Here is a 95,249-nt window from a genome sequence, read left to right on the forward strand (position 1 = left end):
GAACGTGCCGCCCCCGCACTGCCCGCCGCGGCCGGGCACCCGGCCGGCCGGTTCGGCCGAGACCCAGGCGAATTCCGCAGTCCCGCAGCGACTCTCACCCTCGTCCACGCCCAGACCCCGGAGGACAACTCATGACCACCACCGCCGCCACTGCCACCCCGACGACCGTCGCCGCACCACCGGCCGGGCCGGCCGACCCGATCGGGTCGGACCTGACCGGGCTGCTCCGGGCGTTGAAGCTGTCCGGGATGAAAGACACCCTCCCGGAACGACTCTCCCTGGCCCGCACCCGCCAACTCGGGCACGCAGCGTTCCTGGAACTGCTGCTGGCCGACGAGGTGTCCCGCCGCGACGTTCGGTCGGCGACGTTGCGGGCGCAGAACGCCGGCCTGATGCCGCTGATGCGTCTGGACACCTGGAACGAACTCGACGACCTGCACTACGACCGACAACTGCTGTCCGACTTGACATCTCTGCGATTCGTCGAGGCCGGCAGCAACGTGCTGATCCTCGGGCCGGTCGGCGTCGGCAAAACCCACCTGGCCACCGCACTCGGGCACATCGCCGTCCGCCGACGCGCCAGCGTGCAGATGATCCGCGCCGACAAAATGTTCACCCGGCTCCGGGCCGCCCGGCTGGACAACACCCTCGAGGCGGAGTTCCGCCGCCTCACCCGCCTCGATCTGTTGATCGTGGATGATTTCGCGTTGCGAGCGTTGGATGCCACCACCACCACCGACTTCTACGAACTCTGCGTCGGCCGGCACGACGCCAGGACCAGCACCATCTTCACGTCCAACCGGGAACCGGCGGACTGGACCACGATGACCACCGACCCGCTGCTGGCCCAGTCGGCCGTCGACCGGCTGACCGCCGCCGCGCACACGCTGATCATCGAAGGACCATCCCACCGACAACGCCAACAGCGTGTCGTCGTTGACCCGGCCGGGCGGTGACCGGCATGCTCAACCACACCCCACGGTGGTCCCATGCTCGTGGCAACGCGGTGGTCCTATCACGCTGGCAAGCGACAACCTGTTGGAGGCGTGCGATCCGGGCGTCCCGCTGCGCGTCGGTCATGTCGTCGCCGGTGTCTGTGCGGCCAGGCCGTCGATGATGGTGTCCAGGTTGGTGACGGTTCGTTCCAGGGCGGCGACAGCGCGTTCCCGGCCGTCGGCCTTCGCGGACTCCAGGGCCACCAACGACTCATCTCGTTGGCGGATGTGGATCGGCAGGAAGACAGGGGTCGTCCGGAAGAACGGTTTGCAACTCAGGCACGGGGTGGGAACGAAGTCGCAGGTCTGCTTCTCCGGCAGCGTGCAGTAGCCGTTGGGCAAGGTCGTGCGGATGAGGCGGTCCCGAAGGCGCTCGACCTGTGCGGCGCCTGCCACGGTCGTCTGGTGCCGCCGGCCGTCGACGTCGATGGCGTGGGTGACGAACTCGACGTACTTGTCGCGCAGGTCTTCCTCGTGGATCTCGGCGTAGGCCTGCATCATCGTGGGGCTGCTGTGTCCCAGAAACTTTTGGACCTCGTACTGTGACCATCCTTCCCGCAACAGCCCGGTGGCGATGGTATGCCGAAATCGATGCAACTGGGCCCTGGTGAGGTGCTCGCCGGTGATCGCTGAGGTGGTGATGCCCGCACGTTGGTAGGTCGTCCAGATCATGTCGCTGAATTGGCGGTAGGCCCACGGTCCGACGATTTCTGCGCGCGGCGTCAGGGTGCGGCGGCTGGGGCTGGGATCGCATTTGGGGAAGAGCCAAGTGCAGCGTCGGCCGTACGTCTTCACGACGAGGGCGGCCTGGGCGGTCAGGTCTTTTCCCAGTTGATCAGGAATAGGGATGGCCCTGATCGTGTCCGTCTTGGTCTGGAAGTACTCGAGGCTGTATCCGCGACCGTTTGTGTAGCGAATGTTGTCACGGGTCAGAAGGAGTGCCTCGGACGCCCGCGGACCGGCCGCGCGAAAGACTCGTAGTAGCAGCTTGGAACCGTCGTCCAGGGCCTTCCCGGTGGCGATCAAGTTGTCGATGGCGTCGAGGATGTCCGGCGGGAAGGGCTTGGGTTTCCGGACCTTCCGAATAGGGTTTTCACCGCGGAGCAGATAGCTGGTATCGGGTAGGTCAGATACCAGTTCATTCTCCCGCAGGGCCCTCAAGCCTGAGGCCAGTGTATTGATGGCATGGAAGTCCGTATCGACGGAAGATCGGTTGCGAACCCAGCAGACAAAATCGAGAAAGAGCTTTCGATTGATGTCAGCCGGGCGAATGGTGCCGGCCTGATCGCCGGCGAAATGGGAGAGCAGGCCGCCCGCGCGAACATGACTACCGATCGTCCCCCAGGCGAGTCGGCCCGACTGCACCTGCTGACGTGACAGTGATTTCAAGCCTTCCCTGAGCCCGGGAATGGTCACCGACGTCCAGTGGACCAACGGTCTCGTTACCGTCCGGCTGGAGGCTATGCCTAGGTCGGCGTGATGCCACACGTCCGAGTCCCACGGATCGTGGCACCAATTTCGAACGAGCGATTTCATACCCAGTAACGCGAGCACGAGCACTCGGGTTCCCTCACCGGGGCGTCCGGGAAAGGTGGCCTCCGCGCGAGCTCTTGGCGAGCCGCTGCTCCACGACGGAGGATCTGGAAAATCGGCCAACTCTGTGTAGCCATACTGGCGGGCGATCAAGATGGCTTCGAACAGCACGTTGACCGCGTGCACCGGATCCGTCCAGCGTTTCCTGCCGATGTAGATGGCCGCCACATATCGCAGTTCGTGGGCCAGGTGCGGGTGGATGATCGTGAAGTCGATGGGAGTCAGGAAAGGCTTGCCGGTGCGCCCCCCCGTGGCTGGCAGATACGGGGGGCCTGCGCCTGGGCTGTGATGAACGCCGGCAGTACGGACCGGTAGGTCTTGCGGAATCGGCGTTGGTGCGGCAGGCAGAGCACGTCGGCTGGTTTCGGTCGGTCGCTCTCCGGGGTGCCCGAGGCTCGATCGCAGGTGTCGACGGCGCACACCGAGTAGCCGGACGTGGAGATTGCCGGCGGACGGTCGACCATCCACACGTCAGCCATCCATGGACCATCGGGAATCGACTTGTCGAGCACCTGGGCGTGTGCGGTCTCAGCGGGGTCTTTCGGCAGTGCTGACGTTATGATCAGCCTTCTTCGCGGACATTGCGGCGTACTTCTCGGCGATGTGGTCATCGGCGAGATGGATGTAGACGTCCGCGCTGGACGCCGAAGACTGCCCCAGCCGTTTGGCGATCTCCGGAGCACTCCAACCCTGCTTGGCCAGGAAAGTGCCGTGCGTGTGCCGCAGCGTGTGCGGGGTGAGCGTGATGCCGACCCGCAATCCCGTACGCCGGACGACCTGGGCGGCGTTGCTGTAGCTCAGCGGCCTACCCCGACTGGCGGCCTCGAGGTTGACGAAGACGTAGTCGCTGTCGATGCCCAGGTCCAGTTGCTCCTCGACCAGACTGGCCGCGTAGAACTCGAAGAACCGTTGGGGCATGTCGATCTTGAACGGGTCCCGCTGCTTGGACAGCGCCCCGTTCGCGTTGTCGGTCCTGCGAACGATGGCGACCTTCTTCCGGGCGATGTCCAGGTCCTCGTGTCGGAGGCCCAAGGCCTGTGAGATCCGCAGGCCCCCGTCGTACAGGCAGCTCAGCAGCGTTCGATCCCGGAAGGTCAGGGCGGCTCCGAGCAGCCGCAGGAAGTCTGATTCGAAGTCGATGACCGCCGGCGCACCCGCCTTCGGCCCCCGGACCTTGATGCGTCTGGTCACCTGTGAGCGGCGGGCCTCCACGTGGGCAAGGAAGCTGTACTTCGACCGACCGGCCGTGGTGGTGTTGCGGTAGAGCCGCAAGTCCACCGGCCCGCGGCCTTCGAGCTGCCAGTAGGTCAGAAACGAATACAGGGCGGCGAGCACCGCCTCGCACGAGGTCCGACCACGTGGTTGCTGCGGGCGGTACTCGCCGGGCCGGCGAAGCGATCGCAGCGAGCCGTCCTGCAGGTCCTGGGTGAAGGTGCACAGGCCGTCGAAGCTCAGCGTCTCCCAATGAGCACTGCGGCCGGCCAACCACCGGAAGAACAGTGCAAGGTGGCGGGCGTAGGACCTTACCGTGTTGAGCGAGGCGGCCGTCGCCCGCAGGTAACCGTTGAGGAAACGGTCGACCTCGTCGATCACCAAGCCTGACCGGTCGACCACCGTCCACGTCACATCACCGTCGGGCCGGTTGACCAACACCGCCCGGACATTGACCACGATGACGCTCATCGGCTGCTCCGTCACGGAAACGCTTCAGATAACCTGGAAGCTAACAGTGCAGGGCTCCGAGATCGGTGTAGGTCGTGTTCTAGGCGTGTCGTGAACTGGGCTTATTCGGGGTGCTACAGATAACAAATCCTGTCAGCCCGACCAGGAACGGCCCGCTCTCGCACCTCGGGAGTGGGCCGTTTCCCGTCGAGAGCAACCGTTTCCCGTCGAGAGCAAGTCCGGTCGCCGTGGGGACGAATTCCGGGTCGTGTGGGTGAGTTCCGGATCGAGCGGAGATCAAAAGTGCCTTTCGTGTCCGAAATGACGGAAATATGATCCCCGCTCGACCGGGTGCCGGGCGAGAAGGCGACCGGGGCCGGCCGAGATCTGTGCGTAGACGACGCCAGGGGGAGGGAAGCCGGTGCGTTGTCTTCCCGGTCGGCCACGGGTGGGGGAGGATGGCCGCATGCGATCTCGGACCGTCACCGGATACTTTGCCCCGCTCGGCATCGTGCTGGCCCTGACCCTCGGGGCCTGCGCGAGTCCGGTTCCGGCTGGCTCGGGCACAGGCGCCACGGCGAGCACCGGCGGCACCGGCGCGCCATCAGTGACCACGTCCTCCGCCCCGGGTTCCTCCGCCCCGGGTTCCTCGGCCCCGGCGGACGCTCCAGGCTCGGTCGCGCAGGGTTCGGCCGCGCAGGGCTCGGCCGCGCAGGGTTCGGCCGCGCAGGGCTCGGCCGCGCAGGGCACGCAGTCAGTCATTCCGGCCGCTCCGGGCACGGCGGGCTCGGGGGTTCTGCCGCCGGTCGACACTGCACCTCCGGTGACCTCCGGGGACGGCGTGGTCGCCACCCCCCTGCCGGCGTGCAAGAGCACCACGTCGAAGACCGTGAGTGCCGGCAAGCTCACCATCACGACCCCCGCGACGACGGCCGCGCCGTGGTTCGTGGGAAACAATCCGGTCGACGGTCGCGGTCTGGAGCCGGCGGTGGCGCTCGCGGTGGCCAAGGAACTCGGATACTCGGCGGCGGACGTGGTCTGGACGAGGTCGAACGCCGCCGAGCTGGTGGCTGGCAAGACCTCCGGCTTCGACGTCGCGCTCGGCGAGTTCGCGACGCCCGATCAGGGTCCGAGCGCGGTGGACTACTCCACCGGGTACTTCTCGATCTCGCAGTCGGTGGTGGCACGCACCGGGACGCCGGCGGCCGCGGCGAAAAATTTGGCCCAACTCGCATCGGCCCGCCTCGCGACCGTCTCCGGGACCAAGGGCGCCGCCATGGCGTCGGCCCAGATCACCGGATCGAAGATCCCGGCCCAGTATCCGACCGCGGCGGCGGGGCTGGCGGCACTGCGCGCCGGGACCGTCGACGCCGTCGTCGTAGCCACACCGGTCGCGGTGACCGCGGGCGCAGGCGTCACGATCGTCGGCCAGCTGGTCGAGCAGAGCGAACAGCCACCCCAGTTCGGCATGATCCTGCCGAAGGGCTCCCCGCTGACGTCCTGCGTCTCGGCGGCGATCGACCAGCTACGGGTCACGGGTGCCCTGAAGGGTCTCGTGCAGGCCTGGGTGCCGGCTGCCGCCAAACCGTTGCGCTGACGTCGTCCGGAGCTACCTCGGCCCGCCTCTACCGCGGGCCAGCCTTCCGCGGGCCGGCCTACCGCAGATCCGCCTCTACCGCAGGCTGGCGAAGTACCCGCCGGAGCCGTGCAGGTCGATGGTGCTCTGGTTGATCGCAACGGCTCCGGCGCCGGAGGTGAAGCGCAGCGCGTACCCGTTGGTCACCCGGTAGACGCGGTTCCCGGGGACGCCCCGCAGGATCGTGTTGTCGACCGGGAACCGGCGCAGGTGCGACCACTTCAGGATCTTGCCGGCGTTGGCCACGGCGACCCGGTCGACGGTGATCACCACCGGATTCGTGGCCAGCGCGGTCAGCGGTCGCACGTAGAGCGGGGCGCCGCCGGCGATCCGGTAGGTGGCTCCGCCCGACCCGGCCTTGATGAAGGTCCCGTTCGCCGGGACGCGAAGCAGATGCTGGAACTGGCCGCCGGTCCCCGCCTTGGTGATGGCACCGGCATCGACGTACTGGAAGGGCTGGACCCGCCCGTAGGCCGCCCAGCTGCTGACGAAGATCGGTGCGCCGCCGGCCATCCGGTAGATCTCGCCGGAGCCGACCCCGACGATGAAGGTGTTGTCCGGCAGCGTGTTCCGCAGGTGACTCCAGAACCCGGGCTGTCCGGCGTGGGTGAAAACGGCGCCGTCCACCAGGGTGGTGGGACGGACGCCCCCCCAGTTCCTCCAGGTGGTGACATAGGTCGGGGTACCGGCGACCACCCGGAAGACCTGGTGGTTGCCGGAGGCGGTGAGGAACGTGCCGTCGACCGGGGTGGCGAGCAGGTGGGACCAGACGCCGGCCCGTCCGGCCCGGAAGACAGCCGCGCCGTCCACCACCACGGTCGGCTTGACGCCGCCGAACTGCGCCCAGTTCGACACGTACAGGGGCGCGCCGCCGGCGATCCGATAGACGGCCCTGGTGCCGGTCGCGGTGATGAAGGTCCCGTTGGCGGGGACCTTGCGCAGGGCATTCCACTGCGCCGCGGTGAGTTTCTTGACCGCCTGCACCCGCCCGAAAGGCGCCCAGCTGCTCACGTAGATCGGCGCGCCGCCCGCGAGCCGGTAGATCCCGGGAACCCCTGGTGCGCTGACGAAGTCACCGTTGCGCGGGACGACCGGCGGAGGGGGAGGCGGGGGAGGCGCCGCGATGGCGACGCGCGACGCCTGGATCGCCCTTGCCGCGAGGGTGCTGGTGCCGCGGGCCGGGTCCGGGAACGAGTAGCTGTTCTGCAGGATTGCGACCAGGAAGCGGTCGGTGTAGCCGACCGAGTTGATGACGTTGGAGGCGGATGTCCAGAACTGGTCGTTGCCCCAACCCTGCTTCGAGCCGTGCGCGCCGGACAACGAGTTCATGCCGAAAGCCTGGTTGAAACCGTCCGAGCCGACCGGGGCTACCTGGGCCATCACCGGCTGCAGCCACGGACCGACCTGCGGATCGTGGAAGGCCCGGTAGAGGAACGTGGTCATGTCCCGTGCGGTGATCCGGACGGCGCCCCAGTGCCCCACCCGGTCGGTGGCGTTGATGGTCGAGCCCATGCCGTACCGGGCGGCGATGGTCGGCACGGCCGCGGAGGTGAAGTAGTCGTTCTCGGTCTGGTCGTCGGAGTACCGGATCATGAAGCTGAGCTGGTCGAGCACCGACTGGCTCTGGTTCTGGTAGCCGCCGACGATGACGAGGTAGTACGCCGCCGTCATCAGCTTGACGACGGACTCGGATGCCACCTGGGTTCCGGCGTTGCCGGTCTGCGCCAGCACCGCCCCGGTGCGCGCGTCCGTCACGCTGATGTGGGTGTTGATGCCGTTCGCGGCGGCGTTGGAGTTGGCCTGCGCCACCGCCTGCGCCGGGGTCAGGGCAGCCGATGCCAGCGCGGCCGAAAGGGAACCGGCTGAGAACGGGAGCACCGCAGCCGCATCCACGACTGCCGGCCCAGCTGTAGCGGGTCGTGGGGCGGAGCCGACGGTGGGGCTGGGCGAGCCCGCTGCGGCGCCGGTGGTGACGGGCGTGAACAGGGTGGCGGCGAGCACGGTCCCGAGCGCTGCGCAGACGGCCATGGTTCTCTTGCTCAAGCTCTTCCCCTTGCGTAGGCCGGGCTCCGGCGCGTTGATGGTAGTTCACCGGACAAGAATGCAGGGGGTCCCGGGCGTCCCGGACCCGGCAAGCGGAAATCGCAGCTCCGCGGTTCGCCTAGAATCCAGGGGTTACTTGCGCCGGCGACGTCACAGTCCCTGCCGCCGACGGCTGATTCGCCGCCGAGGCCGCAAGGCACCAGAGCCCGACCCCAGTCGACCAGCAATGCCGAACCCGCCATGTCACCCGGTGGCATGTCACTCCGAGGAGTCCTGCACGTGAAGAGCACCGTCGAACATCTGAACCCGACCAGGGTCAAACTCTCCGTCGAGGTTCCGTTCGACGAACTGAAGCCGCATTTTGCCAAGGCCTACGGTGCCCTGGCCGGCACCGTGAACATCCCCGGCTTCCGCAAGGGCAAGGTGCCCGCCCGGATCCTGGATGCGCGCCTGGGTCGCGGCACCATCCTGTCCGAGGTCGTCAACGACGCCGTCCCGGCGAAGTACGGCGAGGCCGTCGCCGAGGCGAACCTGACGCCGCTGGGACAGCCCGAGATCGAGGTCACCCGGATCGACGACGGTGACACCCTGGCGTTCACCGCCGAGGTCGACGTCCGCCCCGAGATCGTCCTCCCCGCCGTCGACGAGATCTCCGTCGTCGTCGATGACGTCGAGGTCACCGAGGCCGACATCGACGAGCAGGTCGAGGCGTTGCGCGACCGGTTCGCCACCATCACCCCGGTGGAGCGGGCCGCCGCCGACGGTGATTCGGTCACCATCGACCTGCGGGCCGTCGTGGACGGCGAGGAACTGCCCGATGCCAGCACCGACGGGCTCACCTACAAGATCGGCACGGGCGACCTCGTCGACGGACTCGACGAGGCCATCACCGGTCTGTCGGCCGGCGAGACCGCCACATTCACCACCTCGCTGGTCGCGGGTGACCACTCCGGTGAGGACGCCGAGGTGACCGTCACCCTCAACGGTGTCTCCGAGCGAGCGCTGCCCGAGGTGGACGACGACTTCGCCCAGCTGGCCAGCGAGTTCGACACCGTCGCCGAGATGCGCGCCGACCTCGTCGAGCGGATCCAGCGCGTCAAGAACATGACCCAGGGCAGCCAGGCCCGGGACAAGGTCCTCGAGGCACTGCTCGAGGCCACGGACATCCCGGCGCCCGCCGGCATCGTCGAGTCGGAGTACGAGGCTCGCCAGCACGATGCCGTGCACTCGTTCGACCACAGCGAGGAGCAGTTCAACGCCTACCTCGAGGGCGAGGGCCAGACCCGCGAAGAGTTCGATGCCGAGACCCGGGCTGCTTCGGAGGAGGCCGTTCGCACCCAGCTGCTGCTGGACGCGCTTGCCGAGCAGCAGGGCGTCGGCGTCTCCCAGGAGGAGTTCACCGAGCGGATCATCTACAACGCACAGCGTTTCGGCGTCAGCCCCGACGAGTACTTCAAGCGCCTGCAGGAGGGCAACCAGCTGGGTGCCGTCATCGCCGACGTCCGTCGTGGCAAGGCCCTGGCCAATGCCGTGCAGCTCGCGAAGATCTCCGACGCCTCGGGCAACACCCTGAACGTGGCCGAGCTCTTCGGGGTCGAGGAGATCGAGGACGAGGACGAGGCCACCGCCCAGGACATCGAGGACGGCGTGATCGAGGGCGGCGTCATCGAGGGCGCGAGCCAGGACGTCACCGAGACCGACGACGCCGTCGTCGAAGAGGGTGTGTCCGCAGAGCAGAAGTAGTCGTTCCACCGGAGCCGGTGCGATACCCGTGGTCACGCCGTCAGCGAACAGCTGACGCAACGGGCGTCGCATCGGCTCCTTCGTCGTTACTGTCGGTTGGGTCGGTGCCATACGCATCGGTCGCTGGGCGGCATCGACAAGAGCAGGCACAGTGACAAAGCAATGCAGCGCAGGCGCCGGCAGTTCAGCTCGGCTTCGTAGCAGTCCAGTTCCACCCACATCGATGAACATCCGGCGGACACCACGCCCGCCCGGACTTCTGACAGGAGACGTCAGTGAGCCAAGGTCACACACTCGCGGGCCCGATCACCAATCAACTCAGGGCCATCGAGAACGCAGCCCCGGAGATCCTGCCCGCCGTCATGCGCGGTACGCCGGGATTGTCGCTGTCGGACTCCGTGTCCGAGCGGTTGCTCCGCGAGCGCATCATCATCCTGGGCTCCGAGGTGCGTGACACCAACGCGAACGAGATCACCGCGCAGCTGCTCCTGCTCGCCGCGGAGGATCCGGAGAAGGACATCACGCTCTACATCAACTCGCCCGGCGGCAGCGTCACCGCGGGCATGGCCATCTACGACACGATGATGCTGATCGAGCCCGACGTGGCCACCACCGCGATGGGCCTGGCCGCCTCCATGGGTCAGTTCCTCCTGACGGCCGGTGCCCCCGGCAAGCGTGCGGCGCTGCCGCACGCTCGCATCCTCATGCACCAGCCGAGCGCGGGCGTCGGCGGAACCTCCTCCGACATCGCGATCCAGGCCGACATGCTGAACAAGTCCAAGCTCGAGATGGCCGAGCTGATCGCCCAGCACACCGGTCAGACGGTGGAGCGGATCACCCTGGACTCCGACCGCGACCGCTGGTTCACCGCGCAGGAAGCACTGGAGTACGGGTTCATCGACAAGGTCGTCGCTCGCGCCGCCGAGGCGCCCGTCAAGCCGGGCAAGTAGTACCGGCCCGCTTTTCCGACGGCAGTCCTCGGCATCCAACCGACCCGAGCCCAGACCAGAGAACAGAGAGAAGTCCACAAGATGAACCGTCCCGGCCACCAGATGCCACTGGGCGTCGCGCATGGCAACGCGCTCAATCTCCCGCAGGCCCGCTACATCCTGCCGTCGTTCACCGAACGGACGAGCTATGGGATGAAGGAATCCAACCCGTACAACAAGCTCTTCGAGGAGCGCATCATCTTCCTCGGGGTGCAGATCGACGATGCCTCGGCCAATGACGTGATGGCTCAGCTGTTGACCCTCGAGTCGACCGACCCCGACCGCGAGATCGTCATCTACATCAACTCTCCCGGTGGATCGTTCACCTCGATGACGGCCATCTACGACACCATGCAGTTCGTCCGCCCGCACATCCGAACGGTGTGCCTCGGACAGGCGGCGTCGGCTGCAGCCGTCATCCTGGCTGCCGGTTCCAAGGGCATGCGGATGGCGCTGCCGAACTCCCGCATCCTGATCCACCAGCCGGCCACCGAGGGTGTCTACGGTCAGGTCTCGGACCTGGAGATCCAGGCCAAGGAGATCCAGCGGATGCGGAACTCGCTGGAGAACATCCTTTCCAAGCACTCCAACAAGACGCCGGAGGAAGTGCGCCTCGACATCGAGCGCGACAAGATCCTGACGGCGGCCGAGGCCAAGGAATACGGACTGGTGGACGACGTGCTCGAATACCGGAAGATGGACTGATCCGGCCCGGAATCCGATTGCGAGTGGCAGAGATGCCGGCGGCCGATACGCTTGAGGTGTCACGGTCGCCGGCACCCCACCAGGGTGAGGGCAGTCGTCTTCGTGTCGCACCCGGCAAACCCGAGCCGGCGGTCGACCTACCGGGTACGGTCGTCAGATCATCACCCCGCGGCGAGCAGTCGCCGGGGACGGCAGGCTCGGTCGACATCGACGTACACCACCATCGACGGACACAACTATCGGGCATGGCCAGGGCTGGCCACATCCAAGATCGAGAGGGCTCATGGCGCGCATCGGCGATGGGGGCGATCTACTCAAGTGCTCCTTCTGCGGCAAGAGCCAGAAGCAGGTCCGCAAACTGATCGCAGGCCCTGGGGTCTACATCTGCGACGAGTGCATCGACCTGTGCAACGAGATCATCGAGGAGGAGCTGGCCGAGACCAGCGACGTCAAGCTCGATGACCTGCCGAAGCCGACGGCCATCCGGGAGTACCTGGACCAGTACGTCATCGGACAGGACACCGCGAAGAAGGCACTCTCCGTCGCGGTCTACAACCACTACAAGCGCATCCAGGCGGGCCCGGACCGTGGCCCGGAGCCGGTGGAACTGGCGAAATCCAACATCCTGATGCTCGGGCCGACCGGTTGCGGCAAGACCTACCTCGCGCAGACGCTGGCGAAGATGCTCAACGTCCCGTTCGCCATCGCCGACGCCACCGCGTTGACCGAGGCCGGTTATGTCGGCGAGGACGTCGAGAACATCCTGCTGAAGCTGATCCAGGCCGCCGACTACGACGTCAAGCGCGCCGAGACCGGCATCGTCTACATCGACGAGGTCGACAAGATCGCCCGCAAGTCGGAGAACCCCTCCATCACTCGTGATGTCTCCGGTGAAGGTGTTCAGCAGGCCCTGCTCAAGATCCTCGAGGGCACGCAGGCGTCGGTGCCGCCCCAGGGCGGCCGCAAGCACCCGCACCAGGAATTCATCCAGATCGACACCACCAACGTGCTCTTCATCGTGGCCGGCGCCTTCGCCGGTCTGGAGAAGATCGTTGCGGAACGCGTCGGCCGTCGTGGCCTTGGCTTCGGCGCCGAGATCCGGTCGAAGTTCGACATCGACTCCTCCGACATCTTCTCCGACGTGATGCCGGAGGACCTGATCAAATTCGGTCTCATCCCGGAGTTCATCGGTCGTCTCCCGGTCGTCGCGGCGGTGACGCATCTGGACAAGGAGTCGCTCATCAAGATCCTGACCGAGCCTCGTGACGCCCTGTCCAAGCAGTACCAGCGGTTGTTCGACATGGACGGAGTCAAGCTCGAGTTCGAGCCGGACGCGATGGACGCCATCGCCGACGAGGCCATCCTTCGTGGCACCGGAGCCCGTGGGCTCCGCGCCATCATGGAGGAGGTACTGCTGCCGGCGATGTACGAGGTTCCGGGCCGCGACGACGTCGAGCGGGTCGTCGTCACCGCCGAAACCGTCAAGAAGAACGTCTACCCGACGATCGTCCCCCGCGCGCCCAAGCGTGCGCCACGGGAGAAGTCGGCCTGACGGCTCCCGCCTGACGAACCAGCCTCGCGGCCCGGTGACCTCCTGGTCCCGGGCCGTTCGGCTGTCCTGTTTCGAGAACCTGTCGGCATTCCGCGGTGTCGGTGCCAGCCGTCGGTGTCAGGCGCAGGTGGTGGTGGCCCAGGAGCTCAGATCCTGGAGGGCAGCGACCACCTTGCCGTCCGTCATCGTCATGCCGAGTTCGGCAATCGTCTTCCCGGCCGCTGCGGAGACCGTCGCCCGCAGCACGTTGATGTCGGCCTGCGGCCGTTCCGGGAGGCCGGAGGCGGGGAGCTGCTTCAGCGCGTCATCCACCGCGGACTGGGTGATCTTGGCGTTCATGTCACCGGTGCCACCCTGCAGGACCGAGCTGAAGGCCGTGATCGCCGCGAGGACCTTGTTGCAGTCCGCGGACAGGCCCGGAATGCTGGTGGGCGCAACGGATCTGTCCGACGCCGAGGTGCTCGGCTCGCTGGTGCTGCTGTCGCCGCTGGACGAGTTCCCGGTCGTGGGTGCGGAGTTCTGGTCGCCGGTGCTCTGCTCCGCGGTGGCGTCCGGGCTGCCGGTGTCGCTACTCGTCTGGTCGGCGCTGGGTGTTTCGGGGCTCTGGGTGCTCGTTGTGCTGTCAGAGCCTGTGGACCCGTCACTGGTGGGTGCTGACCCGGAAGCCACCGCACCGGCGGCCACCTCGGCCTGGCCGGCGATGGACGTTGCGCAACCGCCGATCAGGAGGCTGACACCGAGCACCCCGGCCAGGGCGAGAGTGCGAATCTTCATGACGGCGGCTCCAAGAGGTCGGTCGGGTCGCAACGCGTGCGGCCGGGGCTGGCTCTTCGTGATGCTAGCGCCCGGCCCCCTGCCCCCGGGACCGGTTGTGCACAAGTGCTGCGCCGGGGTCGTCAGGCCGCGCCGACGACCCGAAGGGCTCCGCTGTACAGGTTGAATCCGGCGTCCCTGGTGAAACCGACCAGGGTCAGGCCGGTCTCGGTGGCCAGTTCGACGGCCAGCGACGACGGTGCCGACACGGCGATCAGCATGCCGAGCCCTGCCATGACGGCCTTCTGGACGAGTTCGAACGACGCCCGCGAGGAGGTCAGCAGGGCATCGCCGGACAGGGGCAGTTCACCGCCCAGGAGGGCCGCTCCGATCACCTTGTCGACCGCGTTGTGGCGACCGATGTCCTCCCGCACGTGCCGGAGCGATCCGTCGGGCGAGAGCAGGGCGGCGCCGTGGATGCCCCCGGTGGTGGCGAAGGCCTTCTGACCGGCCCGCAGCAGACCGGGGGCGGCGGTGATGACGGCAGGGTCGAAGCGGAGCTGTTCCGAGAGGTGATACCTGGTGCGAAGCTTCAGCGCCTCGATCGATGCGGTGCCGCAGACTCCGCACGCCGAACTGGTGACGAACGCCCGCGCCGTGGAGCGGGCGGCGGCCGGTACCGGCCCGGCCAGCTGGACGTCGAGCACGTTGTAGGTGTTGCGGCCCTGCTCGTCCACACCGTCGCAGTAGCGCATGGCCGTCACGTCCCCGACGTCGGCGATGATGCCCTCGGCGTGCAGGAATCCGTGCACCAACTCGATGTCGTGCCCGGCGGTGCGCATGGTGACCGACAGCGATTCACCGCCGACCCTGATCTCCAGCGGTTCCTCGCCGGCAACCAGATCGGCCCGCGAGGCGAATCCGCCGTCGCGGTACCGCTGCACCCTCGCCCGCGCCGTCACTCTGCTCACCACCCCAGCATGCCAGCTACCGTGGGCTGATGGTCGAGGGTCCGCGTCGTCTGGTGGTCACCGGTGGTCCAGGATCCGGGAAGACCTCTCTGGCCGCCCTTCTCGCCGTCCGGCTGGCGATCCCGCACATCGAGCTCGACGGGCTGTACCACGGGCCGAACTGGACGCCGACCGACCCGGAGGCGTTCCGCGCGTCGGTATCGGCGTTGACGGCCGGGCCGGCCTGGATCGTCGACGGGAACTACCGCAGCAAGCTCGGGGACCTGGTGCTGGCCCGGACGGACCTCGTCATCGCGCTGGATCTGCCGCGGCCGGTCGTCCTGGTGCGGTTGCTGCGACGCACTTTGGTGCGGATGGCCAGGCGGACCGAGCTGTGGAATGGCAACCGCGAGGAGTGGCGCAATCTGGTCAGCACCGACGAGTCCCGGAACCTGCTGCTGTGGGCACACCGGCACTTCGGCCGCTACCGTGCCCGCGCCATCGCCGTCGAGCGGGCGTCCGCAGTCGGTGGACCGGCGGCCGTCCGCCTAACGTCACCCGCCCAGGTCGACCGGTTCGTGGAGCATCTGATGCGGCTGGCCGGCCGGTGAGAACGCCGGCGAGATCGAGCCTGCCTAGCGGCGAACCATCCGGATCTCCAGGATGTTGGCCGAGTCGATCTTCTCGCTGCCGTCGGGGATGAAGTCGTGGTGCACGTAGAAGGCGCTGGCGCGGGGGTTGTCCCGGTAGACCCAGAGCGAGGCCGGCCCGCTGCCGATGGCTGCGTCCAGGAGGTCGTCTGCCACTCCTGAGCCCTGTTGGCCCTGGCGGACGAAGATCGCATAGAGCTCCCGCTCCGCCGGCGGATTCTCGTCCCTGGTCGGGCCGGCGATCGCGATTCCGACTACCTCGCCGTCCAGTTCGGCGAGATAGTGATCGGCGCTGCCGCTCTCGATCTCCCTGCGCCGGCGGACGGCCAGTTTGGCCGGGTCGAATTCGGCGAAACGCTCAGAGCCCCAGAGGTTCTCGTAGGCCTCACGCCAGCAGGCCAGATGACAGGCCGAAAACGCCTCGGCGTCATCGGGCATCGCGCTGCGGATCGTCGGAGTGCTCATGTATCCACCTTCGGCGAGCCGTCGGGCGAGGTCGGTGCTCCACCACCGGAGGGCGCCTCGACTTCGCCGCCCGGTGCATGCGCGCTGCGCACATGGTGTATAGCGTACCCAGGCTAGTGCACCCGCCGAGACGCGAGGAGCCGCACGCCTCCCCACCGGATCGAGCGGGGAGCAGAAGTCCCATCGCTGTCCGATTCGTTGGATTTATGCTCCCCGCAATTCGGGAGGGCCGGTCAGCCGCCTAGGGCGGTCCAGACGGCGTTCGTCAGCGCGATCATCTGCTGCTGTTCCGCCGGACCATGGAAGACTCCGCCTGAGACCCGGACCGTGAGCTTCGCGCCGGAGCGCTGGCACAGGACGGTGGAAACGTTGTCAGGGTCCACCGGTTTGCCTGCCACGGTGGTCTGCTGCTGGACGACCTCGCACTGGACCTCTCCGAAGATCTTGATCTGCTGGGGTAGGACGGCCACCCCGAGGATCGCGGGATCGGCCACCGGCCCCAGGGTCAGTCCGGGGGACGGTGCGCGCACGGCGATTACCGCGACAAGAAGCATGAGGTCGGGGGTGCCGTAGCTGCGGTACGCGACTGCCGCCCCCGGATAGGCCTTCTCGTAGGCGGCCTTGGTCAGCGCCTCGACCTTCGCCTCGGTCTCCTTCCGGAACGTGACGACTTTTGTCGCTTGCGCTGAACCCGGCCGCAACGCCTTCTCGGCCTCCACGATGTCGGTGAAGCCGCCGACGGTGGCAGGCAGGGTGATCGCGGCGTTGCTGACGCCCGAATCGGCAGACGTCGAGCCGATCCGGAGCGTCTTGGTCTTCACCAGGACCGCCCCGACACCGACGGCCAGGAGCAGACCGACCACCAACCCGATGATCGCCGCACCCCACGGTCTGGGCGGCCGTGGACCGGGAGCGGCGGACGGTGCGTACGGGGAGGGCCGGTCGGCCGGGACCGGCGCATTGAGCGGTTCGTGGTAAGGGGCTGCAGGGTGTTCGGGTCCGCCGGGCCCCGGACCACCGGCCTGGCTCGAAGGAACCGGTGGCCAGGGTGGCGTCCGCTGCCCCGTTGGTGGAGGTTGCCCACCGTAGTTCGGTCGGCCGGACGGATCGAGTGGTTGCCCCATGAGGAGCACCTTGCCAGGGCCGCAGCCGTCATGGGGAATTTTTCCAGGGTTCGCCCGTCAGGAGGTGGCGGGGCCTCCGGACGAAGGCCGATCAGACCGGCTGGAGCCGGACGATCACCGACTTGGAGGTCGGTGTCCCGGAGACGTCGCCCGTCGAATCCGTGGGGATGAGCACGTTCGCCTCGGGGTAGTAGGCCGCGGCGCTGCCCCTCGTCGTCGGGTAGGAAACCACCCGGAAGCCGGCAGCGGTGCGCTCCGTCCGTCCGGTCGGATCATCCGCCCACTCACTGATGACGTCGACCATCTGCCGGTCGACGAGCCCCAGCTCGGCCAGATCCTGCGGGTTGACCAGGACCACCCGACGGGCGTCGGAGATCCCGCGGTAGCGGTCGTCGAGCCCGTAGATGGTGGTGTTGTACTGGTCGTGGCTGCGCAGGGTCTGCAGCTGCAGACGGCCGGCCGGCACCTTCGGGTAGGTCAGCTCGTTGAGGGTGATCTGGGCCTTGCCGCTCGCGGTCTTGAACGATCGGGTGTCGCGTGGCGGGTGCGGGAGCACGAATCCGTTCTTCGTCCGGACCCGCCTGTTGTAGTCGGTGAATCCGGGCACGACCCGGGAGACGTGGTCGCGGATCACGTCGTAGTCGGCTCCCATGGCCTCCCAGTCCACGGGGTGCTCAGAGCCGAGCAGAGCCCGCGCCAGACGGCAGACGATCACCGGTTCGGACAGCAACGATGCGCTCACCGGCGTCAGTCGTCCGCGGGAGGAGTGCACCATCGACATCGAGTCCTCGACCGACACCATCTGGGCGCCGCCCGGGTGTGCATCGTCGGAGTCCGAGCGGCCGAGGGCGGGCAGGATGAGCCCGGTGCCGCCGCGGATCAGGTGCGAGCGGTTCAACTTGGTCGACACCTGCACGGTGAGACCGATCCGTCCCATGGCTGATTCGGTGGCCGCGGTATCGGGGGTGGCCGAGACGAAGTTGCCGCCCATTCCGATGAAGACGTCGACCTTGCCGTCACGCATCGCCCGCAACGCGTCGACGGTGTCGAGGCCGTGTTCTCGGGGTGAGGTGATGGCGAACTCCGCGTCGAGCGCGGCCAGGAAGGACTCCGGCATCTTCTCCCAGATGCCCATCGTCCGGTCGCCCTGCACGTTGGAGTGCCCGCGAACCGGGCAGACGCCGGCGCCGGGTTTTCCGATCATGCCGCGGATCAGCAGCAGATTGACGAGTTCCTTGAGGGTGGACACCGAATGCTTGTGCTGGGTGAGACCCATCGCCCAGCAGATGATCGTCTTCTTGGAGGAGATCAACCGATCCGCCAGCTGCCGGATCTGGGCCCGGTCGAGGCCGGTCGCGCGGTCGATCTCGTCCCAGTCGATCTGCCGTCGGGCGGTCGCGTAGGCCTCGTAGCCCTGCGTGCTGCCCTGGACGAACTCCTGGTCGAGGACGGACCCGGGCTTTTCGTCCTCGGCGGTCACCAGCAGGTGCCCGAGCGCCTGGAACAGCGCAAGATCTCCACCGAGTTTGATCTGCAGGAAGTCGTCGGCGAGGTCGGTGCCGCCGCCGACCACCCCCGACACCGTCTGCGGATCGCGGAAGTTGAACAGGCCGGCCTCCGGCAGCGGGTTGACTGCGACGATGTGCCCGCCGTTGTGCTTGGTCTCCGACAGTGCGGTGAGCATCCGGGGGTGATTCGTGCCGGGGTTCTGACCGACCACCAGGACGAGGTCGGCCTCGTGGATGTCGGCCAGCGACACCGATCCCTTGCCGATACCGATCGACTCGGTGAGAGCGGATCCGGAGGATTCGTGGCACATGTTGGAGCAGTCGGGCATGTTGTTGGTGCCGTAGGACCGGATCATCAACTGGTAGACGAAGGCGGCCTCGTTCGACGTCCGACCCGACGTGTAGAAAACCGCTCGATCGGGGTCGATCGCCCGCAGGCGGTCGCTGATCAGCGCGAACGACTCCTCCCACGAGATCGGCTCGTAGTGGTCCGATCCCTCCCGGATCACCATCGGCTCGGTGAGGCGGCCCTGGTTGCCGAGCCAGAAGTCGGTGCGGCCCAGCAACTCCGGTACCGAGTGCCCAGCGAAGAACTCCCGGTCCACCGTCCGCAAGGTGGTTTCCTCGGCCACCGCCTTGGCGCCGTTCTCGCAGAACTCCGCCGGACGGCGACGGCCCTGCGGCTCGGGCCAGGCGCAGCCGGGGCAGTCGAAGCCCTCGCGGTGGTTGAGGCGGGTCAGGGCCCGGGACGTCCGGATCAGCCCGGCCTGCTCGATGCCGCGCTCCAACGCGACGGTGACTGCCTTGACGCCGGCCGCGTGGTGCTGCGGCGGGCCGACGCGGAGGTCGGCTTCGTCGATGTCGTTGCGGGGGGCTGAAGACCTGTGGGGGATACCGAATGCCATCCTTCGATCTTGCCTCGGCGCCGGACCGGCGAACTACGCAGATTCGGCAGCGATACCTGGCACCATGGGGCAGTGACCGTCTACCGCGATTCCGGTGTGGTGCTGCGGGTGACGAAGCTCGGCGAGGCCGATCGCATCATCACCCTGCTCACCCGTCGTGAGGGCCGCGTACGTGCGGTCGCGAAAGGCGTTCGCCGCACCAAGAGTCGGTTCGGGGGACGGCTGGAGCCGTTCAGCCACGTCGACCTGCAGCTGTACGCCGGACGCAACCTGGACATCGTCACGCAGGCCGTCGCGCTGGATTCGTTCGGGTCGCGGATCGCCGCCGACTACTCGCGCTACACCACGGCGACGGCCATCGTGGAGACCGTCGAGCGCCTGACCTCCGAGGAACGCGAGCCGTCCCTGAAGCTCTACCTGCTGCTGGTCTCGGTGTTGCGCGCACTGGCCGAGACCGACCGCGACCCGTCGCTGCTGCTCGATGCTTTCCTGGTCAGATCGATGTCGCTCGCCGGCTGGGCGCCGGCGCTCGAGGACTGTGCGCGATGCGGCGAGCCGGGGCCGCACGCCGCTTTCCACGTGCCTTCCGGTGGGCTGCTCTGCAGCGGCTGCCGGTCCGCGGGAGCGGCCCGGCCGGCACCGGGTGCGATCGCGTTGATGGCCGACCTCGCATCCGGCAACTGGCCGGCAGCCGAATCGGCCGACGGCTCGATGCGCCGGGAGGCGTCGGGTCTGATCGCCGCTCTCCTGCAGTGGCACATCGCACGCGGATTGAAGTCGTTGCCGCTGGTCGACCGCGGAAGCTATGCGGCGCCGCCACTGGAGTTGGGTGGTTACCCGGCAGTCACCCACCCCGCAGCGGCCGGCGGGTCGTCATGAGGGCCCGTCCGTCCCGTGCCCCTGCCATCCCGACGGTTCACCGGTCTCCTCATCCCCACACGAGCGGCGCCCAGCCTCCACCGATCCCGCTCGAGGCAGTCCCGGCCCACGTGGCGCTGGTGATGGACGGAAACGGCCGCTGGGCCAAGGCCAGGGGACTGCCGCGGACCGAGGGGCACAAGCTGGGGGAGGCGGCCCTGTTCGACGTGGTCGAGGGTTGCATCCAACTCGGCGTCAAACACCTGTCGGCCTACGCCTTCTCGACGGAGAACTGGAAGCGGTCACCGGACGAGGTCCGGTTCCTGATGGGGTTCAACCGGGACGTCATCCGCCGTCGTCGGGACGACATGCACGACCTCGGGGTCCGGGTGCGGTGGGCCGGCCGCCGGCCGCGGCTGTGGCGTAGCGTCATCCACGAACTCGAGGTGGCCGAGCAACTTACTGCCGCTAACGACGTCCTGACGCTGACCATGTGTGTCAACTACGGAGGCCGGGCGGAGATCGCCGACGCCGCCAAGGCCATCGCTCTCGAGGTGGCCGCTGGACGGGTCAACCCGGCGAAGGTGGACGAAGCGATGCTGGCGAAGTATCTCGACGAGCCCGACATGCCCGACGTCGACCTGTTCCTGCGCTCCTCCGGGGAGCAGCGCACCAGCAACTTCCTGCTCTGGCAGTCCGCCTACGCCGAGATGGTCTTCCTGGACACGCTCTTCCCCGATTTCGACCGCCGCCATCTCTGGCAGGCGTGCGAGATCTTCGCTGCCCGCACCCGCCGCTTCGGCGCGGCCACCGAGGTTCCACCGGGCCCCGACGTACCCGCGGTCGCCGAGAGCCCGGCCTCATGACGGACCTGCGACACAGCCACCCGACTCCGTCTCGGCCGCCGGCAGGACGTTCCTCTGGGAAGGTGCGCCCCCGCTACCAACCGGGATCGCTGGAGATCTTCGGCCTGATCCTGTTGACGGCGGTGCTGCTGCGCACCCAGTTGGCCGACCTTTTGACGAAGGTGCTGCCGTCGGGCTGGGCCACCGTCTTCGTCGCGATCTGCGTCCAGGCCACGCCGTTCCTGGTGCTCGGCGTGGTCGTCTCCGGAGCCATCGCGGCGTTCGTGCCAGCCAGCTTCTTCGCCAGGGTGATGCCCAGCAGTCCGGTCCTGGCGGTGCCGCTGGCCGGTGTCTGCGGCATCGCGCTCCCGGGGTGCGAGTGCGGTTCGGTGCCGATCGCCAACCGGTTGATCGACCGCGGCGTGCGGCCGTCGGCGGCGCTGGCGTTCCTGCTCTCCGCTCCGGCGATCAACCCGATCGTGCTGGTCGCCACCGCGGTGGCGTTCCAGGCGGAGCCGAGCATGGTCTGGGCGCGGCTGGTCGCCGGGCTGGTCACCGCTGTGCTGGTCGGCTGGATCTGGGAGCGGATCGGGCGCCCGGAGTGGATGAAGCCCAAACCTCGCAACCGGGTCACCGGGGCAGACGGTCAGGAGACCGGTCCTGCCGTCTTCCTGCCGACGGTGCGCGGCGACTTCACCCAGGCCGCCGGCTTCCTGGTGATCGGGGCCGCCGCGGCGGCGACGCTCAACACGTTGGTGCCGCGCGAGTTCATGGCCCACGTCGGATCCTCGGTGTTCCTGTCGATCCTGGTGATGGGCGCGTTGGCCTTCTTCCTCGCGCTCTGCTCGGAGTCCGACGCCTTCGTCGCGGCGTCGTTCTCCACCATTCCGGTGGTCGGCAAGCTGGTGTTCCTGACCGTTGGCCCGGCCGTCGACATCAAACTGTTCGCGATGCAGTCCGGGACGTTCGGGCGCCGGTTCGCCGTCCGGTTCGCGCCGGTGACGTTCGTCGTCGCCGTGCTGGTCGGGGTCGGCACCGGACTGCTCTTCTTCGGGGGGTGGCGCTGATGAACCGGACCACGCAGTCGGCGGTCATCGCCCTGCTCGGTGGCCTGCTCATCTCCATCACCGTGAGCGGTCGGTTCACGTCGTACGTCAAGCCCGGGTTCGGTCCCCTGCTGCTGATCGCCGGCGGGATCCTGATCCTGGTCGGCGTGCTGTCGATCGTGTCCGGCCTGCGGGCGGCCAAGAAGGTCGACGAGCTGGCTGAGGTCGAGGTGCAGATCGCTGCTCCGGTGCACTCCGGTCCGGCCGACCACGACGATTCCCACGGTCACTCGCACGAACGATCCAAGGCTCCCTGGTTGATCCTGGCGCCGATCCTGGTCCTCCTCCTGCTGGCCCCGCCGGCTCTCGGGGCTGATGCAGTCGCGCGCAACGCCGGGTCGCAGGCGCTGGCCGGTCTCGGCGGAGTGGCAGCCCCCTCGGGGACCGGCGCCGATGTCGGTGCCGGTGGCACCGCCGGTGGATACGCACCGAACGACGGCAGCGGTCACGGGATCGGCACCAAGGCATTCGCCAAGCAGCGCCCGACGATGTCGTTTCCCGCGCTGCCCGCGGGCAAGGACCCGGCGCTGACGCTCAAGGAATTCATCATGCGCGCGCTGTACGACGGCGGAGACTCGGTGTCGGACAACAACATCACCGTCGTCGGGTTCATCGCAGCGCCGGGCGACGGCTATACCGGCGGTTACTCGCTCGCTCGGATGACGATCAGCTGCTGTGCCGCCGACGCCAGCCCCATGCGGGTGCACGTCGACAGTGCGGCAAAGTACCCGGTGAACACCTGGGTGTCCGCGGTGATCAGCGCCCAGACCGGCACCGCGAGCGCCGACAACGACTACGTGCCGACCGTCGACCTGGTGTCGATCAGCACCATCACCCAGCCGTCCGACCCGTACGAGCACTGACCGGCGATCGGGTCCTGATCAGCGCAGCTCGCTGCGGAGCGCCTCGGCCAGGGTGGCGTGGCTGAACACGAAGCCGGAGTCGGTGAGTACCTTCGGCACGGCGTTCTGGCCGGCCACGATCTCCTCGGCGAAGTCGCCCACCACGGCCTTCAGAGCGAACGTGGGCACGATCCACGGGGTCGGCCGGTGGAGTTGGTGGCCCAGTTCTTTGGTGAACGCCGCGTTGGTCACCGGTTCCGGCGCGGTCAGGTTCACCGGACCGGAGACGTCCGCAGTGAGCAGGTGCACGATGGCGTCGATCTCGTCGGTGGCCGAGATCCACGGGTAGAACTGCTTGCCGGAACCGAGCTTTCCGCCTGCGAACAACTTCGTGATGAGCGTGAGCCTTGGCAGCAGCCCGGCCTCGTGGCCGAGCACCAGACCGGTGCGCAGGTGCACCACCCGGACGCCGCCGTCATCGGCCGTAGCCGTTGCGCGCTCCCAGTCCACGCAGACCCCGGCCAGGAAGGTAGTCCCGGCGTGCTCGGTCTCGACCACCGGCTCGGCGCCACGCGGCCCGTAGTAGCCGACGGCGGACCCGTTGATCAGCGCCGGGACACCTGCCGCAGCACACTTCTCGGCCAGTAGCCGGGTCGGGTTGACCCGGGACGTGCGGATCAGCTCGCGATAGGCGGAGTTCCATCGCTTGTCACCGACGCCGACACCGCACAGGTTCACCACGGCATCGGCGCCGTCCAGCACCGAGGCGTCCAGCTCACCCGCGTCAGGATTCCAGGTGACCTGGTCTGCGCCCTTCGGAGCGCTGCGCACCAGCTGCGTGACCTGGTGCCCGCCCGACTTCAACTTCTTGAGCAGGCGCTGACCGAGGAACCCACTCGAACCTGCCGCGATGATGTGCATCGAACAACGACTCCCATCCACTGGAACTCACGGGAACGCATTGGCACGCTGGTCCTACAGCCCGAGATCGCCTTCGAACTCGCCCGCTTCGATGCGCTTCTTGACGGCCGCGAGGAACCGCGAGGCGTCGGCACCGTCGATGTTGCGGTGGTCGTAGGACATCGCCAGGTACATCATCGAGCGGATCGCGATGACCTCGCCGCCATCGGCGTCCAGGGCCACCACCGGGCGCTTGACGATCGCGCCGGTGCCCAGGATCGCGGACTGCGGCGGGACGAAGATCGGGGTGTCGAACAGCGCCCCGACCGAGCCCGTATTCGTGATGGTGAACGTCCCGCCGGATAGATCGTCCGGTCCGACCTTGTTGCTGCGGGTGCGGGCGGCCAGGTCGGCGATCTTGCGGGCGATGCCGCCGATGTTGAGGTCGTCGGCCTCCTTGATCACCGGCACGATCAGACCACGGGGCGTGTCGACGGCGATGCCGAGGTTGACCGAGCCGTGGTAGGTGATCTCCTTGATGTCCTCCGACAGTGACGAATTGACCACCGGGTAGAGCTTCAGACCTTCGATGGCGGCCTTGACGAAGAACGGCAGGAACGAGAGCTTGACGCCTTCGCGCGCCTCGAAACCGGCCTTGGCCTTCGCCCGCAGGGTGGCGACCCTCGTGACGTCGACCTCGATGACGGTCGTCAGCTGGGCGGCGGTCTGCAGCCCGTACAGCATGTTCTTGGCGATCGACTGACGGATCCGCGGCAGCTTCTGGGTGGTGCCGATCAGCGCGGTGGCCGCGGCGTCCGCGACCGGCTTGGTGGCCGCCGGTGCCGAAGGTGAAGGTGCGGCCGGTGCTGCTGCCGCCGGGGGAGCGGCGGCCTTCGCGGCCTCGGCCGCCGCGGCAGCCTCGGTCGCCGCAGTTGCGGCCTTCACCGCTTCGCCGGCCGCGACGACGTCCTCGCGGCGGATCCGACCGCCGACACCGGTCCCGGTGACGGTCGAGAGGTCGACACCCTGATCGGCGGCGAGCTTGCGGATCACCGGAGTGACGTAGCTGGTGCTCGCGGGCTTCTCGGCCGGCTGCCAGTCGGTCGCTACCGGCTTCGCGGCCGGAGCCGCAGCATCCGGGGACTGCGTGACCGGTGCGGGCGCAGATGGCGACTCGGCCTTCGCCGCGGCCGGTGTGGTCGTCGGCTCGGCCGGAGCCGGATCGGGTGCGGAATCGGGCACCGCGGTGGCCGGGGGTTCGGGCTGGGCGGCGGGTGCTGGCTGGGCGGCGGGTGCGGGCTGGGCGGCGGGTGCGGGTTCGGGCTCCGGCGCTCTGGGGGCGGCGGGCGCCGCACCCTTGTCACCGATGACGGCGAGCTGACCACCGACCTCCACGGTGCCGTCCTCCTCGACCGAGATCTCCAGCAGGGTGCCGGCGACCGGCGAGGGGACCTCGGTGTCGACCTTGTCGGTGGAGATCTCGACCAACGGCTCGTCGACCGCGACGTCGTCACCGACGGCCTTCAGCCAGCGGGTGACGGTGCCCTCGGTGACGGATTCGCCCATGGCGGGCAACAGGATCGGCGTCCCGCTGCCGGTGGGTGCTGCGGCCTCGGCGACCGGCTTCTCGGCGGGAGTGTCGACATCGGTGGACGGCTTCTGCGGCTCGGGCGCCTCGGCGGCCGGCACGGCCTCGGGTTCGGGGGCGGGTTCGGCAGCCGCGGGTTCTGTAGCCTCGGGTTCGGCAGCCTCGGGTTCTGCCGTGGCCACCGGTTCCGGTGCAGCTTCGGGTTCGGCAGCGGCGGTGGCGCCCGACCCGTCACCGATGACGGCGAGCTCGGCACCGACCTCGGCCGTCTCGTCCTCGGCGACGACGATCTTCTCCAGGACGCCCGCGAAGGGCGAGGGGATCTCGGTGTCGACCTTGTCGGTGGAGATCTCGACCAAGGGTTCGTCGACGGCGACCTCGTCGCCGACCTCCTTGAGCCACCGGGTGACAGTGCCTTCGGTCACGCTCTCTCCGAGAGCCGGCATCTGCACGGAATTCGACATGGATTCTCTTCCCTACCTGGTCGACGAGCTGATCGTGTGCGTTGCGTGGTGCGGGTGTTGCGGACTACAGGTGGTGCTGATGCCGGGAGGTCCTGCGGGACGTCAGTTGTGGACGTGCAGCGGTTTGCCTGCCATCGCCAGCATGGCCTCGCCGATGGCCTCGTACTGCGTCGGGTGCGCATGGACGAGCGGTGCGACGTCCTCCGGATGAGCCTCCCACCCGACGATCATCTGGGCCTCGCCGATCAGGTCACCGACCCGGGCTCCGACCAGGTGGACGCCGATCACCGGACCGTTCTTGACGCGGATGGCCTTGACACCGCCCGCGGTCCGCAGGATCTGCGACTTGGGGTTGCCGCCGAGGTCGTACAGGAGCGTCTCGATGTTGTCGACGCCATGCACCTCGATGGCTTTGGCCTCGCTCAGGCCGACGGAGGCGATCTGCGGGTCCGAATAGGTGATCTTGGGGATCAGCGAGTCGGGGATGACGGCCGGGTTCATCCCGGCGATCTCCTCGGCGACGAACATGCCGTGCTGGAATCCACGGTGGGCCAACTGCAGCCCTGGCACGATGTCGCCGACGGCGTAGACGTGCGGGAGGTTGGTCCGCAGCCGCTCGTCCGTCGGGACGAAGCCGCGGTCCATGTTGAGCCCGGCCTCCTCGAAACCGCAGCCGGCGGTGGCAGCGCCCCGACCCACCGCGACCAGCAGCAGGTCGGCGGAGAACGACTTGCCGTCCTCCAGGGTGACCGTCACACCGCTCTCGTCCTGCGTGACGCCGGCGAACCGGACGCCGGTGGAGAACGCGATCTTGCGCTTGCGGAAGGCGCGCTCGAACAGCTTCTGGGCCCATGGGTCCTCGGCCGGGACCAGGCTGGGCAGGGCTTCGATGATCGTCACCTTGGTACCGAAGGAGGCCCAGACCGAGGCGAATTCGACGCCGATGACGCCGCCGCCGAGCACGATCGCCGACTCCGGGATCCACTCGAGACCGAGGGCCTGCTCGCTGGTGATCACTCGGCCCTCGATGGCCAGACCCGGTAGCGATCGGGAGTAGGAACCGGTGGCCAGCACCACGTCGGTGCCCAGGTAGCGGTCGTCGCCGACCACGACCGTGTTCGGCCCGACGAAGGTGCCCTTGCCGTCGACGACGGTGATGCCGCGGGACTTGATCAGCCCTTGTAGGCCCTTGTAGGCCTTGTTGACGATCCCGTCCTTGTACTTGAGCAGGCCTGGCACGTCCACCCCGTCGAAGGTGGTCCTCAGGCCGTAGGCGGCACCTTCACGGGCGTCGTCGGCGACCTCCGCGGCATGCAGCAGGGTTTTCGTCGGGACGCATCCACGGTGCAGGCACGTGCCGCCCAGCTTGTCCTTCTCGATCAGGACGACGGAGGATCCCAGCTCGGCTGCGCGCAGTGCTGCTGCATATCCGGCTGACCCTCCACCGAGTACGACCAGGTCGACGGTGGTGTCGGTCATTGACAACGAACTCCTCGGGCTCTCGTGGAATCAACATCGGCGGCGCCGGCGTGATCGCGAGTGCGTCACGGCGCCGTCGGTGCGTTCTCCATCTTGACATCTGAAGCGGCCCCGGCGCGCCGCGGGTGCAGCTTGCGCAGCGCGGGTGCGACCGCACCCCACGCCGACACCTGTGAACCCGGCCCGTCGTTGACACGTCTTCCTCGACCTGATGGTCGACACTGTTGTCAACACGTCGGCCGGTGACCATCGCGCCGCCATTCGCCGACGGCGTAACGCTCGCCGAGCTGGAGGAAGAACATGAGCTGGCTGTCCAGGAAGAAGCCCGGGCGGACGTCGGGTGAGGACAGCCCCCGCGCGCAGCGAAAGGCCGCGATCGAGTTCCTGACCGAGTGGACCTCGGCGCGCCGGGGAGTGGAGGCATACGTCGAGCCCAAGACCTCCGTCACCCCGGTGACGGTGCTGCTGGTCGCCCACGACGGCGAGTTCACCCGCAAGCCGGTCGATTCGCCGGACGCGGCCAAGAACTTCGCCCATGACCTGGAGATCCCGGTCTACGACGCGACCATCGTGGGCTACCCGCAGCGCATGCGCGACTACTCCCGCCGCCACAAGATCATGGAGGAGCGCGCCCAGCGCAAGTTCCTCGGCGACCTCTGACCCCCGCCCCCGCGCTCCACAACTTCGACGGCGCCCGCAGTGGATCAACCACGCCGGGCCCCCGCGCTTATCAACTTCGACGGCGCTCATGAAGTGGTCGATTTCTGTCACTTCCGCCACAAAACCGCGACGTTGATAAGCGCGGTAGAAGTTGATAAGCGCGGTGGGTCGGCGATGGGTCGGGAACCCCCGGTCAGCCGGCTGTGCCTGCGACGTCGGCGATGACCGCCAGCAGGGTGCGCACGGGTACACCGGTACCGCCGGAACCTTGGTAGCCGTAGGGCTTTCCGGTGTTGAACGCCGGCCCCGCGACGTCCAGGTGGGCCCACGGCAGCCCCTCGGGCACGAAGCAGCTCAGGAAGTGACCGGCCACCAGCATCCCGCCGACCCGGTCCCAGTTGATGTTCTGCAGATCAGCGATCGACGAGTCGATGCTGTCGCGCAGCTCCTCGGGCAGCGGCATGGCCCAGCCGCCCTCGCCGACCTCGCGGGCCAGCTCGGCCACCCGGTCGCGCAGCGCCTCGGAGCCCATGACGGCCATCGTCCGGTTGCCGAGGGCCACCACCTGGGCGCCGGTGAGCGTCGAGGTCTCCAGCAGGAAGTCCGGCTTCTCCTGCGCAGCCCTGACGATCGCGTCGGCCAGCACGATGCGGCCCTCGGCGTCGGTGTTCAGGATGTGCACGGTCTTGCCGGGTTCGCCGTTCGCGCCGTAGTGCCGGATGACGTCACCCGGACGGTAGGACGAACCGGACGGCAGGTTTTCGGCGAGCGCCGCCCAGGCGGTGACGGCGACGGGGAGCTCCAGGGCCGCAGCGGCGATGACGGTGGCCACCACGCAGGCGGCTCCGGACATATCGCTGGTCATGTTCTCCATGCCCTGCGCCGGCTTGATCGACAGCCCGCCCGAGTCGAACGTGATGCCCTTGCCGACCAGCGCCACCGATTTCGTGGCACCGGCGGGGGAGTAGGTGATCCGGACCAGGCGCGGCGGGCGGGTGGAGCCGGCGCCGACCGCGAGGATCCCGCCGTAGCCACCTTCGGCCAACTGCTTCTCATCGAGTACCTCGACGCTCAGACCAGCGGTCTCCGCGGCGGCGGTGGCCCGCTCGGCGAAGGCGGCCGGGTAGAGGTCGTTCGGTGCGGTGTTGATCAGGTCGCGCGCGAGCAGCACACCCTCGGCCGTCACCACTGCCGATCGAAGCGTGGCCTTCGTGGCCTTGTCGTTGCGCTCGACGGTCAGCGCGATGGTCGCGACCGGCGCCTTGGCGGGCGTCTTGTAGCGATCGAACACGTACGCGCCCAACAGATGTCCCTGGGCGGCGGACGACAGGTCAAGCAGCCCGAGGGTCGAGGTCACCGAACTGCGGCCGGCCAGGGCTCGTGACGTGGTCCCGGCGGCCTTGCGCAACACCTCGGCGTCGAACTTCTCCACCGGACCCAGCCCGACGACGGCCACGACGGCGGCGGCGACCGTGCCGTCGCCGGGGACCAGGGTCAGCTCGCCGGCCTTTCCGGACGCGCCGGTCAGCGCGGCGGCCGATACGGCTTCGGCGAAGATCTGGTCGACGGCGACCGGGCCGTCGGTGCCGGCGTACGCGCCGACGACCAGGACGTCGGACTTGGCCTCGAGCGGGTCGGTGGTGGTCAGGGAAAGCGCTGTCATGTGCTGCTGCTCCTTCATCGTGGGTCTGCCCAGCACGGTAGCCGCCGGTTGTCGGCCGGGGCGCAGCACCGTAGTCACCGCCTCACCGACCGGGGCACTACCGTCTTGAGTCATGTCTGTTGATTCCGCACCCGACCTGCTGCTGTCCCCGCTCCACGAGGCCCATGTCGAACTGGGCGCAACGATGGGAGCGTTCGGCGGGTGGGACATGCCCATCTCCTACGCCGGAGCCGGAGTGGTCGCCGAGCACACCGCCGTTCGCGGGACGGTCGGCATCTTCGACGTCTCGCACCTGGGCAAGGCGTCGGTCACGGGAGCGGGTGCAGCTGGCTTCGTCAACAGCTGCCTGAGCGCGGACCTTGAGAAGATCGGCCCGGGTCAGGCGCAGTACACGTTGTGCTGCAACACCTCCGGTGGCGTCATCGATGACCTGATCGCCTACCTGGTGAGCGAGGACGAGGTCTTCCTGGTGCCCAACGCGGCCAACACTGCCGACGTGGTCGCCGCCCTGACGCAGGCCGCGCCGGCCGGGATCGAGGTGCGGAACCTCCACCGCGATTTCGGCGTGATCGCGGTCCAGGGCCCGCTCGCCGGCGAGGTGGTGGCGGCCCTCGGCCTGCCCACCGACCTGGAATACATGGCGTGGGCCGACGGTGGTTGGTCGGACGGCGGTGGGCTTCCGGTCAAGGTCCGGGTCTGCCGGACGGGCTACAGCGGTGAGTACGGGTTCGAACTGCTGCCGCCCTGGGGTGCGGCCCGCGGTCTGTGGGACAGGCTGGTGGCAGAGGCCGCCGCACGGAGTGGCCGACCGGCCGGTCTTGGTGCCCGCGACACCCTGCGGACCGAGATGGGCTATCCGCTGCACGGACAGGATCTGGGTCCTTCGATCAGTCCGGTGCAGGCCGGATCCGGCTGGGCCGTCGGCTGGAAGAAGTCGGCGTTCTTCGGCCGCGACGCGCTGCTCGCCGAGAAGCAGGAGGGCCCGATGCGAAGGCTCCGTGGTCTGGAGGCGCTGGATCGCGGGGTGCTGCGTCCACATCTGCAGGTCATCGGGGCTGATGGCACGGCGATCGGTGAGACCACGTCCGGAACGTTCTCGCCGACGTTGGGCAAGGGCATCGGTCTCGCGCTGATCGACACGGCGGCCGGCATCCAGGACGGCGACCAGATCGCGGTCGACGTCCGTGGCCGGTCGTTGCGGGTGCGGGTGGTCAAGCCGCCGTTCGTGCCGTCGCACGTGAGGTAGACCCTGCGCGCGTGAGATGGCACGGGTCGCCCCGGTGAATCTCGGATGCATCTGGGACTGGTGCCACGCTACGTTCGCCGGATGACCGAACCCCTTCTCTCGACCGCTGACGAACGCATCAACCCGCCGTTCACCGGGTCCGAAAGAGCGCAGCTGGAGGCGTGGCTGGAGGTCCACCGAGCGACGCTGCTGTTCAAATGCGGTGGGCTGAACAGCAATCAGCTCAAGCTGCGGTCCGTACCGCCCTCGGCGCTGAGCCTGCTGGGACTGGTGCGCCACATGGCCGAGGTGGAGCGGAACTGGTTCCGTCGAGTGCTGGGTGGCCAGGACGCACCTAGTCTCTACTGCACCGAGGAACATCCGGACGGTGACTTCGACCTGGTCGAGAATGCCTCCGCAGTCGATGATCTCGTCACCTACCGGGCGGAGGTCGACGAAGCACGCACGCTCGCGTCACGGTCGTCGGACCTGGGTGGTGTCGGAGCGGGCAAACGGCGCGGGCAGGATGTCTCGCTCCGCTGGATCTACATCCACATGATCGAGGAGTACGCCCGCCACAACGGCCACGCCGACCTGCTCCGGGAGTGCGTTGACGGCACCGTCGGGGAGTGAGCGCAGTTGCCCAGCGAGTCGAGTGGGGTACGGCGGTACTCGAATTGCGGTGCTGGGTCGGGGCTGCCGAACGAGATCGGACACCGGAGCCGAGACAGCCTGCAGCGGGGCGATGTCGACATCCACCCCGGCGGCATTGATGGCTCCGATGTTCAGCGCCACCTCGGTCTGGTGCTGCGCGGCGGCCGGCAGCACCGCGGTGCTGGCGATCTCGAGGGTCGAGCGGGCCTCGACGCCGATGCTGCGCGTGTCCTGCTCCAGTCCGATCTCCTACGGGCTGTGCATCTCGCGGTGTGAGAAGACGCTGTACTTCTCGAACAGCGCCATCGCCTCGTCGGTGATCAGCTCCGGCAGCGCGGCGATCGTGCTGCGCAGGTTCTCCAGGCCGCGCGCGGCGGCCTCTTCCTGCCATTCCGCGTCTTGCCGTTGGGGTTGTCCAGGATGTAGGCCGGGCTGGTCGTTCCGCTCTGCGGAAGCAGGGTCCCACCCGGTGTAGCCGCGGGCCTCGAAGGTGTTGCGCAGACCGCCGTTGGGGAAGCTCGACCCGTCCGGTTCACCCTGGATCAGGGTCTTGGAGGCGAACTCGGCGAGCGAGAGTCCGCCGCCGGCCGGCTCGAAGAAGCTGTCGTGCTTCTCGGCCGTCAGACCGGTCAGCGGGTAGACGACGTGGGAGTAGTGGGTACACCCCTTCTCCATCGCCCAGTCCTTCATGGCGGAGGCGACCGAGTCGGCCACCATCTGGTCCAGCTTGGCCGAATGTTCCATGGTGGCGATCAGGGACTTGTAGACGAGCTTGGGCAGGCGCCTCTGCATCACCGACAGGCTGAAGACGTTCTCGAGTCCGGATGGAACCCGACCTGGAAAACGTAGGGATGCGCCGTATCCGCGTGTTTCCGTTCCATGAACCCTGCGATCAGGACAGAACCGACACGAAGGTCTGCCGGCATGGTGCCGGGTCGCGGGTAGGTGGCACGGGGTCGCAGGTCGGTCGTCTCGCCCGCAGTAGGCCGACGGGTGGATAGTCGGACGTCCGATGGTCGTAGTAGATTCTGGCTATGACGAGCGCCTTCTCCCGGACCACCAACCCATCGCCGGTGTCGGAAGAGCGTCGCGCCGAGATTCTCTCCGCACCGGGATTCGGGAAGTACTTCACCGACCACATGGTCGTCATCGACTACGACAACGGCGCCTGGCACGACCCGAGAGTCGTTCCCTACGGCCCGTTCTCGCTCGATCCGGCGACGATGGTGCTGCACTACGCGCAGGAGATCTTCGAAGGGCTCAAGGGCTACGCCCAGCCCGACGGGTCGGTGGCGACCTTCCGGCCGTACGCCAACGCGGCCCGGCTGAACCGCTCGGCCGACCGATTGGGCATGCCGCAGCTGCCCGAGGACGTCTTCGTCGACTCGCTCCGGGAGCTCACCGCTGCCGATCGTGGGTGGGTGCCGACGGGCGACGAGGCCTCCCTGTACTTCCGGCCTTTCATGTTCGCCGCCGAGGTTGGTCTGGGGGTGCGCCCGGCGAACAAGTACGTCTACTCGGTGATCGCGTCGCCGGCCGGCGCCTACTTCTCCGGCGGAATCAAGCCGGTCAGCGTGTGGTGGTCGACGGAGTACGTCCGAGCGGCTCCGGGCGGGATGGGCTTCGCCAAGACCGGCGGCAACTACGCCGCATCGCTGGCGGCCCAGGCTCAGGCCGCTGACCAGGGCTGCGACCAGGTCGTCTGGCTCGACGCCGTGGAGCGGCGGTGGGTCGAGGAGATGGGCGGGATGAACCTGTTCTTCGTCTTCGGGGCCGGTCCTGACGCCGAGGTGGTCACTCCTGAGCTGTCGGGCTCCCTGCTGCCCGGTGTCACTCGCGATTCGCTGCTGCAACTGGCGCGTGACCGCGGCTACCGGACGTCCGAACGACGGGTCTCCACCGACGAGTGGGCCAAAAAGGTCGACTCCGAGGAGCTCACCGAGGTGTTCGCGTGTGGGACCGCCGCCGTCATCACACCGGTCGGCTCCGTCAAGCACGCCGAGGGCGGATTCGACATCGGCGGTGGTCTGCCCGGCCCGATCACCATGGAGCTCCGCGAGGCCCTGACCGGCCTCCAGCGCGGTGCCCTACCCGACCCCCACGGCTGGATGCTCCCGCTCGCCTGAGCAATGACCTGTCTCCGGGCCTGACGCCACGGCGCTTCAGACCGGGCCCCTGTGCGCAGTTTGGCCGGGCCGCCTCCGGCTGGATCAGTCGGCCCGCCCCTTGCGCATACAGGACTGCTGCGCGCATACCGAACTGCCCGAAAGTCGGCTTTCTGGCACGATTTCGGGCTTCCTGTATGCGCAGGGAAGTTCCTGCATGAATCCGGGCACGACAAAAGGCGGCGGAACCCCGATAGGGGTACCGCCGCCTTTCGAGCGTCTGGTGGGGCGAGACTAGCCGCGGACGACCTTGCCGGCCTTCAGGCAGGAGGTGCAGGCGTTGACGCGCTTGACGGTGCCCGGGGCGACCTGGGCGCGGACGGCCTGGATGTTCGGGTTCCAGCGACGGTGGGTCCGACGGTGCGAGTGAGAAACACTCATCCCGAAGCCCGGGCCCTTGCCACAGACATCACACACGGCAGCCACGACGGCTCAACCCCTATCGAAGAATGCGATCCGGCCAGTCGACCGAACCAAAAGTTGCGAGTGGTAGGTGGAACCCGGGCTTCCGCTCCGGGCAACCCTCCAAGGATAGCCAGCGGCGGGCGCCAGGGCCAAATCGTCGTGTTGGCGTCACCCTCGGCGGCCCACGTCGGCAAGATGTGCTCATGACGACGTTCGACACCGACCTCGTCGGGCGCTGGTTCGATCTGCTCCTCGATCTGGACTCGCCGGCCGACAGCACGTGGGGCGTGCACCTGCACGCAGCGGAACTCGAGGCAGTCCGGACCGGGGGCCGGGCCATCTCGGCCGCGGTCGGCTGGTCCGAGTTGCCGTCCCAGCTCCCGACTCCTGCCGACCACGCCGCCGCGGTGTTGCAGGTATACCTGGCCGGGATGGCCACGGGTATCGCCGGCGCCAGGGAGACGATGGCGCAGAACGGCGATCTGGACGAGGTGGACGTCGCCGACCGGCTGTGTCTGGCCGCCGGATTGATCGCCGGCGGCGCAGCCGTCCAGGTTGCGCCGGACGACCTTCCGGCCGGCGGCACGTCCGGTGCCGGCGCTGCAGATCTGGCGCGGGCGGCCGGCACCGCAGCCGCCGAACTGGTGGTGGACGGCGCCGACCTGCACAGCATCACCAGCGCGGCCGCAGCGGCTGCGATGGCCGCAGGTCCGCCCGACGCCGCCAATCGGGATCCCCGCTACCGGGCCAGGGCGGTCGTCGCGCTGGTGCTGGTCGCCCTCCAACGCAGCACCGCCCCGGCCGGCGCTCCAGTGCAGCCGCCCAGCTGCGGCGCCGTCCCCGGCGGGAACAACGGGGTCGCCCTCCTCGCAGAGGTGACCTTCACGACCTTCCTCCCACCGGAGGAGTGCGGCCGCCTCCAGGCGACGCTGACCGGGCTGGCGGAGGAGGTGGTCATGTGGTCGGAGGGCGACAAGCGCTACTTCCACGTCCACACCGAGGTGGCCGGCGAGGTCATCGCCGAGGCGTTTGCGGTCGGTGCGGTCTTCTCGCTCGTGGTCGGGCGGCTCGACTGATGCGTGCCACTGTCGGTGTGACGGTGCACGATGTTCGCACCGACCCGGGTAGGGCCGGTCCTGCGGGTCGGGCTCACCGGTCGGCAGTCCGAAGGCGGGCAGGGGAGGGACAGCGTGGCCGAGAAGTCGCCTGAACGCGTTTTCCTGCACACCCCGCTCAAGACGGTGATCGGCGTGCGTGCGGCCAAGCAGCTGGCGGAAAAGCTGTCGCTGGTCACCGTCGGCGAGCTTCTCCGCTACTACCCGCGCAAGTACGACCGGCGGGGCCGGCTCACCGATCTGTCGGGTCTGAAGGTCGGGGAGCGGGTCACGGTGTGGGCCACCGTCCGGTCGATCAAGGAGCGTCAGCTGGGCCCCGGCCGCAAGGTGAAAAGCATCACCAACGTCGTGATCGGCGACCACAAGACTGAGCTGACCTGCACCTTCTTCAACCGGTGGAACCTCGCCCGTTTCATGCCGGTCGGCACGGACGCGATGTTCTCCGGCACCGTCAGCAAGTTCAACGGGAATCTGCAGATCAGCTCACCCCAGATCGCGGTGGTCAGCTTCGAGGGCAGCACGCAGCCCGCCCTGGCCGGTGCAGTCTCCGACCTGATCAACGACAAGCCGTCGGTGAGCCCGGGGAAGGACGCGATCGACGTCATCGAGTCCTTCCCCGGCGGCCTCATCCCCGTCTACCCGCTGTCGGAGGGCATCACCGGCGCGCTGATGCAGCGATGCGTCCGGACCGTGCTGAGCGTGCTGGACGCGGTGGCCGATCCGCTCCCCGACGTGTTGCTGGCCGAACACGGTCTGGTCGATCTCGCCCACGCCCTGCACGACATCCACCGGCCGCCCGACGAGAAGGCCCTGGACGCCGCCATCGCGCGCCTGCGGTACGACGAGGCCCTGTCGATCCAGTTGGTGCTGGCGCGGAGACGGGCGGAGATGCGCAACTTCCCGGCCGAACCGTGCCCGCGCGTCGAGGGTGGGCTGCTGAGTGCCTTCGACGAGGACCTGCCGTTCACCCTCACCGACGGCCAGAAGGAGGTGGGGGAGGTCATCGCCAACGACCTGGCCACCATCCACCCGATGAACCGTCTGCTGCAGGGTGAGGTCGGCTCGGGCAAGACGGTGGTGGCGCTCCGGGCGATGCTGCAGGTCATCGACTCGGGGCGGCAGGCGGTCCTGCTCGCTCCGACCGAGGTGCTCGCCGCGCAGCACGCCAGGTCCTTGCGCTCAGTGCTCGGCCAGATGGGCAACGGCGGGGAGCTCGGATCCCTGCCCGGCGCGATCAAGATCACCTTGCTGACCGGCTCGATGACGGCCGGAGCGCGGCGGGAAGCGTTGCTGGACATCGCTTCCGGCCAGGCCGGGATCGCGGTCGGTACCCATGCACTGCTGTCCGACGGGGTGTTCTTCGCGGAGCTGGGGTTGATCGTCATCGACGAGCAGCACCGGTTCGGCGTCGAGCAGCGCAACGCTCTGCGGAACAAGCATCCGGCGGGCAACCCACCGCATGTCCTGGTGATGACGGCGACACCGATCCCGCGCACCGTCGCGATGACGGTCTACGGCGATCTGGACACGTCGACCCTCTCCGAATTGCCCAAGGGCCGGTCGCCGATCTCCACCACCGTGGTGCCGGCCGCCGAGAAGCCGCAGTGGGTGGATCGGGCCTGGTCCAGGGTCCACGAGGAGGTGGCCGCCGGCCATCAGGTGTACATCGTCTGTCCCAAGATCGGCGATGACGCAGAAGTGTTGGCCCCAGCGTCAGGGAAGTCCCCGGAGGCCGCGTCGCGCGACGACCATGACCCCCTCGACGACGGCCTTGACGACCCCGACGACGAGGCGCCGGGTGAGGACGAGCGGCGACCACCGCTGGCCGTGCTCGACGTCGCGCGGGACCTCGCCGAGGGTCCGCTGTCCGGGCTGCGGCTGGGCATCCTGCACGGCCGGATGCTGCCGGCGGACAAGGATGCGGTGATGACGGGTTTTGCGGCGCGTCGGCTCGACGTGCTGGTGGCCACCACCGTCATCGAGGTCGGCGTCGACGTGGCCAACGCCACCATGATGATCGTCCTGGACGCCGAGCGGTTCGGCATGTCCCAGCTGCACCAACTCCGTGGCCGGGTCGGTCGTGGTGAGGCCGCCGGGGTCTGCCTGCTGATCACCGAGGCGCCGGAGAATTCCGTCGGACGGGCGCGGCTCGACGCGGTGGCGAAGACCAACGACGGCTTCAAGCTTGCCGAGGCCGACCTCGAACTCCGTCGTGAGGGCAACGTGCTGGGCACCTCGCAGGCCGGCAAGTCCTCCGGCCTGCGGCAGCTGTCGCTCATCCGTGATCGCGAGGTGATCGAGGCCGCCCGCGAGGACGCCATGGAACTGGTCGGGCAGGATCCGACGATGGCCGAGCACCCCGGGCTGGCCGCCATGGTGGCCGCTGTCATCGACGAGGAAGGGCAGGAGTTCCTGGACAAAGGGTGAGTCGCTGGTCGGACCCGGCGTCGGCGACGCCCACCCGCGGCGGATAGGTTGCACGGACGCTGCACCTGCTGCAGCCCAACGGAGTTCCGCAGAAAGGACTTCCGTTGGGCTGGATCTCCGGTCGTCGGTGGATCTCCGGTTGTCACCGGACGTCCGGTTGTTGCTGAATCTCCACTTGTCACGGAAAGACGAACGGCCGTCGTCCACCACGGCCGCGTACCCGAGGAGTCGCTCGACGTGTTCTCGAAGATCCTGGTCGCCAACCGCGGAGAGATCGCCATCAGGGCGTTCCGCGCCGCCTACGAGCTGGAGATCGCCTCGGTGGCGGTCTACCCGCACGAGGACCGCAATTCGCTGCACCGGCAGAAGGCCGACGAGGCCTATCAGATCGGCGAGCGAGGGCATCCGGTGCGGGCCTATCTCGATATCGACGAGATCGTCAGGGCTGCAAGGGATTCTGGCGCTGACGCGGTGTACCCGGGTTACGGATTCCTTTCCGAGAACCCGAACCTCGCGCAGGCGCTGGAGGACGCCGGGATCACTTTCATCGGCCCGCCGGCCTCGGTGCTGGAGCTGGCCGGCAACAAGTCTCGCGCGGTCGAGGCGGCCAGGGCCGCCGGTCTGCCGGTGCTGGAATCCACCGATCCGTCCAATGACGTACCGACCCTGCTCGCGGCCGCGGAGACGGTCGGCTTCCCGCTGTTCGTCAAGGCCGTCGCCGGCGGTGGCGGCCGCGGGATGCGCCGGGTCGACCGGGCGGAAGACCTCGAGGAGCTGATGGGCAACGCCATGCGCGAGGCCGAATCCGCCTTCGGGGACGACACCGTCTTCCTGGAGCGGGCGGTGATCGAGCCCCGCCACATCGAGGTGCAGGTGCTCGCCGATCACACCGGCGCGGTGGTGCACCTGTTCGAACGCGACTGCTCGGTGCAGCGTCGCCATCAAAAGGTCATCGAGGTGGCACCCGCGGTCGGGCTGGCCCCCGAGATGAGGGCGGCGATGACGGCCGATGCGGTCAACTTCGCGCGTCACATCGGTTACGTCAACGCCGGCACCGTCGAGTTCCTGCTCGGAGAACGAGATGGACACGCCTGCTACTACTTCATAGAGATGAACCCCCGGATCCAGGTCGAGCACACCGTCACCGAGGAGATCACCGACGTCGACCTGGTGTCCTCGCAGATCCGGATCGCCGCCGGCGAGACGCTGGCCGACCTGGGCCTGGCGCAGGAGTCGATCCACATCCGTGGCGCCGCCCTGCAGTGCCGGATCACCACCGAGGACCCGACGAACGGATTCCGGCCGGACACCGGTCGGATCATCACCTACCGCTCGCCCGGTGGCGGCGGGGTTCGCGTCGACGGCGGCACCGTGCACTCCGGCGCCGAGGTCAGCGCCCACTTCGATTCGCTGCTGGTGAAGCTGACCTGTCGCGGGCGCGACTGGGGACAGGCGGTGGCCAGGGCCAGACGCGCCCTCGCGGAGTTCCGCATCCGCGGCGTGGCGACGAACATCCCGTTCCTGCAGGCCGTGCTGGAGGACCCGGACTTCGCCGCCGGCGGCGTCACCACGTCGTTCATCGAGACGCATCCGCAGCTGCTCACCGCCCGCCATTCCGCCGACCGCGGGACCAAACTGCTGACCTACCTGGCCGACGTGACGGTCAACCGACCGCACGGCGCCCGGCCGACCGAGCTGATCGAACCGGAGTCGAAACTGCTTGTGCTGGCGGCTGAACCGGCCCCGGCCGGCAGCCGCCAGCTGCTTGCCGACCTCGGACCCGAAGGCTTCGCCCGGTGGCTCCGCGAGCGCACGGCGCTGGCCGTCACCGACACCACCTTCCGCGACGCGCACCAGTCGTTGCTCGCGACCAGGGTCCGCACCAGGGATCTGGTCGCCATCGCACCGGCGGTCGCGCGGATGACGCCGGAGCTGCTGTCGGTGGAGGCGTGGGGCGGTGCCACCTACGACGTCGCGCTGCGGTTCCTGGCCGAGGATCCGTGGGAGCGGCTGGTCGCCCTTCGGTCGTCGCTGCCGAACATCGCCCTCCAGATGCTGCTGCGTGGCCGGAACACCGTCGGTTACACGCCGTACCCCGAGGCCGTCACCGATTCGTTCGTCACCGAGGCGGCCGCCGCCGGGATCGACATCTTCCGGATCTTCGACGCCCTGAACGACGTCTCGCAGATGCGGCCGGCCATCGAGGCGGTCAGAGCCACCGGGACGACGGTCGCCGAGGTCGCGCTCTGCTACACCGCTGACCTGTCCGATCCGGGCGAGAAGCTGTACACCCTGGACTACTACCTACGGCTCGCAGAGCAGATCGTCGAGGCCGGGGCGCACGTCCTGGCCATCAAGGACATGGCCGGTCTGCTGCGGGCTCCGGCGGCTCGCACCCTGGTCACGGCCCTGCGCGAGCGGTTCGACCTACCCGTGCACCTCCACACGCACGACACCGCCGGTGGTCAGCTCGCGACGTATCTGGCCGCGGCCGAGGCCGGGGTCGACGCCGTCGACGCCGCGAGCGCGCCGATGTCGGGCACCACCTCCCAACCGTCGATGTCCGCCCTGGTCGCGGCGTTCGACCACACCGTGCGTTCGACCGGGTTGTCGCTCCAGGCGGTCGCCGACCTGGAGCCGTACTGGGAGGCGGTCCGGGCCGTCTACTCGCCCTTCGAGTCCGGCCTCCGGGCGCCGACCGGGCGCGTCTACAAGCACGAGATCCCAGGTGGTCAGCTATCGAATCTTCGGCAGCAGGCAATCGCACTCGGGCTGGGTGGCAAGTTCGAGGCCATCGAGACCACGTACGCCGCCGCCGATGCCATGCTCGGCCGGCTCGTCAAGGTCACACCGTCCTCCAAGGTGGTCGGCGATCTGGCGCTGCATCTGGTGGGATCCGGCGTTGATCCGGGCGAGTTCGAGTCCGACCCGGCGCGGTTCGACATCCCGGACTCGGTGGTCGGCTTCCTGGCGGGCGAGCTCGGCGATCCGCCTGGGGGCTGGCCGGAACCGTTCCGCAGCAAGGCTTTGGCCGGTCGTAGTGTCAAACCGGCCGTCGCCGAGCTGACCTCCGAAGAGGGCGCCGATTTGGAACGGAGCCCGCGGCCGACGCTGAACCGCCTCCTGTTCCCGGGGCCGGACAAGGATTTCCGAACCTCGCGCGAGGAGTTCGGCGACATCTCGGTGCTGCGTACGTCGGACTACCTTTACGGATTGCAGCGGGGGACCGAGCACGTCATCGAACTGCAGCCGGGCGTCCAGCTGACCGTCGGCCTCGAGGCCATCGGCGACGCCGACGAGCGTGGCCTCCGGATGGTGGTGACCACCCTCAACGGCCAGCTGCGACCGCTGCAGATCCGCGACCGGACGGTCACCGTCGACGTGCCCGTCGCCGAGCGCGCCGACCCGAAGAATCCGTCACATGTCGCTTCGCCGTTCGCCGGTGTCGTCACCCTCGGGGTCACGGAGGGCGACGAGGTGGCCGCCGGCCAGACCGTCGCCACCATCGAGGCGATGAAGATGGAGGCCTCGATCACCTCACCGATCGCCGGCACCGTGACGCGCACGGCCATCAACGCCGTGCAGCAGGTCGAGGGCGGCGATCTGGTGGTCGTCATCAAGGCGCAGTCTTGAGGCCGCTCCCGGTGCGGCGGGTCGCGCGATGACGCGGATCACCGCCGGACTCCATCGCGGCCGCCGCTTGCAGACACCGGCCGGCGCGACGACCAGGCCCACCAGCGAGCGGGTCCGGGAGGCATTGGCCAACGCCTTGGTGGCGGCGGGCGGCCTGAACGGCGCGCGGGTTCTCGACTTGTACGCGGGCTCGGGTGCGCTCGGGCTGGAGCTCGTCTCGCGCGGTGCCGACTCGCTCGTGCTGGTCGAGCAGGACCGGCTGGCGCTGGTGGCGCTGCGGGCCAACGTCGCCACGTTGAAGCTCACCGATGCGCAGGTGGTCCCGTCCGATGTGCGCACGTTCGCGTCTTCACCGGCCGGCCGGCCGTTCGATTTCGTCGTCGCCGACCCGCCCTACGACGTACCCACCGCCGACCTGACGGCCATCTTCGCCGCGCTGGCCGCCGGCGGGCACCTGGGCATCGGCGCCGATCTGATCGTCGAGCGCAGCAAACGGTCCGGCGAGATGGTGTGGCCGGAACCGTTGGTGGAGGTGCGCACGAAGAAGTACGGCGACACCCGCCTCTGCTACGGTCGCGCGCCATGAGAACCTCCGTGTCGGACCAGAGCGACCACTGCGAGGGAACGGCATGACGCACGCGGTGTGCCCCGGATCGTTCGATCCGCCGACCCTCGGACACCTGGACATCATCGAGCGGGTGGCCGGGCTCTTCGACCAGGTGACGGTCGCTGTTCTGGTCAACCCCGACAAGACCGGCCTCTTCGCGATCGACGAGCGGCTGGACCTGCTGCGGGCGATCACCGGCCAGTGGCCGAACGTGACGGTGGACTCGTTCTCCGGTCTGTTGGTCGAGTACTGCACCCGGAACAACATCGCCGCGATCGTCAAGGGATTGCGCGCAGTCTCCGATTTCGACTACGAACTCCAGATGGCCCAGATGAACTCCGGGCTGGCGAAGGTGGACACGTTGTTCATGCCGACCAATCCGGAGTACTCGTTCCTCTCGTCGTCGCTGGTCAAACAGGTAGCGACCTACGGCGGAGACGTGTCTCGGCTGCTGCCGCCCGTCGTCCAGCAGGCGTTGGCCGCCAAACTCGCCGCCTCCTGACCCGCCCCGCCCGCGTCGCTGCTCGGTACCTGTGTGCAACTTCCGTCGTCGGTGGGTTTGGCAGCCACTCCTGGCCAGGAGGGCCATCCCCGAGAGCTCGGCGAGCCTGCGGCCCGCGTCGCTGCTCGGTATCTGTGGGCAACTGCCGTCGTCGGTCGGTTTGGCAGCCACTCCTGGCCAGGAGGGCCATCCCCGAGAGCTCGGCGAGCCTGCGGCCCGCGTCGCTGCTCGGTATCTGTGTGCAACTGCCGTCGTCGGTCGGTTTGGCAGCCACTCCTGGCCAGGAGGGCCATCCCCGAGAGCTCGGCGAGCCTTCGGCCCGCGTCGCTGCTCGGGCGTGCCTGCCGGGTGAAAGCGGCCCGAGTTGGCACACTGGCCGGGCAGGGCCGCGTTGCCTGATGGCTGCTGCACGAGAAGGAGAGGTCCGCCAGCGTGTACCGCGTATTCGAAGCGCTCGACGAATTGGTCACCATCGTCGAGGAGGCCCGGGGCCTGCCGATGACGGCGTCCTGCGTTGTGCCTCGTGGGGACGTGCTGGAGTTGCTCGACGACGTCCGCGACGCCCTGCCAGGCGAGATGGACGACGCACAGGACGTGCTCGACCACCGCGACCAGATGCTGTCGGAGGCAAAGGCGACGGCTGACAAGAACATCGCCGACGCCGAGGCCGAGGCTGCCCGGCTGGTGCACAGCGCCCGCGCCGAGGCATCCGCGACCGTTGCCGGGGCACAGGCCGAGGCCGACCGACTGGTCGACGAGGCCACCGCCCGCGCCGAGGCGATTCTGGCACGAGCCCAGGCGGATGCCGATCGCACCGTGCAGTCCGGTCAGGACCAGCACGACGCTCTGGTGTCCCGCGGTCACGGTGAGGCGGAGCGGCTGGTGTCCGCCGGCCGGGCGACCTACGAGCGTGCGGTGGCCGACGGTCGCAGCGAGCAGGCCCGGTTGGTATCGCAGTCCGAGGTCGTCCAGGCTGCGCACGTCGAGTCGGCCAAGATCCTCGACGCCGCGCACGGTGACATCGACCGGATGCGCGCCGACTGCGACTCCTACGTCGACTCCAAGCTCGCCGGTCTCGAGGAGACGCTGACCAAGACGCTCCGCACCGTGGGCCGTGGCCGCACGTCCCTCCGTTCCGGAGCCGTCGCCGACTACCGCGACTGACCAGCCGCTCGGGGCACCCAGGCGCCGGCATGGCGCATACGGGAGCGCCCGGCGCAGACGGAAATGCCCATTTCGGGCCGGTTTCGTCCAGAATTGGGTCTTTCTGTATGCGCGGCGCACGGACGTATGCGCGGCGCACGGACGTGTGCGCGGTGCAGGGACGTGTGCGCGGCGCTCGAACGTTGCCCGGAGTACCGGCCGGCTGAGCACACCGAATTGGGCCGGCGGGGGAGTTCGACTACTCTAGAGTGGTTGGCCCCAGTCCGGCTGCCACCGAGGACGTCGACAAAGCACCGACAACACCGACATGACACCGACAGCGCTCGCAGCACCGATATGACACCCGTAGCACCGACACCGCCCCGATCGAGAATCGACTGATGACCACCAAGCGCCCCAACCACGCCTCGCCGTGGGTGCTCGACACCCGCCCCCTCGGGCGGCGTCCGGGCAGCATGAAGGCCTACCGTTTGACGGCTCCGGTCGGCGACCCGATGGGTATCGAAGTTCTGGCCGTTCCGCGCGACGCCGAGATCGATCTGGACGTGCGGATCGAGTCGGTCGCCGAGGGCGTCCTCGTCTCCGGCACCGCGTCCGGCACCGCAGTCGGGGAGTGCGCCCGCTGTCTGACGGAGATCAGGGTTCCGGTGAGCGCGGATCTGCGCGAACTGTTCGCCTACCCGGACTCGACCACCGCAGCCACCACCGATGACGACGAGATTCCACGGCTGATCGACGACCTGATCGATCTGGAACCGCTCGTCCGCGACGAGATCGTGCTGACCATGCCGTTGGCCCCGTTGTGCCGCCCGGATTGCGCCGGTCTGTGCGTCGAATGCGGTGAGCGTTTCGATGACCTCGAGCCGGGTCATTCTCATGAGATACTTGACCCCCGGTGGGCCGATCTGGCCGCCAAGTTCGGCGTGCCCGGTGGGTCTCCCACCGCGAACAACTAGTTGGCAACAGCTCCCAGCGCCCGAGCGCAGTGGCACAAGCCCGATCACCACCATCTGCTTCATCAGAGTTCAGCACCACCCGGAGTCGGAGACACTGACGCCGATTCCACCTGACAACAACGAGGAGAAGTAATCATGGCCGTTCCGAAGCGGAGACTGTCACGCGCCAACACCCACGCGCGGCGCTCGCAGTGGAAGACCACCGTCCCCACCCTTGCGACGTGCCCGAACCGCGCCTGTGGCGCACTCACCCCGCCCCACCAGGCGTGCACGACGTGTGGCCAGTACCGGGGCCGCCAGGTCGTCGGGGTCTGAACCACCCGGTGGCAGACGGGGCAGGGTCATCGAAGTCCGTGATTTCGGCGAGCAACATTCCTGACCCGGAAGAGCTTTTCGCAGTGCTCGGCGTCGAACTCGATGCCGAGCGTGCCGTGCTTGCGTTGACTCACCGGTCCTTCGCGTACGAGCACGGCGGCCTGCCCACCAACGAACGACTGGAGTTCCTCGGCGACTCGGTGCTTGGCATCGTCGTCACGGACAAGCTCTACCGCGATCACCCGGATCTGCCCGAGGGCAAGCTGGCCAAGCTGCGCGCGTCGATCGTCAACATGCATGCACTTGCAGGCGTCGGACGCCGGATGGGCTTGGGCGACATGCTGCGGCTAGGCCGCGGCGAGGAGCTGACCGGCGGTCGCGACAAGGCATCGATCGTCGCCGATGCCGTCGAGGCGGTACTGGGTGCGGTGTACCTCCAGTACGGCATCGAGGTCGCCCGGACGGTCATCCACACCCTGTTCGCCGACCTCCTCACGGACGCGCCCGGACTCGGTGCGAGCCTTGATTGGAAGACCTCCCTGCAGGAGATGTCGGCCTCCAAGAGCCTCGGTGTTCCGGAGTACCGGGTCACCGAAGAAGGCCCCGACCACGCCAAGTCATTCGAGGCCGAGGTCCTGCTCGGCGGTGTTGTCTACGGCGCGGGCGCCGGGCGCACCAAGAAGGAAGCGGAGCAGCAGGCCGCCTCCGCCGCGTTCACCGCTCTGGACGTCGATCCGCCGGAAACGCCCGCGGATCCCTCCGACGCCCCCGGTGCCTGAGCTACCCGAGGTCGAGGTCGTCCGCCGGGGTCTGATCGAGCATGCCGTCGGACGCAGGATCTCCTCCGTGTCCGTCCTCAACGACCGCGCGATCCGGCGCCATCTGCTCGGACGCGCCGACTTCGAAGCATCGGTGGCCGGGCATGAGGTGCTGGACATCCGTCGCCGCGGCAAATACCTGTGGTGGGTACTGGACGACGGAGACGCCCTGCTCGCCCACCTCGGGATGAGCGGTCAGTTCCGCGTCAGCTCCACGGTTGGCGCACTTGCGGCCGTTGCTGCCCATCCGCATCTCCGCGTCCGCTTCAGCTTCGCCGACGGCGGTCCGGACATCGACTTCCTGGATCAGCGCACCTTCGGCGGGATGTCGTTCCTGCCCGGTCAGGCCGTACTCCCCGACCCGATCGCCCACATCGCGCTCGATCCGCTCGATCCGGCCTACGACCTCGACGCCACAGTGGCCCGGATCCGTTCGAAGAACACCGAGATCAAACGCGCGCTGCTCGACCAGACCGTGGTGTCCGGGATCGGCAACATCTACGCCGACGAATCGCTCTGGCGTGCCCGCCTCAACTACGCGCGTTCGACGGCAGGCTTGACGAGGCCGGTCGTGCGTCGTGTCCTGGAGGCAGCCAGAGAAGTGATGGCCGAGGCACTCTCGGTCGGCGGGACCTCCTTCGATGCGCTCTACGTCGACGTCAACGGCGACTCCGGCTACTTCGACCGGTCGCTGGCCGCCTACGGGCAGGAAGGTCGCCCCTGTCCGCGGTGCGGAACCGCGATCCGCCGGGACGCCTTCATGAATCGGTCATCCTTCTACTGCCCGGTGTGCCAACCCAAGCCCCGCGTCCGCCGCTGACCGACCCCGCCCTCCTGGAACCCGGCCGAGCACGAGAAACTCACGCCGGACGAATCATGCCGGACGAATTTTGCCGGACGAATCACGCCACGTTCGCGGCCACGATCCCGCTCGTCGTGCCGACATAGATCTTCTTGCCCACCAGCATCGGCGTTGCGAAGCGTGTGGTGCTGCCGACATCGATGCTGCCCAGCACAGCCCCGGTTCCGCCGCTCAGCGCGTAGAGCTTGGTACCGCTGAGGGAATACACCGCTCCCGGCCCGACGATGGGCGATCCCGGAATGCCCGAGGCGGTCCACAAGGTCGTGAACCGACCGTTCGACTGCACCTGGACCCGGGTGACGCCATTCGTGCAGGGCATGTAGACGGTGGCGCCGGTGACGGCCGACACGCCGAAGGCACGGCACAGCGGGGCGCTGTAGGTCTGCCCGCCGATACCGCCCAGATGCCCGCTCCGGGCGGTGTAGCCGTTACCCGACTTCCCGGCCTGGAGGATGTAGCCGATGCTCGTGTAGGCCGGTGTCATCGATCCGAGATCGAGGTCGTTGGCGTTGTCGTTGGCCCAGCTGCTCGGCGCGAAGAAGTCCACGCGGGACATGGAGGGGTTGATCTCGGTCACCGAGTCGCTGTAGTCGTAAGACGTCTGCGACTCGCCGTTTCCGACGGCGACGAACAGGTTGCCGTTGGGTGCCACCACTGGGCCGCCTGCGGCCCAGATCGCGCCTTCCCGCGGCGTCGGGACGACGTAAGCCCGTCCGCCGGCTGCGCCGTTGGCCTTGATCGCCAGCACAGCGCCCTTGTAGTTGCCGCAGTCACCGGCGAGCCCACCGAACGCGATGTAGACGTTGCCGCGGTCCACCGCGAGAGCCGCACGCTGCTGCTCCGCCTTCGGGTCGGTGCCGGGAACCTCGACCCGCTTGGACAACTCGACCACTCCGCTGTCCGCGTCCAGGCCCCAGAGTTCGTGCACCACGCCAAGAGAGGCGCTGTACGTGATCGTCACGACGAAGACCCTGCCCGTCACCGGATCGAACACCGGGGTGCCGGTGATGCCCGTCGGGCTGATGTTGCCGCTGCAGGCGAGCACCGATGTGTCGCTGATCGGGGACCGCAGGTGACGACTCCAGCGCACCGCGCCCGTCGTCGGGTCCAGTGCGTAGACCGTGTTGTTCTCGGTGGCCACCACCACGCTGTGCGCGGTCAGGATCGGTGACCCGTACACGGAGCCGTCCAGGCCACGGCTGAAGCCGGCAGTGAACTTCTTGAACGCCGAGGCCGAGGTCGCGTTGCCCGAACGGAGGTTGTCACCGTGCCCGGTAGGCCAACCGGCCCCCATGGTGGCTACCACGATGAGTAACGCCGACAGCACTGTAAGTACGCGTCTCATGCCAGCATCGTGCGCCCCGTCAGCATGCAAGTCCAGCAACTCGACCGGATGAATTCCGAATGCGTAGTTGACTAGATTGACCCGGTGGATGAAGAAGATCCGGGCGGCAGAACGGAGAGGGTACGGATGACGGCCTTCGTGCACGGCCAGGTCCAGGGAGTGGGTTTCCGCTGGTGGACGCGGGCTCGGGCGCTGGAGATCGGGCTGACCGGCAGTGCCACCAACCTGCATGACGGCCGGGTGCAGGTCGTCGCCGAAGGCACTCTCGAACGCTGCCGGTCGCTGGTCGCTGTGCTGCGCAGCGGCGGCGCACCGGGCACGGTCGCGCTAGTCGTCGAGCAGTACGGCAAGCCGAGGGGAGAGACGGGCTTCGTCGAGCGGTGAACTCGCGCACCGATCCATCGCAGCGCGGCGGGTAATCTGACACCCGCAGATCGCATTCGGGTCAGACCGGGCGCAAGCCCAGACCAGTCGACCCGGGGCGCAAGCCCATCTAAGTCGACGGGAGGGACCTTTCACTCGTGTACCTGAAGTCCCTGACGCTGAAGGGTTTCAAGTCCTTCGCCTCGGCTACCACCCTGCATTTCGAGAAGGGCATCACAGCCGTCGTCGGGCCGAACGGGTCGGGCAAGTCCAACGTCGTCGACGCGATCGCCTGGGTGCTGGGCGAACAGGGCGCCAAGGCCCTGCGCGGCGGAAAGATGGACGACGTCATCTTCGCCGGGACGGCAGACCGCCCCCCACTCGGCCGTGCGGAGGTCACGCTCACCATCGACAATTCCGACGGTGCGCTGCCGATCGAGTACGACGAGGTCTCGATCACCCGGAGGATGTTCCGCGACGGTGCCGGCGAGTACGAGATCAACGGTTCCACGTGCCGCCTGCTGGACATCCAGGAGCTGCTGTCGGACTCGGGCATCGGCCGGGAGATGCACGTCATCGTCGGCCAAGGTCAGCTCGACGCCGTGCTGCAGGCCCGCCCGGAAGATCGCCGCGCCTTCATCGAAGAGGCTGCCGGCGTCCTGAAGCACCGCAAGCGCAAGGAGAAGGCGCTCCGCAAGCTGGACGCCATGCACGCCAACCTGACCAGGCTGAACGACCTCACCGGTGAACTACGGCGCCAGCTCAAGCCTCTGGGGCGGCAGGCCGAGGTGGCCCGACGGGCCGCGGGGGTCCAGGCCGATCTGCGTGACTCGCGACTCCGGCTGCTCGCCGACGACTACGTCGGGTTGACCGGCCGGATCGCCGCCGAATCCGCCGACGAGGCCGCGGCGCTGGAACACCGGACGGCCGTGCAGAAGGCGTTGACGCAGGCCACGGAATCATCGGAGACCGCTGCAGCGGCATCTGCGTCCGCCGGTCCCGCGCTGGCGCAGGCCCAGGACACGTGGTTTGCGTTGTCCGCTCTGATGGAACGGTTCCGCGGCACGGTTTCGCTGGCCGAGGAGCGCGGCCGCAACCTCTCGGCCGCCCCTGAGGTGGCCCGCCCCGGTCGTGACCCGGACGAGTTGGAGGCGGCGGCCGAAGCGGCCGAGGAGGCGCAGGCGGAGAAGGAGGAAGCGGTCGAGTCCGCCCGCTCCGAGCTGACCGACGCGGTGACCGGCCGGTCCGAGGCGGAGAGCGCCCTCAGAGCTGCCGAGAACCAACTGCTCACCGCCACTCGCGCGATCGCCGACCGGCGGGAGGGGCTGGCCAGGCTGACCGGGCAGGTCAACGCGGCTCGGTCACGTCAGACGGCCGGGGGCGACGAGATCGCCCGACTGGCCGCAGCGGTCGCGGACGCCAGAGATCGTGCGACGACGGCGTCGGAGGAGTTCGGCCAGCTCCAGGACTCCGTCGGCGACCTGGATTCCTCCGAGGTCGGCCTGGACGAGGACCACGAGTCGGCCGAGGAGGCGGTGGAGGTCGCCCGGCAGCGGGTCGCCGAGCTCACCGACTCGCTCCGCGCGTCCAGGAGCGAGCAGGGCAGTCTGCGGGCCAGGGTCGACGCCCTTGCGCTCGGTCTCGACCGCCGGGACGGTGCCGGCGCCTTGCTGGCCCCGGACGTCGAGTTGCCGGGACTGATGGGTTCGGTGGCCTCGGTCCTGGACGTCGATCCCGGCTTCGAGGGCGCGGTCGCAGCAGCGCTCGGTCGTGCCGCCGATGCCGTCGCCGTCGCCGGGGTCGCCGACGCGGCTGTCGCCCTGAACCACCTGCGGGAGCAGAACGCCGGGCGCGCCGGGTTGCTCGTCGGTGGTCCGCCCGAAGCGGCCGGTGCCTCTGATACCGGGTCCTGGCCCTTGCTGCCGTCCGGAGCGGCCTGGGCGATCGACCACGTCCGGGTTCCGGTCGAGCTGAGGACGTCGCTGGCGATCGCGCTGGACCGCGTCGCGGTGGTCGAGGACCTGGAGGTCGCTCTCGACCTCGTGACGGCATCACCGCTGGTCAGGGCGGTGACAAGAGCCGGTGACCTGCTGGGTGGCGGATGGGCCTTCGGTGGCAGCGCCGGTAAGCAGTCGGTCCTCGAGATCCAGGCCGCCGTCGACGAGGCCGAATTATCGCTGACGACGGTGACGGCGCGGATCGCCGATCTCGAGGCCGCCCTCTCGGGCGCCAAGGCCGAGACCGAACTGCGGGACCGGCAGAGCCGGGCCACCCTGGCGGCTCTGCACGAGTCCGATGCGCGGCTGTCCGCGGTGTCCGAGCAGCTGGGACGGCTCGGCGAGGCCGTGCGGTCCGCCAATGCCGAGGCCGACCGGCTCGAGCGCCAACGGCAGGCGGCCGAGACAGCGGCCGAGCAGAACCGCACCACGGTGGCCGATCTCGAGGCGCGCCTGTACGCCGCCGAGTCGGAAGAGTCCCCCGAAGAGGTGGACACCGAGATCCGCGACTCGCTGATGGATGCCACCGCGGTGGCGCGCCAGGCCGAGGTCGAAGCCCGCCTGGCACTCCGCACGGCCGAGGAGCGCGCGCGGGCAACGGCCGGTGTCGCCGACGGGCTACGGCGATCGGCGCGTCAGGAGCGGGACGCACGGGTCAGGGCGGAGGCCACCGTCGCCCGTCGGGCCGCCGGCGCGGCGGTGGCGATCGGTGTGGCGGAGGCCGGGCGTCGGGCGCTGTCCGCGTTGGAGATCTCGTTGGCGTCCGCGACGGATGCGCGCGTGCTGGCCGCAGCCGATCGGGACCGTGCCGAGGCTGCTCTGACCACCGCCCGGGCGTCGACCCGCGAGTTGCAGGGACAGTGGGACGCGCTGACGGATGCGGTGCACAAGGACGAGATGCTGCGCGCCCAGCAGCAGATGCGGGTCGAGCAGCTCGTCGGTCGAGCCGCCGACGAGTTCGGGGTCGGGCCGGCGGATCTGGTCGCCGACTTCGGGCCCGACGTACTGATCCCGCCCACCGCGCTGGAGACGTCCGAGTACGAGACCGCCAAGGAACGCGGCGAGGAAGTCGTTGCACCGCAACCACTTCCGTTCGACCGTGACACCCAGGAGCGCCGTGCGAAGCGCGCCGAACGTGACCTGAACGTGCTCGGCAAGGTCAACCCGCTCGCTCTCGAGGAGTTCGCGGCCCTCGAGGAACGACACACCTTCCTGTCCACCCAGCTCGAGGACCTCAAGTCCACCCGCAAGGACCTGCTCACCGTCGTCGGCGAGGTCGACGACAAGATCCTGGAGGTCTTCACCGCGGCCTACCACGATGTCGCACGCGAGTTCGTGACGGTGTTCGCGGAGCTCTTCCCCGGCGGTGATGGCGAATTGATCCTGACGGACCCCTCGGACATGCTGACCACCGGTATCGAGGTGCACGCCCGCCCGCCCGGGAAGAAGGTCAAGCGGCTTTCGCTGCTGTCCGGAGGCGAGCGCTCGCTGACCGCGGTCGCGCTGCTGGTGTCGATCTTCCGGGCCAGGCCCAGCCCGTTCTACATCATGGACGAGGTCGAGGCGGCGCTGGACGAGGTCAACCTGACCCGGTTGGTCAAGCTGTTGACCCTGCTGCGCGACTCCTCGCAGCTGATCATCATCACCCACCAGAAGTTCACCATGGAGTCGGCCGACGCCCTCTACGGCGTCTCGATGCGCGGTGACGGCATCACCCAGGTGATCAGCCAGCGAATCCGCGGGGAGAACGTGCCGGCCGTCTCCTGACGGTGTGGTGCAACCGTTGGGCCCGAAATTGCGTCACTCCTGTGAAGGCAACGGGAGGATGTTCATGGGGTTCAAACAGATCAGTACGGGGGTCGTCGGCCTGCTCACGATGGCCGTGGTCGGTGCCTGCTCCGCATCGTCGACCGCCGGCACGGCGGTCACGAGCTCGCAGTCCGCGTCGACCTCGGGGCAGTCCACGATGGGCACCGGGTCGTCGGTTGCGGGTTCGTTGGCTCCCGTTCCGCTGCGTTCGAACCTGGCCCGGGGAACGGGGGGCGCCGCCGCTGGTGCCGGTCGCGCGATGGATTCGCTCGGCGCCGCGCTGCTGCGGCAGATGCCGGCCGGCGACAATGCCGTGCTGAGCCCCTATTCGATCTACGCCGTGCTGGCGATGACCCGCGACGGAGCAAAGGGCGCTACAGCGGCGCAACTGGACAAGGTACTGGGTGGCACGGCTGCCGTTCAAGGGGGCAATGTGACGGCGGTCGATCGGGCCGTCGCAGCCGCAATCGCATCCGGCGGGCCGCCGACCGACGCCGATCCGCAGACCGCCGATGTCCGCCCGGTCACCCTTGACGTGGCGAACTCGGTCTGGCTGTCGCCGTCCCTGACGGTTCGGAAACCCTATCTCGACGCCCTGGCCACCAAATTCGGGGTGGGCATGTACCAACTCGACTACCGCAAGGACCCCGAGCAGGCCCGCAAGATCATCAACGGCTGGGTTGCCAACCACACGCGCGACAAGATCACCGACTTGCTCCAGAAGGAACAGATCACCGCAGACACGCTCATTGCGTTGGTGAACGCCGTCTACCTCTCGGCTCCCTGGGCGTCCGACTTCCGCCGGTCAAGCACGCCGTTGCCCTTCAGCACGGCCTCGGGCGCGAAGAAGACCGTCCCGGCGATGCAGGTGTCCGCGCGTCTCGAGACCGCGTCCGGCAAGGGGTGGACCTCGGTGACCATTCCCTACCGCGGTGACGGCCTGGCCATGACGCTGGTCATCCCGGACGCGGGCTCGTTCGACTCCGTCCGGGCCGACCTGGCGTCTGTGTTGCCCGTGGCGACCTCGGGCCGGTCGACCGCGGTCGATCTGACCATGCCCACGTTCGATGCGGAGGCTCATCTGTCCCTGGTGCCGGCGATGAAGGCCTTGGGTGTCACCGACCTGTTCGATCCCAAGGCGGCCGATCTCTCCGGGATCGCCGGAGGTGCCGGCGACATCTACGCCGGGCATTTCGTCCACCAGACGGTGGTCTCGGTGGACGAGAAGGGCACCGAAGCTACGGCCGCCACGGCGATCGTCGGAATGCCGTCGGGTGCCGCTGCTCCCGGGCCGTCCGACAAGATCTCGGTCGACCGTCCGTTCTTCTACACGATCCACGACACCACCACGGGTGCAGCTCTTTTCCTCGGCCAGATCACCGACCCGAAGTCCTGAGCCTGGGCTGTGACCAACAGTCAGCAGCTCAGGCCCAGGGCCCCTTGACCTGGGTCCACTCGCGCACCGCTCGCCCGGAGATCAGGCCCTGCACGGCGAACGGGTCGGCGTCCATGGCGGTCTCGACCTCTGCGACCGAGGTGGCCTCGACGATCAGCAGAGCACCGGCAGGCTCGTCCACGTACGGCCCGCTGGCCAGCAGGTTCACCGGGCCGGTCAGGGTCCCGAGGAACTGGCGATGCGCCGGCCGATGTTCGTCCCTGGCCGGGACGGAATCGGTCAGGTAGTCGTAGAGAACGGCGAATACCGGCATGGAAGAGGCTCTCTCAGCGGTCGTAGGCTCAGCAGTCGTAATACATGGCGAACTCGTGCGGGTGCGGGCGCAGCCGGATCGCGTCGATCTCCTCCCGCTTGAGCCGGATCCACATGTCGATCAGGTCGGGGGTGAAGACGCCGCCCTCGAGCAGGTAGTCGTGGTCCTCTTCCAGCCGGTTGATGACCGCCTCGAGGGAGGATGGCACCTGCGGGATGTTGGCGGCCTCGTCCGGCGGCAGCTCGTAGAGGTCCTTGTCGACCGGAGCCGGCGGCTCGATCTTGTTCTTGATGCCGTCGAGGCCGGCCATCATCATGGCGGCGAAGGCCAGGTACGGGTTGGCCGACGGGTCCGGACAGCGGAACTCGAGCCGCTTTGCCTTGGCGTTTGTCCCGGTCAGGGGGATGCGGATGCAGGCGGACCGGTTGCGGGCCGAGTAGACCAGGTTGACCGGCGCCTCGTAGCCCGGGACCAGGCGGTGGTAGGAATTCACCGTCGGGTTGGTGAATGCCAGCAGGGACGGGGCGTGGTGGAGCAGGCCGCCGATGTAGTAGCGGGCGATGTCCGAGAGTCCGCCGTAGCCGGCTTCGTCGTAGAACAGTGGCTTGCCGCCGGACCACAGCGACTGGTGGGCGTGCATGCCAGAGCCGTTGTCACCGAAGAGGGGCTTGGGCATGAATGTGACCGTCTTGCCGGCCGCCCACGCGGTGTTCTTGATGATGTACTTGAACAGCATGACCTCGTCGGCCGAGGCCAGGAGGGTGTTGAACTTGTAGTTGATCTCGGCCTGGCCGCCACCCACCTCGTGGTGTCCGCGCTCGATGTCGAAACCCATGTGGATGAGGTTCGCGGTCATGTCCTCGCGAAGATCGGCCATCTGGTCGTACGGCGGTACGGGGAAATAGCCGCCCTTGACGCGGGTCTTGTACCCCAGGTTGCCACCGACCTCCTCACGGCCCGTGTTCCACCAACCCTCGTCCGTGTCCACCTCGTAGAACGAACCACTCATCTTGGTCTCGAAACGCACGTTGTCGAAGACGTAGAACTCGGCCTCGGCCCCGAAGTAGCAGGTGTCGGCGATCCCGGTGCTGGCCAGGTATTCCTCGGCCTTGCGGGCTACGTTGCGCGGGTCGCGCGAGTAGGGCTGCAGCGTGAGCGGGTCGTGCACGAAGAAGTTGCACGTCATCGTCTTCCGACGGCGGAACGGGTCGATCCGAGCGGTGGCCACGTCCGGCAGCAGCGTCATGTCGGACTCGTGGATCGACTGGAATCCCTTGATCGACGATCCGTCGAAAGCCATGCCGGCGGCCAACGAGTCAGCCGTGACGGTGGCGGCCGGGACGGTGAGGTGGTTCATCAGGCCGGGCAGATCGCAGAACCGGATGTCGAAGACTTCGACGTCGTTGTCCTTGATGTAGGCGACCAGTTCTTCAGGGGTGGAGAACACTCATGCGCTCCTTCGAGTCGGGAGATGGACCAGTGCGGGATGGGCTTGCAGTCTGGCTGAGGGCGGAACGGACCATCACGGCGGGGTGGTGCCACGTGGGGCCGGGAGGAAGGCGCCACGGTCACCCTGACGGGTATGAAGTTAGGGACGGGGTGTTGCCCCAGCGTCTCGGTGCTGTTTCGCGAGAGTTAACGCCACTGTGCGGCCGACAGTTTCTCGGCGGTGAGGCCTGACGGTGTCAGGGTTCCTGCGGCAGCGGGTCGTGCAGGCGTGGACACCTACGCTGGAGCCATGGCATCGCAGCAGGAACAGAGTTTTCCAGGGCGTCGTCTCGGGTTGCCCGAGACGGGAGTGGGATCGGTGGCGGGCCTGGGTGTCCGCATCGGCGCGTTCGCGATCGACTTGTTGGTCTCGTTCCTGATCGCGCTGCTCTTCACCCGTCCCGAGCTGCCCCGGAACTGGAGTCTGCTGGTGTGGGTGGTGATGACCGTGGTTGCCGTCGGCATCTTCGGATTCACACCGGGCCAGGCGATCTGCGGGATCAGGGTCGCGCCGCTGGGCGGTCGGGCGCTGGTCGGCTTGTGGGCAGTGCCCCGCACGGCACTGACCTTCGTCATCGTTCCCACCTTGCTCAACGACGCCGACGGGCGTGGCCTGCACGACCGACTCTGCCGCACCGTGGTGATCAGAACGCGGTAATCAACTCCGGCTCACCAACTCGGCTGGAGATCCAGCACGCGGTACCGGATGCCGGTGACTAGCGACGCCGGGCGGCGCGCTGCACGTTCCGGGTCTTCGTACCGGCTGGGAGCGGTCCCTTGGGCATCCCGGCCTGGCCGATCCGCGCCGACAGGGCCGCCAGGCGGCTGTCGAGGTCGGAAACCTGCGCTGCAGTGATGTTGCGTGGCAGCTTCATCAGCGAGGAATTGAGCTTCTTGAGCGGCGTCTGTCCCTCTTCGTTGCCCACGATGATGTCGTAGATCGGCGTCTCGCCGACGATGCGCGCGATCTTCTTCTTCTCCTGGGCCAGCAACGGCTTCACCCGGTGGGTTGCGCCCTCACCGATCAGAATGATCCCCGGCCGGCCGACCACGCGATGGACGGCGTCGAGATGAGAGGTTCCGGCGATGGCCGGCGTGATCCGCCACTTGCCGCGGAGCTGGTTGTTCTGCAGTGACCACGCCGCAGCCCCCGGCGTCCCGTCGGCCTGCTTGTAGACATTCGACTGCACCCGACGGGCGAAGAAGATCAACGCGACCATGACGCCGATGATCAGACCGAAGACCAGACCGGCCCACCACGTCGCGAGCAGGTAGCCCAGAGCCGAGAAGGCGACCGCCGAGCCGACGAGGCACAGGATCATGTACGGCAGCAGCCGCTTGTCTTCCTTGCGCTGCGTCTGGAATGCCTGCCAGATCTGACCGCGGCGTTCCTTCTTCGCGGCCTTGGCAGTGATCTTGGCCGCCTTCTTCTCCTCTTTGGAGAGTTTGACGGTGCTGGTGGAGGTCTTGGCCATGTCTTGAGGATACGACGACATCGGCGGTGATCAGTACGCCTTGACGGCGCTGATCGACGACGATCGGCCTGATCGCTACCGGTTGGCCCTGGCCGCCACGGCCTGCTTGTACAGGGTGCCGGCGCGGTAGGACGAGCGAACGAGCGGACCCGACATGACGCCGGCGAATCCGAGCTCGGTCGCCTCCTGCTGCAGTTCGACGAACTCGTGTGGCTTCACCCAGCGGTCGATCGGGTGGTGCCGCGGGGTTGGGCGCAGGTACTGGGTGATGGTCACCAGATCACAGCCGGCATCGTGCATGTCGACCAGTGCTCGGGAGATCTCCTCGCGGGTCTCGCCCATGCCCAGGATCAGGTTGGACTTGGTGACCATGCCGGCGGCACGGCCCTGGGAGAGGACGTCCAGCGATTTCTCGTAGGTGAAGGCCGGTCGGATCCGCTTGAAGATCCGCGGCACGGTCTCGAGATTGTGGGCGAACACCTCCGGGGCAGCGTCGAAGACCTGGCCGAGTAGTTCGGGTTTGCCGGAGAAGTCGGGAGTGAGGATCTCCACACCGGTGCCCGGGGCCAGTTCATGCACCTTGCGGATGGTCTCTGCGTACAGCCAGGCCCCCTCGTCGGGCAGGTCGTCGCGGGTGACACCGGTGATGGTGGCGTACCGGAGGTTCATGGTTCCGATCGACTCGGCGACCCTCCGTGGCTCGTCACGATCCAGTGGTCCCGGTTTGCCGGTATCAATCAGGCAGAAGTCGCACCGACGCGTGCATTGGTCCCCGCCGATCAGGAAGGTCGCCTCGCGGTCTTCCCAGCACTCGTAGATGTTCGGGCACCCTGCTTCCTGGCACACGGTGTGCAGGCCTTCGCGTTTCACCAGGGCCTGCAGAGCCGTGTATTCGGGGCCGGTCCGCAGTTTTGTCTTGATCCATTCGGGCTTTCGTTCGATCGGGACCGCCGCGTTGCGAACCTCGAGGCGGAGAAGTTTGCGCCCCTCCGGGGCCATGGTCACTTGCCGCTGTCCTTCACGTCCTGGACCTTGCTCTGAACGGCGTCGGACGCGTTTTTGGCGGCATCGGAGGTCTTTCCGGCAGCCGCCTTCGCGTCGTCCTTCGCGTCGGTGGCCTTGTCCTTCGCGTCTTCCTTCAGGTCGGCGGCCTTGTCCTTGAGGTCGGCTGCCTTGTCGGCAACCTTCGACGCGGTGTCCTTGACCGCGTCGGTGACCTTGGACGCGGCGTCCTTCACGGCATCCGTCGCCTTGGCAGCGGTGTCCTTGGCAGCGTCACTGGCCTTGTCGGCCGCGTCCTTCGCGGAAGACTCCGCGGTCTTCGCGGGGGCCGTTGGAGCAGGCGTGCTATCGGGTGCGGGGTAGGACGGAGCCTTGAGCGCCTTCGCCACGGCCACACCGCCGGCTGCGACGACGCCCAGCAGCGCGATATTGCGCACGCGGTGACTCTTCTTGCCAGCCGCCTTCGCCGTTTTCTTGTCGACCGAGGCAGCTGCAGCCGCGAGCGCTGCTGCTGCTTTCGAAGCCTTGCCGGTGGCCTTTGCGGCCTGTCCGGTGGCGGCGGTGCTCAGCGCCGCTGCCGCCTCACCGGCCTCCGACTTGGCCAGTGCCGCCAGCGACTTCGCCTTGGCGGCGGCCTTGCCCTGGCCGCGCCTGGCCGACTTCTCGGCTTTCTTGATCGACTTGGCGCTCGACTTGCGCGCCTGGCGGGAGAGCTTCTGGGCAGAGTCGCCCAATGAGTGCGCAACCTTCTCGGCGACATCCCCGGCCTTGGCGGCCAGATCGTGAGCGGTGTCCGACGCCAGGGCAGCGACCTTGCCGGCCACGTCCTGCGCCTGGTCGACTACCTTTTCGGCGACGTCCCCGGCCTTGGCGGCGAGGTCGTGCGTGGCAGTGGCGGTCGTTGACTTGCTCATCGTGAGCTCCTTGGAAGATGTCGCTGCTCCGGTGCGGTGTGCATCCGCTGGTGCCGGACTGATCGTTCTACTACTAGGTCGGACTGGTTGCTGATTCTGCTGCTGGTTGATGCGGCCACACCATCCTGCCCGATTCTCAACTCGGAGCAAGAACGGTATCAAGGTGCCACTGGATACCCGGTGGAGTTGGAGTTTCCCGCCGACCGGAGGTGGCCGCGACCCCGGTATCGCCCACCACGAGTTCCCCGTCGAATGCCTGTTGAAGCCGCCGCGTGACGACGGGCACCGCATCTCCGACCGTGACATGGCGGCCGAGTTCCTCGGTCAGCGACGTGACGGTGGCGTCACGTATGCCGCAGGGCACGATGCGGTGGTAGGCACCGAGGTCCGGGTCGCAGTTGAGTGCGAATCCGTGAGTCGTCACGCCCCTGGCGATGCGGACCCCGATGGCGGCGATCTTGCGGTCGGGACGACCGCCGCCCACCAGCCAGACGCCGCTGCGTCCGCTCACCCGTTCCGCTCCGGACAGGCCGAGATCGCCGCACGCCTGGATCAGGGCCTGCTCCAGCAACCTGACGTAGGCGATCACGTCGATGGGGTCGGCCAGCCTGATCAGCGGATACCCCACCAGCTGGCCGGGTCCGTGCCAGGTGATGCGCCCGCCGCGGTCGACGTCGATGACCGGGGTGCCATCGGTCGGACGGTCGGCGGCCTCGGTCCGTCGACCGGCGGTGTAGACGCTCGGATGTGTCAGCATTAGAACGGTGTCCGGTGCGCGGTCTTCGGCGCGTTCGACAGCCAGTGCGCGCTGGTGGTCCCACGCCTGCTGGTAGTCGACCTCGCCCGCCTCCACGAATCGGACGGCCGTGGTCTGCGCCCGCAGCTGACGGGTAGCGTTGACGCCCCCGTCAGGGGTTCGGAAGGTCGGATCCGGCATTCGACAAACCTACGCCGCAGGCCTGACAGCGCTCTCTCCGGTCTTCCGTTGGGAGCCCTCGATGCGTCGCCGGGGTGGATCCCGGGTCGAGGGCCGGGCATGTGGACAACTCCATGTTGGATCCGGCGAACCGCCTACCGTCCGTGCATGACCTTTGAGTTGGGGGACTACCGCGCGATCGAGCAACTCGGCACGGGCGGATCGGCGCAGGTGTGGTTGGGCGTCCGGATCTCCACAGGCAACCGGGTGGCGATCAAGGTCTTCCCGGCCGAGCGGCTCGATGCAGCCCGCCGCGAAGCCGCTCTTGCCGCAGCGGTCGACCATCCCCACGTGGTGCGAGTGCTTGACGTGGTGGGGGACGTGGACCGCGCGGCCCTTGTCACCGAGTACGCGGCCGGTGGCGATCTGGCCGACCTGCTCGAGCGACGGGGCCGGCTGACCGCGTCGGAGACGCTCACGGTGCTGCTGCCGTTGGCGGCAGCCCTGGCCACTGCCCACGAGCGTGAGATCGTGCACGGCGACCTGTCCGCCGGCAACGTTCTCTTCGACCGGGCCGGGCGTCCCCTGCTCGCCGACCTCGGGGCCGGACGCGCGGCCGCGGAGTCGGGACGACCGGTCTTCGCGACGCCGGTCGATGCGGCGCCGGAACTGGCCCGGGGCGGGCCGCCGACGCCGGCGACCGACATGTTCTCGCTGGGCTCGCTCGCCCTTGCCTGTCTCACCGGTCGTCATGCCTGGCCGGCGGATGATCTACGGGACGTGGTGATCCAGTCGGCTGCCGGGCAGTGGCCGGATCCCGGTGACGACGCCGCGCCGCCGGCGCTGGTGGCGCTGGTCCGCTCCCTCCTCGAACACGACCCGGAACGACGTCCCGGTGCCGCGACGCTGGTGCTGGACCTGAAGGCAGCCGGGCGCCCGGAACCTCTCGACCTCGCCGGCGTGGACGACCGGTTGCCGGATCCCGGCCTCCCCGCCCTCGACGCACCTGCGACGGCGGGTGGGTCGCCCGTCTCGAGGCACGGACGGGCGGAGCCGCACGGACGGGCGGAGCCGATGGGAGGGCCGCCGCCCGTGCCGCGACCAGGTCTGCACCCGTCCGGCCGGGTCGGGTCGGTGGGAAGGGACGAGGAAGGCGGCGGACGCATGAGCGGTCGCGGTCGGGACCGGACCGATCCCGGAAGGCTCGCCAGGTCGAGGGCGGTCACCCGGCGCAGGGCTGACGCGGTCCCGGTCGGTCCGTCGTCGGCGCCCGATTTCGCGGCCGGGACGGGACGCGGGCCGGCGCGACTGCATCTCCCGTCAGGGGCGCTCCGCGTGATGCTGCTAACAACGACCTGTTTGCTCGTGGTCGGTGTCGCCGGTGCGGCTGGTCTGTGGTGGGCCGGTTGGGGTCGCAGCGAGCCGGTCGCCGTCGGGGGCACAAGCGCGTCGACATCCTCCGTGCCTGCCATACCTTCAGCCTCCGTACCCCCCGGCCCACCCCGTCCAGCGGGTCCTGCGTCGTCGGCCTCTGCGCCGGCCACGCCCTCCCGAACTGCGGTTCCGTCCCGGTCGGGGGTGGCACCGACGTCCGTGGCCGGCACCACCGCACCCGTGCGCACACCGAAACGAACGCCGACGCCGACCTCGCCGGCCGGCGCGATCACCGCGTCGGCAACCGAACAGGACTGGACGGCCACCGTCAGGGAATTGGACGGCGCAAGGGCAAAGGCCTTGGTCAGCCGGGACATTCGCCTGCTCGACTCCGTGTACACCGATGGGGCCACGGCGAGGTCGGCCGATGCCGGCACCATCGGGACCATGCTGACGGACGGCTTGCGGGTGTCAGGCGCCGTGCATCTGACTCGACAGGTGCGCATTCTGAGCCGTGGTCCGATCAGGGTGGTCGTGGAGGACTCGCTGCCCTCCTACTCGATCCTCGACGTGGCGGGGCGGGTGGTCGGACGGACACCTGCGAGAGTCGGCGGCTCCCGGGTGCTGGTCCTCGTCGGAACTCCCGCCGGCTATCGCATCAGCGAGGTGCAGGCCGCCTGACGGACGTGGCACAGGTGCCGCTGATGTCACGGGGTTCGCTGAGTTCACCGAGAAGGTGCAGGTCAGATGCCTCGGATCTGAAGAGGCCACGCTCTCTCCGGCATGTCAGCAGGGGACTGTCGGTGCTCGGACCTACCGTGATCAACATGCGGCTCCTCCACACCTCCGACTGGCACATCGGCCGGACCTTCCACGGGCAGGACCTGTTGGGGGATCAGGAGTTCGTGCTGTCCGCGCTTGCTGATCTGGCCGCCGAGAACGAGGTCGACGTGGTGGTGATCGCCGGTGATCTGTACGACCGGGCGATCCCCAGCGCCGAGGCCGTCCAGGTCGCCACCCGTGCTCTCGACCGGCTGCGCCGGACCGGCGCGACCATCGTGGCCTCGTCCGGAAATCATGATTCGGCGCCCCGGCTCGGGGCGTTCTCCGCGTTCCTGGCCGCCGGCGGCCTGCACCTGCGCACGTCCGTCGGCGAGGTGGGCGAGCCGATCATGTTGGCCGACCGGGCCGGCCCGGTGGCCGTCTACGCGCTGCCCTACCTCGAACCCGAACTCGCCCGGATCCCGCTGGGTGTCCCCGGCCGGCCGGGCCACCAGGCGGTCATGGCGGCGGCCATGGACCTGGTCCGGGCCGATCTGGCGACGCGTTCCGCCGGCACCCGATCAGTGGTTGCGGCCCACGCTTTCGTCGTCGGCGGCACTGCCGGCGGATCAGAGCGGTCAATCGCCGTCGGGGGTGTCGAGTCGGTGACGGCCGACGTCTTCGACGGCATCGACTACGTGGCCCTCGGTCATCTGCACGGGGCGCAGAAGATCGGCGAGCGGATGCGCTACTCCGGATCCCCCCTGCCCTACGCCTTTTCCGAGGCCGGGCACCACAAGGGTGCCTGGCTCATCGACCTCGCCGACGACGGTGCCGTCACCGATCGCTGGCTGGAACTGCCTGTGGTGCGGCCACTCTCGCTCGTCACGGGGTCGATGCAGGAGCTTCTCGATGGCTACCCCGACTTGACCGGTCACTACCTGTCCGTGGTGCTGACGGACGCCGTCCGGCCGGTCGAGCCGATGCGACGCCTGCGCGAGCGTTTCCCGCACGCCCTCACGGTGTCGTGGGAGCCGCCGGCGCGTGTCGTGGATGCGGCAACCGACCACGAGGTCGCAGGCCTGACCGACGAGGACGTGCTCGCCGAATTCCTGCTGCAGTGCCGCGGATCCTCGGCGTCGCCGTCGGAGCAGACGCTGCTGGATCGCTCCCTGGCCGCCGACCGGTTGTTGGAGGCCGCGGCGTGAGGTTGCATCGGTTGCAGCTATCCGCCTTTGGTCCGTTCGCCGATGTGATCGACGTCGACCTGGACCTGCTGGGGGCGGACGGACTCTTTCTCCTGCACGGCGACACCGGTGCAGGGAAGACGACGCTGCTGGATGCCATCTCGTTCGCACTGTTCGGTCGGGTGCCCGGTGCGCGCAACGACGCCAAGCGGCTCCGGTGTGACCGGGCCGACCCGTCCACCAGGACGTTCGTCCGGATCGAGGCCACGCTGGGTGGGCGACGGGTCGAGATCGTCCGTAGCCCTGCGTATCTCAGGGCCAAGGCCCGCGGAACCGGGATGACCGAGGAGAAGCACAAGGTGCTCCTTCGGTGGCTCGACGCACCGCCGGACGGGGGCGACGCTGCCGTGACGGGCGGCAGCGCAGGAGCCGAGGGGCTGACCAGGGCCGAGGAGGTCGGTCTGGCCGTCAAGGACCTGCTGGGCATGTCCGCCGACCAGTTCTTCCAGGTGGTGCTGCTTCCGCAGGGTGACTTCGCGAGGTTCCTGCGGTCGGACACCGCCGAGAGGGAAGTGTTGCTGGAGCGGCTGTTCGACACCGGCCGGTTCGGGACGATCGAGGAGTGGTTCTCCGGGGAACGTCGCGCGTCCGGTGCCCGGGTGCGCGAACACCGCGAGCGGATCGGCCGCTTGGTGGCCCGGGCGGCCGAGGCTGCCGGTCGCCCGGGCGGTCCGGACGAACAGGACCTGGCCGAGTGGCTCGCCGACCTACGAGATCGGTTGGCCGACGACGCCGCGGTGAGCGCCGAGCGCGCCGATCGGATGCGCAAGCGGTTCGTCGCGGCCGACCAGCGTCTGCGGGTGGCGGTCAAGCTGGCCGAACGGCTGACCCGGCTGCGAATCCTGCAGGAGCGCCAGGGCGAGCTCGAACGCGCTGCGGGGGAGCGGGCGTCCTGGAGGCGGTCGCTGGCGGCGCACGCGGAGGCGGCCCCGCTGGTGGCGGCCGGCCTGCAGGCGACGCGGCTCGCCTCGCGCGCCCGGGATCAGCTGGGCGTCGTCGACCGGCTGAGGTCGGCTGCCGAGGCGCGGCTGACACCCAACGAGGATCTTCCGAAGACGGCGGTCGACCTGCGTGTACTCAGCGCCCGGACCCGGGTGTCCTCGGGTGCGCTCACCGGTCTCGTCCTGCTGTCCGGCGAACAGGAGCGCGACCGGGCGGCGCTGGTCACCCTGCAGGCCTCGCACGCGGAGGTGGTCCGTCGGGTCGCCGACCTGGAGGTGGTGCTCGCCGAACTGCCGGGTGCGATCGCGACCGACACCGTCCGGGCCGACGTCTCCAGGGCTGCTGCCGAACGAATCGGCGCTCTCGCCGAACAGGCAGTCGCGGCTCGTGCCCTGCTCGACGCCACCGAGGCCGTCGATCGCGCGCGCTCCGGCCTGGTTCTGGCCGCGGCACTGTCCGTGGCCGCCACCGACGAACACCAGCGGGCGGTCGATCGTCGTCAGCATCTGGTGGAGCGACGGATCCTGGGCATGGCCGCCGAGCTCGCCGCCGGTCTGCAGGGTGGCGACAGTTGTCCGGTCTGTGGCTCGCCGGACCATCCGCGGCTCGCGGTCTCGGAGGCGGGAGCTGTCACACCTGCCCAGGTCGCCGCAGCGGAGAAGTCCGAACGGGTGGCCGCCTCGGCGCGCACCGCCGCGTCCGCCGGCCATGAGTCGGCGCTGGTGTCGCTGGCCAGGGCGGAGACCCTCGCCCATGGTCGTACCCGCGACGAGGCCACCGAGAGTTTCGCCGCGGTCTCGGCCCATCTGCAGCAGGAATCGCAACTGGCCGCCGAGCTGCCGTCGGTGCAGGCCGGTCTGGCGAAGCTGCTCGCGCAGCAGCAGGCCGCGGAGCGCGAGCGCCAGGAACTGAACGGTCTTCAGGGGATGCACGCCGCCGAGATCGTCAGATTGACCGCAGCCATCGACGATCGGTCCGATCGCATCTCCGAGGGCTGTGCCGGTTTCCCAGATGTCCGCGCCCGGCAGCAGCATCTCGTCGAGCTCGCCGACTCGCTCGACCGGCTCGCTGCGGCCAGCGAGCTGCTCGACACCGCCGATGTCCTCGAGGCGGAGGCCGCCAACTCGCTCACCGCGTCGATCGCTGCGTCCTCCTTCCTCGATCTCGGTGCCGCACGGGCAGCAGGGGCGGTTGATGCCGAGGATCTGGCGCAGCGCCTGCGTGCTGCCGAGGACGAGCTGACCGGGATCACCGCCAGACTCTCCGATCCTGAACTGGTCGGGCTCGACCCGTCTGCTGAACCAGAGGTGACCGGTGCGCGCGACGATGCCGCGTCGGCCCGATCCAGCGCGGAGAACGCGGCCACCGGTGCAGCGGCGGCGGCGGCCCGGCGCGACCAGGTCACGGTGGCAACGGCCAATCTGGCTTCGGCCTGGCGGTCCATGGAGCCGGTGCTGACCGCCGATGCCGAACTTGCCGCGCTCACCGACGTCATCCTCGGCAAGGGTCAGAACGCTCGTGCGATGTCACTCCGGACCTACGTGCTGGCTGCGAAACTCGGGCAGGTGGCGCAGTCTGCCGGCCAGCGACTCAGCGCGATGTCGGGTGGTCGCTACACCTTCGAGCAGTCCCTGGAGAAAGAGGCGCGCGGCCGGTCCGGTGGCCTCGGCCTCGACATCCTGGATGCCTTCTCGGGCCTGGTGCGGCCCGCCAAGACGCTCTCCGGCGGCGAGTCCTTCCTGGCGTCGCTGTCCCTTGCGCTCGGGCTGGCCGACGTGGTCGCGGCCGAAGCGGGCGGGCGCCAGTTGGACACCATGTTCATCGACGAGGGATTCGGCAGCCTCGACGCGGATACGCTCGACATGGTGATGGGCACCTTGGACGATCTGCGCGCGGGCGGACGGATCGTCGGCGTCGTGTCGCACGTCGACGAACTCCGCCAGCGGATCCCGTCCCGGCTGCGCATCTCCCGGACGCCGGCCGGATCCGAGTTGCAGATGTCCACGGGCTGACCATGTTCGTCCTGGTGGCCCACTTCCGCATCGATCCGGCGTCCCACGCGGGCGCACCGATCCCGTCTGACGCCGTCGAACCCCTCGAGATGCTGGCGGCGTCCGGCCGGTGCTCGCGACTGCACTTCGCCCGGTCCGCCGATGTTGCCGGACGTTTTGTGCTCGTCGCCGAGTTCGAGTCGGCCGCGGCCTACCGTCAATCGCTTTCGCCCTGGCCCATGCGGACCGTGTTCATCCCATGGCTCTCGACCGCCGAGGTCGAGGTCAGCGAAGTCAGCGAGGTGCTTTTCTCAGCCGTCGACGGGAAGGTGGTCGTCGCCGAACCGACCGTCACGCACCCGGCCCGCTGAAACCTGATCCGGCGGTGGTCAATCCGGTGGCGCGGCATCGTTAGGCTCGGGATCACAACACCGCGTCGGAAACCACCGCTCGCGGATCACGCTCGGCCGGGCCCGGTCGGGCCTATCGCACGGGAGTACCGCTGTGGCCGCCGCCAAGAACGACGCCAAGATCGACGCCATCGTCTCGTTGGCCAAGCGCCGCGGATTCGTGTTCGCCTCCGGCGAGATCTACGGCGGCACCAAGTCGGCCTGGGACTACGGCCCGCTCGGGGTCGAGCTCAAGGACAACATCAAACGCCAGTGGTGGAACTACATGGTCCGCTCCCGCGAGGACGTCGTCGGCCTCGATTCCTCGGTGATCCTGCCCCGCCAGGTGTGGGTCGCGTCCGGCCACGTCGCCACCTTCTCCGACCCGCTCACCGAATGTACGAACTGCCACAAGCGGTATCGACAGGATCACCTGCTCGATGAGTTCCAGGAGAAGAAGGGCCGAGCGCCGGAGAACGGCATGGCCGACATCGTCTGCGCCAATTGCGGAACCCGCGGTCAGTGGACCGAGCCCAAGGAGTTCAGCGGGCTGCTGAAGACCTTCCTCGGACCGGTCGAGGACGAGTCGGGGCTGCACTACCTCCGTCCGGAGACGGCGCAGGGCATCTTCGTGAACTACAACAACGTCGCCGGGTCCGCCCGGAAGAAGCCGCCGTTCGGCATCGGCCAGATCGGCAAATCCTTCCGCAACGAGATCACCCCCGGAAACTTCATCTTCCGCACGCGGGAGTTCGAGCAGATGGAGATGGAATTCTTCGTCAAGCCCGGCAGCGACGAGGAGTGGCACCAGTACTGGATCGACCAGCGCACCGACTGGTACGTCGATCTCGGCATCGCGCGCGACAACCTCCGTCACTTCGACCACCCGAAGGAGAAGCTCTCTCACTACTCGAAGCGCACCGTCGACATCGAGTACCGCTTCCACTTCCAGGGCAGCGAGTGGGGCGAGCTGGAGGGCATCGCCAACCGGACCGACTTCGACCTCAAGACCCACTCGGAGCATTCCGGCACCGAGCTGTCGTTCTTCGACCAGGAGTCGGGTGAGCGCTGGACGCCGTACGTCATCGAGCCGGCCGCGGGCGTCGGGCGACCGATGATGGCGTTCCTGCTCGAGGCGTACACCGAGGACGAGGCCCCGAACACGAAGGGCGGCATCGACAAGCGGGTGGTGCTCAGGCTGGATCCGCGCCTCGCGCCGGTCAAGGCCGCGGTCCTGCCGCTGTCCCGCAACGTCGATCTGTCGCCGGTGGCAAGGGATCTCGCGGCTCAGCTCCGCAAGAGCTGGAACGTCGAGTTCGACGACGCCGGCCAGATCGGTCGTCGCTACCGTCGTCAGGACGAGATCGGGACGCCGTTCTGCCTCACCGTCGATTTCGACACGCCCAACGATCAGGCCGTGACGATTCGCGAACGCGACACGATGACGCAGGAACGCGTCGCCCTGGACCAGGTCCAGGCCTACCTCGCCGCCCGCCTCGTCGGCGCCTGACCCGCGCTTATCAACTTCGACCGCGCTCAGGATCGTGGCGGTTCTGGTACTGATGTGGAGCAAGTCAACCCGTTCATGAGCGCGGGCTAGCTGCCGATGCCGCCGGGGTGGAGGAACTGCGTGGCGGGGACGGTGGTGCCGCGGAACCAGGCGTCGATGAACGGCGTCAGGTCCCGGCCGGCGGTCTTGTTGACATAGGCCACGAAATCATTCCAGGAGGCGGCGCGGTCCGCGTAGGCCGCCGGCCAGCCGCGGAGGAACGTGGCGAAAGCCTTCTCGCCCATCTCTTTCCGTAGCGCATGGACGGCAAGCGGGCCGCGGCTGTACACACTGGTGAACTCCTGGCCGGGACCCATGTCGACCAGCGGGGAGGACCAGAAGGTCGGGTCGGACTTCGCATCGGCCATCTCGCTGACCCACTCGGCATCCAGATCGGCGTTGGCGGTGTCCTGGTACCAGAGCCACGGACCGTACGACGCGAAGCATTCGTTCAGACAGATGTCCGACCAACGCTGGATCACCACGTCGTCGCCGAACCACTGATGCGTGAGCTCGTGGACGATGGTGTCGGTGTCGACCCAGTCCGCATAGACCGGCCGGGTAGCCGTTTCCAGGGCGAAACTCAGGGCCTGCCCCGTGTAGATCCCGCCGGCGGCCGCGAACGGGTAGGGCCCGAAGTGGCTCGACAACACCTGCACGATTCGAGCCGTGTCCTGCGCGAGGGTCTTGTACTTCGCTGTGTCGCCGGTCGGCGCGAAGGCGGACACGATCGGCTTGCCGTCAGCCGTGGCGCTTGTGACGGTGGTGAACGTGTCGATGTAGATGGTGGACTCGTAGCTGGTCACTGGCTCGGCCTGCGTCCACCGAAAGACTTTCATCCCGGCCGGCGCGGTCGGCAGGCCGGAGGTCGCGGCGACACCGTTGGAGATGACGGACCACTTCGCCGGCACGGTGGCCGTGACCCGGTAGGTCGCCGGGTCCGACGGGTGCTCGTTGACCGGGTACCAGGCGGATGCCGAGAACGGCTCGCCGATGGCGATCGCACCGCCCGACGGCGTGCGATACCAACCGCCGTCACCCAGACCCGCTGTACCACCGGGTATGTCGGTGGGTCTACCGACGTAGTCGACGACGACGGACACCGCCGCCCCGGGCGCGAGACCCATGGTCGGGGTGATCACCAGTTCGGCACCGCGGTGGTCGAAATTCGCCGCGGCACCGTTGACGCGAACCGCCGAGACGTCCATCGTCGGTTGCAGATCGAGGTCGAATCGGCCCAGCCGGGTCTTCTCGGTCACGGTTCCGGCGATCGTCGTGGCGGCCGACAAGGCGTTGGACAGCGGATCGTAGGTGAGTTCGATGTCGTAGCCGGTGACCTGGTAGCCGCCGTTGCCCGAGTCCGGGTAGTAGGAATCGCCGATGCCGGTCGACCCGGTCGCGCCGTCCGGACTGCCGACCGCGGGGCCGCCGCTGTCGGTGGTCGGCACAGTCGTGGTCGTGGCACCCGAAGCGGGTGCAGGTGAGGTGGTCGGCCCGAGAGGGGTCGGTCCCGCCGTCGTCTGCTCCGAGGTGCGCGACCCACTCGATGTCGTCGAGGCGGTCGAACCGCCGCCCGCAGCGTTGGACGGCACCGTGATCGCCTGCGTCGCCGGCGCGGTCGACGACGTCGCCGGCGACGGTCCGGGAAAAGCCTGCCCCGCAACGACCGAGCCGCAGGCGGCCACCACCGCGGACAGAGCCACCAGGCTGACAAGGCCCCGCACGGACGATCGCATCCACCGAAGGTAGCAATGACAACACCCGGGCAATGACGGACAGGGGCAATGACGGCGCCGCGGCCAATGACAGATGTCATGCCCGGACGGTGACGCGCGACAGATCCCACCGGACCCGGATCGCGGCAGTGTCACAGCCATGACATCGAGAACAGACAGTCGGGGGCTTCCGCTGAATGGCGCCGCCGCATCGGGCCGGACGTCGGGACGATCGCAGGTGACGCAGGACGGTGCGGCCGTCCGGCTGACCGGCCTGCACAAGAGTTTCGGCAAGGTCCAGGCCGTACGAGGGGTCGACCTGACCATTGCGCCCGGCGAGGTGGTGGCCTTCCTCGGTCCCAACGGGGCGGGCAAGTCCACCACCATCGACATGCTGCTGGGCCTGACGACCCCGGACGCCGGCGCGGTCTCGGTGTTCGGGGTGAAGCCCTCGGTGGCAGTCGCCCAGGGCCGGGTCGGCGCGATGCTGCAGTCCGGTGCGCTACTGCCGGATGTCACGGTGAAGGAGCTCGTCAGTACCTTCGCGGCGTTGCACCGGCATCCGATGCCGGTCGCGCAAGCCATGCAGCGGGCCGAGATCACCGAGATCGCCGGGCAGAAGACGACCAAGCTGTCGGGCGGCCAGTCCCAGCGGGTCCGGTATGCGCTGGCGCTGGTACCGGATCCGGATCTGCTGGTCCTGGACGAACCGACGGTCGCGATGGACGTCGAGGTCCGGCGGGCCTTCTGGGCCTCCATGCGCGACTTCACCGGCTCCGGTCGCACCGTGCTGTTCGCGACCCACTACCTGGAAGAGGCTGACGACTTCGCCGACCGGGTGGTGGTGCTGGCGCAGGGCCGGATCGTCGCCGACGGCACCGGTGCCCAGATCAAGGCCACCGTCACGGGGCGGACCATCTCCGCTGTGGTGAGCGCTGATCCGGCGGCCCTCGGCACACTGCCCGGCGTATCGACCGTCGATCAGCAAGGATCCCGTTACCTGTTGCGCTGCAATGACTCCGATGCGGCCCTGCGAGCCTTGATCCACCACTACCCGGATGTACACGACATCGAGGTCAGTGCGGGCAACCTGGAGGACGCGTTCCTCCAGCTGACCGGCGCCGGCCACCACGAAGGACAGGTTGCGTCATGACGATGGCTTTGAACTACACGTTGATCTCGGCCAGGTCGACATTCCGGAACTCCCGGTTCGTCATCTTCACGATGGCGCTCCCGCTGGTCATGTACCTCCTGTTCAACGGGCTGTACGGGCAGCAGCCGCAGGGATCGAGCGGCATCTCCGTCTCGGCCTACCTGATGGTGTCGATGGCTGCGTACGGCGGTCTCGGCGCCGCGATCAACGCCGGCGCCCGGATCGCGATCGAGCGGCAGACCGGCTGGAACCGTCAGCTGCGGCTCTCTGCGCTCACCTCTCGTGCCTACATGATCAGCAAGTCGGCAGTGTCGCTCCTGGTCGCGCTCCCGGCCATCATCCTGGTGTTCTTGGCGGGCGCGCTCGTCGGGAAGGTGCGGCTGCCCCTGGCCACCTGGGTCGAAGCCGGCCTCGGTGTCTGGCTCGCGCTCATCCCCTTTGCCGTCGCGGGCCTCGTCATCGGGTTCCTGGCGAGCGTCGACTCCGTCCAGCCGCTGACCATGCTCGTCTACATGGCCATGTCGATCCTGGGCGGACTGTGGTTCCCCGTCGACCAGCTGTCGTCGTTCCTGCGGGGCGTCGCCAAGGTGTTGCCCTCGTACTGGGTCGGCCAGACCGGTCGGTCGGTGCTGGCCGGCGCGGCGGTCCCGCTGAACGGAGTCCTGGTGTTGGCGGCGTGGACGGTCGGTCTTGGCCTGCTCGGTGCGATGGCCTATCGCCGGAGCGGCCGGAAGGATTGAGGGTCCTCGAGATGACGCGGGTCCGCTGGCACAGCACCCGAACCTGGAGGGACATCGCACAGCCGCGAGAGCACGGCACCCTCCTGCGCAGGGACGGCGTGCTCGTCGGGAGGGAGAATGCGACGGTGACCGACCACGAGTACGGGACACCGACAGTCAAGGAGATCCGCCGGAGATGGATCCCGGGATCGACCATCGGCATGATCTTCCTGCTGTACCCGGCCGTCGACATCGTCCGCAGTCACGACGCCGTGCTCCCGCGGATACTCGGGGTGCTCGTCGTCCTCGTCATCGGATCGAGCTACGTCTTCGTGACACCGGCGGCCATGTTCTTCCCGATCGGGAAACAGCTCGGACTGCTCGTCGGGCTGCTGGCGGTCAGTGCGGTGGCCTGGCCGGTGGCCGGGTCAGGTCTGGTCGTCTTCTGGATGTTCATCGGGATCACTGCCGGTGCAACCCTTTCCATGCGCCACACCGCGATCGTGGTCGGGTTTTTGGCGGTCGGCATGTTGCTGCTGTCCCGGATCGATCACCAGGACGCCCCCTGGGAACTGGCCGGGACGTTGATCGGGCTCAGCCTCTGGATGTGTGCGTTCATGGGCAACATCAGGCTCACCAGGGAACTTCAGGACACCCGCCAGGAGCTGGCGAATGCTGCGGTCGTGTCGGAGCGGGAACGGATCGGCCGCGACCTGCACGACATCCTCGGGCACTCGCTGACGGCGATCGCGGTGAAGGCCGGCCTCGCCCGCCGGATGGTCGAACGGCACGCCGAGGGTGCCGCGCAGGAGATCGCCGACGTGGAGCGACTGGCCCGCGAGGCACTGGCCGATGTCCGGGCGACCGCCTCCGGCTACCGCGAGGTCTCCCTCGGTTCGGAGATCGCGGTGGCAGCGATGACTCTCCGGGCCGCCGGCATCGAACCGCGGGTCCCGCAGGCGGTCGACGACGTCGATCCGGCGGCGCGGGAACTCTTCGGGTACGTCGTCCGGGAGGCCGTCACCAACGTGGTGCGGCACTCGGGTGCGACCCGATGCACCGTCACCGTCGGGGTCGACTACATCGAGATCGTCGATGACGGAAAGGGTTCGAACCCCACCGGCCAGTGCGGTGCCGCCTCGAACCGTGACGAGCCGACCGATGGTGGGTCCGGTCTTCGCGGCCTGTGCGTCCGGGTCCGCGAGGCGGGCGGCACCCTCGATGCCGGGCCGCTACCGCGCGGCGGGTTCTCGGTCCGCGCCGTCCTAACGCTCATTGCTCTTCCGGCCCCGGGCGACCCCGCACGGTCGGCGTCACCCGTCACCGGACAGGTCGGCGATCCGGTCGGCGACTGGCTGGGTGGGCTCCGCCGGTGATCCGTCTCCTCATCGCCGACGACCAGGCCATGATCCGTGGCGCGTTCGCCGCCCTGCTGGCCCTCGAGCCCGACTTCGAGGTGGTCGCCCAGGTCGCCACGGGAGACCAGGTCGTCCCCGAAGCGCTGCGCACCCGACCTGACGTCGCCCTGCTGGACGTCCAGATGCCGAGTCTGGACGGTCTGGCAGCGGCCTCGTCGCTGCACGAGCAACTTCCGGCCTGTCGGGTCGTCATCCTGACGACTTTCGGCCGGCCCGGCTACCTCCGCCGGGCGATGGAGGCCGGTGCGCTCGGGTTCCTGGTGAAGGATGCCCCGCCGGAGCAGCTGATCGACGCGATTCGGCGGGTGCACGCCGGTCTCCGGGTGGTCGACCCGAACCTGGCCGCCGAGACCCTGAGCGTCGGCGAGTCACCGCTGACCGGTAGGGAGCGGGACGTGCTCTCCGCCGCGGTCGACGGGGGCACCGTCGCCGAGATCGCCGGCCGGCTGTACCTGTCCGAAGGCACGGTTCGGAACCACCTATCGTCTGTCATCGGCAAGACCAACGCCAGGACCAGGGCCGACGCCGCCCGGATCGCGACCCGTAACGGGTGGCTCTAGCGAGCACGAGTGGTCGCGTGAGGGCGGGCGAGAGGGCCGGAAGGATACCGGCGACGCCGGAGGGCTGGTCGTCGCCGCAACAGCTGGCATGATCGGCGGGTGATCCGCGTCCTGGGTAGATACGTCGCCGGGACAGCGCTGGTGCTGGCCCTCGTGGTGCTGGGGGTGGTGCTGCGCGTCATCCAGGTCGGGCACCAGGACTCGCACGAGCGGGCCGATGCCATCGTGGTGCTGGGCGCCGCTCAGTACAACGGTCGGCCCTCCGAGGTCTACGCCGCCCGACTCGACCACGCCGCCGGGCTGTACCGGGCGGGCGTCGCGACGCACATCCTGACCATCGGCGGTTCGCAGGTCGGTGACCGCGTCACCGAGGGGGAAGCAGGTCGTGCCTACCTCGCCGACGCCGGAATTACCTCGTCCGCGCTGATCGCCGTCGGGACCGGCAACGACACCCTGGTCTCGCTGCGTGCCGCGGAGCTGGTGCTGGCCCGCCGCGGCTGGCACTCGGTGGTGCTGGTCACCGACCCATGGCACGCGGAGCGCTCGCAGCTCATCGCCTCCGATCTCGGCCTGTCCGTTCAGGTGTCGCCGGTCACCACCGGGCCGTCGCTCGAGTCCGGGGTCGAGACACGTTACGTGACACGGGAAACGCTTGGCACACTGTTCTACCTGCTGACCGGCGGTTCGTCCGGGGCCGGGTCGGCGGTGCTCTGAGATGTCGGGTCCCGCAGAATTCTCCGACGAGCGCAGGATTCCCGACGAGCACCGTCAGCCGGAGTACACCGAGCACGACACCGAACGGTTCGTGGTGGAGGCGGCCAAGACCGCCGGTCTGTCGATGGCGGGTGCGGTATCCGGGCGCACGCCGTTCGGCCGTGACCGTGCCCGGGTGCTGCACTCGTCGTCGTTCCGCCGGTTGGCCGGGAAGACCCAGGTGGTCGCACCCGACGAGGACGACGTGCCGCGGACCCGGCTGACCCATTCGCTCGAGGTCGCCCAGATCGCCCGGGACATCGGCACGCAGCTCGGCTGTGACGCCGACCTGGTCGACCTGGCGGGCCTGGCGCACGACATCGGTCACCCGCCGTTCGGGCACAATGGCGAGACCGCGCTGGATGCCATCGGCGGCCCGGCCGGCGGTTTCGAGGCCAATGCGCAGAACCTCCGACTGCTGACGCGGTTGGAGCTGAAGGTCATCGCGCCCGACGGCCGGCTCGCCGGTCTCAACCTGACCAGGGCGTCCCTGGACGCGGTGGTCAAGTACCCGTGGCGTCGGCCGGCCGGAGGCGGCAAATTCGGTGTCTATGCCGATGATCAACCGGTTTTCGACTGGATGCGGTCCGGGATCCCCTGTTCGCCGGACGGTTGCCCCGATGGTTCCGCCACCCGCCGATCGCTGGAAGCGCAGGTGATGGACTGGGCCGACGACGTCGCCTATTCCGTCCACGACGTCGAGGACGGTGTCGGCTCCGGACGGATCGACCTGGCCACGATTGCCCTGCCGGACGAGCGGGCCGCCGTGGCCGCAGCTGCCGCCGCGTACTCGGGGGAGTCCGAGGCCGATCTGGACACGGTGCTGGCCGATCTGCTCGCCCTACCGGCGGTGGCCGCCGGTCTCGCCGTCAGCGGACCGACCGCCGGAGCGGCGCTCAAGTCCGTCACCAGCGAATTGACCGGCCGGTTCGTCACCGGGGCGGTCGCGGCGACACGGGCCGAGTCGGGGGAGGAACCGTTGCTGCGCTACGCCTGCGACCTGAGGGTGCCCCGGCTGCTGCGCGCCGAGGTGGCACTGCTCAAAGCCGTCGCCCTGCGCTACGTGATGGCGGACCCGGAGCGACGCGTCATCCAGGAGCGGGAGCAGGAGATGCTGACCGAGCTGGTGCAGGTGATGGCCGACCGCGGCGCGGAGGTACTCGACCCGCTGTTCGCCCACCGGTACGGAGAGGCGTCCGGTGACGCCGATCGGCTGCGGGTGGTGCTCGACCAGGTCTCGCTGCTGACCGACGCCCAGGCCATCGCCCGGCACCGGCAACTCACCCGCTGAGGTCAGGCCCGACGCGCCGAGGGCCCCGACGCGCCGGGAGGGCTTCGCCGATTGTGAACGGAGGTCGGCTCGCCGGACGCCGGCGACATAGACTCGTGAGCGTGGCAGGACGGATCACCGACGCGGACAAGGAGCGGGTCCGCGACGCCAATCCCATCGACAAGGTGGTCGGGGAATATGTCGCGCTGAAAGGCGCCGGCGGCGGAAACTACAAGGGACTGTGCCCTTTTCACGACGAGAAGACCCCGTCGTTCCAGGTCAGCCCGGCCCGCGGCACCTACCACTGCTTCGGCTGCGGCGAGGGCGGCGACGTCTTCAAGTTCATCGCCCAGTACGACCACATCGACTTCGTCGAATCCGTCCAGCGGCTCGCCGACCGGGTCGGCATCACCCTCACCATGGTCGAGGGCGGCACCTCCACCCGGGTCGAGCGGGGCAGCCGGTCGCGCCTCGTCGCCGCCAACAAGGCCGCCGCCGCGTTCTACATCGCCCAACTCGCCACGGACGAGGCCGCGCCCGCCCGTGCCTTCCTGGCCGACCGCGGTTTCGACGACGTGGCGGCGAAGGCGTTCAGCTGCGGGTATGCCCCGGGCGGCTGGGACCAGATGTTCAAGGCCCTACAAGGGCAGGGATTCACCGTCGAGGAGCTGAAGAAGGCCTGCCTCATCCGCGACGGCCAGCGTGGACCGATCGACTACTTCCAGCGTCGGCTGCTGTGGGCGATCCACGATGCCGCAGGTGATGTCGTCGGTTTCGGGGCGCGTCGGCTCTACGACGACGACCGGCTCGAGGCCAAGTACATCAACACCGCCGAGACCCCGCTCTACAAGAAGTCGCAGCTCCTCTACGGGCTGGACCTGGCGAAGAAGGAGATCGCGCGCCAGCGTCAGGTGGTGGTGGTCGAGGGGTACACCGACGTCATGGCCATGCACCTGGCCGGGGTGACGACGGCAGTCGCGTCGTGCGGCACGGCGTTCGGCGAGGAGCACATCAGCGTCCTGCGGCGTTATCTGTTGGACAACGACATCATCCGCGGCCAGGTGATCTATACGTTCGACGGAGACGCCGCCGGTCAGAAGGCCGCGCTCAAGGCCTACGACTCCGACCAGCGGTTCGCCGCCAATACCTTCGTCGCCGTCGCGCCGGAGGGGATGGACCCGTGCGAGCTGCGTCAGGACCGGGGTGACGGCGCGGTCCGTGACCTGGTCGCGAGCCGGCAGCCGTTGTTCGCGTTCGCCATCAGATCGACGCTTGGCGGGTTCGACCTGAACACCGCCGAGGGCCGGGTAGCCGCCGCCGCGGCCGCGATCCCGATGGTCGCGCGGATCAAGGAGCCGGCCTTGCGCGACGAGTACGCGTTGCAACTGGCGGGCTGGTTGGGCGCGGATCTGCAGTCGATCGGGTCCCGGGTGCGCCAGCATGCGGCCGCCGAGGCGAAGGCTGCGGTGGCCGCGGAGCGGCGCGCCCACCGGGAGCAGTCGCAGGCGCCGGTGGCTCCGGGAGCAGCCGGCGAAGTGCGTGTGCAGCGGCCGAACGCCCGCCACCCGGACACGTTCTCCGAGCGCGAGGCGCTGAAACTGGTGCTGCAGCAACCACTCCTGCTGGCCGGCGACTACGAGCAGGTGCAGCCCGCAGCCTTCACGGATCCGGCCTACCAGGCCGTCCACCACGCGGTGGTGGCAGCCGGTGGCCCGGCCGCGGCGATCGGGATGGGGGAGACAGCGTGGCGGTCGACGGTCGGTGAGCACCTATCGGCCGGTGTGCTCCGCTCCCTGATCACCGAACTCGCAGTGGAACCGTTGCGGCGCAAGGGCGATGACGACGCCCGCTACGCCGGAGCCATCCTGGCCGCGCTGGCCGAACGGGTCGCCAAGCTCGACGAGGCCGCCATCAGGTCCGACCTGCAGCGGGCCGAGGCGAGCGGGGATACCGAACGGGCCGCCCAGCTGAACGCGGATCTGATGGAGATGGCCGCCTACCGTCGGGCGCTGTCCGAGCGCGCGAAACAGGTCTGAGATGGCTCGGTGGCAGTGGCCGTGGCGCCGGATTGCGCTACCGCCGGCGCTGAGGGCGGCGCTCGACCCGGACGAGGAGGTCCAGGTCCTGGCCGAGCTCACCGGGGGAGACTCGTTGGCGGTCAGCAGGTTCGGACTCTGGTTGACCTCCGGGGAAGTTGCTGTCCGATGGAACTGGGAACGGGTCTCCAAGGCGCGGCTGACCGATCGGACGTTGACGGTCATCGCCGCGGAGGAGGTGGGCGCCACCGCAGCTGGCATCGCGGTCCTGCGGGATCTGCCGCCGCGGCAGTTCGAACTCGCCGCCAGCAGTTCGCTGACCGATGCCGTCCACGCCCGGGTCCGGCGTTCGGTGGCCGCCAGTCGGTACCTGATGTGGCCCGGCGCGGCTGGCTGGGTGGTCCTGCGCCGGGTGCCCGGACGGGACGGTCTGACCAGGCAGATCCGCCTCGATCCCGGTGCCGATCCGGACGCAGACGGCTTCCTGCCGCTCGTCGTGCGGACTGCCGCCGAACTGGAAGCTGATCTGCTCGGGGTGGACCTCTGAAGTCGTGCCCACTGACCTTCCACCAGGAAAGCGACGAAATGCACCTCACGGACAAGCGGCACTCCCCGGACAAGTCGGCACTGCCCGGTCGGATGTTCGACATGCGGTTTAGCATCAGGTGGTGACCGAAGAACCGATACCTGCCCCGGGGCCGCAGCCCATGCGCGCTTCCCACCAGGACCGTGAGCAGGTCGCGACGGTCCTGCAAAAAGCCATGGCCGATGGCCGCATCTCGGTCGCCGAGCTCGAGAGCCGACTTGACTCCGTCTACGCGGCAAAGACTCTGGCCGAACTCGAACCGATCACCAACGACCTGCCCGGCCACCAGCTGTCCCTGTCCAAGCCCATAGCGGGGATGGCGCCGGCAGCCTCCTCGGCGCCGCGGGTGGTGTCGGGGTCGACGGGCGGGCGTACCACGGCGAATCTGGTCGGCATCATGTCCGGGGTGGAACGCAAGGGCGCCTGGATCGCGGCGCCCCGGATCAACTGCGTCGCAGTGATGGGCGGCATCGAACTCGATTTCACCGGCGCCCAGCTCACCGGTATGGACACCGTTGTCAACGTCACGGCGATCATGGGCGGTGTCGAGATCACCGTCCCGGAAGGGATCACCGTGATCGTCGAGGGGGTCGGCATCATGGGGGCCTTCGTCGACAACGCCCGTCAGACGTACGGCCGGGAAGCCCCCGTGCTCCGCGTTCGGGGCCTGGCACTGATGGGCGGCGTCGAGGTCAAAGCCCGCCGCAAGGCCGTCGAGCAGCAGTAGGGCGTCGCCCGGTCTCAGTGCAGTGGGGCGCCGAGACTCGAATAGATCTGCTCGACGAGTGCTTCGCCGCGCTCGTTGCCCAGCAAGCCCGAGCCTTGTTGGTTCATCGCATAGCCGACGCTGAGCCCATGCTCGGGGTCGGCGAATCCGAACGACCCACCCGATCCGATGTGGCCGAAGGCTTGCGGTCCCATCCGGACGCTGCAGCCCTGACCGAACCCCGCCCGGTTGTCGACCGCAAGCATGAAGCCCTGCGAGAACCGGGTGGGCACCAGGAGAGTGCGATCGTCGCCCTTGCGGAACGGCTGGGCCATTTGGGCCAGGGTGATCCGGTCGAACGGAAGCGGTCCTTCCCCGGGGACTGCCGCTGCGGCATAGAGTCCGGACAGGCCGCGGCCGTTGGTGATGCCCCCGGCCGCACCGATCTGGGCCAGATGTCCTGCTCTGCTGTTGAACCCGGTCCGTGGCCACGTTCCCGAGTTGAAGGCGAAGAGGTTCGGGATCGACCCGCGCTCGTGACGAACCGCGGTCTGGAACGGACTGGGGTCCGGACGGGACGTCGCGGGGAGGATCGGGGCGACCCTCGGCTCGATCTCAGCGGGAAGCCCGAGCCAGAAGTCCAGCCCGAGGGGTTCGGCGAGGCGGGTGCGGAGGAGGTCGCCGAGGTCCATCCCACCCACCCGCCGCAATACTTCCCCGACGGTGAACCCGAAGGTCAGCGGGTGGTAACCGTGGACCGTACCGGGTTCCCACCAAGGTGTCTCGGCCTCGAGGCGACCCACCATGTAGTCCCAGTCGAGCAGCGCATCGTCCTTCACCGGGTCCCGCAGCACCGGTACACCCGCCGAGTGGTCCAGCAGCATCGATACCGTCGTGCCGCCCTTGCCGGCCTGCGCATACTCCGGCCAGATCTTCGACACCGGCCAAGAGAGGTCCAGTTCGCCCGAGGTCGCCATCAGATGGGCCAGCAGAGCCAGCGCACCCTTGGTACTGGAGAACACCACGCAGACGGTGTCGCGTTCCCACCCCCGACCGGTCGCCGGATCGGCCAGCCCGCCCCACAGGTCGACCACCGCCTCGCCGCGCAGTCGCACGCTCAACGACGCACCGACCTCGCCGCGCTCGACGAAGTTACGGCGAAATTCCTCGCGGACGCCGGTGAAGGGTGGATCGCATCGACCCTCGATCAGGGTGTCCCCGCCCGGAGCGCTCAGGACGCCCGTCCCCGCAGCAGGCTTCCGATGGCGAGATCGACGTAGGCATCGGCGATCTCGTCAGCTGCTTTGGTGCCGGTGTGGTGGTACCAGGCGCTGGTGCCGTTCAGCATGTCCAACAGGGCGAAAGTCGCGAGCCGGACGTCGGGTACCTCGAACTCGCCGGCGCGCACTCCCGCGGCGATGGTGTCAGCGACCCGTCGGTGGTAGTAGCGGCGGTGATCGTCGATCACCGCACGGTGCTCCGGGGTCAGTGCGTTCATCTCATGACGACCGACGAGGTGCTCGACCTGCCGCGTGACCAGGTGCAGCAGGTGGGCGCGGACGAGGGCGGCGAGACGCGTTGCTGGACTGCCGCTCTCGTCGAGCAGGGTGAGTTGCTGCTCCACCGGCTCGCGGCTGACCGTCAGGCAGATGGCGTAGAGGATCTCCTCCTTCGACGAATAGTGGTGGTACAGGCTCGCACCGCGGATCCCCAGAGCATCCGCGATCTCCCGCATCCCCACCTCGTGGTACCCGTCGGAGGCGAAGAGCCGCGCGGCCGTCGCCACGATCTGATCGGCGGTGACGCGGCCGGCCCGGGTGGTCTGCGCCGAGCGCCCGGTTCGGCTCAGGTCGACCGCCACGTCCGAGCCGGTCGTCTCCGCGCCATCCGTGGGCTCGACATCCGTTTGGGTCACGGGGTTTTCCTGGCCAGGGCCGGCCCCCGTCCGGGGGTGGCCACCAATCGCAACTCCCGCTTGAGGATCTTGCCCTGCGCATCGACCGGGAAGTCGTCCACGAGGTGGACGGACTTCGGTGCCTTGTAATTCGCCAGGTGTTCCCGGCAGAAAGCGATGAGATCCGCCTGCTCGACGGTCTTCCCGGGCTGCACGATGACGAACGCCGTCACCGCCTCCGACCAGTACTCGTCCGGCAGTCCGACCACGGCGGCCCGCAGCACGCTCGGATGCTGATGCAGGACGCGTTCGACCTCCTGCGACGACACGTTCATGCCACCGGTCTTCACCATGTCCTTGACGCGGTCGTAGAAGAACAGGTTGCCGGCCTCGTCACACCGGACCATGTCGCCGGTGTGGACCCAACCATCGGCGAAGACCTGATCGGTGCGTTCCGGATCCTTGTAGTAGCCCAGCATCGCGGAGGGGGAGCGGCACAGCAGTTCGCCGATCTCGGCGGGCTTGCCGTCGGCCCCGACGACCCGGATCTCCAGGTGGGTCACCGGTTTTCCGATCCAGGTCGCGTCCTGGTCCGGGATGTCGGCCAGGGTGCGGAACCAGCCGACCGAGCCGAGCTGGGACAGTTCCGACTGTCCCCAGTAGGTGCCCCAGACGACGTCCGGTGCGGCCGCCGCCCAGGCGTCGATGGCGTACGGCGACACCTGACCGCCGTAGGTCATGCATCGGACCACCGAACCCACCGTGTCGGCTCCGAAGTCGGCGTGACCGGCGAGGGCGAGGTAGAAGGTCGGCGTCTGCGCGATGACGGTGACCTTTTCGTCGCGGATGATCGCCAGCGAACTCGCCGGCTCGGTGTTGGCCGGGAGCACCAGCGTGGCGCCCATCATCGTGAGGGTGGTCATCGATCCGAGGCCGGCGATGGTGTGGAACGGCATCACGAACAGCCAGACATCGTCCGGTCCGGTACGCAGGCCCCAACTCCACGCCGGCGCGGTGGAGATCAGGTAGTTGCGATGCTGGATCAGCACGCCTTTGGGGGTCGCCTCGGTCCCGCTGGTGTAGACCAGCATGGCGACGTCGAGCTCGTCGACGTCCGCCTCTGGATCGGTGTCGGCCACGGCTGCCGCGAGCTCGGCGTACCCCAACCAGCCTGCACCGCTTGACGTTTCGTCGGGATGGTGGCCGTCGAAGTCCACCCGGTGGAGGTGCAGTCCTTCGGCGGCCTTCGTGACCGTGTCGACGAATTCGCCGGACGTGCACACGACACCTGGTTCGGCGTGCAGCAGTTGCTGGCGGATCTCCGCGGGGCCGAACAGCGGGTTGACGCCGGTGAACACGGCCCCGATCTTGAGGGCCCCGTAGTAGGTGGCGACGGTCTCGATGCGGTTGCGTGACAACACCGCTACCCGGTCGCCGCGAGCGACACCCAGGCCCTGGAGCATGCGGGCGGCGCGGTTGGCCATCGCGTCGAGGTCCGAGTAGCTGATCGATCGTCTCGACCCGTCGGCGCTTGCGACCACGAAGGCGACCTTGTCCGGCTGGGTGGCGCCGTGCCGGCGGAGCTGATCGCCCAGCGTCGCCCGGCCGAGCGCTGCCCGGTGCTGCGGGGAGAGCCCGGTCGGTCGGGTCATCCGGCTGGGACCAGATCCGAGGGCGCGGTCGCCTTCGCCACTGCGTCGTCGTCGAACATGGCGGCCCCGAAGCGGTCGAGCGAGACGATGTCCTGCACGGGGCTGCGGGTCAGCTTCGTCGGGAACGACGTTGCCGGGTAGCCGACGGCGATGTGCGCAGCCGTGATGAAACCTTCGGGGATGTCGAGCATCTCGGCGATCTTGACCTCTTCGATGCAGAGCAGGGTGGTGACGGCCGTTGCGACACCCTGTTCGCGCAGGGCGAGGCACAGGTTCTGCATGGTGGGGTAGATCGAGGCGCCGCCGACCACGCTGAGCCGGTCGAGGCCGGTGTCCGTCGGGTGCAGGCCGTCGACCTCGGCGCACAGCACGATGATGGCCGGTACCTCGGCCAGGTGTTCGGCGAAGTCGTCGGCAGCTGTGACGGTCTTCGGGAGTGCCCCGACCCGGACGTCGCCACCGCTGATGCCCTCGAAGTAGGCCTTCCACGGCGGGAGGTAGAGGTCGGCCATCGCCTTCTTGAGAGCGGCGTCGCGCACCACGATCCACCGGACCGGTTGGCGGTTGCCGCCCTGCGGACCGAACCGGGCGGAGTCGAACGCACGGTAGAGCACGTCGTCCGGCACCTCCTGGTCGGAGAAGTAGCGGCACGTACCGGTGGTGCGCATGGCCTCGGTCAGCTCCATTGCTGCAATCCGTCCTGTCCGTCGTTAGGTGGTGTGCCGCCAAGCATGCTGTGGTGCACGCCACTCGTCAAGGGCTCTGGGCCTATGAATTCGGGTTCTTGTGTCGATTGATGGCGCCTCGGTGGGCTTGCGCCTATGGTGACCTAACCGCTGTTACGCAGTGGATTCTGAACTGGAGGATCGATGACCGCTCCCGGACCAGCCGCCGTGCCGACCCCCCCGGCTGTCGCGCAGATCGACGCGGAACGGTTGGCGGCGGCACTGCGCAGTGCGAACGTCCCGACCCTGGTCCCCGTGCTGTTCCAGCTGACGGGCGACGAACGATGGCTCGGTGCGCCCTACGCACCGACCGCCGGCCGCGGGATGGACGACAACACCCGCGGCGGCCTGGACGAGGACATCCAAGCGGAGATCCGATCGGCCACGCTGGTTGCCGTCCTGCAGTGGGCGGCCGGTCGCGCTGCGGCCGTGCCCGCTCCGCGCGGCGGCCGGCTGGTCGAGCTGGCGTCGGTGGCGGTGGGGGAGCACGTGCCACCGGAGTTCGAGCCGATGGTAGCCGACATGCTCGGCCTGGAAGCTGATCCAGACGACCAGCCGATCCCCGGCGCCGAGCGGTTCGACGTCGTCGTCATCGGCGCTGGCGTCTCGGGCATGACGGCCGCCATCCGCCTGCGGGCAACGGGCGCGTCGGTGACCGTGCTGGAGAAGAACGCCGACGTCGGTGGTACGTGGCTCGAGAACGCCTACCCCGGCGCCGGTGTCGACACCCCGAGCTACCTCTACTCGCTCTCGTTCTTCGATCACGACTGGTCGACGCACTTCGGTAAGCGGGACGAGGTGCAGTCCTACCTGCGGGAGGTGGCCGACCACTTCGCGCTGCGCGACCTGATCCGCTTCGGAGTCGAGGTCGAGGCCGCCGATTGGGACGACGCAACCCAGCGCTGGACGATCGTGACCAGTGCCGGTGATCGGCTGGAGGCGAATGCTGTGGTGAGTGCGGTCGGTCAGCTGAACCGCCCGAAGATCCCCGACCTTTCGGGCCTGGAAGATTTTCACGGCAGGATATTCCACTCGGCCCAGTGGCCGGCTGACCTCGACGTCACCGGCAAGCGGGTGGCGATCGTCGGCACCGGGGCGAGTGCGATGCAGATCGTGCCGGCGATCGTCGACAAGGTGCAGCACCTCACCGTCTTCCAGCGGTCACCGCAGTGGATCGCCCCGAACGACGACTACTTCCGCGCGGTCGGCGACGACGTCCACCATCTGATGGCCACCGTGCCGTTCTACCGCGAGTGGTACCGGGTGCGGCTCGCCTGGACCTTCAACGACAAGGTTCACCCCTCGCTCCAGGTCGATCCGGACTGGCCAGAGCCGACCCGCTCGGTCAACGCCATCAACGACGGGCACCGCCGGTTCTTCACGCGGTATCTCCTCGACCAGCTCGAGGGCCGTCCCGACCTCCAGGAGCAGGCGCTTCCGGACTACCCGCCCTTCGGCAAGCGGATGCTGCTGGACAACGGGTGGTTCGCCGCGCTGAGGCAACCGCAGGTCGAACTGGTCACCTCCGCTGTCGCAGCGCTGGAACCCGGCGGGGTCCGCGCCGGGTCCGGTGAGTTCAGCGAGGCCGACATCGTGGTGCTGTGCACGGGTTTCGAGGCCCGGCGGTTCCTGTACCCGATGCACATCCGCGGCCGTTCGGGCCGGACGCTCGAAGAGCAGTGGGGCCCGGAGGACGCGACCGCCTACCTGGGGATCACCGTGCCCGACTTCCCCAACCTGTTCCTCCTGCTGGGGCCCAACACGGCGCTGGGGCACGGCGGCAGCATCATCACCATCACCGAGTTCCAGGTCGACTACGTGGTGTCGCTGGTGCGCCAGATGCTCGAACACGGCGTCGGCTCCCTCGAATGTCCGGCTCCGCTCGCCGTCCAGTACAACGAACGCGTCGACCGGGCGCATGCCTCGATGTTGTGGACGCACCCCGGGATGTCCAACTGGTATCGCAACAGCGCCGGCCGGGTGGTGTCGACCCTGCCCTGGCGGATCGTCGACTATCGGGCCATGACAAGGGATCCCGAGCTGGCGACGTTCCTGACGCGCCCGGCTGTGTCGGAGCGAGCGCGGTCGGGCGTCCTCTGATCGGGGGGCGGGCCGAAGGTGCTGAGTACTGAAAGTGCTGTGCGCCGGAGGTCAGGGGCGGTGGAGCGTCTCGGAGATCTTGGCCCGCACCACGCCGGCCGCGCCCTGGACGGCGGGGTGGTCCGCGACCCGAGCAGACCACCGCTTGATCTGCTCGTAGCGCTCACGACCGGCCCGCGAGCCCAGGACGTAACCGAGGCCCGCGCCCAACAGGATCCGAAACATGTACGAGCCAACTCCCTCGATCGTCGACGGCCGGGCCGAGCGCCTGCAGTTCCGTGTGAGGGAGTCTAGCCGTCTCTGGTGCGCCCCTGTGCAGCCCTCTGGTACCCCTGTGCGGTGAATCCGCGGACTGTCCGCGCCGCGTCCTGGGATGCGCCGGGATGGAAAATGGCCCGGACCCTGAGGGCCCGAGCCACCGCGTTTCCGCTGATCAACGCTCCCCCGACTGGACTCGAACCAGTAACCGTCCGATTAACAGTCGGATGCTCTGCCAATTGAGCTACGGAGGACCGGCACCCTCCGGCTGGCGGCGAGTGCTGGACCAGAATAGCCCACGAAACGGGATGGTTCGAACCGGTGGCTGGAGGCGGCAGACGGGTGCACCCGGCTCGAGCGAGGCGAGGCCGGCGACCACCACGCCGAGGCCGAAGGGGAAGCGCCCTCTGTCTCGGTGAACATGTGCTCACCGGCAGCGGTGGCCAGGGGAGGTTCCGGGCCGGTCGGCCGCTCAGCCGTGGTCGAGACGTCGACCCGGGATCGCGGCGTTTGGGGATCGGCACGCCCGATCGGCCAGAATGAGGCAATGACCAACGTGGGGCTGACCAGAATGCGGCACAAGGGCTCGACCGATCGGTCGTTGCTCCACACCCTTCTGGACGGCTCGCGGGTGGGGCATTTCGCGCTGATCGTCGACGGCAGTCCGGTGGTCCTGCCGACGGCGATCGCCCGTGACGGCGACCGTGTGCTGGCGCACGGATCGACTGGGTCTCCGTGGCTGCGCGCTCTGGCCGACGGTGTCGAGACCTCCTTGGCGGTGACAGTTCTCGATTCGTTGGTGGTAGCCAGATCGGCGTTCGAATCCTCGATGAACTTCCGCAGTGCGGTGGTTCCGATGCTCACCACCTACGGCACCCCGGCCCGCGCGCCCGACCTGCGGGACGGCATCGAGATGCCGCCGTCGGTCAGGCGAATGCTCAGCCCTCGGCCTTCCCCTGACGCCAATACCCCATGAACGCCAACGACTTCCGGTCCACCCCCACGTCTGCGACCAGGTGTCGCCGCAGCCGCACCACCGCGCTCGCCTCGCCGGCCAACCACGCGTAGAGCGGCGCAGGCTCGGCGCCGTCGGTGTCGTCGACCGGTATGTCCCACAGCACGTCGGTGTCCGCCGCACCCGGATCGCTGCCCGGGGTGGACGGCGCCGCCACGAGATGACGGACGGCGGCCCTGACCCCGGCTTCCAGTGCTGCACCCGGCGCGCCGTCCTGGATCCGCCAGTCCACCCGAATGCCGGCCGGCGCCCGGACCGACAGGCGGTCGGCTTCGGTCGGAACCTCGAGAACGGCGACACCGCAGGCATCCTCGGCCAGCTCGGCCAGGATCGCGCACGCCGCCGGAACCGCGGTCGGATCTGCGCCGATGAGCAGCGATGCGCCACTGCGCGGTCGCCATTCCGCCGCGGTGGTGTCGCCCGGGCACAGCCGGTTGGGCCCGATCAGCACCAGCCGGTCACCGATCCGTGCGGTACCGGCCCACCTCGAGGCGGGCCCGCCGTCGCCGTGCAGCACGAGATCCATTTCCACCTCGGCGATGTCGGGCCGGGCCGCCCTCACGGTATACGTACGGATCGGATTGCGGTGCTCCTCGGGCAGCAGGCGCCAGTCCCGGTACCACTCTTCCGACCGCGGAAAATGCTCGAACCCGAGATCGTCCAGCGGGAGCACGAGCTTGAGGCGCTGGTCGTTGCCGTTGTCCGCGAAGTCGTGGAGATCGGTTCCGGTGAAGGTGATCCGGACGAAACTCGGGGTCAGGTGCTCGATCCGCCCGACCTCGACGTCGAACGCCCGATACGGGGCGTGCGGGGCGATGGATGTAGTCACCCCAGGACCTTCCTGGCTCTCGGGACCAGGGCTTCCAGTGCGATCGGGATGCTGAGCACCGAGGCTGCCGAGAACGCCATGGTCTCCTCGGTGTCGGTCATCAGCAGCAGCCGGCCCTCCTTGATGGCCGGGACGGTGGCAAGCGACGGATAGGCCTTGAGCAGGCTCGCCTGCGTCGTGTCCTTCTCGCCGAAGAAGATCAACAGGTCGGCGTCGAGCGAATCGACCTTCTCGGGGGAGAGCGTGCCGTAGAAGTTGTCGTCCGTCAGGCCGGAGATGAATTTGTTGTCGACGAAGCCCAGTTCACGCAGCAACTGATTGCGGATATCGGTCTTGGTGTAGTAGCCGATCTCGCCCTGGTAGACGTTTCCGATTGCAACGGTCTTTCCCTTGAACGACGGATTGTCGGCCGCGGTCTTGGCCAGGAGCGCCTTGGTATCCGCGATCAGCTTCTCGCCGTCCGCCTTTCGGCCGACGGCGATCGACACCATCGTGGTCATTTCTTCCCATGCCACCCCATAGGGTTTCGTGTCCTTCGGCGGCGCGACCGTCGGAGCGATCGCGGTCAGGGTGTCATAGGTCTTCTGGTCAGGATCGAAGCCGATGTTGAAGATGAGGTCAGGCTTGAGCGACGCCGCCTTCTCGAAATCCAGCTCGTACTGGAAAAGGGTAGGCGTGGTGCCCTCCAGTAGTTTCTCCGTCCAGGTGGAGACGCCCTTCTTCCATTCCGGGATCCATTGGATCACGCCGATCGGGACGATGCCGAGCGCCAGCAGGACTTCGTGATCGGTGTAGCCGAGGGACAGGACACGGGCGGGCTGGGTCTTGGTGACGGTCGACCCGAACTTGTGGGCGGTGGTGATCGGGAATCCGGTGGCGACCGAACCGGACGAGGGCGCGGCCCGCGAGGCGGTGCTGGTCGTCCCGCAGGCCGCGGCCAGGCCGGCGCCGGCGGCGACCAGCAGACCGGTGCGCAGGAGATCGCGACGGGTGTGGATGCGGGGTACTGCTGTCATGTTGTCTCCTGGGACGTGTTTCGAATCGGTTTCGGATGAGTTCGGGGTGGGTCGACGATAGGCAAGTTCCGGCGTGAGTAGGTTAGGCTCGCCTCAAGTAAACGAGGTAAGGCTAGCCTAAATCAAAGGAAACGTGTGCGGGCAAATCTGCTGACGGTGAGCGATACACGCCATGCCCCAGATGTTCTGGCCCGTCCGGTCCGGCGGACCCGGTTGGCGGTCGGCCTGTTCCTGGTCGCCGCGGTCTTGGTCATCCTGTGTCTGCTCAGCCTGGTGATCGGGTCGCGCGCGATCCCGCTCGGGGCCGCGTGGCAGGCCCTGTCCCAGGCCGACCCCGGCAACGTCGATGCGGTCGTCGTCCGGCAACTCCGGGTCCCGCGCACCATCGTCGGGCTCTTCGTGGGAGTAGCACTCGGCCTCGCCGGCGCGTTGATGCAGGGCCTGGCGAGGAATCCGCTGGCCGATCCGGGGTTGCTCGGAGTGAACGCGGGCGCGTCGCTGGCGGTGGTCGTCGCGATCGGGTTCCTGGGGATCAGTCAGCCGGCCGGTTACGTCTGGTTCGCCTTCGGGGGAGCGGCGATCGCGGCCGTCGTCGTCTACTCGATCGGGTCGATGGGTCGGGACGGCGCCACCCCGATGACCCTTGCCCTCGCCGGAGCTGCGCTCACAGCGCTGATCCAGTCGGCGATCACGGTCATCCAGCTCCGCGACGTGACGACCTTCGACCAGTTCCGGTTCTGGGAGATCGGGGCCATCGCGGGTCGGGACATGGACGTCGTCCGGCAGATCGCGCCGTTCCTGATTCTTGGTGTGGTGGTCGCGCTGTCGCGTGGACGGATGCTCAACGCCATGGCGCTCGGCGGCGATGTCGCCCGATCGCTGGGTCGTCGCGTCAACGTCGATCGGGCCGTCACCGCCGTCGGCATCGTCCTGCTCTGTGGTGGCGCCACCGCGATGGCCGGACCGATTGCCTTCGTCGGACTGGCGATCCCACATGCGGCAAGGCTGATCACCGGACCCGACTTCCGCTGGATCCTGCGGTACTCGGCGCTCCTCGGTCCGGTGCTGATCCTCGCGTCCGACATCGTCGGCCGGGTGGTTGCCCAGCCGTCGGAACTTCAGGTCGGCGTGGTGACAGCCCTGGTCGGCGCACCGGTGCTGGTCGTGCTCGTGCGACGTCGTCGCGCCGGCCGACCGTGAGCGCGATGCCGTCGGTGGCATCCCGTCGCCGACATCTGTTCCGCAGTCGGCTGGTGACGACGGGCCTGTTCCTCGCCCTCGGCACGCTGTTCTGCTTCGCACTGTCACTCGGCGACCTCCGGCTCACCTGGGCGCAGACCCTGCAGAGCCTGGTCGGCCACGGGGACAGCTCGACAACGTTTGTGGTGCAGAGTCTTCGCCTGCCGCGAACGTTGTGCGCAGTGCTGGTCGGAGCGGCGTTGGGCATCAGCGGTTCGATCTTCCAGTCCGTCACCCGCAACGTGCTCGCGACCCCCGACATCATCGGGGTGAACAGTGGCGCCAGTTCGGCGGTTGCCGTCGCCATCCTGACGTTCGGCGTCACCGGACCCGCGATCGCCGTCATCGCGGTCGTGGGCGCGCTGGGCGCCGGAGCCCTGATGTACGGGCTGGCCTGGCGGGACGGCGTCAGCGGCTACCGACTCGTCCTCATCGGCATCGGCGTGGCGGCCTTCGCGACGTCGATCACGTCCTACGTCCTGACGACCAAACCAGCGCTGGAAGCGCAGCGGGCGCTGTTCTGGCTCACCGGGAGCCTCAACCAGTCCCGTTGGGAGGACGTGCGGATCGGCCTGGTGGCCGTACTTCTCGTCCTGGTGTCCGCACCGCTGCTGCGACGCTGGATGCGAGCGCTGGAACTGGGTGACGAGACCGGCACCACGCTGGGTCTTGCGGTCGAGCGAGCCCGCGTGATGGCCCTCATCCTCGCAGTGGTCCTGGCCGGTTTGTCGGTGGCGATTGCCGGACCGGTGGCCTTCGTCGCCCTCGTCGCCGGGCCTCTCGCGTACCGGTTGACCGGTCGTCCTGGCTACTTGCACTGGCCCGCCGCCGCCCTCGGGGCGCTGATCGTGCTGGCCGCCGACGTCACCGGAGCACATCTGCTCGGCTCCCTCCAGGTCCCGGTCGGCGTGCTCACCGCAGCCGTCGGCGCTCCCTATCTGCTCTGGACCCTGGCCCGCTCACGTTCCACCGGCCGGAGAGGCTGACCCACCATGGATCACCACCCGACAGAAGAACGACACACTTTGGGCGCCATGGGGTTGACCGTCGGGTACCAGTCGCGCGACATCATCGCGGGACTGGATGTCCAGGTGCCGACGGGCCTCGTCACGGCGATCGTCGGTGCCAATGCGTGTGGCAAATCGACGTTGCTGCGAGCCCTGGCCCGGCTGCTGAAGCCCCGGGCTGGGACGGTGCTGCTCGACGGTCACGATCTGCACCGATTACCCAGCGGCGAGGTGGCGAAGGTCCTGGGCCTGCTCCCGCAGTCGCCGGTGGCGCCGGAGGGGATCACGGTGTCGGATCTGGTGTCCCGCGGTCGGTATCCCCGACAAGGTTGGGTTCGGCGGCGGTCCAGTACCGACGACGAAGCGGTCGCCGCGGCGCTGATCGCGACCGACACCCTGGATCTGGCCGACGAGCATCTGGACGAACTGTCGGGTGGACAACGCCAACGGGTGTGGATCGCCATGGCTCTGGCTCAGGAAACGGACATCCTGCTGCTCGACGAGCCCACCACGTTCCTGGATCTGGCGCACCAGATCGAGGTGCTCGATCTGCTGTGCGAGCTCAACCGGAACCGCGGCACCACCGTGGTTCTCGTACTGCACGAGCTCAACCAGGCCGCGCGGTTCGCCGACCACCTGATCGCCATGAAGGACGGCCGGATCGTGGCCCAGGGTCCCGCGAGCGAGGTGATCACGCAGGAGGTGGTCGAGGACGTCTTCGGTCTGCGCGCCCACGTCGGTCTCGACCCGGTCAGCGGGACACCGATGGTGGTGCCGGTGAGCCGGCACCTGTCGACTGCCCGGCCCCGGATGACGGATGCCGAACTGCCCATCGCGGGCAGGTAGGCTTTCCGTCGGGGCGGTAGCTCAGTTGGTCAGAGCAACGGACTCATAATCCGTCAGGTCGTGGGTTCGAGCCCCACTCGCCCCACGTCAGAGCATATATGAGGTCGTTCAATCTGGACAGTTTTGCCTCCAGGTGTCCAGATTGGAATCCCATGTGTCGAACCAAGATCAACCTGGCGTCGTCACGGGTTGATTGCGAGCCCAGATGCGGGCGTCGTCCGGAACTCGTCAGCATCAGTCTTAAACCTCCGAGCACGCGGCCTGCCGGCCGGTCCCCCCGCGTTCCACGCGGCGAAGGCATGTTGCTTTGGCCCCTCTGTGGACTGTATTGCTGCAGACTGCCCGGCGACTCAACCAATATGATCGGTGCCACAATCCCTACCCGGACAGGACACGATGGGCCACACCGGTAGCACCCGTCACGCAGGACGACTCGAGCTCACATGGACTGATGAGGACAAGACGCTGCTGTCGGCCTCCGACGGAACGAAGGAATGAAGGTCGCAAAGGCGAAGGGCCGACTGCGGGGCCAGCAACCCAAGCTCAACCCGCGCCACGAGGCGGATCTGGTCGGTCTCTTCGAGGCTGGCGGGCACAGCACTTCGGAGCTTGCCGATCTCTTCGGGGTCGGCCGATCCACCGTCCACCGAGCCGAACAACACCACCTGGCTGCTGCCCGACAATCACGGCTTGAAGTCGCGTGGACCGCCGCGGGACCACGGCGGTCCACGCGAGTGCCGCCCCCGAGGCCGATAGGACGTTCGACTTTCGAACGCCCGGTTAACATCTTCATCTGAAGTTCGAGGGCCGGCGGGATGTCGGTCTATCAGACCGGGTCGCGCCACCTCTCGAGTGCCTACCATCGTCTCAACGTTGTTCAGTGCGATCGGTTGTCGTACCTGTTGCGCTGGTTCAGCTTGTGGCGTTCTGGGCCGGGGTCAGCATGGCATCGAGTGTCGCGTCGAGGGCCAGGCGCAGAGGTCGGGTGTCGCCGCGGGCCTCGGATATCAGAACACCGCCTTCGTAGGCGCACAACAGCACCTCTGCCAGGTCGTAGGGCTCGCGGTCCCGCCGGAGGAATCCGCGGTCCTGCAAACGGCTGATACCGGCGGCCAACAGTGTGCGCCAGCGTGCGAAGCCGTCGTCCAGCGCTTGGCGCAAAGCCTCGTCTCCGTCGGCGAGTTCCGACACCAGAGCGCCAAGCGGGCAGCGGGCGGGTCGGCCGCTCTGGTGGGCGGCGACGGCTTGGTCGGCCCAGGCCCGTAGGTCCTCGACGCTCGTCACACCGTCCAGCCGTGATCGTTGCGGTTGCAGGGTCCGTTCGACCTGGGCCTGCACCACGGCCAGAACCAGGTCCGGCTTGTCCCTGAAGTAGTGGTAGAGCTGCCCTTTGCCGGTACCCGAGGCCGCGGCTACCTCGTTCAGCCCGGTTGCTGCGACCCCGCGGCGGTAGAACAGATCGCCCGCGGAATCGACAATGCGCGCGCGGGAGGATCGACCACGATCCGTACTGGGTGCCGTCATGGGTTTCTCCGTCCGAACGTGCGCGGCAGCTGACCACCACGGCTGAGCAGTTGTGGTTGCGTCATGTCGCGACTGTACCGTACGGTCAAGCCACTGTACCGATCGGTACTAATAATGGAGAAGCGAGCAGCCATGATCCGCCCCGCAACCGAGTCCGACATCCCGGCCATCACCGAGCTGGCCTTCACCTCCGGGTTGTTCCCGGAGACCGAGGTCGACACCGTCCAGGCCCTCATGGCGGAGTACTTCGCACGAACCCGCGACGGAGGTCACGCCTGCCTGCTCGACGACGGAGACGGTGGAGAGGAAAAGCCTGTCGGAGTGGCCTACTACCAGCCGGTTCCGGCGACGGACCGCACCTGGACGCTCCTGATGATCGCCGTCCGGATGGACCGCCAAGGCCAAGGCCGCGGCGGGGCACTGCTCCGCCAGGTCGAAGCCGAACTGGGTGGCAGAGGGCAGCGGCTGCTGCTGGTGGAGACCTCCGGAATTCCCGACTTCGAGCTGACTCGCACCTTCTACGTCAAGTCCGGTTACACCGAGCAGGCACGGGTGCCGGACTACTACGAAGACGGCGACGACATGGTGCTGTTCCACAAGAACCTGATCAAGGCACAGTCATGACCAAGGCGGCCGCGGTTCGCAGGACGGCCCACAGGGTCGCCTCGGCCGGCCTGTTCCGCAACCGCGCCCGTGGCCGCGCAATCACGGTCGTAACGGTGGTGCGCGTCCTCCGTGGGCTCGTGTTCATCCTCTCTGCGGTTCCGAAGTTCACCGCCCACCAGAACGAGATCGACATGTTCGGCCAGTTCGGGCTCCCGCGGTCCGGCACCCTGGTGTACCTGGTCGCGGCGCCTGTGCGAATGCGACTGGCTGGACGGGCCGAGCTGGCCGAGATGCTGCATGTCAGCCGCAGCCGAGCGGTGCAGCTGTCCGAGCAGCCGGGCTTTCCTGAACCGCCCGATATTTTAGTCATGGGGGCAACGTTTGGGCCTTGGATGACATCGTTGCCTGGGCCGGTCAGCGGGGGCGGGAGCTGGATCTCGAAGCCCTTGCCCTCGACGTCGGAGCCAAGACCGACTCCGAGCCATAATGCAAAGGTGAGCGCCTGAGCTGCCCGGTAAATTCCGGACACTGAATTTGTGGTCATCTATGCTGCCGACTGCTGGTCGAACCAATTCTTCTCGGCTTCGTTCGGCGCGATGTAGCCGAGCGACGAGTGCAACCTGCGTTGGTTGTAGCGTAATTCAATGTAGCCGGTGATGTCAACACGCGCGTGTTCCCGAGTTGGATAGCTGGTCCGATTGACCCGCTCGACCTTCAGCGTTCCATTGAACGATTCCGCCCAAGCATTGAGGGTTATTCATAACGCCGTTGTGACGAATTGCGACCTGAATCCGGCGTGGGCCCGAGCAACCGATCCTGGCCGGAATAACCCAACTGAAAGCGATGAGCGAAACTGCGTGTCGGAATGGGTGATGGCCCGACCGAATTGCGAGAATTGGTTTGCGAAGACTAATTCTCAAATTCGAGGAACGGGCCACCACATGAAGAAGCGTACAACGCGGATCACCGAGAACCAATTTTGGGTGCTGCTCGACGTCATCAGGCAATTCGCGACACCACCGACAGGAACCGGCCGACCGATCCGATTGACGCTCGAGCAGCAAGTGAGGCTGTGCATCATGTCCCTGCGCAAGAACATCACCCAGGAGTTTCTGGGCGAGATCTTCCACCTGTCCCAGCCGACGGTATCCCGCACCATCGGCCGACTCACGCCGTTGCTGGCCTGGCTGCTCAGGGTGTACTTACTTGACCCCGAAGCAGCGTCGAAGGGCACAACGCTGCTGGTGGACGGCACGCTGATGCCCTGCTGGTCGTGGGCCGACCATCAGGAGCTGTACTCGGGCAAACACAAGACGACCGGTCACAACATCCAAGTCGCCAGTGATCTGGACCCGCGACTGGTGTACCTGTCCGCGCCGCTCGCCGGAAGCACCCACGATGCCGAAGCCGTCCGTCAACTCGACCTGCCGGGCATGCTCACCAGCGTCCGCACCGGCAACGCCATCGGCGACAAGGGCTACCAAGGATCCGGCATCATCACCCCCAAGAAGAAGCCACGAGGCCAGGACATGACCGACCACCAGAAAGCCAACAACAAACCGATCCATCAGCTCCGCGCGACGATCGAACGCGTCATCGCCAACGTGAAAACCTGGAGGACTCTGCACACCGACTACCGCCGCCCAGTCGAAACTTTCGAAGACACGCTGGACGCTATTCGCGGATTGATATTCTTTCAACTCGCCACAGCCTTATGAATAGACCTCACTGTCGTAGCAGATACCGGTGCGGCCAACCGATCGCAGAATGTGCAATTCTGCTGTGCACTGTGCGAATTCGTCACTCGTGTATTGCGTTCCGCGG

83 protein-coding genes, 2 tRNA genes and 2 pseudogenes are annotated in these 95,249 nt (G+C 68.2%); 53 read left to right on the forward strand and 34 right to left on the reverse strand.

Annotation, left to right across the window (positions count from 1 at the left end):
• The first annotated feature begins 131 nt into the window (after window positions 1-131).
• A complete protein-coding gene (locus tag ABIB25_RS22460; protein ID WP_354530758.1) occupies window positions 132-956 on the forward strand; it encodes an ATP-binding protein in 825 nt (274 codons plus the stop codon).
• Between the two features lie 120 nt (window positions 957-1,076).
• On the opposite strand, the gene ABIB25_RS22465 is transcribed toward ABIB25_RS22460, so the two are convergent.
• The 3 genes from ABIB25_RS22465 to ABIB25_RS22475 are packed head-to-tail and all read right to left on the reverse strand — an operon-like array spanning window position 1,077 to window position 4,271.
• Complete coding sequence (locus tag ABIB25_RS22465) at window positions 1,077-2,756, reverse strand: tyrosine-type recombinase/integrase (RefSeq protein ID WP_354530759.1); 1,680 nt, start codon at window positions 2,754-2,756, stop codon at window positions 1,077-1,079.
• Between the two features lie 53 nt (window positions 2,757-2,809).
• A complete protein-coding gene (locus ABIB25_RS22470) occupies window positions 2,810-3,067 on the reverse strand; it encodes a hypothetical protein (RefSeq protein ID WP_354530760.1) in 258 nt (85 codons plus the stop codon).
• A 49-nt stretch (window positions 3,068-3,116) separates the two neighbouring features.
• Window positions 3,117-4,271, reverse strand: coding sequence for a tyrosine-type recombinase/integrase (locus tag ABIB25_RS22475; RefSeq protein ID WP_354530761.1), 1,155 nt, complete (start codon window positions 4,269-4,271; stop codon window positions 3,117-3,119).
• Between the two features lie 445 nt (window positions 4,272-4,716).
• Between ABIB25_RS22475 and ABIB25_RS22480 the strand changes: the two genes are divergently transcribed.
• Entirely contained in the window at window positions 4,717-5,847 is a 1,131-nt protein-coding gene (locus ABIB25_RS22480) for a substrate-binding periplasmic protein (protein ID WP_354530762.1), read from the forward strand.
• A gap of 75 nt (window positions 5,848-5,922) precedes the next feature.
• On the opposite strand, the gene ABIB25_RS22485 is transcribed toward ABIB25_RS22480, so the two are convergent.
• Window positions 5,923-7,929: a hypothetical protein gene (locus ABIB25_RS22485; RefSeq protein ID WP_354530763.1), complete on the reverse strand. Its 2,007-nt coding sequence runs from the start codon at window positions 7,927-7,929 to the stop codon at window positions 5,923-5,925.
• 279 nt (window positions 7,930-8,208) lie between these two features.
• On the opposite strand from ABIB25_RS22485, the gene tig reads away from it, so the two are divergent.
• The 4 genes from tig to clpX all read left to right on the forward strand — a co-directional run bounded on the left by tig (window position 8,209) and on the right by clpX (window position 12,918).
• Window positions 8,209-9,672: a trigger factor gene (tig, locus tag ABIB25_RS22490; protein WP_354530764.1), complete on the forward strand. Its 1,464-nt coding sequence runs from the start codon at window positions 8,209-8,211 to the stop codon at window positions 9,670-9,672.
• Window positions 9,673-9,998: 326 nt separating this feature from the next.
• Window positions 9,999-10,622 (forward strand): ClpP family protease, encoded by a 624-nt coding sequence (locus ABIB25_RS22495; protein WP_354530836.1) that lies wholly within the window; start codon window positions 9,999-10,001, stop codon window positions 10,620-10,622.
• A gap of 81 nt (window positions 10,623-10,703) precedes the next feature.
• Window positions 10,704-11,366 carry an ATP-dependent Clp protease proteolytic subunit gene (locus ABIB25_RS22500; protein WP_354530765.1) on the forward strand — a complete coding sequence of 221 codons (663 nt, stop codon included), beginning with the start codon at window positions 10,704-10,706 and terminating at the stop codon, window positions 11,364-11,366.
• Window positions 11,367-11,649: 283 nt separating this feature from the next.
• Complete coding sequence (gene clpX, locus ABIB25_RS22505; RefSeq protein ID WP_354530766.1) at window positions 11,650-12,918, forward strand: ATP-dependent Clp protease ATP-binding subunit ClpX; 1,269 nt, start codon at window positions 11,650-11,652, stop codon at window positions 12,916-12,918.
• Window positions 12,919-13,035: 117 nt separating this feature from the next.
• On the opposite strand, the gene ABIB25_RS22510 is transcribed toward clpX, so the two are convergent.
• Both ABIB25_RS22510 and fdhD read right to left on the reverse strand, forming a co-directional pair.
• Entirely contained in the window at window positions 13,036-13,692 is a 657-nt protein-coding gene (locus ABIB25_RS22510; protein ID WP_354530767.1) for a hypothetical protein, read from the reverse strand.
• Window positions 13,693-13,814: 122 nt separating this feature from the next.
• Window positions 13,815-14,642, reverse strand: a complete 828-nt coding sequence (fdhD, locus tag ABIB25_RS22515) for a formate dehydrogenase accessory sulfurtransferase FdhD (protein ID WP_354530768.1) — start codon at window positions 14,640-14,642, stop codon at window positions 13,815-13,817.
• A gap of 29 nt (window positions 14,643-14,671) precedes the next feature.
• On the opposite strand from fdhD, the gene ABIB25_RS22520 reads away from it, so the two are divergent.
• Entirely contained in the window at window positions 14,672-15,232 is a 561-nt protein-coding gene (locus ABIB25_RS22520) for a P-loop NTPase family protein (RefSeq protein ID WP_354530769.1), read from the forward strand.
• A gap of 24 nt (window positions 15,233-15,256) precedes the next feature.
• Here the strand turns inward: ABIB25_RS22520 and ABIB25_RS22525 are convergent, their stop codons facing one another.
• The 3 genes from ABIB25_RS22525 to ABIB25_RS22535 form a co-directional block, all read right to left on the reverse strand.
• Window positions 15,257-15,736: a GNAT family N-acetyltransferase gene (locus tag ABIB25_RS22525; RefSeq protein WP_354530770.1), complete on the reverse strand. Its 480-nt coding sequence runs from the start codon at window positions 15,734-15,736 to the stop codon at window positions 15,257-15,259.
• 233 nt (window positions 15,737-15,969) lie between these two features.
• Window positions 15,970-16,599 (reverse strand): hypothetical protein, encoded by a 630-nt coding sequence (locus ABIB25_RS22530; protein ID WP_354530771.1) that lies wholly within the window; start codon window positions 16,597-16,599, stop codon window positions 15,970-15,972.
• A gap of 352 nt (window positions 16,600-16,951) precedes the next feature.
• On the reverse strand, window positions 16,952-19,273 hold the full coding sequence (locus tag ABIB25_RS22535) for an FdhF/YdeP family oxidoreductase (RefSeq protein ID WP_354530772.1): 2,322 nt from the start codon (window positions 19,271-19,273) through the stop codon (window positions 16,952-16,954).
• Window positions 19,274-19,345: 72 nt separating this feature from the next.
• Here ABIB25_RS22535 and recO point away from each other — a divergent pair, with 72 nt between their 5' ends.
• From recO to ABIB25_RS22555, 4 genes are all read left to right on the forward strand, one after another.
• Window positions 19,346-20,152, forward strand: a complete 807-nt coding sequence (gene recO, locus ABIB25_RS22540) for a DNA repair protein RecO (protein ID WP_354530773.1) — start codon at window positions 19,346-19,348, stop codon at window positions 20,150-20,152.
• Window positions 20,149-20,997 carry an isoprenyl transferase gene (locus ABIB25_RS22545; protein ID WP_354530774.1) on the forward strand — a complete coding sequence of 283 codons (849 nt, stop codon included), beginning with the start codon at window positions 20,149-20,151 and terminating at the stop codon, window positions 20,995-20,997. Before recO ends, ABIB25_RS22545 begins: the two co-directional genes overlap by 4 nt.
• Window positions 20,998-21,059: 62 nt before the next feature.
• Window positions 21,060-22,043 carry a permease gene (locus ABIB25_RS22550; RefSeq protein WP_354530775.1) on the forward strand — a complete coding sequence of 328 codons (984 nt, stop codon included), beginning with the start codon at window positions 21,060-21,062 and terminating at the stop codon, window positions 22,041-22,043.
• Window positions 22,043-22,945, forward strand: coding sequence for a TIGR03943 family putative permease subunit (locus tag ABIB25_RS22555; RefSeq protein WP_354530776.1), 903 nt, complete (start codon window positions 22,043-22,045; stop codon window positions 22,943-22,945). The genes ABIB25_RS22550 and ABIB25_RS22555 overlap by 1 nt, the downstream gene beginning before the upstream one ends.
• Window positions 22,946-22,963: 18 nt before the next feature.
• Here ABIB25_RS22555 and ABIB25_RS22560 read toward each other — a convergent pair whose 3' ends face one another.
• The 3 genes from ABIB25_RS22560 to lpdA all read right to left on the reverse strand — a co-directional run bounded on the left by ABIB25_RS22560 (window position 22,964) and on the right by lpdA (window position 27,355).
• The gene (locus tag ABIB25_RS22560) at window positions 22,964-23,845 is read right to left on the reverse strand and encodes a TIGR01777 family oxidoreductase (protein ID WP_354530777.1); all 882 of its coding nucleotides are present in this window, start codon (window positions 23,843-23,845) and stop codon (window positions 22,964-22,966) included.
• 54 nt (window positions 23,846-23,899) lie between these two features.
• Window positions 23,900-25,876: a 2-oxoglutarate dehydrogenase, E2 component, dihydrolipoamide succinyltransferase gene (gene sucB / locus ABIB25_RS22565; RefSeq protein ID WP_354530778.1), complete on the reverse strand. Its 1,977-nt coding sequence runs from the start codon at window positions 25,874-25,876 to the stop codon at window positions 23,900-23,902.
• Between the two features lie 102 nt (window positions 25,877-25,978).
• Window positions 25,979-27,355, reverse strand: coding sequence for a dihydrolipoyl dehydrogenase (gene lpdA, locus ABIB25_RS22570; RefSeq protein WP_354530779.1), 1,377 nt, complete (start codon window positions 27,353-27,355; stop codon window positions 25,979-25,981).
• 300 nt (window positions 27,356-27,655) lie between these two features.
• Between lpdA and ABIB25_RS22575 the strand changes: the two genes are divergently transcribed.
• Entirely contained in the window at window positions 27,656-28,015 is a 360-nt protein-coding gene (locus ABIB25_RS22575; RefSeq protein WP_354530780.1) for a hypothetical protein, read from the forward strand.
• Window positions 28,016-28,208: 193 nt separating this feature from the next.
• On the opposite strand, the gene ABIB25_RS22580 is transcribed toward ABIB25_RS22575, so the two are convergent.
• Window positions 28,209-29,678, reverse strand: coding sequence for a leucyl aminopeptidase (locus ABIB25_RS22580; RefSeq protein WP_354530781.1), 1,470 nt, complete (start codon window positions 29,676-29,678; stop codon window positions 28,209-28,211).
• Between the two features lie 112 nt (window positions 29,679-29,790).
• Between ABIB25_RS22580 and gcvT the strand changes: the two genes are divergently transcribed.
• Complete coding sequence (gene gcvT / locus ABIB25_RS22585) at window positions 29,791-30,924, forward strand: glycine cleavage system aminomethyltransferase GcvT (protein ID WP_354530782.1); 1,134 nt, start codon at window positions 29,791-29,793, stop codon at window positions 30,922-30,924.
• An 81-nt stretch (window positions 30,925-31,005) separates the two neighbouring features.
• Window positions 31,006-31,536, forward strand: a complete 531-nt coding sequence (locus tag ABIB25_RS22590) for a DinB family protein (protein WP_354530783.1) — start codon at window positions 31,006-31,008, stop codon at window positions 31,534-31,536.
• 270 nt (window positions 31,537-31,806) lie between these two features.
• Here ABIB25_RS22590 and ABIB25_RS22595 read toward each other — a convergent pair whose 3' ends face one another.
• Entirely contained in the window at window positions 31,807-31,920 is a 114-nt protein-coding gene (locus tag ABIB25_RS22595) for a hypothetical protein (protein ID WP_354530837.1), read from the reverse strand.
• Between the two features lie 32 nt (window positions 31,921-31,952).
• Window positions 31,953-32,373, reverse strand: a pseudogene (locus tag ABIB25_RS22600) (glutamine synthetase III domain-containing protein); the annotation flags it as partial.
• A gap of 218 nt (window positions 32,374-32,591) precedes the next feature.
• On the opposite strand from ABIB25_RS22600, the gene ABIB25_RS22605 reads away from it, so the two are divergent.
• On the forward strand, window positions 32,592-33,683 hold the full coding sequence (locus ABIB25_RS22605) for a branched-chain amino acid aminotransferase (RefSeq protein WP_354530784.1): 1,092 nt from the start codon (window positions 32,592-32,594) through the stop codon (window positions 33,681-33,683).
• A 273-nt stretch (window positions 33,684-33,956) separates the two neighbouring features.
• Here ABIB25_RS22605 and rpmB read toward each other — a convergent pair whose 3' ends face one another.
• Window positions 33,957-34,148, reverse strand: coding sequence for a 50S ribosomal protein L28 (gene rpmB, locus ABIB25_RS22610; RefSeq protein ID WP_354530785.1), 192 nt, complete (start codon window positions 34,146-34,148; stop codon window positions 33,957-33,959).
• Window positions 34,149-34,330: 182 nt separating this feature from the next.
• Here rpmB and ABIB25_RS22615 point away from each other — a divergent pair, with 182 nt between their 5' ends.
• From ABIB25_RS22615 to mutM, 10 genes are all read left to right on the forward strand, one after another.
• On the forward strand, window positions 34,331-35,203 hold the full coding sequence (locus tag ABIB25_RS22615) for a hypothetical protein (RefSeq protein ID WP_354530786.1): 873 nt from the start codon (window positions 34,331-34,333) through the stop codon (window positions 35,201-35,203).
• Window positions 35,204-35,233: 30 nt separating this feature from the next.
• Window positions 35,234-37,669, forward strand: coding sequence for an ATP-dependent DNA helicase RecG (gene recG, locus ABIB25_RS22620; RefSeq protein ID WP_354530787.1), 2,436 nt, complete (start codon window positions 35,234-35,236; stop codon window positions 37,667-37,669).
• 237 nt (window positions 37,670-37,906) lie between these two features.
• Window positions 37,907-41,302 carry a pyruvate carboxylase gene (locus ABIB25_RS22625; RefSeq protein ID WP_354530788.1) on the forward strand — a complete coding sequence of 1,132 codons (3,396 nt, stop codon included), beginning with the start codon at window positions 37,907-37,909 and terminating at the stop codon, window positions 41,300-41,302.
• Between the two features lie 28 nt (window positions 41,303-41,330).
• The gene (gene rsmD / locus ABIB25_RS22630) at window positions 41,331-41,888 is read left to right on the forward strand and encodes a 16S rRNA (guanine(966)-N(2))-methyltransferase RsmD (protein WP_354530789.1); all 558 of its coding nucleotides are present in this window, start codon (window positions 41,331-41,333) and stop codon (window positions 41,886-41,888) included.
• 43 nt (window positions 41,889-41,931) lie between these two features.
• Complete coding sequence (gene coaD, locus ABIB25_RS22635; RefSeq protein ID WP_354530790.1) at window positions 41,932-42,411, forward strand: pantetheine-phosphate adenylyltransferase; 480 nt, start codon at window positions 41,932-41,934, stop codon at window positions 42,409-42,411.
• Window positions 42,412-42,843: 432 nt separating this feature from the next.
• The gene (locus ABIB25_RS22640; RefSeq protein WP_354530791.1) at window positions 42,844-43,575 is read left to right on the forward strand and encodes a DivIVA domain-containing protein; all 732 of its coding nucleotides are present in this window, start codon (window positions 42,844-42,846) and stop codon (window positions 43,573-43,575) included.
• A gap of 380 nt (window positions 43,576-43,955) precedes the next feature.
• Entirely contained in the window at window positions 43,956-44,531 is a 576-nt protein-coding gene (locus ABIB25_RS22645; protein WP_354530792.1) for a YceD family protein, read from the forward strand.
• 135 nt (window positions 44,532-44,666) lie between these two features.
• On the forward strand, window positions 44,667-44,846 hold the full coding sequence (gene rpmF, locus ABIB25_RS22650; RefSeq protein ID WP_354530793.1) for a 50S ribosomal protein L32: 180 nt from the start codon (window positions 44,667-44,669) through the stop codon (window positions 44,844-44,846).
• A 38-nt stretch (window positions 44,847-44,884) separates the two neighbouring features.
• Complete coding sequence (gene rnc, locus ABIB25_RS22655; protein WP_354530794.1) at window positions 44,885-45,625, forward strand: ribonuclease III; 741 nt, start codon at window positions 44,885-44,887, stop codon at window positions 45,623-45,625.
• The gene (gene mutM / locus ABIB25_RS22660; RefSeq protein ID WP_354530795.1) at window positions 45,618-46,484 is read left to right on the forward strand and encodes a bifunctional DNA-formamidopyrimidine glycosylase/DNA-(apurinic or apyrimidinic site) lyase; all 867 of its coding nucleotides are present in this window, start codon (window positions 45,618-45,620) and stop codon (window positions 46,482-46,484) included. Before rnc ends, mutM begins: the two co-directional genes overlap by 8 nt.
• An 82-nt stretch (window positions 46,485-46,566) precedes the next feature.
• Here mutM and ABIB25_RS22665 read toward each other — a convergent pair whose 3' ends face one another.
• Window positions 46,567-47,871, reverse strand: coding sequence for an outer membrane protein assembly factor BamB family protein (locus tag ABIB25_RS22665; protein ID WP_354530796.1), 1,305 nt, complete (start codon window positions 47,869-47,871; stop codon window positions 46,567-46,569).
• 84 nt (window positions 47,872-47,955) lie between these two features.
• Here ABIB25_RS22665 and ABIB25_RS22670 point away from each other — a divergent pair, with 84 nt between their 5' ends.
• The 3 genes from ABIB25_RS22670 to ABIB25_RS22680 all read left to right on the forward strand — a co-directional run bounded on the left by ABIB25_RS22670 (window position 47,956) and on the right by ABIB25_RS22680 (window position 53,436).
• Window positions 47,956-48,255: an acylphosphatase gene (locus ABIB25_RS22670; RefSeq protein ID WP_354530797.1), complete on the forward strand. Its 300-nt coding sequence runs from the start codon at window positions 47,956-47,958 to the stop codon at window positions 48,253-48,255.
• Between the two features lie 137 nt (window positions 48,256-48,392).
• A complete protein-coding gene (gene smc, locus ABIB25_RS22675; RefSeq protein ID WP_354530798.1) occupies window positions 48,393-51,998 on the forward strand; it encodes a chromosome segregation protein SMC in 3,606 nt (1,201 codons plus the stop codon).
• Between the two features lie 64 nt (window positions 51,999-52,062).
• The gene (locus ABIB25_RS22680) at window positions 52,063-53,436 is read left to right on the forward strand and encodes a serpin family protein (RefSeq protein WP_354530799.1); all 1,374 of its coding nucleotides are present in this window, start codon (window positions 52,063-52,065) and stop codon (window positions 53,434-53,436) included.
• A gap of 28 nt (window positions 53,437-53,464) precedes the next feature.
• On the opposite strand, the gene ABIB25_RS22685 is transcribed toward ABIB25_RS22680, so the two are convergent.
• Together ABIB25_RS22685 and glnA are read right to left on the reverse strand one after the other, a co-directional pair.
• Complete coding sequence (locus ABIB25_RS22685) at window positions 53,465-53,749, reverse strand: YciI family protein (protein ID WP_354530800.1); 285 nt, start codon at window positions 53,747-53,749, stop codon at window positions 53,465-53,467.
• Window positions 53,750-53,777: 28 nt separating this feature from the next.
• The gene (glnA, locus tag ABIB25_RS22690) at window positions 53,778-55,196 is read right to left on the reverse strand and encodes a type I glutamate--ammonia ligase (protein ID WP_354530801.1); all 1,419 of its coding nucleotides are present in this window, start codon (window positions 55,194-55,196) and stop codon (window positions 53,778-53,780) included.
• A 291-nt stretch (window positions 55,197-55,487) separates the two neighbouring features.
• Here glnA and ABIB25_RS22695 point away from each other — a divergent pair, with 291 nt between their 5' ends.
• Window positions 55,488-55,895 (forward strand): RDD family protein, encoded by a 408-nt coding sequence (locus tag ABIB25_RS22695; protein WP_354530802.1) that lies wholly within the window; start codon window positions 55,488-55,490, stop codon window positions 55,893-55,895.
• A gap of 58 nt (window positions 55,896-55,953) precedes the next feature.
• On the opposite strand, the gene ABIB25_RS22700 is transcribed toward ABIB25_RS22695, so the two are convergent.
• The 4 genes from ABIB25_RS22700 to lipB form a co-directional block, all read right to left on the reverse strand.
• Window positions 55,954-56,712, reverse strand: a complete 759-nt coding sequence (locus ABIB25_RS22700; protein ID WP_354530803.1) for a DUF4191 domain-containing protein — start codon at window positions 56,710-56,712, stop codon at window positions 55,954-55,956.
• 75 nt (window positions 56,713-56,787) lie between these two features.
• Window positions 56,788-57,711, reverse strand: coding sequence for a lipoyl synthase (gene lipA, locus ABIB25_RS22705; RefSeq protein WP_354530838.1), 924 nt, complete (start codon window positions 57,709-57,711; stop codon window positions 56,788-56,790).
• Window positions 57,712-57,713: 2 nt separating this feature from the next.
• A complete protein-coding gene (locus tag ABIB25_RS22710; protein WP_354530804.1) occupies window positions 57,714-58,628 on the reverse strand; it encodes a hypothetical protein in 915 nt (304 codons plus the stop codon).
• A gap of 136 nt (window positions 58,629-58,764) precedes the next feature.
• Window positions 58,765-59,565, reverse strand: coding sequence for a lipoyl(octanoyl) transferase LipB (gene lipB, locus ABIB25_RS22715; RefSeq protein ID WP_354530805.1), 801 nt, complete (start codon window positions 59,563-59,565; stop codon window positions 58,765-58,767).
• Between the two features lie 147 nt (window positions 59,566-59,712).
• Between lipB and ABIB25_RS22720 the strand changes: the two genes are divergently transcribed.
• The 5 genes from ABIB25_RS22720 (at window position 59,713) to ABIB25_RS22740 (ending at window position 67,759) form a co-directional block, all read left to right on the forward strand.
• Complete coding sequence (locus ABIB25_RS22720; RefSeq protein ID WP_354530806.1) at window positions 59,713-61,599, forward strand: serine/threonine-protein kinase; 1,887 nt, start codon at window positions 59,713-59,715, stop codon at window positions 61,597-61,599.
• A gap of 146 nt (window positions 61,600-61,745) precedes the next feature.
• On the forward strand, window positions 61,746-62,888 hold the full coding sequence (locus tag ABIB25_RS22725) for an exonuclease SbcCD subunit D (RefSeq protein ID WP_354530807.1): 1,143 nt from the start codon (window positions 61,746-61,748) through the stop codon (window positions 62,886-62,888).
• On the forward strand, window positions 62,885-65,881 hold the full coding sequence (locus tag ABIB25_RS22730; RefSeq protein WP_354530808.1) for an AAA family ATPase: 2,997 nt from the start codon (window positions 62,885-62,887) through the stop codon (window positions 65,879-65,881). The genes ABIB25_RS22725 and ABIB25_RS22730 overlap by 4 nt, the downstream gene beginning before the upstream one ends.
• Before the next feature lie 2 nt (window positions 65,882-65,883).
• Window positions 65,884-66,231, forward strand: coding sequence for an antibiotic biosynthesis monooxygenase (locus tag ABIB25_RS22735; RefSeq protein ID WP_354530809.1), 348 nt, complete (start codon window positions 65,884-65,886; stop codon window positions 66,229-66,231).
• A 133-nt stretch (window positions 66,232-66,364) separates the two neighbouring features.
• A complete protein-coding gene (locus ABIB25_RS22740) occupies window positions 66,365-67,759 on the forward strand; it encodes a glycine--tRNA ligase (protein ID WP_354530810.1) in 1,395 nt (464 codons plus the stop codon).
• A gap of 86 nt (window positions 67,760-67,845) precedes the next feature.
• On the opposite strand, the gene ABIB25_RS22745 is transcribed toward ABIB25_RS22740, so the two are convergent.
• A complete protein-coding gene (locus tag ABIB25_RS22745; protein ID WP_354530811.1) occupies window positions 67,846-69,534 on the reverse strand; it encodes a M1 family metallopeptidase in 1,689 nt (562 codons plus the stop codon).
• A 217-nt stretch (window positions 69,535-69,751) separates the two neighbouring features.
• On the opposite strand from ABIB25_RS22745, the gene ABIB25_RS22750 reads away from it, so the two are divergent.
• The 9 genes from ABIB25_RS22750 (at window position 69,752) to ABIB25_RS22790 (ending at window position 78,735) form a co-directional block, all read left to right on the forward strand.
• Window positions 69,752-70,666 (forward strand): ABC transporter ATP-binding protein, encoded by a 915-nt coding sequence (locus ABIB25_RS22750; protein WP_354530812.1) that lies wholly within the window; start codon window positions 69,752-69,754, stop codon window positions 70,664-70,666.
• Entirely contained in the window at window positions 70,663-71,406 is a 744-nt protein-coding gene (locus ABIB25_RS22755) for an ABC transporter permease (RefSeq protein WP_354530813.1), read from the forward strand. Before ABIB25_RS22750 ends, ABIB25_RS22755 begins: the two co-directional genes overlap by 4 nt.
• A gap of 125 nt (window positions 71,407-71,531) precedes the next feature.
• Window positions 71,532-72,761 (forward strand): sensor histidine kinase, encoded by a 1,230-nt coding sequence (locus tag ABIB25_RS22760; protein ID WP_354530814.1) that lies wholly within the window; start codon window positions 71,532-71,534, stop codon window positions 72,759-72,761.
• Window positions 72,758-73,363, forward strand: coding sequence for a response regulator transcription factor (locus ABIB25_RS22765; protein WP_354530815.1), 606 nt, complete (start codon window positions 72,758-72,760; stop codon window positions 73,361-73,363). The genes ABIB25_RS22760 and ABIB25_RS22765 overlap by 4 nt, the downstream gene beginning before the upstream one ends.
• A gap of 99 nt (window positions 73,364-73,462) precedes the next feature.
• Entirely contained in the window at window positions 73,463-74,077 is a 615-nt protein-coding gene (locus ABIB25_RS22770) for a YdcF family protein (RefSeq protein ID WP_354530816.1), read from the forward strand.
• Between the two features lies 1 nt (window position 74,078).
• A complete protein-coding gene (locus ABIB25_RS22775) occupies window positions 74,079-75,407 on the forward strand; it encodes a deoxyguanosinetriphosphate triphosphohydrolase (RefSeq protein WP_354530817.1) in 1,329 nt (442 codons plus the stop codon).
• 95 nt (window positions 75,408-75,502) lie between these two features.
• Window positions 75,503-77,422 carry a DNA primase gene (gene dnaG / locus ABIB25_RS22780; protein ID WP_502919885.1) on the forward strand — a complete coding sequence of 640 codons (1,920 nt, stop codon included), beginning with the start codon at window positions 75,503-75,505 and terminating at the stop codon, window positions 77,420-77,422.
• A 1-nt stretch (window position 77,423) separates the two neighbouring features.
• Window positions 77,424-77,969: a hypothetical protein gene (locus ABIB25_RS22785; RefSeq protein WP_354530819.1), complete on the forward strand. Its 546-nt coding sequence runs from the start codon at window positions 77,424-77,426 to the stop codon at window positions 77,967-77,969.
• A 121-nt stretch (window positions 77,970-78,090) separates the two neighbouring features.
• A complete protein-coding gene (locus ABIB25_RS22790; RefSeq protein ID WP_354530820.1) occupies window positions 78,091-78,735 on the forward strand; it encodes a DUF1707 SHOCT-like domain-containing protein in 645 nt (214 codons plus the stop codon).
• Window positions 78,736-78,749: 14 nt separating this feature from the next.
• On the opposite strand, the gene ABIB25_RS22795 is transcribed toward ABIB25_RS22790, so the two are convergent.
• From ABIB25_RS22795 to ABIB25_RS22810, 4 genes are read right to left on the reverse strand one after another with little or no spacing between them, the layout of a single operon-like run.
• Window positions 78,750-79,949, reverse strand: a complete 1,200-nt coding sequence (locus ABIB25_RS22795) for a serine hydrolase domain-containing protein (protein WP_354530839.1) — start codon at window positions 79,947-79,949, stop codon at window positions 78,750-78,752.
• A complete protein-coding gene (locus ABIB25_RS22800) occupies window positions 79,946-80,629 on the reverse strand; it encodes a TetR/AcrR family transcriptional regulator (RefSeq protein WP_354530821.1) in 684 nt (227 codons plus the stop codon). The genes ABIB25_RS22795 and ABIB25_RS22800 overlap by 4 nt, the downstream gene beginning before the upstream one ends.
• Window positions 80,626-82,260 carry a class I adenylate-forming enzyme family protein gene (locus ABIB25_RS22805; RefSeq protein WP_354530822.1) on the reverse strand — a complete coding sequence of 545 codons (1,635 nt, stop codon included), beginning with the start codon at window positions 82,258-82,260 and terminating at the stop codon, window positions 80,626-80,628. The genes ABIB25_RS22800 and ABIB25_RS22805 overlap by 4 nt, the downstream gene beginning before the upstream one ends.
• On the reverse strand, window positions 82,257-82,946 hold the full coding sequence (locus ABIB25_RS22810; protein WP_354530823.1) for a nitroreductase family protein: 690 nt from the start codon (window positions 82,944-82,946) through the stop codon (window positions 82,257-82,259). The genes ABIB25_RS22805 and ABIB25_RS22810 overlap by 4 nt, the downstream gene beginning before the upstream one ends.
• Window positions 82,947-83,129: 183 nt before the next feature.
• Between ABIB25_RS22810 and ABIB25_RS22815 the strand changes: the two genes are divergently transcribed.
• Window positions 83,130-85,085: a flavin-containing monooxygenase gene (locus tag ABIB25_RS22815; RefSeq protein WP_354530824.1), complete on the forward strand. Its 1,956-nt coding sequence runs from the start codon at window positions 83,130-83,132 to the stop codon at window positions 85,083-85,085.
• A 51-nt stretch (window positions 85,086-85,136) separates the two neighbouring features.
• Here ABIB25_RS22815 and ABIB25_RS22820 read toward each other — a convergent pair whose 3' ends face one another.
• Both ABIB25_RS22820 and ABIB25_RS22825 read right to left on the reverse strand, forming a co-directional pair.
• On the reverse strand, window positions 85,137-85,310 hold the full coding sequence (locus tag ABIB25_RS22820) for a hypothetical protein (protein WP_354530825.1): 174 nt from the start codon (window positions 85,308-85,310) through the stop codon (window positions 85,137-85,139).
• 214 nt (window positions 85,311-85,524) lie between these two features.
• Window positions 85,525-85,597: transfer RNA gene (locus ABIB25_RS22825), tRNA-Asn, on the reverse strand.
• A 293-nt stretch (window positions 85,598-85,890) separates the two neighbouring features.
• On the opposite strand from ABIB25_RS22825, the gene ABIB25_RS22830 reads away from it, so the two are divergent.
• Window positions 85,891-86,319 (forward strand): pyridoxamine 5'-phosphate oxidase family protein, encoded by a 429-nt coding sequence (locus ABIB25_RS22830; protein ID WP_354530826.1) that lies wholly within the window; start codon window positions 85,891-85,893, stop codon window positions 86,317-86,319.
• Here ABIB25_RS22830 and ABIB25_RS22835 read toward each other — a convergent pair.
• The gene (locus tag ABIB25_RS22835; protein ID WP_354530827.1) at window positions 86,282-87,187 is read right to left on the reverse strand and encodes a siderophore-interacting protein; all 906 of its coding nucleotides are present in this window, start codon (window positions 87,185-87,187) and stop codon (window positions 86,282-86,284) included. The two genes, ABIB25_RS22830 and ABIB25_RS22835, sit on opposite strands and share 38 nt — an antisense overlap.
• Window positions 87,184-88,203: an ABC transporter substrate-binding protein gene (locus ABIB25_RS22840; protein WP_354530828.1), complete on the reverse strand. Its 1,020-nt coding sequence runs from the start codon at window positions 88,201-88,203 to the stop codon at window positions 87,184-87,186. The genes ABIB25_RS22835 and ABIB25_RS22840 overlap by 4 nt, the downstream gene beginning before the upstream one ends.
• Window positions 88,204-88,359: 156 nt before the next feature.
• On the opposite strand from ABIB25_RS22840, the gene ABIB25_RS22845 reads away from it, so the two are divergent.
• The 5 genes and pseudogenes from ABIB25_RS22845 to ABIB25_RS22865 form a co-directional block, all read left to right on the forward strand.
• Window positions 88,360-89,403: a FecCD family ABC transporter permease gene (locus tag ABIB25_RS22845; protein WP_354530829.1), complete on the forward strand. Its 1,044-nt coding sequence runs from the start codon at window positions 88,360-88,362 to the stop codon at window positions 89,401-89,403.
• Window positions 89,404-89,408: 5 nt separating this feature from the next.
• Window positions 89,409-90,428, forward strand: coding sequence for a FecCD family ABC transporter permease (locus ABIB25_RS22850; RefSeq protein WP_354530830.1), 1,020 nt, complete (start codon window positions 89,409-89,411; stop codon window positions 90,426-90,428).
• Between the two features lie 48 nt (window positions 90,429-90,476).
• Window positions 90,477-91,295 (forward strand): ABC transporter ATP-binding protein, encoded by an 819-nt coding sequence (locus ABIB25_RS22855; RefSeq protein ID WP_354530831.1) that lies wholly within the window; start codon window positions 90,477-90,479, stop codon window positions 91,293-91,295.
• Window positions 91,296-91,305: 10 nt separating this feature from the next.
• Window positions 91,306-91,380: transfer RNA gene (locus tag ABIB25_RS22860), tRNA-Ile, on the forward strand.
• A gap of 394 nt (window positions 91,381-91,774) precedes the next feature.
• Window positions 91,775-91,954 (forward strand): annotated as a pseudogene (locus ABIB25_RS22865) (helix-turn-helix domain-containing protein); the annotation flags it as partial.
• A 253-nt stretch (window positions 91,955-92,207) separates the two neighbouring features.
• Here ABIB25_RS22865 and ABIB25_RS22870 read toward each other — a convergent pair.
• On the reverse strand, window positions 92,208-92,819 hold the full coding sequence (locus ABIB25_RS22870) for a TetR/AcrR family transcriptional regulator (protein WP_354530832.1): 612 nt from the start codon (window positions 92,817-92,819) through the stop codon (window positions 92,208-92,210).
• Between the two features lie 132 nt (window positions 92,820-92,951).
• On the opposite strand from ABIB25_RS22870, the gene ABIB25_RS22875 reads away from it, so the two are divergent.
• Window positions 92,952-93,443: a GNAT family N-acetyltransferase gene (locus tag ABIB25_RS22875; RefSeq protein WP_354530833.1), complete on the forward strand. Its 492-nt coding sequence runs from the start codon at window positions 92,952-92,954 to the stop codon at window positions 93,441-93,443.
• Window positions 93,440-93,931 (forward strand): hypothetical protein, encoded by a 492-nt coding sequence (locus ABIB25_RS22880; protein ID WP_354530834.1) that lies wholly within the window; start codon window positions 93,440-93,442, stop codon window positions 93,929-93,931. The genes ABIB25_RS22875 and ABIB25_RS22880 overlap by 4 nt, the downstream gene beginning before the upstream one ends.
• 38 nt (window positions 93,932-93,969) lie before the next feature.
• On the opposite strand, the gene ABIB25_RS22885 is transcribed toward ABIB25_RS22880, so the two are convergent.
• Entirely contained in the window at window positions 93,970-94,182 is a 213-nt protein-coding gene (locus tag ABIB25_RS22885; RefSeq protein ID WP_502919886.1) for an integrase core domain-containing protein, read from the reverse strand.
• A gap of 184 nt (window positions 94,183-94,366) precedes the next feature.
• Between ABIB25_RS22885 and ABIB25_RS22890 the strand changes: the two genes are divergently transcribed.
• Entirely contained in the window at window positions 94,367-95,143 is a 777-nt protein-coding gene (locus tag ABIB25_RS22890) for a transposase family protein (RefSeq protein ID WP_354530835.1), read from the forward strand.
• Window positions 95,144-95,249 lie beyond the last annotated feature (106 nt).

It is taken from the genome of Nakamurella sp. UYEF19 (assembly GCF_040546275.1).
GTDB lineage: Bacteria > Actinomycetota > Actinomycetes > Mycobacteriales > Nakamurellaceae > Nakamurella.

Excerpts from the sequence above, each read along its gene's own strand:
- ABIB25_RS22460 (WP_354530758.1), top strand. The coding sequence starts at position 132 with ATGACCACCACCGCCGCCACTGCCACCCCGACGACCGTCGCCGCACCA.
- ABIB25_RS22470 (WP_354530760.1), bottom strand. The coding sequence starts at position 3,067 with ATGGCTGACGTGTGGATGGTCGACCGTCCGCCGGCAATCTCCACGTCC.
- ABIB25_RS22475 (WP_354530761.1), bottom strand. The coding sequence starts at position 4,271 with ATGAGCGTCATCGTGGTCAATGTCCGGGCGGTGTTGGTCAACCGGCCC.
- ABIB25_RS22480 (WP_354530762.1), top strand. The coding sequence starts at position 4,717 with ATGCGATCTCGGACCGTCACCGGATACTTTGCCCCGCTCGGCATCGTG.
- ABIB25_RS22500 (WP_354530765.1), top strand. The coding sequence starts at position 10,704 with ATGAACCGTCCCGGCCACCAGATGCCACTGGGCGTCGCGCATGGCAAC.
- clpX (WP_354530766.1), top strand. The coding sequence starts at position 11,650 with ATGGCGCGCATCGGCGATGGGGGCGATCTACTCAAGTGCTCCTTCTGC.
- ABIB25_RS22510 (WP_354530767.1), bottom strand. The coding sequence starts at position 13,692 with ATGAAGATTCGCACTCTCGCCCTGGCCGGGGTGCTCGGTGTCAGCCTC.
- ABIB25_RS22520 (WP_354530769.1), top strand. The coding sequence starts at position 14,672 with ATGGTCGAGGGTCCGCGTCGTCTGGTGGTCACCGGTGGTCCAGGATCC.
- ABIB25_RS22525 (WP_354530770.1), bottom strand. The coding sequence starts at position 15,736 with ATGAGCACTCCGACGATCCGCAGCGCGATGCCCGATGACGCCGAGGCG.
- ABIB25_RS22535 (WP_354530772.1), bottom strand. The coding sequence starts at position 19,273 with ATGGCATTCGGTATCCCCCACAGGTCTTCAGCCCCCCGCAACGACATC.
- ABIB25_RS22545 (WP_354530774.1), top strand. The coding sequence starts at position 20,149 with ATGAGGGCCCGTCCGTCCCGTGCCCCTGCCATCCCGACGGTTCACCGG.
- ABIB25_RS22555 (WP_354530776.1), top strand. The coding sequence starts at position 22,043 with ATGAACCGGACCACGCAGTCGGCGGTCATCGCCCTGCTCGGTGGCCTG.
- ABIB25_RS22560 (WP_354530777.1), bottom strand. The coding sequence starts at position 23,845 with ATGCACATCATCGCGGCAGGTTCGAGTGGGTTCCTCGGTCAGCGCCTG.
- sucB (WP_354530778.1), bottom strand. The coding sequence starts at position 25,876 with ATGTCGAATTCCGTGCAGATGCCGGCTCTCGGAGAGAGCGTGACCGAA.
- lpdA (WP_354530779.1), bottom strand. The coding sequence starts at position 27,355 with ATGACCGACACCACCGTCGACCTGGTCGTACTCGGTGGAGGGTCAGCC.
- ABIB25_RS22575 (WP_354530780.1), top strand. The coding sequence starts at position 27,656 with ATGAGCTGGCTGTCCAGGAAGAAGCCCGGGCGGACGTCGGGTGAGGAC.
- ABIB25_RS22580 (WP_354530781.1), bottom strand. The coding sequence starts at position 29,678 with ATGACAGCGCTTTCCCTGACCACCACCGACCCGCTCGAGGCCAAGTCC.
- gcvT (WP_354530782.1), top strand. The coding sequence starts at position 29,791 with ATGTCTGTTGATTCCGCACCCGACCTGCTGCTGTCCCCGCTCCACGAG.
- ABIB25_RS22590 (WP_354530783.1), top strand. The coding sequence starts at position 31,006 with ATGACCGAACCCCTTCTCTCGACCGCTGACGAACGCATCAACCCGCCG.
- ABIB25_RS22605 (WP_354530784.1), top strand. The coding sequence starts at position 32,592 with ATGACGAGCGCCTTCTCCCGGACCACCAACCCATCGCCGGTGTCGGAA.
- ABIB25_RS22615 (WP_354530786.1), top strand. The coding sequence starts at position 34,331 with ATGACGACGTTCGACACCGACCTCGTCGGGCGCTGGTTCGATCTGCTC.
- recG (WP_354530787.1), top strand. The coding sequence starts at position 35,234 with ATGTTCGCACCGACCCGGGTAGGGCCGGTCCTGCGGGTCGGGCTCACC.
- rsmD (WP_354530789.1), top strand. The coding sequence starts at position 41,331 with ATGACGCGGATCACCGCCGGACTCCATCGCGGCCGCCGCTTGCAGACA.
- coaD (WP_354530790.1), top strand. The coding sequence starts at position 41,932 with ATGACGCACGCGGTGTGCCCCGGATCGTTCGATCCGCCGACCCTCGGA.
- ABIB25_RS22645 (WP_354530792.1), top strand. The coding sequence starts at position 43,956 with ATGACCACCAAGCGCCCCAACCACGCCTCGCCGTGGGTGCTCGACACC.
- rpmF (WP_354530793.1), top strand. The coding sequence starts at position 44,667 with ATGGCCGTTCCGAAGCGGAGACTGTCACGCGCCAACACCCACGCGCGG.
- ABIB25_RS22665 (WP_354530796.1), bottom strand. The coding sequence starts at position 47,871 with ATGAGACGCGTACTTACAGTGCTGTCGGCGTTACTCATCGTGGTAGCC.
- ABIB25_RS22680 (WP_354530799.1), top strand. The coding sequence starts at position 52,063 with ATGGGGTTCAAACAGATCAGTACGGGGGTCGTCGGCCTGCTCACGATG.
- ABIB25_RS22685 (WP_354530800.1), bottom strand. The coding sequence starts at position 53,749 with ATGCCGGTATTCGCCGTTCTCTACGACTACCTGACCGATTCCGTCCCG.
- ABIB25_RS22695 (WP_354530802.1), top strand. The coding sequence starts at position 55,488 with ATGGCATCGCAGCAGGAACAGAGTTTTCCAGGGCGTCGTCTCGGGTTG.
- ABIB25_RS22700 (WP_354530803.1), bottom strand. The coding sequence starts at position 56,712 with ATGGCCAAGACCTCCACCAGCACCGTCAAACTCTCCAAAGAGGAGAAG.
- lipA (WP_354530838.1), bottom strand. The coding sequence starts at position 57,711 with ATGGCCCCGGAGGGGCGCAAACTTCTCCGCCTCGAGGTTCGCAACGCG.
- ABIB25_RS22710 (WP_354530804.1), bottom strand. The coding sequence starts at position 58,628 with ATGAGCAAGTCAACGACCGCCACTGCCACGCACGACCTCGCCGCCAAG.
- lipB (WP_354530805.1), bottom strand. The coding sequence starts at position 59,565 with ATGCCGGATCCGACCTTCCGAACCCCTGACGGGGGCGTCAACGCTACC.
- ABIB25_RS22720 (WP_354530806.1), top strand. The coding sequence starts at position 59,713 with ATGACCTTTGAGTTGGGGGACTACCGCGCGATCGAGCAACTCGGCACG.
- ABIB25_RS22725 (WP_354530807.1), top strand. The coding sequence starts at position 61,746 with ATGCGGCTCCTCCACACCTCCGACTGGCACATCGGCCGGACCTTCCAC.
- ABIB25_RS22735 (WP_354530809.1), top strand. The coding sequence starts at position 65,884 with ATGTTCGTCCTGGTGGCCCACTTCCGCATCGATCCGGCGTCCCACGCG.
- ABIB25_RS22745 (WP_354530811.1), bottom strand. The coding sequence starts at position 69,534 with ATGCGATCGTCCGTGCGGGGCCTTGTCAGCCTGGTGGCTCTGTCCGCG.
- ABIB25_RS22755 (WP_354530813.1), top strand. The coding sequence starts at position 70,663 with ATGACGATGGCTTTGAACTACACGTTGATCTCGGCCAGGTCGACATTC.
- ABIB25_RS22775 (WP_354530817.1), top strand. The coding sequence starts at position 74,079 with ATGTCGGGTCCCGCAGAATTCTCCGACGAGCGCAGGATTCCCGACGAG.
- ABIB25_RS22785 (WP_354530819.1), top strand. The coding sequence starts at position 77,424 with ATGGCTCGGTGGCAGTGGCCGTGGCGCCGGATTGCGCTACCGCCGGCG.
- ABIB25_RS22805 (WP_354530822.1), bottom strand. The coding sequence starts at position 82,260 with ATGACCCGACCGACCGGGCTCTCCCCGCAGCACCGGGCAGCGCTCGGC.
- ABIB25_RS22810 (WP_354530823.1), bottom strand. The coding sequence starts at position 82,946 with ATGGAGCTGACCGAGGCCATGCGCACCACCGGTACGTGCCGCTACTTC.
- ABIB25_RS22815 (WP_354530824.1), top strand. The coding sequence starts at position 83,130 with ATGACCGCTCCCGGACCAGCCGCCGTGCCGACCCCCCCGGCTGTCGCG.
- ABIB25_RS22820 (WP_354530825.1), bottom strand. The coding sequence starts at position 85,310 with ATGTTTCGGATCCTGTTGGGCGCGGGCCTCGGTTACGTCCTGGGCTCG.
- ABIB25_RS22830 (WP_354530826.1), top strand. The coding sequence starts at position 85,891 with ATGACCAACGTGGGGCTGACCAGAATGCGGCACAAGGGCTCGACCGAT.
- ABIB25_RS22840 (WP_354530828.1), bottom strand. The coding sequence starts at position 88,203 with ATGACAGCAGTACCCCGCATCCACACCCGTCGCGATCTCCTGCGCACC.
- ABIB25_RS22850 (WP_354530830.1), top strand. The coding sequence starts at position 89,409 with ATGCCGTCGGTGGCATCCCGTCGCCGACATCTGTTCCGCAGTCGGCTG.
- ABIB25_RS22855 (WP_354530831.1), top strand. The coding sequence starts at position 90,477 with ATGGGGTTGACCGTCGGGTACCAGTCGCGCGACATCATCGCGGGACTG.
- ABIB25_RS22870 (WP_354530832.1), bottom strand. The coding sequence starts at position 92,819 with ATGACGGCACCCAGTACGGATCGTGGTCGATCCTCCCGCGCGCGCATT.
- ABIB25_RS22875 (WP_354530833.1), top strand. The coding sequence starts at position 92,952 with ATGATCCGCCCCGCAACCGAGTCCGACATCCCGGCCATCACCGAGCTG.
- ABIB25_RS22880 (WP_354530834.1), top strand. The coding sequence starts at position 93,440 with ATGACCAAGGCGGCCGCGGTTCGCAGGACGGCCCACAGGGTCGCCTCG.
- ABIB25_RS22890 (WP_354530835.1), top strand. The coding sequence starts at position 94,367 with ATGAAGAAGCGTACAACGCGGATCACCGAGAACCAATTTTGGGTGCTG.